The sequence below is a fragment of the Streptomyces sp. NPDC001443 genome, assembly GCF_053597355.1.
Window position 1 is genome coordinate 115,344 of record NZ_JBSFIA010000004.1, and the last position, 86,831, is coordinate 202,174.

Consider the following 86,831-nt stretch of genomic DNA (forward strand, 5'->3'; position numbering starts at 1 on the left):
GAGAAGTACCGCTCCTACCCGCGTCTGGTCGGCGAGACCGGCGGCAAGGACTTCGTGGTCGCCCACCCGTCGGCCGACCGCGCGGTCCTCAAGACCGCCCTGACCCGCGGTTCCTTCGAGTACCAGGGCCAGAAGTGCTCGGCGAGCTCGCGCGCCTACATCCCGGCCTCCATCTGGAACTCCGGTTTCAAGGAGGAGTTCGCGGCCGAGGTCGACGGGCTGACCATGGGTGACGTCACCGACCTGTCGAACTTCATCGGCGCGGTCATCGACGAGCGGTCGTTCGCCAAGAACAAGGCGGCCATCGACCGCGCCCAGTCCGACCCGACCTGCACGATCGTCGCGGGCGGCACGTACGACGACTCCGTCGGCTACTTCGTGCGCCCGACCGTCGTCGAGTGCACGGACCCGGAGAACGAGGTCTTCACGACCGAGTACTTCGGCCCCTTCCTCGCCGTGCACGTGTACGACGACAGCTCGGCCGAAAAGTACGACGAGATGCTGACCCAGATGGAGTCCGCGTCCGACTACGCCCTCACCGGCTCGGTCATCTCCGGCGACCGCGCGGCGACCGCTTACACGATGGAGAAGCTCCGCTTCGCGGCGGGCAACTTCTACATCAACGACAAGTCGACCGGCGCCGTCGTCGGCCAGCAGCCCTTCGGCGGCGGCCGTGCCTCCGGCACCAACGACAAGGCCGGCGCCCCGCAGAACCTGATGCGCTGGACGCTGACCCGCGCCATCAAGGAGACGCTGGTCCCGCCGACCGAGTACGGCTACCCGCACATGGGCTGAACCCCCTGACCCCGCACGGGCCGGGCCGGATCGACTCGATCCGGCCCGGCCCGTCGGTGTGTGCGCGGGCAGACTGTCCCCATGGCCCGTGCGGAGCAGGAGACGGTGACCACGGACGACGGCGTACGGCTGTGGGCGAGCTGCTCCGGCCGGGGCGAGCCGCTGGTGCTGTGCCACGGCGGACCCGGCCTGTGGGACATGTTCGCCGACGCGGCCGGGCCGCTCGCCGCTCTGGCCACGGTGGTCCGCTGGGACCAGCGCGGGTGCGGCCGGTCCGAGCGGTGCGCGGGACCGTGGACGGCCGCCCGCTTCGTGGCCGACCTGGACGCCGTACGGCGCCACTTCGGGTTCGGCCGGACGGCGCTGCTCGGCCACTCCTGGGGCGCCCAGCTCGCGCTGGAGTACGCGCTCGCGCACCCGGAGCGGGTGAGCGCGCTGGTCTACGCGGCGGGGACCGGCATCGGGCCCGACGCCGACTGGCGCGACGCCTACGCGGCGAACTTCCTCGCCCGGCTCGCCGACCGCCCCGGACGGCTGGCCCACTGGCGGGAGTTGACGGACCGGCCGCCGAGGGACGACAGCCGGGAGCGGGAGCGGGCGGTGCTCCGGTGGTCGGCGGAGTTCGCCGACCGCGAGCGCGCGCCGGAGCTCGCCGCGCGGATGGCCGAGCCGTGGTTCGCGGTCAACGACGCCTGCAACCGGGCCCTCGACCGGGAACGGCGCCTGCGCTGCGGCACGGCGGAGCTGTACGAGGCCTGCCGGGCCCTGCGGGTGCCGGTGACGATCCTCGACGGAGCCCACGACATCCGGCCCCGCTCGGCCGTGGACTCGCTGGAGCGGGCCCTGCCGAGGGTGCGCCGGGTAACCCTGCCGGAGGCCGGCCACATGCTGTGGACCGAGGAACCGACGGGTTTCACGGAGGCGGTGGCGCGCGCCGTCTCAGATAGTAGGAAGTCCGAGTAATTGTAGAGACAGTGGCGCGCTTCTCCCTTAGCGTTGTAGGAGCCGAACGTCTCGCTCGATCCAGCGAATGGCGGTCGTGAGCCGGGCCCCGTGCAGGCAACCCCTGCGGCCAGGCTCCCCGCCCTTTCCGGCGTCTCGTACCCCCTTTCCGCGCTCCCGGATTTCGAAGGAGTCGATTTCCCATGGCCGAGACGACCGTCCGCCGCCGAGTCCGTCACACCTCCCGCAACAGCGAGTCCGACCGCAAGAACGCCGCGGCCGCACTCCAGCGCGCCCTCGACCGTCGTGACAACGGCGGCGAGACCGGCCACTGAGCCGACCTCCTTCACCGCACGCCTGGATCGTCACCCCTTGGGCCGGGAGCCGCACCCGTCGGGCTGCGGCGCGGGGTCCGAGAGCTCCGAAGCTCTACACCCCGCGCCGCACCTCGAATTGGTCGACGCGCCTGCCGTTCGCGGCGAGCGCCGACACCCGCAGCCGCGGGGTCGTCCCGCCGGACGCCTCCACGGACAGCAGGGAGAAGCCGCGGTAGCGCACCCGTGACCACGCCACGGTCTCGGCGTTCTGCTGCCGCGACCTCGTCCAGTGGAACGTCTCGACCGGTTCGTGGCGGGCCACCCGGCCCTCGTAGCTCTCGTCGGCGCCCGCCGGAAAGCCGTACAGGTCCCGGCCGCCGCCACCGGCGGTGACGTACACGGTCCCGTCCCGGGTCGGGTCCGTCGACCCGCCGACCGGCACGGGCCTGCCCACCTCGCCGTTCTTCACGGCGTCGGTCCGCTCGTACACATGGTTGTGCCCGTTGATCACCAGGTCCACCTGGTGCTGTGCGAACAGCGGCACCCAGGCGGCGCGCACCCCGCCGTCGGAGGCGTGCGCCGAGGTCGAGTAGGCGCAGTGGTGGAAGAAGACCACGACGAAGTCGACGCCGTCGGCCGCCCGCAGCTCACGCAGCCTGCGCTCCAGCCAGGCCGTCTGCCGGCCCTGGGTGTGGCCGAGGTTGGCGGGGATCTCGTACGACACGTCGTTCGCGTCCAGCGCCACCACGCCGACGTTGCCGTAGACGAAGGAGTACACGCCCGGCGCGGTGCGCGGGTCGAAGCCGCTGTCCGGGAGCGAGAAGCGGGCCAGCTGGCCCCCGTAGCCGTCGGGGGAGTACCAGGCCTCCATGTCGTGGTTGCCGGTGGTCACCATCCACGGCACGGAGCGGGCCACCGGCTCGTTCTGCCGGAGGAACAGGTCCCAGGCGGTGGGGTCGTAGCCGTCCGACGGCTTGCCCTGCCCGCTGCCGTCCGCGTAGCAGAGGTCGCCCGCGTGCAGATGGAAGGCCGGCGCGCGGGTCAGCAGCAGCCGGTCGCAGGAGGCCGCCGCCCGGGAGACGCCCTGGTCGCCGAAGGCGGTGAACACGAATGTCCCGGGGGTCGCCGGGGCCGTCCGGAAGGACGCGATCGTGGCGCGGTGCCCGGCCGCGGCCGGGTCGAAGCCGTCGTGCCCGACGCCGTACCAGTAGGTCGTGCCGGGCAGCAGTCCGTCCAGTGCCGCGTGCACGTAGTACTGCTCCACCGCCGGGCGCACCCCCGGCACCCCCGGTGTGCGCAGGGCGCGCACCTCGGCCTCGACCCGGGAGCCCAGCTCGTCCGGCCGCGGCCCCAGGCGCAGATACGGGCGGCGCACCGCGGCCGGCACCTGCCAGGAGACCCGCATCCCGGTCCGCGGATCGGCTCCGAAGGCGAGATGCCGCCCGAAGGGCACGACGGCGGACCCGGGCACGTGGGATCCCGTCGGCAACGGTCCCGCGGCCACCGTCCCGGCAGTCGTCCCCGAGGCCGTGCTCGCCGTCGTCCCGGCGGCCGTTGTCGCGGAGCAGCCGGTCAGCAGACCGCCCGCCACCGCGCCCGCGGTCACCAGCGCGCGGCGCCTGGTCGGCCGCGTGCGCAGGTACTCGTACTGGTCCGCCATGCTCATCCGGCGCGCGAGCCGCGGCGGGATGCCGACATCGGGAAGGTCCATGGCGGTGAACTTCCCGGCGCGCGCCAACACCCGCCGTACGCGAGGGTGAACGCCACTCGACGGGATGAGTCCGTCCGCCATCGGGGTGTCCGTATCGCGGACGCCCCGTGTCATTCCATGGGACGAGGAGTAGGGTGCCCGCATGTCTCGCAGCATCAATCTCGCAGTGATCCCCGGTGACGGCATCGGCCAGGAGGTCGTGGCCGAGGGTCTCAAGGTCCTCTCCGCCGTCCTCCCGCAGGATGTGAAGCTGGAGACCAAGGAGTACGACTTCGGCGCCCGGCGCTACCACGCGACCGGTGAGACCCTCACCGACGCCGACCTCGACGCGCTCAAGCAGCACGACGTCATCCTGCTCGGCGCGATCGGCGACCCGTCGGTGCCGTCCGGCGTCCTGGAGCGCGGCTTCCTGCTCAAGCTCCGGTTCGCCTTCGACCACCACGTCAACCTGCGCCCCTCGAAGCTGCTCCCGGGTGTCGCCACGCCGCTGGCCGGCCAGCCCGAGATCGACTTCGTCGTGGTCCGCGAGGGCACCGAGGGCCCGTACACCGGCAACGGCGGCACCATCCGCAAGGGCACCGAGCACGAGGTCGCCACCGAGGTCTCGGTGAACACGGCCTTCGGTGTCGAGCGTGTGGTCCGTGACGCGTTCGCCCGCGCCCAGGCCCGCCCGCGCAAGAAGCTCACGCTGGTCCACAAGAACAACGTGCTCACCTTCGCGGGGCACCTGTGGACGAACATCTTCAACAAGGTGGCCGAGGAGTTCCCCGAGGTCACCACCGAGTACATCCACGTCGACGCGGCGACCATCTACCTGGTCACCCAGCCCGAGCGCTTCGACGTCATCGTCACCGACAACCTCTTCGGCGACATCATCACCGACCTCGCCGCGGCCGTCTCCGGCGGCATCGGCGTCGCCGCCTCCGGGAACATCAACCCGACCGGCGCGTTCCCGTCCATGTTCGAGCCGGTGCACGGCTCGGCCCCGGACATCGCGGGCCAGGGCAAGGCGGACCCCACCGCCACGGTCCTGTCCGTCGCCCTGCTGCTGCGCCACCTCGGCTACGAGGCCGAGGCGGCCCGGATCGAGGACGCCGTCTCCGCCGACCTCGCGGAGCGCGTCGGGCAGCCCGCCCGCAGCACCACGGAGATCGGCGACGCCCTCTCCGTACGAGTAGCCGGCTGACCCGCCGCGCCACTCGAATCACTCGAAGCCGCCGGGTCGCATCAGCACCCGGCGGCTTTCCGTATGCCTCGCCGGGGTGCCACCATCAATCCCTGGGCCGCATTCACCCCGTTTTCTTCCGCCGCACGCCCCGCGCGATAATCGAACGCGGAGCCGCGGTATGAGGGAATGCTCGGACGTCCTAGCACTGGCCACCGGCCGTGCGGGAGTGAGCGCGGCCCGTCACTACAACCGGTGAAGGACACCTACTCATGACGACGCCCACGATCGAGCTGAAGCCCTCCGCCAACCCGCTCTCCGCCACGGAGCGCGCGGCGATCCTGACCAACCCCGGGTTCGGCCGCCACTTCACGGACCACATGGTGACGATCAAGTGGACCGAGGGGCGCGGCTGGCACGACGGCCAGCTCGTTCCGTACGCGGCGATCCCGCTCGACCCGGCCACCAACGTCCTGCACTACGCCCAGGAGATCTTCGAGGGGCTCAAGGCCTACCGCCGCCCCGACGGCTCCGTCGCCACCTTCCGTCCGGACCAGAACGCCCTGCGGTTCCAGCGCTCCGCCCGCCGGCTCGCGATGCCCGAGCTGCCGGTCGAGACCTTCGTCGAGGCGTGCGACCTGCTGGTCCAGCAGGACAAGGACTGGGTGCCGGCGCACGGCGGCGAGGAGTCCCTCTACCTGCGTCCCTTCATGATCGCCACCGAGGTCGGGCTGGGCGTCAAGCCCGCCAACGAGTACCTGTTCATCGTCATCGCCTCCCCGGCCGGCGCCTACTTCCCCGGCGGCGTGCGCCCGGTCTCCATCTGGGCGTCCGAGGACCGCGTCCGCGCCGTCCCCGGCGGCATGGGCGACGCCAAGACCGGCGGCAACTACGCGGCCTCCCTGCTCGCCCAGGCCGAGGCGGCCGCCCAGGGCTGCGACCAGGTCTGCTACCTCGACGCGGTCGAGCACAAGTGGGTCGAGGAACTCGGCGGCATGAACCTGTACTTCGTGTACGGGAACCGGATCGTCACCCCGACCCTCAGCGGCTCGATCCTGGAGGGCGTCACCCGCGACTCCCTGCTGGCCGTCGCCCGCGACCTGGGCTACGAGGCGGAGGAGGCCCGCGTCTCCATCCAGCAGTGGCAGGCCGACTCCGAGAGCGGCACCCTCACCGAGGTCTTCGCCTGCGGCACCGCCGCCGTCATCACCCCGGTCGGCAAGGTCAAGCGGGCCGGTGCCGAGTGGAGCCAGTCGGGTGGCGAGCCCGGCGAGGTCACGATGCGCCTGCGCCGGGCGCTGCTCGACATCCAGCGCGGCACGGCCGAGGACAAGCACGGCTGGATGCACGAGCTGGGCTAGGCGATCACCAGGGCTTTCAGGCCTCGCTGCTCACCAGGGCCGCCGTGGACTCCTCGTCCGCGGCGGCTCCGCCGTTCGCGGCGCGGGCCGTCCACAGCAGGTAGACCGCCCCGCCGACCAGCCCCGACAGCAGGAAGCTGCAGTCCACCCCGCCGGTCAGCGACAGCAGCGGACCCTCGTACGACGGCAGCGACACCGCCAGCAGACCGACCGCCGCGCCCAGCGCCCAGGAGACCGTGGCCGGTACGTTCCAGCCGGCCCGGAACCAGTAGATCCCGCCCCGCGCGCGCCGGTTGAACACCTGGAGGGCGTCGGCGTCGTAGTGGCCGCCGCTGCGCACGAAGCCGATGAGGGTGATGACCGCCCAGGGGGTGCCGATCGCGGTCAGCAGCAGCACGAAGGACGTCATCGCGGACTGGGCGTTCCAGGCGAAGTGGCCGATGAACACACACGCCGTCGCCACCACCGCGACCGTGACCGTGGCCCGCGCCCGGGAGGCCCGGGGCAGGATGGCGTCCAGGTCCAGGCCCATGGAGTAGAGCATCAGGCCCGCGTTGCCGGCCGAGCCCGCCGAGGCGGAGAGCAGCAGCGGGACCAGGTACCAGCCGGGGGAGGCGTCGACCAGGGGGCCCGCGTAGTCGAGGGCCGCGCCCGCCGCGTACGCCGTGAAGGTGCCGAACAGCTGCGGGACGAGCAGGCCCAGGATCAGGCCGAGCCAGGTGGCGTGCAGGACCCGGCGGGAGGAGTGGCGGGCGGGGGAGATGTAGCGGGTGTAGTCGCCCAGCAGGGTGATGAACGCGATCGGCCCGGACAGACCGGCCGCCACCGTCGCCAGCAGCCAGGTGGGCCAGAACCCGCCCAGCAGATAGCCGCCGGCCTCCGGCAGCGCGGCGGTGGTGAAGTGCGGGGCGTACGCGATCACGCCCAGGATCAGCAGGGCCGTCATGACGACCGCCAGGGCGCGGGACATGGCCAGCAGCACCCGGTAGCCGTAGACCGCGCCGGCCACGGTCGCGGCCGCGAGCAGCCCGTACACCAGGGTGTACGCGGTCCCGGAGGCCGACATCCCGAACAGCCGGTGCAGCACGCCGACCATCACGTCGCCGCCGATCCACACCGTCAGCGCGGTGTAGCCGAGGGCGAGCAGCAGTCCGACGACCGAGCCGACCAGTCGGCCGCGCACCCCGAACTGGGCGCCGGAGGAGGTGGACAGGTTGGTCGCCGTGCGCAGCGAGACCAGCGCCAGCGGAGCCGTCAGGGCGGTGCCGACCAGCGTGCCCACCACGACCGAGCTGACCGAGGCCCACCAGCCGAGCCCGAAGGACGGCGGCAGCCAGCCGAAGATGATCACGCCGAGGCAGAGGTTGGAGCCGAGCAGGATCGACACGAGGTCGCGCGGCCCGCTGGTGCGTTCCTCGTCGGGGATGGTGTCGACTCCGCGCTGTTCTATCGGCATGACCGGTCTCCTTCGACCTACGACAAACCTCGGGCAGGAATGAGTGCGTGCTTCCCGAGCACAGTTTGAGCGACGCTCAATGTGACGTGTCCGAAGGTCGACCGTCAATGTTTCGGTTGAATGAATCCGACGTTTAGAGTGATGCTCTAACCTGAGGAAGGCAAGGAGGTGCCGTGCCGTGAGACTGACCCCCACAGAACGTGACCGGCTGCTGCTCTTCGGGGCCGCCGAACTGGCCCGTGCCCGCCGCGCCCGCGGTCTGCGGCTGAACGTGCCGGAGGCGACCGCGATCATCGCGGACACCGTCTGCGAGGCCGCCCGCGACGGCCGGCGGCTCGCGGAGGCGATCGCAGCGGCCCGGTCCGTGCTCGGGCCGCAGGACGTCCTGCCGGGCGTCGCCGACGTCGTCACCGAGGTGCACGTCGAGGCCGTCTTCGACGACGGCTCGCGCCTGGCGGTGGTCAGCGACCCGATCGGCGGCGGACTGGGCGACCAAGGACCGGGCGCGCTGCTGCCGGGCCCGGAGCACGCCGAGCCCGAGGCGGCCGTCCGGCTGACGGTCACCAACACCGCGGCCGTCCCGGTCTCGGTCACCTCCCACTTCCACTTCTTCGAGGCCAACCCGCGCCTCGACTTCCCGCGCGGACGGGCCTACGGGATGCGGCTGGCGGTCCCGGCCGGATCCTCGGTGCGTTTCGGCCCCGGCGAGAGCGCCGAGGTCGGGCTCGTGCCGATCGGCGGCGAGCGGATCGCGATCGGCTTCGCCGGCCTCGTCGACGGGCCGCTCGACGCGCCCGGGGCCCGGGAGGAGGCCCTGCGCCGGGCCGCCGCCTGCGGCTACCTCGGCGTACCGCACACCCCTGACCAGGAGGCCGAGCGATGAGCCGCCCCGGAGGCCACCCCGCCGACACCCGCCGTCTCACCCCGTACGAGTACGCCGCCACCCACGGTCCGCGGGCCGGGGACCGGGTCCGCCTCGGCGACTCCGGTCTGACGATCCGCGTCGAGTCCGACGCCCAGCGGCACGGCGACGAGTTCCTGGCCGGCTTCGGCAAGACCGCCCGCGACGGTCTGCACCTCAAGGCGGCCGCGGTCCGCGACACCTGCGACGTCGTGATCAGCAACGTCGTCGTGATCGACGCCGTGCAGGGGATCCGCAAGGTCTCCATCGGCATCCGCGAAGGCCGTATCCACGCCATCGGACGGGCCGGCAACCCCGACACCCTCGACGGGGTCGACGTGGTGGTCGGCACCGGCACCTCGATCGTCTCCGGCGAGGGGCTCATCGCCACCGCGGGGGCCGTCGACACCCATGTCCACCTGCTGTCGCCGCGCATCATGGAGGCCTCGCTGGCCTCCGGCGTGACGACGATCATCGGGCAGGAGTTCGGGCCGGTCTGGGGCGTCGGCGTCAACTCGCCGTGGGCACTGCGGCACGCCTTCGGCGCCTTCGACGCCTGGCCGGTCAACATCGGCTTCCTGGGCCGGGGTTCCTCCTCGCACGCGGCCCCGCTGGTCGAGGCCCTCGCCGAGGGCGGCGCCTCCGGCTTCAAGGTGCACGAGGACATGGGCGCCCACACCCGGGCGCTGGACACCGCGCTGCGCGTCGCCGAGGAGCACGACGTCCAGGTCGCCCTGCACAGCGACGGGCTGAACGAGTGCCTCTCGGTCGAGGACACCCTCCGCGTCCTGGAGGGCCGCACCATCCACGCCTTCCACATCGAGGGCTGCGGCGGCGGACACGTGCCGAACGTGCTGAAGATGGCGGGCGTGCCGAACGTCATCGGCTCCTCCACCAACCCCACCCTGCCCTTCGGCCGGGACGCGGTCGCCGAGCACTACGGCATGATCGTCTCCGTCCACGACCTCAAGACCGACCTGCCCGGCGACGCCGCCATGGCCCGCGACCGCATCCGGGCCGGCACCATGGGCGCCGAGGACGTGCTGCACGACCTGGGCGCGATCGGCATCACCTCGTCCGACGCGCAGGGCATGGGGCGCGCGGGGGAGACCGTACGCCGTACGTTCGCCATGGCCGGGAAGATGAAGGCCGAGTTCGGCGCCCCCGAGGACCACGACAACGAGCGGGTCCTGCGCTACATCGCCAAGCTGACCATCAACCCAGCCATCGCGCACGGCCTCGCGCACGAGGTCGGCTCCATCGAGACCGGCAAGCTCGCCGACATCGTGCTGTGGCGGCCGGAGTACTTCGGCGCCAAGCCGCAGCTCGTGCTCAAGGCCGGCTTCCCGGCGTACGGCGTGACCGGCGACCCCAACGCGGCCACCGACACCTGCGAACCGCTCGTGCTCGGGCCGCAGTTCGGCGCGTACGGCGCCACGCCCGCCGACCTGTCCGTCGCCTTCGTCGCGCGGGCCGCGGCGGACCAGGGCAACGACACGATGCCGACCCGCCGACGCCGGGTCGCGGTGCGCGGCACCCGGGGCATCGGCCCCGCCGACCTGCGCCTGAACTCCCGTACCGGAGCGGTCGACGTCGACCAGCGCACCGGCCTGGTCACCCTCGACGGCGAGCCCGTCCGCTCCGAACCGGCCGACTCGGTCGCCCTCAACCGCCTGTACTTCCTCTAAGGATCACCATGTCTGCTGCCGCCGACGGCTTCCGCATGCCCGCCGAGTGGACCCCGCACGAGCGCACCTGGATGGCGTGGCCGGGCCCCAACCCGACCTTCGACGACCCCGAGGACCTCGCCGCCTCCCGCGCGGCCTGGGCGTCGGTCGCCCGCGCGGTCCGCCGCTTCGAACCCGTCACCGTGGTGTGCGGCCCAGGACAGAGCGCGCACGCCGCCGAGCTGCTCGGACCGGGCGTCGACACGGTCGAACGCGACCTCGACGACGCCTGGATGCGCGACATCGGCCCCACCTTCCTCACCGACGGCAAGGGCGGACTCGCGGCCGTCGACTGGACGTTCAACGGCTGGGGCGCCCAGCACTGGGCCCGCTGGGAGCACGACGCGAAGATCGCCGCGCAGGTCTCGGACCTCGCGGGAGCCCGGACGTACGCCTCGGAGCTCGTCAACGAGGGCGGCGCGATCCACGTCGACGGCGAGGGCACCGTCCTGCTGACCGAGACCGTGCAGCTCGGCCCCGAGCGCAATCCGGGCTGGACCCGTGAGCAGGTGGAGGCGGAGATCCACGCCCAGCTCGGCACCCGCAAGGCGATCTGGCTGCCGCGCGGCCTCACCGGCGACTACCCCCCGCACGGCTTCGGCACCCTCGGCCATGTCGACATCGTCGCCGCCTTCGCCCGTCCGGGCGTGGTGGTCGCGCACCACCAGCCCGACCCGGCGCACCCCGACCACGAGGTGACCCGCGAGGTCATCGGCATCCTGCGCGCCCAGACCGACGCGCACGGCCGCCCGCTGGAGGTCGTCGAGGTCCCCGCGCCCACCGTCCTGGAGGCCGACGGCCACTGGGCCGACTACTCCTACATCAACCACTACCTCTGCAACGACGGTGTGGTGCTGTGCGGCTTCGACGACCCGCGGGACGAGGTCGCGGCCGGAATCTTCGGCCGCCTGTTCCCCGAGCGGACGGTGACGCTGGTGGACGCCCGTACGATCTTCTCCGGTGGCGGTGGCATCCACTGCATCACCCAGCAGCAGCCGAAGGTCTGACACCACAGGAGCAGCGGATGGCCGGTGCGGCGCGGGCGCGCAGGAACGCGCCGCCACGCGAGGAGGTCCTCGCCGCGGCCATGGACATGATCGCCGAGCGCGGTCTGGAGAAGCTCACCATGGCGGGGCTCGGCCGCGAGGTCGGCATGAGCAGCGGCCATCTCCTGTACTACTTCCACTCCAAGGACGAGCTGCTGCTGCAGACCCTGGAGTGGAGCGAGAGCAGGCTGGGCGCCGAGCGGGGCCGGCTCCTCACCCGCGCGGCGCCCGTCCGCGAACGCCTCGACGCGTTCGTCGACCTGTACGTCCCCGACGGCCACCACGATCCGCACTGGACCCTGTGGCTGGAGGTCTGGAACCGCTCGCAGAACGCGGACGACGACGCCCGCGACCGCCAGGCCGCGATCGAGGGCGCCTGGCACCGCGACCTCGTCGCCCTGCTCGCGGAGGGCATCTCGCGCGGCGAGATCCGACCCGTCGACCCCGACCGCTACGCCACCCGGCTGCGCGCCCTCCTCGACGGTCTGTCCATCCATGTGGCGATCGGGCTGCGCGGCACCGGCCGGGCGCAGGTGCTCGGCCACGCCCGGGAGTTCCTGGACCAGACGCTGGCGCGGACCGAGCCCGCGGACGGCTGACCGGCCCGCCCGGGTCGTCCACCGTGCGCCGGTGCCCCGCGGCGCGGCCGAGGCCGGTCCCGGCCCGTGCCGTGTCCACGGATGGGCAGCGCGCTGTTCGCATCCTGAGACGGACGGTGAGCGCGGGGGCGAATTGTGCCAGACTGCGGCCGTGCTCTCGTTCGCCATGATTATTGGCAGCAGGCGCGCCGGTCCGCAGTGACCGCCACGTACGACCAGGTACGGGCGGCCATCGTGTCCTCGACCCGCGCGCAGACCTCTCGCACCCGCGAGAGGTTTTTCGTTTTCCCGGCCCACCTTCAGCCAGGGAGCGAAGCGCACGGAACCGTGGGGGGACGGTGGAGCCGGTCATTCCGGTAGACCGAGATCCAAAACAGGAGCCTTGAACCCATGACGGAAACCAGCGAACTCGACGACTCGTTCCACGTCTTCGACACCACCCTGCGCGACGGCGCCCAGCGGGAGGGCATCAACCTCACCGTCGCCGACAAGCTGGCCATCGCACGGCACCTGGACGACTTCGGTGTGGGCTTCATCGAGGGCGGCTGGCCCGGCGCCAACCCGCGCGACACGGAGTTCTTCGCCCGCGCGCAGCAGGAGATCGACTTCAAGCACGCCACGCTCGTCGCCTTCGGCTCCACCCGCCGCGCCAACGCCAAGGCCTCCGAGGACGCCCAGGTCAAGGCGCTGCTGGACTCCGGCGCCCCGGTGATCACGCTGGTCGCGAAGTCCCACGACCGGCATGTGGAACTGGCGCTGCGCACCACGCTGGACGAGAACCTGGAGATGGTCCGCGACACCGTCTCCTACCTGCGCTCCCAGGGCCGCCGCGTCTTCGTCGACTGCGAGCACTTCTTCGACGGCTACCGCGCCAACCCGGAGTACGCCAAGTCCGTCGTACGGACCGCCGCGGAGGCGGGCGCCGACGTGGTGGTCCTGTGCGACACCAACGGCGGGATGCTCCCGGCCCAGGTCCAGGCGGTCGTCGCCACCGTCCTCGCCGACACCGGCGCCCGGCTCGGCATCCACGCCCAGGACGACACCGGCTGCGCGGTCGCCAACACCCTCGCCGCCGTCGACGCGGGCGCGACCCACGTCCAGTGCACGGCGAACGGCTACGGCGAACGCGTCGGCAACTCCAACCTCTTCCCGGTGGTCGCCGCGCTGGAGCTGAAGTACGGCAAGAAGGTGCTGCCCGAGGGCGCGCTGCGCGAGATGACCCGGATCTCGCACGCCATCGCCGAGGTGGTCAACCTGACCCCGGCCACCCACCAGCCCTACGTCGGTGTCTCGGCCTTCGCCCACAAGGGCGGTCTGCACGCCTCCGCGATCAAGGTCGACCCGGCCCTGTACCAGCACATCGAGCCCGAAGAGGTCGGCAACACCATGCGGATGCTGGTGTCCGACATGGCCGGCCGCGCCTCGGTCGAGCTCAAGGGCAAGGAACTCGGCATCGACATCAGCGACGACCGCGAGCTCGTCGGCCGGGTCGTCGAGCGGGTCAAGGAGCGCGAGCTCAAGGGCTACACCTTCGAGGCGGCGGACGCCAGCTTCGAACTGCTGCTGCGCGCCGAGGCCGAGGGCAGGGCCCGCACGTACTTCGAGGTGGAGTCCTGGCGCGCGATCGTCGAGGACCGCCCCGACGGCTCGCACGCCAACGAGGCCACGGTCAAGCTCTTCGCCAAGGGCGAGCGCATCGTCGCCACCGCGGAGGGCAACGGTCCCGTCAACGCCCTGGACCGGGCCCTGCGGGTGGCCCTGGAGAAGATCTACCCCCAGCTCGCCCAGCTCGAGCTGGTGGACTACAAGGTCCGCATCCTGGAGGGCAAGCACGGCACCCAGTCCACCACCCGGGTCCTGATCTCCACCTCGGACGGCGCGGGCGAGTGGTCGACGGTCGGCGTCGCGGAGAACGTCATCGCCGCCTCCTGGCAGGCCCTGGAGGACGCGTACACCTACGGTCTGCTGCGCGCGGGCGTCGAACCCGCCGCGTAGCCGCTCAGCAGGAGTCCTCGGCGAGCCTGTCGAACTCGCCGAGGCCCATCGCCCGGCCGTCGGCCCAGACCCGGCCGGGCTTCAGTGCCGTGAGGTCGCCGGTGGAGAACTCGACGACCCCGTTGTAGGAGTCACCGGCGACGTAGTGGCCGAAGGCGAGCGAGTAGTGGTGCCCGGGCAGCAGCCGCCGGGCACCCCGGTACCGGGCCCGCCAGGCGGCCGGCGGCTGGAAGAGCGGGAACTCCGCGTCCCCGCTCAGCTTCTCCTCGCGCACGTCCCAGCCGGTGGTGGCCGGCCCCTTCCCGGCGCCCTCGGCCCGGCCGTCGAGCGACGGTGTGCGGTACGTGTCGTCACCACAGGGCCGGATCAGGGCGTACGGCACCCCGTCCGCCCCCAGCCGCACCCCGGCCAGCGGCAGATCCACCGCGCCGCACCCGCCGAGCAGCAGTGCCCCGGCGACGGCACAGGCCACCGCACCTCCCGCACGCGCACGCCTCATGTCCCGCCCCTTGTCGAGGGCGGGACACGGCCCGCCCTACTGCAGGTGCCACTTCTGGTTGGCGGCCCCCGTGCACGACCAGATCTGCGCCCGGGTCCCGTCGGCCGACGCGTTGCCGGTCACGTCGAGGCACTTGTCCGCCGCCGTGTTGACGATGTCACCGGTGGAAGAGTTGTACGACCACCGTTGCGCACCGGTCGCGTTGCAGTCGTACAACTGGACCTTCGCCCCGTCCGCCGTCGACGCCGAGGTCACGTCGAGGCACTTGCCGAGCGCCTGCACCGAGCCGTCCGCCTGGACCGTCCACCGCTGGGCCGCCGACCCGTTGCAGCCGTAGAGCTGCACCGCGGTCCCGTTCGCCGACGAACCGCCCGCGACGTCGAGGCACTTGCCCGCCAGGCCGACGAACGCCCCCGACTGCGCTCCGCCCCCGGACTGCGTACCCGACCAGGTGAAGGTCGCGGACGTCCTGCCCGGCAGCGTGTAGGTCGCGTGCTGCGAGCCCCAGTCGACGGTGACCGTCCTCGCGGCGGTCCCGCCGTTGTAGGCGATCAGGGCCTTGCTGCCGTCGGGGTTGCGCCACGCCACGTTCGGCACGGCGGACGACGCCGTCGAGGCGATCCGCTGCGCGCCCGGCCGGACGAACTTCGTCAGGTGCCCCATCGTGTAGTACTCGATCGTGTAGTCGACCGTGCCGCTCGCCCCGTCCCCGTCGTGCACGGTGACCAGCCCGGTGCAGGTGCCGCAACCGCCGTTGTGCGGGCCCATGTTCTGGTCCACCGCGAGCGACCACTTGGTCACCGACTTCGCCCAGTTGCGGGTGTAGTCGACGATGTTGAGCATGTCCTCGCGCTGCTGGTCGGCGATCCAGGTGCCACCGGAGTGCTCGGTGCCGAACGCGTCGAGCTGCGGGTACTGGTTGTGCACGGACGTCTGCTTCGTGACGTCACCGCCGTAGCCGTGCCAGGCGACGCCGCCGAAGTTCGGGTGGGAGCGGACCGCCGCGTCGTCCACCGTCTGCGCCGCGTACCCGTCGTACACGTCCCAGTTCCAGTCGTGCGCCAGCACCTTCGTCGACAGTCCCGCCGCGGCCAGCTTCGGCAGCAGTTCGCTCTTGGTGAAGTAGGCCAGCCCCGAGGCGTTCCAGCTCATCGACGGATACCCGGAGCAGCACGTCGGCTCGTTCTGCGCGGTCACGTACGAGACCGGCACGCCCTGGTCCCGGTAGGCCTGGAGGTACTTCACGAAGTACGACGCGTAGGCCCCGTAGTCCTCGGCCTTCAGCCAGCCCCCGTCGAGCTGCCCGCTGTCCTTCATCCAGGCCGGCGCGGTCCACGGCGAGGCCATCACCGTCAGGGACGGGTTCAGCTGGAGGGCCTGCCTCGTCAGCGGCACGACGTCCGCGAGGTCGTGGGCGATCGAGAACTTCGCCAGCGAGGCGTCCGTCTGCCCGGCCGGCACGTCGTCGTACGTGTACCCGTACCGCGCCAGGTCCGAGGCGCCCATGGGGTTGCGCAGGAAAGACAGCCCGATCCCGTCCGTCGGCGAGAACAGCTTGCGCATGGTCGCGTCCCGGGTCGCCTGCGACAGCGCCCCGCTGCCGTTCATCAGCCAGGCGGCGGTGTCGGTGAAGGACGCGCCGCCGCCGGTGAAGGTCTGGTAGCGGGTGTTCTCGTCGACGGTGATGTTCTCACCGCCGCCGCCCGCCCCGGCCTGGAAGGCGAACGGGGCCTGGGCCTGGAGGCCGCGGACCACATGCCGGCCGCCGCTGTCGTCGGTGGTGGTGAGCCAGACCGTGACCTGCTCACCGGCCGCGTGCGCCGGTACGGCCGCGGTGAAGCCGGCCGTGGTGAGCAACCCGGCGATCAGCAGCCGGATGGCCCGAGTCGATCTCCTCATGGAGCGCCGCCCTTCTGGAGGTGGGGGTGGGGAGGCGTGCGAGCCGTGAGTAAATGACGGCTTCGGATGGGCGTCAAGAGGTCGGGCGTTCACATTCTGAAGGATCAACATGCCAGATCCGGCCGGGAGTTGAGTGCGTACCGGTTCTGGTGTGAACTCTTGACGGCGTCCGGCGCCCCCAGTTAACTCACGCCGTGATCTAAGTCGTGAGTTGGACTGGGTCATGTGTTGCGCTGGCCGCGTCCCGGTCAGTCGTCAGTGGACTTACGAGAGCCAAAGGGAAGGTCCATGCGAAGAACCGCCCTGATCGCCTCCGCCGCCCTGCTCACCGCCCTGCTCCCGCTGACCGCCGCCGGCACCGCGTCCGGCGCCGCCGACCCGCCGCCGGTGCCCGTCGACCGCTTCGAGGGCGAGGTCCCCTTCGCGGGCCAGCCCGCCGAGGGCATCTTCACCTGGGGCGGCGACGCCGACGACCCGCCCGCCCTCCAGCTCGCCGAACGAGCCGACGCCCCCGAGGGCGCCAAGGTCCTCACCGGCACCTACGACATCAGCGGCTACGGCGGCTTCACCCACGACTTCGCCGCGACCGAACCCGCCCACGACTGGTCCGCCCACCGGGGCATCCGCTTCTGGTGGGACGGCCGGAACACCACCAGGAAGATCTCCTTCGAGATCAAGGACGGCGGTGCGAACGGCGAGGCCTCCGAGCTGTGGACGACCTCCTTCACCGACGACTTCACCGGCTGGAAACAGATCGAGATCCCCTTCGCCGACTTCGTCTACCGCACGGACTACCAGCCCGTCGGCGGGATCGACCACGTCCTCGGGCTGACGCAGATGTGGGGCTACGCCCTCACCCTCCCGGTCGGCCTCCAGGGCCAGTTCGCCATGGACGACGTCGAGCTGTACGGCAGGGCCGACCAGTCTCTGCGGGCCTCCGTCACCACCGACGCCGCGGTCTACCCGGTCCGCGAGGGCGGCACGGCCGCCGTCGAGGTCTCCGTCGCCACCACCGGCTCCGCCCCCATCGACGAGCCCGTGACCGTCGCCTACGAGAGCGCGGGCGGCACCGCCACCCCCGGCCGGGACTACGCCCCGGTCCACGGCGAGATCACCTTCCCGGCGGGCACCGCCTCCGGCGCCGGCCGCGTCATCAAGGTCCCGACCCTGCGCGACAAGTCCGCAGAGGCGGCCGAGACGATCCCGCTCAAGCTCACGGTGACCGGCGCCAAGGCCCCCGCCGAGACCCCGCAGGTCGTGATCGACGCCCACGGACTGCCGTACCTGGATGCGAAACTGCCCGTGAAGAAACGGGTCGCCGATCTGCTGTCCCGGATGTCCCTGGCGGAGAAGGCCGGCCAGATGACCCAGGCCGAGCGCGGCGCGGTGGGCGACGGCGGTGACGTCGCCGCCTACGACCTCGGCTCGCTGCTCTCCGGCGGCGGTTCCACACCGACGCCCAACACCGCCGGGGCCTGGGCGAAGATGATCGACGGCTTCCAGCTCCGGGCGCAGGCGACCAGGTTCCAGATCCCGCTGATCTACGGCGTGGACGCGGTGCACGGCCACAACAACCTCGCCGGCGCCACGGTCATGCCCCACAACATCGGCATCGGCGCCACCCGTGACCCGGCCCTCGCCGAGCGGACGGGCGCGGTGACCGCGGCCGAGGTCCGCGCCACCGGCATCCCCTGGGACTTCGCCCCCTGTCTGTGCGTCACCCGCGACGAACGCTGGGGCCGCTCCTACGAGTCCTTCGGCGAGGACCCGGCGCTCGTCGAGTCCATGGAGACGATCGTCCAGGGCCTCCAGGGCGACCGCAGCGGCAAGGACCTCAAGCGCGGCGACAAGGTCCTCGCCACCGCCAAGCACTTCGTCGGCGACGGCGGCACCGGCTACGGCACGTCCACCACGGGCTCGTACACCGTGGACCAGGGCGTCACCAAGGTCACCCGGCAGGAGCTGGAGGCCGTGCACCTGGCGCCGTTCCGGACCGCGGTCGACCGGGGCGTCGGCACGGTCATGCCCTCCTACTCCTCGCTCGACATCGTCGGCGACGGCCTGGGTCCGGTGAAGATGCACGCCCGCGCCGACATGATCAACGGCGTGCTCAAGGGCCGGATGGGCTTCGACGGCTTCGTGATCAGCGACTGGAACGCCATCGACCAGCTCCCCGGCGACTACGCCTCGCACGTGCGCACCTCGGTCAACGCGGGCGTGGACATGATGATGGTGCCGTACTCGTACAAGGACTTCCGTACGGCCCTCGTCGCCGAGGTCACCGCGGGCCGGGTCGGCGAGCGGCGGATCGACGACGCCGTCTCCCGCATCCTCACCCAGAAGTTCGAACTGGGCCTGTTCGAGAAGCCCTACGCGGACACGGGCGGCGCCTCGCGGATCGGCTCGGCCGCGCACCGGGCCGTGGCACGGCAGGCCGCCGCCGAGTCCCAGGTCCTGCTGAAGAACGCGAACGGCGTACTGCCGCTGAAGAAGTCGCAGAAGGTGTACGTCGCCGGTTCGAACGCCGACGACCTGGGCAACCAGAGCGGCGGCTGGACCCTCACCTGGCAGGGCTCGTCCGGCCCGATCACCAAGGGCACGACCATCCTCCAGGGCATGCGCGACGCGGGCGGCGACGTCACCTACTCCAAGGACGCCTCGGCCCCGACCACCGGCTACGACGTGGGCGTGGTCGTCGTCGGCGAGACCCCGTACGCCGAGGGCGTCGGCGATGTCGGCAACGGCAACGACCTGGAGCTGACCGCGGCCGACAAGGCGGCCGTGGACAAGGTGTGCGCGGCCATGAAGTGCGCGGTGCTGATCGTCTCGGGCCGGCCGCAGCTCGTCGGCGACCGGCTCGGCGGCATCGACGCCCTGGTGGCCTCCTGGCTGCCGGGCACCGAGGGCGCGGGCGTGGCGGACGTGCTGTACGGAAGGCGCCCGTTCACCGGACAGCTCCCCGTCACCTGGCCCAGGTCCGAGGCCCAGCTGCCGGTCAACGTCGGCGATTCGGCGTACGACCCGCAGTTCCCGTACGGCTGGGGCCTGACGACGCTCGGCAAGGCACCCACGGGCGGTCTGTCGACGCTGAAGGCGCTCGGGCTGGCGGCGGCCGCCGCCGAACGGGCGCACCGCGGGACGGCGGGGCGCGCGCTCGTCACGAAGGCGCGGCTGCTCGTCCAGCAGAAGGCGGGGCAGCACATCACCGCGGCGCTGGCGAAGCCCTTCGCCGACGCCGACCATCTGCTCCTGACCGGCCGCTACGGCGCGGCCGTGCGGAAGCTGACGGAGGCGTACCGGGCGGCCTGACGCGGGTACCGCGTCTCTCGTACGGGTGAATGCCCCCTTCTGGGAGGCTTCGGGTAACTTCGAACCATGATGGATGTGGTACGGACCCGAAGCCTCCCCCTACTGGTGCCGGCCCTCCTGCTCGCCGCCCTCGCCGGGGTGTGGGCGGGCCCGGCACCCGCTTCCGGAATCCCGGGTGGCGCCGCCGCCCCGGCCGCCCCCGCCGTTCCGTACGTCACGAGTGTCGGCGCCGTCGCGGACGCTCTGCGCGCGAGCCCGGTGTACGTCGATCCGGCGGCCGCCGACCAGCTCTCGCCGTCCGAGGCGGACGCCCTGCGCGCGCAGATCAGGAAGGCCGACAAGCCCCTGTTCATCGCGGTCCTCCCGGCCGGCTACCCGACCGGGAACCTGTTCGCCGACCTGCGCACCGCCACCGGCGTCACCGGCCTGTACGCGATCCGCCTCGGCGACCGCTTCGACGCCCGCGCCGACGCCTCGGTGCTGCCCCGCACCGCGGTGCAGAACCTCGTCACCAGCGTCCAGGGCGAGAGCGACGCGAAGACCCAGCTGAGCGATTTCACCAGCCGGGCGTTGACCCACATGGGCGGTTCGGCGCCCGCGACCTGGGGGTCCTCCGGCGGGGCCGGTGGGGTGGCGACCGCCGCGTTGATCACCGCGGGCGTCGTCGTGGTGGCGGGCGGCGCGGCCGCCGTCGGACTGGCCCGTCGCAACCGCCGCCGTCGCGAGGCGGAACGGGGCGCCGCCCTCGACCGGCTGCGCGTCGTGGTGGACGAGGACATCACCGCCTTCGGCGAGGAACTGGACCGGCTGGACTTCCACCCGGCGGAGGCCGGGGCCGACGACGCCATGCGGGCCGACTACGAGCGCGCGCTGGACGCCTACGACCAGGCGAAGACGCTGATGGCGCAGGCCGCCGGGCCGGAGGACGTCCGCGCGGTCACCCAGGCCGTGGAGGACGGCCGCTTCAGCCTGGCCCAGCTCGCCGCCCGCCGGGCGGGCGGCCCGCTGCCCGAACGCCGGCCGCCGTGCTTCTTCGACCCCCGCCACGGCCCCTCCGTCGCCGACGCCGCCTGGACCCCGGCCGGCGGCGCCCCGCGCGAGGTGCCCGTGTGCGCGGCCGACCGGACGCGGCTGGCCGACGGCCGCGACCCGGTGATCCGGCAGGTCGACACCGAGTACGGCCGCCGCCCCTACTGGGACGCGGGTCCCGCCTACGGCCCCTGGGCCGGCGGCTACTTCGGCGGTGGCATCCTGCCCGGCCTGCTGCTGGGCACCGCGCTCGGCGGGGTGATGGCCTCCCCGTCCTACGCGTCCGACTACGGCACCGGCTACGGCGACTTCGGCGCCGGCGGCTACCAGGGCGGCGACGTCTCGGGCGCGGACTTCGACCCGGGCGACTTCGGCGGCGGGTTCGGCGACGGCGGGGGAGGCGATTTCGGCGGCGGGGGCGGCGGGGACTTCGGCGGCGGCTTCTGACGTACGTACGACGGGGCACGGGCCCGGCGCCGAGTGGCGGCGGGCCCTTGCCGGTGGCGGTCCCGAGGGGGACAGAGGGCGTCGGTCAGAGCGTGGCGGCGGCCGCGGCGATGGCCGAGGCGAAGGTGGAGACCTCGGAGTAGACGCCAGGGGCGTTGGCGCGGGCGCAGCCGATGCCCCAGCTCACGATGCCGACCTGGATCCACGCGCCCCCGTTGTCCTTGCGGAACATGGGACCGCCGGAGTCGCCCTGACAGGTGTCGACGCCTCCTGCCGCGTACCCGGCGCAGATCTCGTCGCTCGCGACCAGACCGCTGTAGCCGCTGTAGGTGCGACACGTGGCGTCGCTGACGAACGGCACGGTCGCCTTCAGCAGATAGCGCTGCTGGGCGCCGCCCTCGGTGGCCGAGCCCCAGCCCGCGATGGTGAAGGTGCCGGTGTTGTAGGCCGTGGTGGTGGCGATGGGCAGCGTGGGCAGGCTGATGGGCGAGGCGAGCTTGATGAGCGCCCAGTCCTTGCCGTTGCCGTTGTAGCCGGGAGCCCGGTAGACGTAGGTGGACTTGACCTGGACCCGGCCGGTGGTCGACTGGAGGTCCACGACACCGGCGGTGGCGGTGATGCCGGTGTTGGCTCCGGTGCGGCTCACGCAGTGCGCGGCGGTGAGCACGATCTGCGGGGTGTAGAGCGCGCCGCCGCAGCCCATGGAGAGCCGGACCATGAACGGGAACTCGCCCTGCGTGGCCCGGGTCCCGCCGACGACGGGCGCGGGGGCGGCCTGTGCGGCGGAGACGGGCTGGAGGCTGACGACCGCGAGGGCGGCCGCGCCGGCGACCGCCCATCTGCGGAGCGCCGTGAGGAGCTTCTTCACCGTGATGCCTTCCGTGGGGGTGAATGGCATGCACATGCCAAGCGCAAGGTGCGGGGGAGCCGTAAAGGGATGCCCATGTGCTGGCATGAGCTCGTCAAAATCTGTTGCTGGATTATGAGAACGCTGTGAGCGGACGCACAAGGGGGTGAATCCGGCCATCCGCACGGGCCCCCGGCGGCGCGTCACCGGCCGTCCGGCGTGCCCGTCACCCGCCGTCCGTGGTCTCCGCCTCCGCCGGCCGTCCCATCGGCGCCGTCGTGAGGCGCGGCACCTGGCGTTCCGTCGCGCCGAGCGCGCCGAGCGCACCGAGCGTGCCGAGCGCACCGAGCGTGCCGAGCGCGCCGAGCGCACCGAGCGCACCGGCCGACCAGGCGTCCCGTTCGGTCATGTCCCGCTCCAGCGCCTCGCGGCCGGGGTGAGCGTGAGCACGGACTGACGGCGGTCGCCGGTGTCGGGGCGCCGGGCGATCGGCCCGTCCGCCTCCAGCCCGGCGAAGACCCGGGTCGGCGGCTGGGGCCGCTGTCGCTCGCCCGCCGCGTCCCGGCCTGCTCTCGGCGCACTGCGCGCTCGGCGCCGCCGTGTCCACCGCCGGGACGGCCCTCGCGATCTGGATCCGCCGGTACGGCCCCCCGCCACGAGGGCGGGCACTCTGCCCGCCCTCCCGCTCGTCGCGCTCCTGGTTGTCCCGGGCCCGGCCCTGCCGCCCGCCGCCCGGTCCGGGCCGGCGACGGGGGCTGGTCGGCGACGGGGGCTGGTCGGCGCTGGTCGGAGCGCCGGCCTGCGGGTCCGTCCGGCTGGTGCAGGGGCTCGCCGACCTGCCCGGCGCCCTGAGGGCCCGCAGGGACCCCGGCCGCCCCCGGCCCGCAGGTCCCGCACCCGCGCCGGCTCGCCGCGCCTTTCGGCTGCGCCCCGGCCCAGTGCCCGGATGGCCCTCCGGGCGGCGGTCGGCGTGGGCGCGGCCTTCGCCCCGGGCGGCTGCTCCCGGTGCCCCGGCGGCGGCCGGTGGCAGGACGACCCGCTGTGCCACGTCCGCGACGCCCGACCGCGCACCGGGCACCGCCCGAGGACGAACGCGGCCCTCGCTGAACACACGGCGCGCCCGCCCTCTCCGCCAGGGGCGGGAGCAGGGCGGGCGCGCTGCGTCGTGGGCCGCTGTGCGGTGCGCCTCACGCGTTCTTGATCGCCGAGATGTCGAAGTTCAGCTTGATCTTGTCGGAGACCAGCACGCCACCCGTCTCCAGCGCCGCGTTCCACGTCAGGCCCCACGCGGAGCGCAGGATCTCCGCCTTGCCCTCGAAGCCGACGCGCTCGTTGCCGAAGGGGTCCGTGGCGGAGCCGTTGAACTCCAGGTCGATGGTGAGCGGCTTGGTGACGCCGAGGATGGTCAGGTCGCCGGTGATGCGGTAGTCGTCGCCGCCGAGGGCCTGCGCCTCGGTGGACCGGAAGGTCATCGTCGGGAACTCGTCGGCCTTGAAGAAGTCCGAGCTCTTGAGGTGGCCGTCACGGTCGGCGGAACCGGTGTCGACGCTGTTCATGGTGATGTCGATGGTCGCCGTGGACTTGGCCGGGTCGCTGCCGTCCAGGTGCAGGGAGCCGGAGAACTCGTTGAACTTGCCCTTGACGTTCGTGACCATCGCGTGGCGCGCCACGAAGCCGAACGAGGAGTGGGCCGGGTCGATCGTGTACTCACCGGTCAGTGCGGCGAGGTCGGGGGAGACCGTACCGGGGGTGGTGGCGGTCTCGGAGGTCGTGTCGTCGCTGCCCTTGCGGCCGAAGATGCCCATGACGTTGCTCCTTGGGGGACGGGGTCGCGGTTTCGTCCGAAACCGCGGAACCGGTGCTGGGGATTCTGTTGAATCTTCAACGAGGTAACGAGGTAGACGCTAGACCTATTCCGTACAAGTTTCAACATCATCCGCAATGTGTCCTTCAGGCTACGCTGGGTGATGATCCGTCGCCCTCGGTCCGGCCCCGGCGGGATCCGTGAGGGCGGACCCCGCTCCCGGCGTACCGCCGTACGGGTCCCGGTGTCACTCCGGGGACGGCAGTGCGGCCCGCGAATCCGAACCGGTCCGCGGCGCGGTCGTTTGTGAGACCCCGACAAGCGGGAAGCCCTCCGGACAGTCGGAAGGCTTGCATGGGGCCACCGTTCTGTTCAGTGGCACCAGGAAAACGGTCCGGAGACTGTACGGAGTCGACGGCTCGCTTTCCTTGGTGGGCTTCGTATGGTCGCTACATGACCGTTTTGGAAGAGACGACGGGTGAGCCGACGGACGCGCGGGGGCGTGTGGCCGAGCTGCACGAGATCCGTGTGCAGGCGCTGGCGGGTCCCAGCGAGAGGGCGACCGAGGCGCAGCATGCCAAGGGCAAGCTGACGGCCCGGGAGCGGATCGAGCTGCTCCTGGACCCGGGGTCCTTCCGGGAGGTCGAGCAGCTGCGCCGGCACCGGGCCACCGGGTTCGGGCTGGAGGCCAAGAAGCCGTACACGGACGGTGTGATCACCGGCTGGGGCACGGTGGAGGGCCGTACGGTCTTCGTCTACGCGCACGACTTCCGGATCTTCGGCGGCGCGCTGGGCGAGGCCCACGCGACGAAGATCCACAAGATCATGGACATGGCCATCGCGGCGGGAGCGCCGCTGGTGTCGCTGAACGACGGCGCCGGCGCCCGTATCCAGGAGGGTGTCAGCGCCCTCGCCGGCTACGGCGGCATCTTCCAGCGCAACACGAAGGCCTCCGGAGTCATCCCGCAGATCAGCGTGATGCTCGGCCCGTGCGCGGGCGGCGCGGCCTACAGTCCCGCCCTCACCGACTTCGTCTTCATGGTCCGCGAGACCTCGCAGATGTTCATCACGGGCCCGGACGTCGTCAAGGCGGTCACCGGCGAGGAGATCACCCAGAACGGGCTCGGCGGCGCCGACGTGCACGCCGAGACCAGCGGTGTCTGCCACTTCGCCTACGACGACGAGGAGACCTGCATCGCGGAGGTGCGCTACCTCCTGTCGATGCTCCCGCAGAACAACCGCGAGAACCCGCCGCGCGTCGAGCCGACGGACGCGGCCGACCGGCGCGGCGACGTCCTGCTGGACCTGGTCCCCGCGGACGGCAACCGTCCGTACGACATGGCCAAGGTCATCGAGGAGATCGTCGACGACGGCGACTACCTGGAGGTCCACGAGCGCTGGGCGCGGAACATCATCTGCGCCCTGGCCCGGCTCGACGGCCAGGTCGTCGGCATCGTCGCCAACCAGCCGCAGACCCTCGCGGGCGTGCTGGACATCGAGGCGAGTGAAAAAGCTGCGCGCTTCGTCCAGATGTGTGACGCTTTCAATATCCCGATCGTCACCTTCCTGGACGTGCCGGGATTCCTTCCCGGTGTCGACCAGGAGCACGGAGGGATCATCCGTCATGGAGCCAAGCTGCTGTACGCGTACTGCAACGCGACCGTGCCGAGGATCTCGCTGATCCTGCGCAAGGCGTACGGAGGTGCGTACATCGTCATGGACAGCCAGTCCATCGGTGCCGACCTCACCTATGCGTGGCCCACCAACGAGATCGCCGTGATGGGTGCCGAGGGCGCCGCCAACGTCATCTTCCGGCGCCAGATCGCCGAGGCCGAGGACCCCGAGGCCATGCGGGCCCGCATGGTCAAGGAGTACAAGTCCGAGCTCATGCACCCGTACTACGCCGCCGAGCGCGGCCTGGTGGACGACGTCATCGATCCGGCCGAGACCCGCGAGGTCCTCATCAGGTCCCTGGCCATGCTGCACAGCAAGCACGCGGACCTGCCCTCGCGCAAGCACGGCAACCCGCCGCAGTAGCCCTCGCGGCACCGTCCCCGCGGTAACCCCCGCAGTAACCCGGCGGATCCTCCGCGGTACCCCCGCGGAAACCTCTCTCACGGAGACTGACATCCATGAACTCTGACATTCGCGTCGAGAAGGGCCATGCGGAGCCCGAGGAGGTCGCCGCCATCACGGCGATCCTGCTCGCCCGAGCCGCGGCCCGTACGTCCACGGAGACCCCGGCGCACGGCGGCCACCGCAAGGCGGGCTGGCGCCGTCTGGAGCGCGAGCCCGGCTTCCGCGCCCCGCACAGCTGGCACGGCTAGGCCGCACCCCCACGCAGCACGAAAGGGCCCCTCTCTTCGGGAGAGGGGCCCTTTCGCGTCGTACGGGCATCGCAGAGGGCCGGTGGCGTCCGGCGACCCGCGGCCGGCGAGCGGCGGCCACAGGGCCGGGCAGCCGGTCGGGCGAGGCCCGTCACACGGACGGGGGGCGTACAGGCGTACGAGGGCGCTCACGGGCGTGCGGCCGAGCGGTCGGGTGCGGGAGCGGGCGGCTGGAGGGCGGCCGGCAGGAAAAGCAGATGGGCGGCCCTTCCCCGGTTCGGGAAGGACCGCCCATCTGTCGGTATGCGCGCGGGATCAGCGCAGGCGTGCCATCAGCGCGTGCTCGACCAGCGTGATCAGCGCCGACTTGGCGTCCGCGCGGTGGCGGGCGTCCGTCGTGATGATCGGGGTGTCCGGGCCGATCTGGAGCGCCTCGCGCACCTCGTCCGGCTGGTACGGCTGGTTGCCGTCGAAGCCGTTGAGGCCGATGACGAAGGGCAGACCGCTGTTCTCGAAGTAGTCGACCGCGGGGAAGCAGTCGGCGAGACGCCGGGTGTCCACCAGCACGATCGCGCCGATCGCACCGCGCACGAGGTCGTCCCACATGAACCAGAAGCGGTCCTGGCCGGGCGTGCCGAACAGGTACAGGATCAGGTCCTGGTCCAGGGTGATACGACCGAAGTCCATGGCGACCGTCGTGGTCGTTTTGTCCCCGGTGTGGGTGAGGTCGTCGATGCCTGCCGAAGCAGACGTCATGACGGCCTCCGTGCGCAGCGGGTTGATCTCCGAGACGGCGCCGACGAACGTGGTTTTACCCACGCCGAAGCCGCCCGCCACCACGATCTTCGCGGAGGTGGTGGAGCGGGAAGGACCGCCGCTAGAGCTTGCGAAGTCCACTGAGCACCCTTTCGAGCAGTGTCACGTCTGGCTGGCCGCCGGCGTTCTCGTCGCCGCCCGGCTGGTGGATCGCGACCAGTCCCGCCTCCGCCAAGTCGGCGACGAGGATCCTGGCCACACCGAGAGGGATCGACAGCAGGGCCGAGACCTCGGCCACCGACTTGATCTCTCGGCACAGGTTGCAGATCCGCTGATGCTCGGGCAACTGGCCCTGCATCTGTTGCGGAGATGCGGTGGTGTGTACCAGCGCCTCGATGGCGAGCTGGTACCGGGGCCTGGTGCGGCCGCCCGTCATGGCGTACGGGCGCACCAGGGGATTGTTCGAAGACCCGGCGGGTGCGGGCTCGGGGCCGCGGCGTTGCGGCTGCACCGGCTGGATGCGGGGCGCGTTCGGCTGGTCGTACGGCGACGGGCCGGGGCCCTGCGGCGCGTACGGCTGCTGGTGGCGCCGCTGGCTCGGCGCGGAGGGGAAGTTGTACGGGTTCTGCGAACCGTCGCCCTGGCCCTGGCCGGGTCCGTACGACCAGTTGCCCGATGAGCCGCCTGGGGGTGTTGCCACTTTCTCTCCTCCTCCGACTGTGCACTGGCATCCATCACTGTGGAGCCGCGTCCCGAAACCTTACGGCCCCGGGACGCCAATACGCACGGTTCGTCTGCTAGTTGAGAAGGCTCCCTTGGAGCTCCGCACGAAGATCCGGTGTCAGAACCGTACCTGCACGGTCCACCAGAAGGGCCATCTCGTACCCAATGAGACCGATGTCCGCATCGGGGTGGGCAAGGACAGCCAGCGAGGAACCGTCGGAGACGGACATGATGAAGAGGAACCCTCGCTCCATCTCCACGACCGTCTGGTTCACGTGGCCGCCCTCGAAGATGCGCGAGGCACCCGCGGTCAGCGAGGTCAGACCCGACGCGACAGCCGCAAGCTGATCGGCACGGTCACGGGGGAACCCTTCGGACATCGCCAGAAGGAGTCCGTCGGCGGAGACCACCACCGTGTGGGACACCCCCGGGGTGTTGTCCACGAAGTTGGTGATCAACCAGTTCAGGTTCTGCGCCGCCTGGCTCATCGGGCTCACACTAACGCTCCTGGTTGTAGGTGCTGTCAGGACCGAAGCCCTGGCCGTTCGTTTCACTGCCTGCGTTGCGTCCACGTTCGACGCCTCGACGCAGGTTGCTCAGCCTGCCCCGGACGTCCTCCGGGGCGCGGGAGACCTGTGGGCCTCCCTGGGGGGTGGTTTCGGCGGCTCCCTCGACCAGGTTGGCCTTGGGTACCCGCCGCGGCAGGCCGGAGGAGGTGACTCCGCCCGCCTTGGGCTTGCGCAGCTGCGCGGCCTGCATCCAGCGGTCGTCGTTCGCCGACCGCCAGTCGTCGCCGCCGTTGTCCGGAGCGGAAGCCTGCGGCTGCTGCTGTGCGCGTCCCGCGCCGTTCGCACCGATCGGGCCCGCACCGCGGCGGGGCAACCCGGCGTCGGTCAGCGAGTTCCCGACGGAGGAGGCCGGTTTCGGACGGTCGAAGCCTACGCGGTCCGGCTGACTCGCGTCAGCGGCCTGCGAAGACCCCGCCCCAGGAGCGTACTGGTCCGGGTAGCCGTTCTGGAAACCGGTCTGCTGCTGCCAGTCGTCCTGGTAGGACTGCTCCTCGAAGCCCGAGAAGGTCTCCGGGGCGGCGCCGCGCGCCGACTCCGGCTCCTTCTGGGCCTGCTCCCCGTAAGCGGGATCGGGGTAGCCGCCGTTCGGCGCGAAGCCGTCGTTCTGCGGCTGGCCGCCGTTCGGCGCGAAGTACTGCTCGTCGTACGACTGCTGCTGCTGGCCCTCGTACGCGGCCTGCTCGTCGTAGCCGGCGGTCTGCTCCGGGTACGCGGTCGCCTCGGCGGCGTAGGCAGACCCCTGACCGCTCTCGTAGGCGGCGTGCCGGGCGTCGAACTCGTCACCGTACGAGGAGGCCTCGGAGTCCTGCGCGGCCTCCTCGGGCTGCGCCTGGGTCTCCAGGGCCGCCCGGCGTCCCTCGCGCATCAGCGAGCGACCGACGGGGTCCAGGTCCCGGATGTCGTCCGGCACCTCGTAGCGGCTGTCGTCGAAGCCGAGCTCGGCCGCGGTGCGCATCGGCTGCTGCGGGCTGAACTCCTCGGCCTGGAACTGCTGCTGGAGCTGCTGCTGCTCGGGAATGATCTGCGACACGGTGAACTCGTCGCCCTGCAGCTGCTGTTCGCCACCACCACCGTGGGTGATCGCATCGGGCAGCATGACCAGCGAGGTCGTACCGGCCTGCTCGCCCGAGGGACGCAGCTGGACGCGGATGCCGTGCCGGTCGGACAGCCGGCCGACCACGAACAGACCCATGCGCTGGGAGATCGCGGCGTCCACGGTCGGCGGGTTGGCCAGCTTGTGGTTGATGTCCGCGAAGTCCTCGGCGGTCAGGCCGATGCCCTTGTCGTGGATCTCGATCATGACGCGGCCGTCGGGGAGACGGGTCGCGGTGACGCGGACCTTGGTCTGCGGGGAGGAGAACGTGGTGGCGTTCTCAAGGAGCTCGGCGAGCAGGTGCACGAGGTCGGTCACGGCGCGGCCGTGGATCTCGGCCTCCGGGACGCCCGACAGCTCGATGCGCTCGTACTGCTCCACCTCGGAGGAGGCGGCGCGCAGCACGTCGACCAGCGGGACCGGCTGGTCCCAGCGACGGCCGGGCTCCTCGCCGGCGAGGACCAGGAGGTTCTCGCCGTTGCGGCGCATACGGGTCGCGAGGTGGTCCAGGCGGAAGAGGCTCTCCAGCTGGTCCGGGTCGGCCTCGTTGTTCTCCAGGTCGGTGATCAGGGTCAGCTGGCCCTCGATCAGCGACTGGTTGCGGCGCGAGAGGTTGGTGAAGATCGCGTTGATGTTGCCCCGCAGCAGGGCCTGCTCGGCGGCCAGTCGGACCGCCTCGCGGTGGACCTGGTCGAAGGCGCGGGCGACCTCGCCGATCTCGTCCGTGGTGGTGATCGGGATGGGCTGGACGCGGGTGTCGACCCGGCCCGGGTCGGTGCGCGAGAGCTGGTCGACCAGCATCGGCAGACGCTGCTCGGCGATACCGAAGGCGGCGTTGCGCAGCTGGCGCATCGAGCGGCTCATCTGGCGGGCCACCATGCCGGCCAGGATGAACGCGGCGAGCAGGGCGACCACGACGGCGGCACCGGTGATGAAGGCCGAGGTCTTGGCGTCGTCGGCGATGCTGGACGCCTCGGTCACGGCCTTGTCGGCCATGTCCGTCTCGATCTTGTTGTACGCCTGGTACTTGAGCGTGTTGACCGCCCACCAGTTCTGCGTGGTGATGCCGCCCTGGGCGAGCGCGGCGCGCGCGGCGGGGTCCGTGCTCTGCATCGTCGACAGGGCCGCGACCATGTCGGTCGGGTCGGCCGGCGGCGGCACGTAGTCCGGGTTGGCGCCCTTGGCCTGCTCGGCCATCGCGGTACCCTGCGACTTGATCTTCGCCTTGGCCGTGTCGAGCTTGGCGGCGTCCTCCTCGGTACCACCACCGAGGTACTCCTCGACGGCGATGCCCTCGAGGTAGGCGTACGAGGAGAGCGCGACGCGCTGCTTGGCGAAGTTCTCGTCCTTGGGGCCGGGCTTGATCAGCAGGTGCATGCCGATCGAGCGCTCCAGGGACAGGGCGGCCTTGGTCAGCGAGATCGCGTAGACGGTACGGCCGTAGCTCGTGATGTTTCCGGTGCCCAGGCCGAGTTCGTTGGCGAACTCCATCAGCGGGTGGGCGACCTGCGTGTAGCCCTCTTCCGTCTTCACGGCGGGCAGTTTCGAGGTGTACGCGGCCGAACGGATCGTCTGGAGCTTGGGCTCCTCCGCGCGGAACAGCTTCAGACGACGCTGGAGACCGGCCGTCTGCGGCATGTTCTGCGCGGCCTGGTCGAACGCGTCGGCGGCGTCGTCCGTCGACTTGCGGGCCGACGTGACGGTCTTGTCGTCCTGGCCCTTGTTCTCCAGCAGGGGCTCGGCCGTGACGTCGCGCTCGTTGTACAGAGCGTCCGCGTAGGCCAGGGACGCCCGCACCAGACGCGCGGTGTTCTGCGCGTCCTCGGCCTCCTGCCAGGTGTTGATCGAGCTCTTCACCTGGAAGCCGCCCATGACGAGGCCGACCATCACGGGGATGAGCAGAATCGCGTTCAGCCTGGTGGGCACCCGCCAGTTGCGGGGGGAGAGACGGCCGCCACTCGCAGGGGGCGCAGCCGTCGGCTCGGGCCCTTGCACAGGGGCGGGCGTCACTCCGCGCGACGGCGGGGTGAAGTTGCCCCGCGCCGCCGGCTCGGGACTGTTCTTGCTTCGCCTCACTCGACCAACAACCTCTCGGCGGTCGGCACCTTCGTCGTGCCGCAGTGTCTCAGGGCCCAGTACGTTCTCGACTAGTGAGTACGTCTTTGACTATTGGGCAGTTCAGGCATTCCAGCATGGGGACCAGTGCACTTCCAAACAGTCGGAAGAGCCGGTTCGGTGTGATGTAAGCCCCAGATAAAACGGTCATAAAGAGCGAGCCCCGCCAAAAGACGGGGCGTTCGTGCGCACAGCGAGACCGGTTGACCGCGACGCGTTGCCATACCACCGGATTCCTCTGCCGAAACGTTATGAACGCCGAAGCCGACCGTGTCAAAGACCACAGTCGGCTCCGGCGACGTCTACGGCAACCTTCGTACGCCGCTTTCGACTGGTGAATTAGCGCAGGCGAGCCATCAGCGCGTGCTCGACCAGCGTGATCAGCGCCGACTTGGCGTCCGCGCGGTGGCGGGCGTCCGTCGTGATGATCGGGGTGTCCGGACCGATCTGGAGAGCCTCGCGGACCTCCTCCGGCTGGTACGGCTGCTGGCCGTCGAAGCCGTTGAGGGCCACGACGAACGGCAGACCGCTGTTCTCGAAGTAGTCCACGGCCGGGAAGCAGTCGGCGAGCCGCCGCGTGTCGACCAGGACCACGGCGCCGATCGCACCGCGCACCAGGTCGTCCCACATGAACCAGAAGCGGTCCTGGCCCGGCGTACCGAAGAGGTACAGGATCAGGTCCTGGTCGAGCGTGATGCGGCCGAAGTCCATGGCCACGGTGGTGGTGGTCTTGCCCCCGGTGTGGGTGAGGTCGTCGATGCCCGCGGAAGCGGACGTCATGACGGCCTCGGTACGCAGGGGGTTGATCTCGGAGACGGCGCCCACGAACGTGGTCTTTCCGACACCGAAGCCGCCGGCCACCACGATCTTTGCGGAGGTGGTCGCCCGACCTCCGTCAGAGCTTGCGAAGTCCACTGAGCACCCTTTCGAGCAGTGTCACGTCCGGTGCGCCGGTGGTCTCGTCGCCGCCCGGCTGGTGAATGGCGACCAGTCCGGCCTCCGCGAGGTCCGCGACGAGGATCCGTGCCACACCCAGGGGCATGGCGAGGAGCGCCGAGACCTCGGCGACCGACTTCACCTCACGGCACAGATGGCAGATGCGCTGGTGCTCCGGGAGGAGCCCCATGAGCGCTGCCGGGTCGGCCGTCGTGCTGATCAGCGCTTCGATGGCGAGCTGGTAACGCGGCCGGGTCCGGCCGCCGGTCATCGCATAGGGACGAACCAGCGGCTGGTCGCCCTCGTCCCCGTACGACTCCGCGTACGGATCATGAGAGGCGTTGGGCGGGGTCATGGATCCTCCGGGCGGGACAGCAGAGATCGGTCAGTCTTGCCGTCTGACGGGGGCCGGTGGGGGGATTGTGGCGGCCGGACGGTGATTTGGTGAGACGGGTAGATCCGGGGTGGTCAGTGGAGCAGACTTCCCTGGAGTTCGGCGCGCAGGTCAGGCGTGAGCACCGCACCCGCGCGGTCGACCAGCAGCGCCATCTCGTAGCCGACGAGGCCGATGTCGCACTCGGGGTGCGCGAGAACGGCCAGGGACGATCCGTCGGACACGGACATGAGGAAGAGGAAGCCGCGCTCCATCTCCACGACGGTCTGCGCGACACTGCCGCCCTCGAAGATCCGGGAGGCCCCGGCCGTCAGGGAGGTCAGGCCCGACGCGACGGCGGCGAGCTGGTCGGCGCGGTCACGCGGGAAGCCTTCGGACATCGCCAGCAGAAGGCCGTCGGCGGAGACCACCACTGTGTGGGACACCCCGGGGGTGTTGTCCACGAAGTTGGTGATCAACCAGTTCAGGTTCTGTGCCGCCTGGCTCATCGGACTCAACTAACGCTCCTGCTGGTGAGTGGGGTTCGGGAAGCTGCCGGTCTGGCCACTACCGGCCTGGCGACCCTGCGCGATACCCCGACGGAGATTGGTCAGTCGGCCGCGTACGTCGTCAGGCGCACGCGAGACCTGCGGACCGGTGTGGTGCTGTTGCTGCTGAGCTGTGCCCGGGACGAGGTTCGCCTTGGGCACCCGGCGCGGCAGTCCGGAAGTGGTGACGCCGCCGGCCGCGGGCTGACGCACCCGTTCGGCCTGACGGACGATGTCGTCGTTGGGCGAGGCGCGCCAGGCGGTGGGCGCCGGACGCTGCTGAGCGGGCGCCTGCGGTGCGGCCGGGGGCTGCTGCGGAACCTGGGCCGAGCCGTTGTGCTGCGGCTGACCCGAGTGGCCCGGCTGGCCCTGCTGCTGACCCTGCTGACCGTGGAACCAGTTGGTCTCCAGCGTGTCGAACAGCGGGGTACGACCGTCGCCGGGGCCGCTGGCCGGCGGCAGGGCCTCCGGCTGGGCGGGCCGCTGCGGCGCGGACGGCCGCTGCTGCTGCGCACCGTAGTCCGGTCCCGCGGTCTGCGGGCGCTCGTACTGGCCGGTGTTGTTCTGCATGGGCGCCTGCGCCGGGCGGCCGGGCAGGGCGTGCTGCCCGGTGGAGCCGTTGTCGTAGGCCTGCGGGGCGGCGAACTGACCCGTGGAGCTGTTGTCGTACGCCTGAGGGGCGGCGAACTGACCGGTGCCCGACGAGTGGTTCTGTCCGGCACCCGGGGCGAAGACGTCCGGACGGGCGAAGGAGCCCGTGTTGTGCTGGCCGTTGGCGGTACCCGGGCGGGCGAACTGGCCCGTGTTGTGCTGGCCGTTGCTCTGGCCGTTGTGCGCACCGGGACGCGGCGCGTTGAAGTCCGGCCGGGCGAACTCGGAGGTGCTGCCCGGACCCTGGCGGTCGTCGATGCGCGGCATCTGGGCCGTCTGGGAGACGTCCGGCTCCTCGTGGCCGCGCGGGGCGTCCAGCGGGGTGCGCGGCACCGGCGGCTGCGCGTTCTCGTCGCTCCAGCTGGGCGTGCGCTGCTGGGCGTCGCCGCCCGGCAGTTCGGCGCGTGCTCCACCGCGACCCGGCAGCTGCGGCCGACGCGAACGACGGCCCTGCGGCTCGGCGTCGGCGTTGGCACGCTGTGCCGGAACGGCCCCGCGGTTGTTGCCGCCGAAGGTGTCCCCGCCCTTGCCGTCACCGAAGCCCTGCGGCGCACCCGCGCCACCGGACTGCATGCCCTGCTGGGCGTTCGGCGACTGGCCGAAGAGGCTGCCGCCCGTGGCGGCCGGAGCCTGCCGGCCCTGCTGGGGGCCGCCCTGACCCTGCGGTCCGCGTGCCGCGCCGGGCCGGCCGTTCGCACCCGTGCCGGGAAGCGCGGCCCGCGGGCCCTGGCCGGCGGCGATACGGCCCGCGTTGCCGGCCGCGGGGCCGCCACCGAGGGCGCCACCGGGCGCACCGCCCGCAGCACCGGCGCCGAGGGCACCGCCCTGGCGTCGGGCGGCGGCCATGCCGGCCGCTGCCTGCGCCGCGGCCGGACCGCTGTTGACGGCACCCTGACCGGGCTTGGGCTGGGGCTTCTTGCCGCCCTGGGCGACATCGACGGGCAGCATGACCAGCGCGGTCGTACCACCGGAGTCGGACGGGCGCAGCTGGATGCGGATGCCGTGTCGCTGCGACAGACGACCGACCACGAACAGACCCATTCGGCGGGACACCGAGACGTCCACGGTGGGCGGCGCGGCGAGCCGCTCGTTGATCGCGGCGAGGTCCTCGGGCGAGAGGCCGATACCGGTGTCGTGGATCTCGATCAGCACGCGGCCGTCGGGCAGCGCGTGACCGGTGACCTTGACCTTGGTCTGCGGGGAGGAGAACGAGGTGGCGTTCTCCAGCAGCTCTGCGAGGAGGTGCACGAGGTCGTTGACGACGCGGCCGGCCACTTCGGTGCTCGGCACCGAGGCCAGCTCGATGCGCTCGTACTGCTCCACCTCGGACGCGGCGGCGCGGAGCACGTCGACCAGCGGGACCGGGCGGGTCCAGCGTCGGCCGGGCTCTTCACCCGCGAGAACGAGAAGGTTTTCACCGTTACGGCGCATACGCGTCGCGAGGTGGTCGAGCTTGAAGAGCGAGGACAGCTGGTCCGGGTCGGCCTCGCGGGACTCCAGTTCGGAGATCAGCGAGAGCTGACGCTGGATAAGACCCTGGGAACGGCGCGAGAGGTTGGTGAACATCGCGTTGACGTTGCCCCGCAGCAGGGCCTGCTCGGCGGCCAGTCGGACCGCCTCGCGGTGCACGTCGTCGAAGGCCGCGGCCACCTGGCCGATCTCGTCCCGGGAGTGCACACCGACCGACTCCACGGACGTGTCGACGTCCTGCGGGTCGGACTCGGACAGCTGCTTGACGAGCTCGGGCAGACGGTCCTGGGCGACCTTGGTGGCGGTCTCCTGGAGGCGGCGCAGCGAGCGGATCATGGACCGGGCCACGACGAAGGCGCCGACCAGCGACACGCCGAGCACGAGCAGGATCAGCGCACCGGAGATGATCGCTTCCTGCTCGGAGGCGCTGCGCAGCTCGCGGGCCTTCTGCTCCATGTCCTCGAGCAGCGAGTGCTCGATCAGCTCCATACCGCGGATCTTGGTGGAGCTGTCGTCCAGCCAGTCCTTGTAGGAGCGCTTGTCCAGCGACCTCAGACCGCCCTGCTTGCTGAGCGCGCGCTGGGCGTAGGTGTTGGTCGCCTCGATCGTGGCGTTGCCCGACTCGATCGGCTTGAGGAGTTCCTCGGCACCCGAGTCGCCGTAGATGGACCGGAAGCTGTTGAGCTCGGACTCCTGGCTGTCCAGGGCCGCGACACCGTACAGGCGGTCGTTCTCGGAGAGGTTGCCGAACTCGGTGTTGCTCGCCGGGAGCGCGGCACCGAGGAGCGCGCGCTGCTCGGAGGCGTACTCCTTGGCGGCGGAGAAGGCCGACAGGGCGCGGGTGCGCTGGATCATGTCGGGGTTGCTGGTCGCCTCGGCCATGTCCTGCGAGAGGTCGAGCAGGTGCTGGATGAGCCGGTGGTAGGCCTCGACGGACTGCATCGAGTTGCCTTCGGCCTCGTACGCCGTCGAGCGGATCTTGCTGAGACTGTTCAGGTCTCGCTGGAGGCCGACGAGGCTGTCACGGACACCCTGGAGGTTGCCCTGCTTGCTCGCGGCGTCGATCTTGTCGCCGGCGTCCAGGAAGTTGCTCAGGGACCGGTCGGTCTTGTCCCGGTAACCCTTGACGGTGTAGTCGGTCGCGCCCGCCTGGTGCGCCAGCGGACCGGCCGACTGGTCGCGCTCCTCCTGGAGCGCGGTCGCCAGCTCGGTGGCCTGCTTGGTCATCTCCGTCAGCAGCTTCATGTTGTCGAGCTGCTGGATGTTGTCCATGGAGTCGCTGATACGCGTGGCGCCCAGCGTGGTGGCCGCGACCACCGGCAGCGCCAGCAGCGACACCAGGCGCGTGGAGATGCGCCAGTTGCGCAGCGCTATCCGCGAGCCGGGGCCCGGGGCGCCCTTCGGCGCCGTCACCACAGGAACCGGGCCCGCCGATCCGGACGCGCCGGGGCGCCCGGGGCGCTCACCGCCGTCGCCGGCCGAGCCCTGGTTCTGGGCGTGCTGGGGCGAGGAACCGCGGTCGGTCCCGCCGTGCGGCTCCGGCTCCGCCGAAGCACTGCCATCCCTCTTGAAACGTCCCTGCACTACTGTCGCAACCTCTGGACCAGGCGCCCTTCCGCGCGAACGGAAGGACACGGTGTCGGCGTCATAGGGGCGCCCTGAAATTCGCCCCCGTGGTGGTCGTGAGCGACCGGCGCTGGCTCCCCCTTCGTAGCCGCCACTCGGCGCGTGATAGCGCCCCCCTGTGTGCCAGCTCGATACCTGCGGCGGTCCGAGGAATTCCAGCACAGTGCAGGAGCGCCAACAAGGCCCATAGGCCGAGCTGTGACCTCCGTGACACCCCGTGCGCGAGGTGTCACCCGTTGTTCAATGAGTTCCGCCTTATGTCGGGCAAACCATGGTGAATCAAGGGGGAGGACCGGGTGTCCCAGTCGCGATGATCGGGAGCGGAATGGTGGCTTCAGGCGGCTAATGTCCGTTTCGGCCGAGTGGGACGCGGGCCCGAATTGACCGGTTTGATCGTCGGTTGGTGAGCAAACTCACATGGAGATCATGGGGTCTTCACGTCTTCTGCGGGATTCCGGATGTTTAGCCTGACGTTTTACAAAGGGCAGCGTTCTGACAACCCGCGCCCGTGCGGGGGGCACTTGAAGCCCTCCCGGCGCCCGAAACGACAAGGTCTCGTACAAAACGTGAAGACGACGACGATGTTCCGCACGATAGCCAACCCGCGGCGTACGACGCTGGCGCACCTCGACGGCGCCGACGCGCTGCACACCCCGGACCAGCCGGAGCACTCCGTCTCCCTGCCCACGCAGACGGCCAACCCCAGGCGCACGATCCTCATGAAGGCTCCGGTCGCCGCCGCCGTCGCGGAGTAGTCACGCACGGCTGCCGCCGTCCACAGGGACCGGCCCCGTACGGACCCGAAGGGCGCCCACCGACTCGGTGGGCGCCCTTCGCCGTTCCCCTTCGTCCGCGCGCGGCGTGCGGGCCGTAATGCGCGAGGCGCGAGCCCCTTGCCGCGTTAGCCTGGAGCGTCAGACTCCAGCCAGCTCAGTCAAGGGGCCAAGCATCCCGTGCGCATCGCCAGGTTCTCCATCGACGGGAACGTCGCCTTCGGCGCGGTCGAGGGCGACAAGCAGGACGAGCTCGTCCTGGACATCATCAAGGGCATCCCGTTCACGGACTTCGAACTCTCCGGTACGAAGGTGCCGCTGAGCAAGGTCAGGCTCCTGCCGCCGGTGCTCCCCAACAAGGTGGTGGCCTTCGGCCGCAACTACGCGGAGCACGCGAAGGAGCTGGGCAACGAGGTCCCGGACGCGCCGTTCGCCTTCTTCAAGCCCTCCACCTCGGTGATCGGCCCCGACGACGCGATCCAGTACCCGGCCTTCTCCCAGGAGGTGCACCACGAGGCCGAGCTGGCCGTGGTGATCGGCCGGATGTGCCGCGAGGTCCCGCGCGACCGCGTCAAGGACGTGATCTTCGGCTACACCTGCGCCAACGACGTCACCGCCCGCGACGTCCAGAAGCGCGAGAAGCAGTGGGCGCGGGCCAAGGGCTTCGACACCTCCTGCCCGCTCGGCCCGTGGGTGGAGACCGGTCTGGACCTCGCCACCGCGTCCGACCTGGCCGTCCAGCTGACGGTCAACGGGCAGCAGCGGCAACTCGGCCGCACCAGCGAGATGATCCACTCGATCGAGGATCTGATCGTCAACATCACCGAGGCCATGACGCTGCTCCCCGGCGACGTGATCCTCACGGGCACCCCGGCAGGGGTCGGCCCCCTGGCTGTCGGCGACGAGGTCGCCGTCACCATCGAAGGCATCGGCACTCTCACCAACAAGGTTGTCAAGCGTGGCTAGCGCACCCGTACGCGTCCGTTTCTGCCCTTCGCCCACCGGTAACCCCCATGTGGGCCTGGTCCGCACCGCCCTGTTCAACTGGGCGTTCGCCCGGCACCACCAGGGAACCCTGGTCTTCCGTATCGAGGACACCGACGCGGCCCGAGACTCCGAGGAGTCCTACACCCAGCTGCTGGACTCGATGCGCTGGCTGGGCTTCGACTGGGACGAGGGCCCCGAGGTCGGCGGCCCGCACGCGCCCTACCGGCAGTCGCAGCGCATGGACCTCTACAAGGACGTCGCCGAGAAGCTGCTCGCCGCCGGTCACGCCTATCACTGCTACTGCTCCCAGGAGGAGCTGGACAGCCGCCGCGAGGCCGCCCGCGCCGCCGGCAAGCCCTCCGGCTACGACGGCCACTGCCGCGACCTGAGCGCCGCGCAGGTCGAGGAGTACAAGGCCCAGGGCCGCGCCCCGATCGTGCGCTTCCGGATGCCCGACGAGACGATCACCTTCACGGACCTGGTCCGCGGCGAGCTGACCTTCACCCCGGAGAACGTCCCGGACTACGGCATCGTCCGCGCCAACGGGGCTCCCCTCTACACGCTCGTCAACCCGGTCGACGACGCCCTGATGGAGATCACCCACGTCCTGCGCGGCGAGGACCTGCTCTCCTCCACCCCCCGCCAGGTCGCCCTGTACAAGGCGCTGATCGAGCTGGGCGTCGCCAAGGAGATCCCGTCCTTCGGCCACCTGCCGTACGTGATGGGCGAGGGCAACAAGAAGCTCTCCAAGCGCGACCCGGAGTCGTCCCTCAACCTGTACCGGGAGCGCGGCTTCCTGCCGGAGGGCCTCCTCAACTACCTCTCCCTGCTCGGCTGGTCGCTCTCGGCCGACCAGGACATCTTCGGCATGGACGAGATGGTCGCGGCCTTCGACATCGGGGACGTCAACCCCAACCCGGCGCGCTTCGACCTCAAGAAGTGCGAGGCGGTCAACGCCGACCACATCCGGCTGCTGGACGTGAAGGATTTCACCGAGCGCTGCGCCCCCTGGCTGAAGGCCCCGGTCGCCCCCTGGGCGCCGGAGGACTTCGACGCGGCCAAGTGGGAGGCCATCGCCCCGCACGCCCAGACCCGGCTGAAGGTCCTCTCCGAGATCACCGACAACGTCGACTTCCTGTTCCTGCCGGAGCCGGTCTTCGACGAGGCGAGCTGGACCAAGGCGATGAAGGAGGGCTCGGACGCGTTGCTGCGCACCGCCCGGGAGAAGCTCGTCGCCGCCGACTGGACGTCCGCCGAGTCCCTGAAGGAGGCCGTCCTGGCCGCCGGCGAGGCCCACGGCCTCAAGCTCGGCAAGGCGCAGGCCCCGGTCCGGGTGGCCGTCACCGGCCGCACGGTCGGTCTGCCGCTCTTCGAGTCCCTGGAGATCCTGGGCGAGGAGAAGACGCTGGCCCGTATCGACGCGGCGCTGGCGCGGCTCTCCGCGTGACCCGCGCACGGCGTCGGGCGTGATCCACGCGCGGCCCGAGGCGTGATCCACGCACGCGTGAAGGGGGCGGCTCCCGGGTTTCCGGGGGCTGCCCCCTTCGCCGTCCCGCCGGACCGCCCACGCGCGGGACGGCGCGACGGTACTGTCGGTGCCATGCCGGTCGTAGCAGTGGTCTGGGACGTGGACGACACCCTCTTCGATTACACGACCGCGGACCGGGAGGGCATGCGCGCGCACCTGGCCGCAGAGGGCCTGCTCGCCGGCTTCGGCACCCCGGAGCTCGCCCTGGCCCGGTGGAGGGAGGTCACCGACCTCCAGTGGGCCCGCTTCTCGGCGGGCGAGACCACCTTCCAGGGGCAGCGCAGGGACCGGGTCCGGGTCTTCCTGGAGGTGTCGCTGAGCGATGCCGAGGCCGACAACTGGTTCGAGCGGTACATCGTGCACTACGAGACCGCCTGGGCCCTCTTCCCGGACGTCCTGCCGGTCCTGGACGCCCTCGGTGCCGATTACCGGCACGCGGTGCTCTCCAACTCCAGCCTCACCGTGCAGGAGCGCAAGCTGCGGGTGCTCGGCGTCCGCGACCGCTTCGAGACCGTCCTGTGCGCGGCGGAGCTCGGGATCTCCAAGCCGGACGCGGGCGCCTTCCACGCGGCCTGCGAGGCGCTGGAACTCGCCCCGTGGCAGGTCGCGTACGTCGGCGACCACCCGGAGATCGACGGGAGGGGGGCGGCCGAGGCCGGGCTGCTGTCGGTGTGGATCGACCGTGACGGCGCGTGTACCGGCGGCGACGCGCAGGCCGGACCGCATCGGATCACCTCCCTCGCCGAACTTCCAGCGATCCTCGGCGCGCATACCCGTTTTGGAGCCCCGTCCACCTTCGGGTAATGTTCTTCCTGCGCCGCCGGAGAGCGGGCCGAAAGGCCCCGGAATCCGGGGGAGCGAACTAGAGCAAGATCCCTTCGGGGGATTGCGTTCCAGTGGCCTATGGTGTAATTGGCAGCACGACTGATTCTGGTTCAGTTAGTCTTGGTTCGAGTCCAGGTAGGCCAGCTCGCAGAGCTCATCTGCAAAGCCCCCGTTGTGTAGCGGCCTAGCACGCTGCCCTCTCAAGGCAGTAGCGCCGGTTCGAATCCGGTCGGGGGTACAGATCCTTCTCGCGAGGACAGTTCGGGTAGCTCCCGCTGACTTCGACGCAGGATCGCTAGGGCCCCCGTTGTGTAGCGGCCTAGCACGCCGCCCTCTCAAGGCGGTAGCGCCGGTTCGAATCCGGTCGGGGGTACGCAGTTGGTCTAAACCGCATTGGTCTATGGTGTAATTGGCAGCACGACTGATTCTGGTTCAGTTAGTCTTGGTTCGAGTCCAGGTAGACCAGCTCGGATCTGCGGAAACGTTAGATCCTCGCCCCCGTTGTGTAGCGGCCTAGCACGCCGCCCTCTCAAGGCGGTAGCGCCGGTTCGAATCCGGTCGGGGGTACGAGCCCGATGGGCCTCCACTTCGGTGGGGGCCCATCGGCGTTTCCGGACCCGGCCCGGAGAACCCGGCCCTGTGCGGGCCAGGCCTGTACGGGTCCGGCTTGTGCGGGTCCGGCCCTACTCGAAGCCGTACCGCCGCGCCGACTCCTCCTCCTGGGCCAGTCGGTGCAGGGCCCGCAGGGCGGGCTCGAAGAGGATCGCGGCCGCGACCGCCGTCTCCACCTTCTCCGCCTCCGAGGAGCGGGTCTCGACGAAGTCCAGGTCGTGCACCGCCGCCTGGTGCATCAACCGGGCGTACGGCAGCATCAGTTCGGCGTCCCAGGCGTACCCGAGCCGGCGCAGCGTGGCCACGGCCGCCACCAGTGAACGGTGCGCGGGGGAGATGCTGCTGAGGGCCTGGGCGTTGGACCAGCCGAGCCGCTCCACCACCTGGTCCACCTCGTGACGGGCCGCGCGCACCTCCTCGTCGCCGCCGTCCGGTTCGGGCACCTGAGGCAGCGCCCAGAGTGCCGCGCCGAGCCGGATCGTGCGCCCCAGGGACTCGTCGTCCACATGCGCGAGGACCTCCCGCGCGGTCGCCACCGGCACCCGGCCCACCTGGATCAGCGCCCGCACCAGCCGCAGCCGCCGCAGATGGTCCTCGTCGTACTCGGCCGTGGTCGTGTTGACCTGGCGGCCCGGCGCCAACAGGCCCTCGCGCAGGTAGTACTTGATCGTCGCGGTGGACACACCGCTGCGCTCGCTCAGTTCGGCCAGCCGCATCTCTTGCGCCCCTTCTCGGATACCGGCACTATCCAAACATGCGGCAGTCGGATAGTGCCGCTCACCGACGGGTATCGAGGGGGAAGCGTCATGTTCGGCAAACCCGTTACCGCGGGCCGTACGACCGCCGGCGCGGAGGGCGATGTGGTCGTCCTGCTGATCGGCATGCGGATCAACCGCTTCTGGGCGGTGCACCACTGGGTCCCGGTGCTCCTGGCCATGCCGAGGATGCTGCGCGAGTTGCAGCGGGACCCCGGGCGCGGGCTCCTGGGGCACGTGCTGATGACGGCCTCCCCGCGGACGTACTACGTGGTCCAGTACTGGGAGTCCAAGGAGAAGCTCTACGCGTACGCCTCCTCGCCCGACATGTTCCACCACCGGGCGTGGGCGATCGTCAACCGCAAGGAGAAGGCGGGCAAGGCGCGGCAGCACGTGGGGCTGTGGCACGAGACCTATGTCGTGCCCGAGGGGCGCTACGAGTCGATCTACGCGGACATGCCGGCCTTCGGGCTCGCGGCCGCGCACGGGCAGCTGCCGCTGGAGAGGCGGGGGCGCCGGGCGAAGGACCGCTTCGCCCACCGGTCGGCGTCCGGGCCGGAGGCCGTGCCGACGTCCGCGCCAGGGGCCGCCGGGGCGACGACGGCCACGGAAGCCGGGGCGGCGGCGACGGCGGCCGAGGACGCCTGAGGCTGCCGGCCCGGGTGGCGCCGGCGGCCCGGGCCGCACGGGTGGTGCCGAATCTGTCGGCAGTGCGGGTGGTACGGGCAGTACGGGTGGTGCGGATGGCGCGGGCGAAGGGCCTGCCGCGGCGTTGAGGCTGGCCCCTTTCCCTCGAATTTCTCTCGAGTTTTTCTCGAGTTTCCCTCGAACGGACGACGGGCCGGTCAGCCGGTGCGGCGCAGGGCCTCGGAGAGCCGGCCCGCCGCGTCGATGACCGCCTGGGCGTGCATCCGCCCCGGGTGGCGCGACAGCCGCTCGATGGGGCCGGACACGGACACGGCGGCCACCACGCGGTTGGACGGGCCGCGCACGGGCGCGGAGACGGACGCCACGCCCGGCTCGCGCTCGCCGATGGACTGGGCCCAGCCCCGGCGGCGGACACCCGAGAGCGCCGTGGCCGTGAACCGGGCGCCCTGGAGACCGCGGTGCAGCCGCTCCGGCTCCTCCCAGGCCATGAGGATCTGCGCCGAGGAGCCGGCCTTCATGGTGAGAGTGGAACCGACCGGGACCGTGTCCCGCAGGCCGGACAGGCGTTCCGCGGCGGCGACGCAGATGCGCATGTCGCCCTGCCGCCGGTAGAGCTGCGCGCTCTCGCCCGTGATGTCGCGCAGGTGGGTGAGCACCGGGCCGGCCGTCGCGAGGAGGCGGTCCTCGCCGGCGGCCGCGGCCAGCTCGGCCAGGCGCGGTCCGAGGATGAACCGGCCCTGCATGTCGCGTGCCACCATCCGGTGGTGTTCCAGGGCCACGGCCAGTCGGTGGGCCGTGGGTCGTGCCAGTCCGGTGGCCGCCACCAAGCCCGCGAGGGTGGCCGGTCCGGACTCCAGAGCGCTCAGGACAAGGGCTGCCTTGTCCAGAACGCCGACGCCGCTACTGTTGTCCATGAAACGATACTCGCGTCTCACTCTGTGAAACGCAAGTTCATTTTTCTATGGAACGCGCCACCCTGGAAGTCACAGCGACCCGCACATCAACGGGTCCGGCGGCGGGCGCCCGCACACAGGGGCGCGGGTGCCGCCACCTCAAGATCTCTAGTTGGGCCGGAGCAGGCCTGACCGGCCGGAGGGAATGCGATGGGTAGGACACTCGCGGAGAAGGTCTGGGACGACCATGTCGTCCGGCGCGCCGAGGGCGAGCCCGACCTCCTCTTCATCGATCTGCACCTGCTGCACGAGGTGACCAGCCCGCAGGCCTTCGACGGCCTCCGTCAGGCGGGCCGTCCGGTGCGGCGCCTCGATCTCACCATCGCCACCGAGGATCACAACACCCCGACCCTCGACATCGACAAGCCCATCGCGGACCCGGTCTCCCGGGTCCAGCTGGAGACGCTGCGCAAGAACGCCGCCGAGTTCGGTGTCCGGCTGCACTCGCTGGGCGACGTCGAGCAGGGCGTGGTGCACGTCGTCGGCCCGCAGCTGGGTCTGACCCAGCCGGGCACCACGGTGGTCTGCGGCGACTCGCACACCTCCACGCACGGTGCCTTCGGCGCCCTGGCGTTCGGCATCGGCACCTCCCAGGTGGAGCACGTGCTGGCCACCCAGACGCTGCCGCTGGCCCGCCCCAAGACCATGGCCATCACCGTCGACGGCGAGCTGCCCGCCGGCGTCACCGCGAAGGACCTGATCCTGGCGATCATCGCCAAGATCGGTACGGGCGGCGGCCAGGGCTACATCCTGGAGTACCGCGGCTCCGCCATCGAGAAGCTCTCGATGGAGGCCCGGATGACCATCTGCAACATGTCGATCGAGGCCGGTGCCCGCGCGGGCATGATCGCCCCCGACGAGACCACCTTCGACTACCTCGAGGGCCGCGCGCACGCCCCCGAGGGCGAGGACTGGGACGCGGCCGTCGCGTACTGGAAGACCCTGAAGTCCGACGACGACGCGGTATTCGACGCGGAGGTCGTCATCGACGCCGCCTCGCTCTCGCCGTTCGTCACCTGGGGCACCAACCCCGGCCAGGGCGCGCCGCTTTCCGCCGACGTCCCCGACCCGGCTTCGTACGAAGACGCCTCGGAGCGTCTGGCCGCCGAAAAGGCCCTGGAATACATGGGGTTGGATGCGGGGCAGGCGCTGCGCTCCATCAAGGTGGACACCGTCTTCGTAGGCTCCTGCACCAACGGCCGCATCGAGGACCTGCGCGCCGCCGCCGCGATCGTCGAGGGCCGCAAAGTCGCCGACGGCGTACGGATGCTGGTCGTCCCCGGCTCCGCGCGGGTCGGACTGCAGGCCGTCTCCGAGGGGCTGGACGTGGTCTTCAAGGAGGCCGGCGCCGAATGGCGGCACGCGGGCTGCTCGATGTGCCTGGGCATGAACCCCGACCAGCTGGCCCCCGGTGAGCGCTCCGCGTCCACCTCCAACCGCAACTTCGAGGGCCGGCAGGGCAAGGGCGGCCGTACGCACCTGGTGTCGCCGCAGGTCGCGGCCGCGACGGCGGTCCTGGGCCACCTGGCGTCCCCTGCCGACCTGTCCGACGCCGACACCCGTACGCCCGCTGGAGTCTGAGAGCCATGGAAGCATTCACCACGCACACCGGCCGGGCCGTTCCGCTGCGCCGCAGCAACGTCGACACCGACCAGATCATCCCTGCTCACTGGCTCAAGAAGGTGACCCGGGACGGTTTCGAGGACGGGCTGTTCGAGGCCTGGCGCAAGGACGCCTCCTTCGTCCTCAACCAGCCCGAGCGCCAGGGCGCCACCGTGCTGGTCGCGGGCCCGGACTTCGGTACCGGCTCCTCCCGCGAGCACGCCGTGTGGGCCTTGCAGAATTACGGCTTCAAGGCCGTGATCTCCTCCCGCTTCGCCGACATCTTCCGTGGCAACTCGCTCAAGAACGGCCTGCTCACGGTGGTGCTGGAGCAGAAGACCGTGGACGCGCTCCAGGAACTCACCGAGCGTGACCCGCAGGCCGAGATCACGGTCGACCTGGAGGCCCGCGAAGTGCGCGCCGAGGGCGTCACCGCCTCCTTCGAGCTGGACGAGAACTCCCGCTGGCGGCTGCTGAACGGGCTGGACGACATCTCCATCACCCTCCAGAACGAGGCCGACATCGCCGCGTACGAGAGCAAGCGCCCCTCGTACAAGCCGCGCACGCTCCAGGTCTGACCCGCAGGACCGAGGTCCGCCCCACACAACCGAACAGGTCGAGATCCGGCCACCGCGACACCCCGCCTGTACCCCCGATCGCCACGATTGGGGGTACAGCCGTGTCTGCACCCGAACGGCCCTGAAGGGGCCCGTCGAATCCTTCAACTTGCCACGTTACGCAGGTGGTTGGCGGGGTACCCGCCAGTTGTGACCGGAACCGCCGCCGGTGTCCGGGAAGCCGTTCACGGCGGCAGTTGCCCCCTGCGCAGGCGACAACTCGCCCCAGATGGCACAATCTGTGCATGGAACGCGACGGCCAACTCGAGCTCTATGCGGCAGTCGCGGACCAACTCAAGGAAGCGCACGCAAGGGTGCGCTCACTGCAAGTCCCGGAGGGCGTACGGATGGCGCTGACCCGGAAGCTGCTGGTCATTACGGCCGCGGCCAAGCACGATCTCGCCAACGCGACAAGGCGTCTGGAGCGGTTCATGGAGGACCTCGACGAGGGCCGATTCCCTGAAGAGGAACGCTGAACACGTCCGGGACAGCCGACTTCGTTGCGGCACGAGGGTGATTAGCCCGTTTCGTGTTTGATTTGCGGTATATATCTGCCTAACGTGCGAAAAGGGCTTGAACACTTTCGTTCTGGCAATGTCTCCGAAGGGGAAGACGTGAACAAGGCGCAGCTCGTAGAAGCGATTGCCGACAAGATGGGCGGCCGCCAGCAGGCCGCCGACGCTGTCGATGCGGTCCTGGACGCCATCGTCCGCGCGGTCGTCGGCGGGGACCGCGTTTCGGTCACCGGATTCGGTTCGTTCGAGAAGGTCGACCGCCCGGCCCGCTACGCACGCAACCCCCAGACCGGAGAGCGCGTTCGGGTCAAGAAGACGTCCGTGCCGCGATTCCGCGCGGGCCAGGGCTTCAAGGACCTGGTGAGCGGCTCGAAGAAGCTTCCCCGCGGCGGCGAGGTCGCCGTCAAGAAGGCGCCCAAGGGCAGCCTGACCGGCGCTGCTTCCGCGACGGTCAAGAAGGCCGCCGCGAAGAAGGCCACCACGAAGGCCGCCGCCGCGAAGAAGACCACGGCGCGCAAGACGACCGCCAAGAAGGCGACGCCCGCCGTGAAGAAGTCCGCCGCGAAGAAGACGACGGCCGCGCAGACCCCCGCCCCCGCCAAGAAGACCACCGCGGCGAAGACCGCCACCGCCAAGAAGGCGACGGCGAAGAAGGCCCCGGCGAAGAAGGCCGCCACCAAGGCCGCCCCCGCCAAGAAGTCCACCGCTCGCAAGACCACCGCCAAGAAGGCCGCCGCCCGCAAGTAGGGAGGCGCAGGGCACTCACGCGCCGGGCCGGACTCCCTCACGGAAGTCCGGCCCGCGGCGTTTCCGCGGACCTCCGCGGGCCCGCTCAGAAGGTGTGCAGCGTCACCAGGGTGATCCGCCGGGCTTCCCCTTCGCCCTCGGTCTCCACCCGTACCCGCTGCCCCGGGCGCAACAGCCGCAGCCCGCCCGCGTCGAAGGCCGCGGCGTCGAAGGGGACGGGCGTGCCGTCGTCCAGCAGCACCTGACCGCTGCGGGTCCCGGTGTCGTACGTGTATGCGGTCGCCTGCATGACGGCAGCCTACTGCCCGGGAATCAGCAGTCGCGCGGCGACGGCGGCCGTCCGGGGACCCACGCCCAGCGCCAGCGCCGCCCGCAGGTCCGCGCCGGTGTCCACGTCCTGCCGTACGGAATCCACCGCGTCGAGAAGCAGTTCGTGCGCGCCGGAGTCGTGATGCCGGGCCCGTGAACGCGGGCCGAATACGGGCAGCAATTCCCGGCCCGGGGCCGCGGCCAGCAGCGTGGTGCCGATCGCTGCCGCGTCCGCGAGAAAAGCGCGCGGGAATTCAGCGGCCGCGTCCAGGACGCGGGCCAATTCAAACGGGCGCAGAGCCGGCAGGTCGGCATTCAGCGCGGCCACCGGACAGGCGGGGGAGGCGGCGCGCACGACGGCCGCCGCGTGGGCCAGGGCGGCGTTCAGGCCACCCCCCGGCTCGTCGGAGACGATGCGGGCGCCCAGCGTCGCCAGCTCCCGTCCGGCCAGCTCGTCGTCCGTGACTACCGCCACATCGCCGACGGCCGGGCTGGCCAGCGCGGCCGCCACGGTGTCCTGCGCGAAGGCGAGCGCGAGGCTCGGACGCAGCCCGTCGGCGGCGGTGTCCGACAGCCTGCTCTTGGCCTGCGCCAAAGACTTCAGGGGGATGACCAAGGTCCACTGCACCGGCGTTGTGCCCCTCTCTCGTCGCCGTCATTGTCACCCGGTCCATCCGGCCGCCGGGGTGGCGGGGCGTACGGTGTTCTCGACAGACCGGCGGCCCGGGGCGACACTTGTGCGGCCCCCAGCCCTGGGAGGAAGCCCTAGAGGAAGGTGTCCGCGTGCCCCGCCGCAGAATCGGCTTCTGGTATCGCTTCGCCGCGGTGCTCGTCAAACCGCCGTTGACGGCGCTGATCAAGCGGGACTGGCGTGGAATGGAGCACATTCCGGCCGACGGTGGATTTATCACCGCGGTGAACCACAATTCACATGTCGATCCCTTCGCATACGCGCATTATCAGTACAACACCGGACGGGTTCCGCGATTCCTGGCGAAGAGCGGCCTTTTCCGGAAGGGATTCGTCGGAGCCGCGATGCGCGGCACCGGACAGATCCCCGTCTACCGCGAGAGCACCGACGCGCTGAGCGCCTTCCGCGCCGCGATCGACGCCGTGGAACGCGGCGAGTGCGTTGCCTTCTACCCCGAGGGCACCCTCACCCGCGACCCGGACGGCTGGCCCATGACCGCCAAGACCGGTGCCGCCCGTGTCGCCCTGCAGACCAGGTGCCCGGTGATCCCGGTCGCCCAGTGGGGCGCCAACGAGTTGCTGCCGCCGTACGCGAAGAAGCCCAACATCCTTCCGCGCAAGACCCACCACGTCCTCGCGGGCCCGCCCGTGGACCTCTCCCGCTTCTACGGCGAGGAGATGACCCCGGAACTCCTGAAGGAGGCGACCGAGGTCATCATGGCCGACGTCACCCGCCTGCTGGAGAAGATCCGCGGCGAGAAGGCGCCCGAGAGGCCGTACGACCCGCGCCGGGAGCGGATCGAGCAGCGCCGCCGCACCGAGGCGCAGACGCAGTCGCAGCTCCAGGCCCGCGGCCAGGTGCGGACGCAGGAGCAGGCCAGGCAGGAAGAAGAGGGGCACAGCAAGTGAGCATGCCGGTCAAGGCGGCGGTCTTCAGCGCCGGTTCGTGGGGTACCGCCTTCGGCGCCGTGCTCGCCGACGCGGGCTGCGAGGTGACCCTGTGGGGGCGCCGCGCGGAGGTCGTGGACGCGATCAACTCCACCAGGACCAATCCCGACTACTTCCCGGGCATCGAACTCCCGGCGAACCTGCGGGCCACCACCGACCCGGCCGAGGCCGCCGCCGGCGCCGACTACACGGTCCTGTCGGTGCCCTCGCAGACGCTGCGCGAGAACCTCGCCGAGTGGGCGCCGCTGCTGGCCCCCGGCACGGTCCTGGTCTCCCTCATGAAGGGCGTCGAACTCGGTACGACGATGCGGATGAGCGAGGTCGTCGAGGACGTCGCCAAGGTCGCCCGCGAGCGGGTCGCCGTGGTCACCGGACCCAACCTGGCCCGGGAGATCGCCGCCCGGATGCCGGCCGCCGCCGTGGTCGCCTGCACCGACGAGGCCGTCGCCCAGCGCCTCCAGACCGCCTGCCACACGCCCTACTTCCGCCCGTACACCAACACCGACGTCGTGGGCTGCGAGCTCGGCGGCGCGGTCAAGAACGTGATCGGCCTGGCCGTCGGCATCGCGGACGGCATGGGCCTCGGCGACAACGCCAAGGGCTCGCTGATCACCCGCGGCCTCGCCGAGACCACCCGGCTGGGCCTGGCCATGGGGGCCGACCCGCTGACCTTCTCCGGGCTCGCGGGCCTGGGCGACCTGGTGGCGACCTGCTCCTCGCCGCTGTCGCGCAACCACACCTTCGGCACCAACCTCGGCCGGGGCATGACGCTCCAGGAGACCATCGCGGTCACCCGGCAGACCGCCGAGGGCGTCAAGTCCTGCGAGTCCGTGCTCGATCTGGCCCGCAGGCACGGAGTCGACATGCCCATCACCGAGACGGTCGTCGCCATCGTGCACGAGGGCAAGCCGCCCGTGGTCGCGGTCAAGGAGCTGATGTCGCGCAGCGCGAAGGCCGAGCGACGCTGAGCGAACCCGCCCGGTCGCCGCTGTCTCCGGGCACTGCCACCGGGTACTCTCAACCCGATATGAGCACCGAGAACCTCCCCCAGAGCCCCGAGCAGCCGTCCCGCAAGCCGCGTGTGGCCGTCGTGTTCGGCGGCCGCAGCTCCGAACACGGGATCTCCGTGGTCACCGCCGGCGCCGTGCTGCGGGCGATCGACCGGACCAAGTACGACGTCCTGCCGATCGGCATCACCCGGGACGGCCGTTGGGCCCTGACCGCCGACGAGCCGGACCGCATGGCGATCACCGAACGCCGTACGCCCAGCGTCGACGAGCTCGCCGAGTCGAACGAGGGCGGCGTGGTGCTCCCCGTCGACCCCGCCAACCGCGAGGTCGTCTACAGCGAGCCCGGCTCGGTGCCCAAGGCGCTCGGCGAGGTCGACGTCGTCTTCCCGGTGCTGCACGGCCCGTACGGCGAGGACGGCACCCTCCAGGGCCTGCTGGAGCTCTCCGGTGTCCCGTACGTCGGCGCGGGTGTGCTCGCCTCGGCCGTCGGCCAGGACAAGGAGTACATGAAGCGGGTGTTCACCTCGTTCGGGCTGAAGGTGGGCCCCTACGTGGTGATCCGGCCGCGCGAGTGGCAGCAGGACGAGCCGGGCGCCCGCAGGAGGATCGCCGAGTTCGCCGGTGAGCACGGCTGGCCGCTGTTCGTGAAGCCCGCCCGCGCGGGCTCGTCCATCGGCATCACCAAGGTCGACGACCCCTCGGGGCTCGACGAGGCCGTCGCCGAGGCCCAGCGGCACGACCCGAAGATCATCGTCGAGGCCGCGCTGCGCGGCCGCGAGATCGAGTGCGGCGTCCTGGAGTTCGAGGACGGTCCCCGGGCCTCCGTCCCGGCCGAGATCCCGCCGCCGGACACGCACGCCTACTACGACTTCGAGGCGAAGTACATCGACTCGACGCCGGGCCTGGTCCCGGCCCCGCTGACCGCCGAGGAGACGGCCGAGGTGCAGAAGCTCGCGGTCGACGCCTTCGAGGCGGCGTCCTGCGAGGGCCTGGTGCGGGCGGACTTCTTCCTCACGGAGGACGGCGAGTTCGTCATCAACGAGATCAACACCATGCCGGGCTTCACCCCGATCTCGATGTACCCGCAGATGTGGCAGGCGAGCGGCATCGGCTACGCGGAGCTGGTGGACCGTCTCGTCCAGGCGGCCCTGCGCCGCTCCACCGGCCTGAGGTGACCATGCCCTAGCCGCCCCCGGCCTCGCGCACGACCGAGACCGGGGGCCTGTTCATGGTGCGGGCAGCGTTCCGGGCCGGATCGTGTGGCGCGCGCGGCGCTCAGTCGGCGATGCCCTCCGGGATCGCCTTCTTGACGGCGGGCGCCAGATCCACCAGCGGCGCCAGCCCGTCCCCGGTGAGCTTCTCGGGAATCTCCACCTCGACATACGCCTTGCGCAAGGTCGTGGTGAACCGGAAGGCTCCGTCGTCCTGCTTCTCCAACAGCCAGCCGACGCCGTTCACCTCGACCCCGTCGGCCTCCGGATCGGCCATCTTCGCGGGTCGTTCGACACCGCAGCGCAGTATGATCGCCGGGTTCCCCCAGCCCGCGGTCAGCGCGGAGGCGGGCTCGGGATCACGCCGGTCGAGACCGTCCGCCTTCGACGGCAGCACATGGTCCAGGTTCCGGCACAACGCAACGGTCTTCGCGTCGGCGCCGGGAACCGCCGCCGACGCGCTGCCGTCCGTCGACGAGCAGCCCGCGACGGCGACAAGAAGGGCGAGCGCGGGCGGCCCGAGGACAATGCGGTGCCGGTGACGGGAGAAGTTCACCGGCCAAGGGTAGACGGGGGCTACAGATGGACCACCGGGCAGGTCAGGGTTCGGGTGATGCCGTCCACCTGCTGGATTTTGGCGACCACCATGCGACCGAGCTCGTCCACGGTGTCGGCCTGTGCGCGCACGATCACGTCATACGGTCCTGTCACGTCCTCGGCCTGGATCACCCCAGGGATCTTGTTGATCGTCTCGGCGACGGTCGACGCTTTGCCGACCTCCGTCTGGATCAGGATGTACGCCTGTACCACGGAACCTCCAGGGCGGCCACGAGGATCATGTGGGGAAAAGGAACGCCACGGTATCGCGTCGCCGCTCGCCGCGGGGAGACCTGCGGGGGCCGAGGCTCACGCGCCGGGGTACACGCACGCAAGAAGTTGACGGTCACCTCGACCGTATCGAGGACACTGGAGACGCGCGACCGGGCTTGGACAGGGCCGGAAGGGGAGCAAGGGCAATGAAGGGCACTGTCGGTGAGCTAGGGGAGTTCGGGCTCATCAGGGAGCTCACCTCCCGTCTCACCACCACACCGGCGGTCCGGGTCGGCCCCGGCGACGACGCCGCCGTGGTCGCCGCCCCCGACCGCAGGGTCGTGGCGAGCACCGACATCCTCCTGGAGGGACGGCACTTCCGTCGCGACTGGTCCACGGCCTACGACGTGGGCCGCAAGGCCGCCGCGCAGAACCTCGCCGACATCGCCGCCATGGGCGCGGTGCCGACGGCGCTGCTGCTCGGGCTGGTCGTCCCCGCGGAACTCCCCGTCACCTGGCCGACCGAGCTGATGGACGGGCTGCGCGACGAGTGCCAGGTCGCGGGTGCCTCCGTGGTCGGCGGCGACGTCGTACGCGGTGACACGATCATGGTGTCGATCACGGCGCTCGGCGATCTGCGCAACCAGGAGCCGGTGACACGCGCGGGCGCGCAGCCCGGCGACCTCGTCGCGGTCACCGGCTGGCTCGGCTGGTCCGCCGCCGGATACGCGGTGCTCTCCCGCGGTTTCCGCTCGCCGCGCGCCTTCGTCGAGGCGCACCGGCGCCCCGAACCCCCGTACCACGCGGGGCCGGCCGCCGCCGGTCTCGGCGCGACCGCCATGTGCGACGTGAGCGACGGACTCATCGCCGACCTCGGTCACATCGCCGAGGCCAGCAAGGTGCGGATCGACATCCGTTCCGGCGCCATAGACATCCCGACCCAGATGAACGACATCGGGCAGGCCGTCGGCGTCGACCCGATGCAGTGGGTGCTGACCGGAGGAGAGGACCACGCGATCGTGGCGACCTTCCCGTCGGACACCAAGCTGCCCGCCCGCTGGAAGGTCATCGGCGAGGTGCTCAACCCGTCGGCGCTGCCCCAGGTGACGGTCGACGGGGCGCCGTGGACCGACAAGGGCGGCTGGGACCACTTCGGGGACATCGAGTCATGAGCGCGCCACCGAGGGTGCTCACGGTCGCGGGCTCCGACTCCGGCGGCGGGGCGGGGATCCAGGCCGACCTGAAGACCATGCTCGCGCTGGGCGTGCACGGGATGAGCGTGATCACCGCGGTCACCGCGCAGAACTCCCTGGGCGTGCAGGGCGCCTGGGAGCTTCCGGCGCAGGCGGTACGCGCGCAGTTCCGCAGCGTCGTCGACGACATCGGCGTCCAGGCGGTGAAGACCGGGATGCTGGCCACCGCCGAACTCGTCGAGACGGTCGCCGAGTTGCTCGCCGGCACGGACGCGCCGGTGGTCGTCGACCCGGTGGGCGTCTCCAAGCACGGCGATCCGCTGCTGGCGGCCGCCGCCCTGGACTCCGTACGTACGAAGCTGCTGCCGGTCGCCACGGTCGCCACCCCGAACCTCGACGAGGTGGCGCAACTCACCGGTGTCCGGGTCGGGTCGGAGGGGCGGATGCGTACGGCGGCGGAGGCCGTCCTGGCGTACGGGCCGCGCTGGGTGGTGATCAAGGGCGGTCACCTCGCCGACGGGGAGGCGGTCGACCTGCTCACCGACGGCACCGAGGAGCACTGGTTGCGCGCCGCCCGCCACGACAACCGGCACACGCACGGCACCGGGTGCACCCTCGCGTCCGCGATCGCGGCACAGCTGGCGAAGGGGCGTTCCGTGCCGGAGGCGGTGACGGACGCCAAGGAGTACGTGACCGGGGCGATCGCGGGCGGGTTCGCGCTCGGCGCGGGTCTCGGCCCGGTCGACCACCGGTGGAACCTCGCGACCCGGCCCGCCGGACCACCGCGAGCCTGACGGCCGGGTCCATGTGTCGGACGGGGGTTCGGTCATGGGTTCGGTACACGGGCCCGGGGCATGGGATTGACGCATCGGCCCGGACATGGCAAAAAGCCGACCTACCCGAGAGTAGACCGGCTTTTCACGGCGAACCAGCAGTGGCCGCGCATGATGGGGTTCCCCCCGTCCCGAACGAAGCCGGGATATGGGGGATGAGCGTCAGCGCGAGACCTTGCCGGCCTTGATGCACGAGGTGCAAGCGTTCACGCGCTTCGGCGTCCCGCCCACCACGGTACGCACGCGCTGGATGTTGGGGTTCCAGCGGCGCGGCGTACGGCGGTGCGAGTGCGAGATGTTGTTGCCGAAGCCCGGCCCCTTGCCGCAGACGTCGCAGTTGGCAGCCACGGGTCACTCCAAAGACTTCAGATGCACTTACGGATGATCCCGGCGTGCCGGGATCAGGATCGAGGATCTGAGTGGCGGTGCCGGGAGGAGAGCCCGATGGGATCGGGCAACCGGAGCAGCATACAACGACTGCGCCAGTACAACGAAACTACCATGGCTGCCCGAGGGTCCGCCCCCGGCCCTCTTCCGGCGGACACCGGTTCTGGGTCTACGCTGCGGCCAAAGGCTGGGGACGTCGGCGACCGACGACAACGCCGCTGGGGTCTCCCCTCCGGGGAGGGCGTGCCGGACCCCGCGTCTGCGGCATGATCCGCCGGACAGGCCTTAGTCCAGCAGCTCAAGGAGGCGCAGGTGCCGCAGGTGCCGCAGACATTCTTCGATGCTCTCGCGGTGCGTACCTGGTGCGGTCTCGCGTTGCAGGCGCTGGGAAGCGCGCGCGAGGAGATCGACGCGATCAATGTCTATCCCGTCGCGGACGGGGACACCGGCACCAATCTGTATCTGACCGTGGAGTCGGCCGTCGCGGCGGTCGAGGCGGTGTTCATGGGGCACGAGACGGCGGCCGTGGAACTTGGGGCCGGCTCCGGGGACGACGGCGCGGCCCGTGTCTTCCCCGCCCCCGGACCTGCGCCGTCGCCGTCCCTGGCGGAGGCCGCGCGCGCGATGGCGCACGGGGCCCTGATCGGGGCGCGCGGCAACTCCGGGACGATCGTCGCGCAGCTGCTGCGCGGCATGGCACAGGTCTTCGCCGCGGACGGCGAGGTCGCTCACGCCGACGCGCGAGGGCTGCGGCTGGCCCTGCGGCGCGCGGCCGACTCCGCCCGGCTCGCCGTGGCCCACCCGGTCGAGGGCACGGTGCTGTCGGTCGCCTCCGCCGCCGCGGACGCGGCCGAGGGCGCCGGGGACGACTGCGGGACGGTCGCGCGGGCGGCCTACGAGGGGGCGCGGGCGGCGCTGGCCGCGACCCCGGGCCAGCTGGCCGTCCTCGGGCGGGCCGGAGTGGTCGACGCCGGGGGGCGCGGACTGGTCGCGGTGCTCGGGGCACTGGTCGAGACGCTGACGGGCGAGGCCCCGGTGGCCGGCCCGGCCGGCCGCGCTCCCTCCGGCGCCGCCGCTTCCACCCCTGTCGTCACCGCCACCGAGGACGTCGATGGCGACGAGCGCGACGAGCGCGCCGACGCGTTGTGTGAGGACCGGCCCGAGGCCGCGGAGGACGGCGGCCCCGCCTTCGAGGTGATCTACCTGCTGGACGCCGACGACGCGGCCGTCGCACGGCTGCGGGACCGGCTCGACGCCCTCGGGGACTCGCTCGTCGTGGTCGGCGGCGACGGACTGTGGAACGTCCACGTGCACGTCGACGACGCGGGTGCCGCGGTGGAGGCGGGCGTCGAGGCCGGGCGGCCGCACCGGATCCGGATCACCCACTTCGGTGTCGGCGACGCGCACACCCGGGCCGCCGGACGGCCGCCCCGGGAGCGGGTCCAGCGCGCCGTGGTGGCCGTGGTGCCCGGGGAGGGTCTGGCCGGGCTGTACGCCGGGTCGGGGGCCACCACCGTGCTCGCCCGCCCGGGGGAGCCGCCCGCGAGCGGTGAACTGGTCGAGGCCGTGCGCCGCGCCCACGCGCGCGAGGTCGTCCTGCTGCCGAACGACGCCGACCTGCGCCACACCGCGGCCGCGGCGGCGGAGCAGGCCCGGGCCGAGGGGATCCGCGTGGCGTTGATCCCGACCCGCTCCGCGGTCCAGGGCATCGCCGCGCTCGCCGTGCACGAGGCCGACCGCCGCTTCGACGAGGACGTCGTCGCCATGACCTCGGCGGCCGGCGCCACCCGTTACGCCGAGCTGACCGTCGCCGAACGCCAGTCCTGGACCATGGCCGGCATCTGCCAGGCGGGTGACGTCCTCGGTCTCGTCGAGGGCGACGTGGCCGTGATCGGATCGGACGTCGCGGAGATCGCCGGGACCGTGCTGGACCGGATGCTCCAGGCGGGCGGCGAGCTCGTCACCATCGTCCTCGGCGACGAGGCACCGGAGGCCGTCGCCGAGCACCTCCAGACCCGGGTGCGGGAGACCTACCTCGCCGTCGACACGGTCGTCTACCGAGGCGGCCGTCAGGGATCGCTCCTGCTCATCGGCGTGGAGTAGGCGAACGATCGAACGGTGGGGCGGTGGACCGCCCCACCGCCCACCGCCCCTTCCCGGCCTACTTCGTCGCCTGCTTGTCCAGGCCCTGGAGCAGTTGTTCCGCCTCCGCGCACCGTGCCCGCGCCGTGCCGTCCTCACCGGCAGTCCCGTCGAGGGCACCCTCGGCCCGGCCGTCGGCGGCGGCGGCGTCGGCGTCGGCGTCGGGGGAGTACGTCTCCAGCACCGCACGCGCGCGTGCGGCCGCGTCCGCCGGGCGGCCGAGGTCGGCCTCCAGCCAGCCCGCGGCGAGCTGGGCGGCGGTGCGGCTGTGCAGGGCCCGGGGGCCCAGCGAACCGAACACGACGACGGCCTCCGCCATCTGGGACAGAGCCTCCTCGAACACGCCGTGGATGGACTCGTCCTCGGCGTCCTCCAGCACCGAGCGGGCCAGCAGATCGCCGAACTGCCGGTGGGTGTGGCCGAGTTCGGTGACCAGCCGCTCCCGTGCCTCCTCGTCGTCCGCCGCCCGCAGAGCCGTCTCGCACGCGTGCAGCGCGTCCGTCATCAGCTCCCGCGCCCGGTCCGCCCCCGCCGTGTCCGCTCCTGTCCCGTCCGCTTCCGTCCCGTCCGCTCCCGCGTCGGCGCGCAGCGCGAGCCACGCGCGGGCGCGCAGGGCGCGTACCAGACCGTGCACGTTGCCGAGGGCCTGCCACAGATCGCCCGCGCGTGCGTACGCCCGGTCCGCCTCGTCGGGCAGTCCCGCGTGCCCCAGGTTCTCGGCGGCGAGATGGGCGAGCGTGGCGTGATCGTGCTGTTCGGGCCAGTGCCGTGCGATCTCGGCTGCCTGGAGCCGGCGTTCGGCCGCGGCCCGGTGCTCGCCGAGCTCGCTCAGACAGTCGCCGAGCCACCACTGCGTCTGGACGATCGCGCCGTCACCGTGCGTCTCGGCGCTCAGGTCGGGCAGCGCGGACTCCAGCACCTCGGCGGCCTCGGCCCACCGCTCCTGCCGCAGCAGGAAGCCGCCGAGCAGATGCCGGGCCCAGGCGCCCAGCGTCGGTCCCTGACCCGCCTCGTCGGCCCAGTGCGCCGCTTCCAGGGCGTGCTCGGCCGCTTCCCCGGCCTGGCCCCGGCCGCCGACGACCTCGGCGAGCTGAAGGTGCAGCTGTGCCCGCCCGACCGCCTCCAGGTGCGGCCCGCCGTGCTCCAGTGCGGCCCGCAGCGCGCGCTCCGTCTCCTCGAGGTCGCCCAGCTGGTGGGCCAGAGCGGCCAGCCGGGCCTCGTACTCCACCGCGAACCACGGCAGCCCGGCCGCGACGAACTCCGCCGCGGCCCGCGCGAACAGCTCCGCGCCCGTGCCGACGTCCCCGGTGAGGGCCGCCAGCTCGGCGAGTATCGCCTGCGACTCGGCGGCCCGCGAGGCGAGCCGCACGTCGTCCCGCGTGCGCCCGCCGACGAGCGCCAGCACCTCCCGCGCGGCCGACTCGGCCGCGGCCAGGACCTGCTCCGACGGCGGGCCGTCGCCCGCGTGCACCCGCTGCATCAGGATGCGCGCCCGGCCCATCAGCACCGACGCCGTCTGCCGTACGCCCGTGCCGTCCTGCGCGTAGAGCGCGAGCACCTCGTCGTACGGCTCCTCGACCGCGGCGACCGCCTCGTCCGGCTCGCCGGTCAGCGCGCGTACGTACGCCGCACGCGCGCGTGCCGCCAGCGCCTCCCCGGGGTCGCCCGCCTCCGCGTACAGCACGGCGGCGCGTTCGAACAGCTCGGCGCCCTCGGGGCCCGCGTCCATCGCCTCGTGATCGGCGATCTCCGCACGGTCGCGCGCGTCCAGTTCGACGCCCTCGGCGGCTCGGGAGACCGCGGCCCACGCCTCCACGGCGCCCGGCTGCAACGTCTCCGACAGCCGCCGCGCCTCGGCCAGCAGCGCGCCGAGGTCCGATGCCATCGGCTGGACGGCCGCCGGGGCGACCACCGGCGCGCCGGCCGCCGTCGGCCGGGCGCCGCGCACCCCCAGCGGCAGCCGTTCCACCAGCGGCAGCCGCGCCATCCGGGCCCGGGCCCGGTCGCCGACGTACGACGTGCCGTTGCGCGCGTCGAAGCGCGCGGCCAGCGCGAGGGCCTCCTCGCGCGCGTGCCCGGCCAGCGCGGCCGCCGTCCAGGTCCGGCCCACCGGTCCCGGCACCTGCTGGTCCCCGAGCCCGAGCAGGGTGAGGCGGTCCATGAGCAGGGCCACCACGGCCAGGAAAGCCATCCGGCTGTGCGGCTGCCCGCCGTCCGTGAAGTACGCCGGGCGCTCCGCCAGCAGTTCCAGACCGCGCGCCTCGTTGCCGGTCAGCGCGCAGAACTCCACATGGTCCGCGTACGCGTCCCGCATGCTCTCCATGGACCGCACGAGCCGGAAGCCGCGCAGATGGTTGGCGCGCGCCTCGTCGAGGCGGCCCAGGCGCAGCAGGGGCAGCAGCGAGGAGGCCAGGACGGTGTGCGGCTCGTGGGCGCAGGAGAACTCGCCGTCCAGGACCGGACCCCACAGCCGGACCGCCTCGGCGTCCCGGCCCCGCTCCGACTCCCACCAGCCCTGACCGTGCAGCTCGCACGCGTGGCAGTCGGCCATCCGGTCCCGGTCGGCGGCCAGCCAGGCGGCGTGCGCCCGCTCGGCCCGGTCGAGATCGCCGACATGCGCGGCCACGCTGAACTCCGCGCTGCGCACCGCCCGTTCGGAATGTCCGGCCAGCCGGTAGCGGCGCTCCATCTCGTCGAGCCACTTCTCGACGGAGGCGAGCGGGACGTGCGGCTGGTCCAGCATGCCGGCCGACATCCACTTGAAGACCCAGTGCAGCGAATGGGTCTCGTACTCGTCGAAGTCCTCGGGCCGTTCGTCCCACATGCGCAGCAGCCGCGCGAACGGGACGAACATCTTGTCCTTCTCGGAGCTGTAGTTGTAGACCTTCAGCTGGTGTCCGAGCGCCTCGATCACCGCGAGCGGGATGTTCAGCCGCTCGGCCTCGGTGAGCAGCTCCTCCGCGCGCGCGTTGCGGGCCGGACCCTCCGGCTGGTCGCCGTTCTCCGCCATCGCCCGGCGCAGCGAGTCGAAGTCCGCTGTCCCACTCATCGGTGGCCCTCCTCGCCATGCGTGGCCCACTCCAGCAGGCCGATGAACGCCCGGTTCAGCAACGCCGAGTCGGCGGGCCGCAGCGGGCGCTGCGCCATCAGCAGCGCCTGTCCGTACAGGGACTCCGTGGCGGTCCCGATCAGCTCGGCGTCCCGCAGCGAACCGATGCGCCGGACCAGCGGGTTGAGGTGGTTGAGCACCAGCTTCGCCCGGGGGGCGCTGCCGCGCAGCGAACCGAGGATGCCCGCCCACAGGTCGTCGGCCTGCTCCTCGGCCGCCGCCCGCGCCTGCTCGTGCCGGGCCGCCCGGTCGTCCAGGTGCAGCGCGGGCACGGACAGCGGCTGGAAGGCGCGCAGCACGACATCGCAGCCCAGCGGGTCCAGCTTCGCCCGCGCGGCCGCCAGGAAGCCCGCGAGCGCCAGTTCCTCGGCCGGGTCGACGGCGTCCAGGTGGGCCGTCACGGTGTCCGCGTCCAGCTCGGCGACCACCGTGCCCGGCCGGACCGACGGCAGCGCCTCGACGAGTTCGCTGTCGTACGTGTAGCCGCCGTTGATCACGCCCACGCCCTGCGCGGAGGCGATCGGCGCGACCTGGCGGTACTCCTCGACGGTCCGGGTGAAGTGGACCACCGGGTGCCGCCGCGCGAACTCCTCCAGCGACAGCCGTCCGTCGGTCGTCTCGAACGGCAGCCACGGCAGCATCGTGCGCAGCATCTCCGCGTCGTGCCGGGCCAGTGCCTTCACACCCAGGTGGTGCACGGACAGGAAGGCCGCCAGCCGCTCCGGATCACCGGCCGCCAGCCCGGTCAGCCACGTCCGGATCCGCTCGCCGAGCGCCTCGCGCACCGCGGCCAGCGTCTCGTCCTCGTACAGCGCCTCGCGCGACGCCGTGGGCCGCAGACTGTCCGTGTCCAGCACGCAGCGCACGAAGAAGGCCCAGTCGGGCAGCAGTTGCTCGCCCCGCTCGGTCAGCAGCATGCCCTTGAGATGGACGCGATGACCGGCCCGCTGCGCCGGACTGACCGCCGACGGCAGCACGTACGCCACCCCCCGGATCCCGGCCAGCGGCACGTCCAGGTCGACCGAGTCCAGCGGGGTGAACCCGAACAGCCCGTGACAGTGCCGGGCCAGGGCCACCCGCCGGGCCGCCGGGGACGGGTACGGCCGGTCCCACGGCGCCGGCAGATCGGTGACCGCCTCGTCGCCCACCCGCACGTCGTACGGCAGCAGCGCCCCGAAGTCCCGGGCCAGCGTCAGGACGCGCGCCTCGGTGAGCCACTCCCCGGCCCCGGCCCGCGCCACCAGGTGCACGGTGGTGCCCGGCTCGGGACGCGCCTCGTCCGGCAGCGTGCGCACGGTGTACGAACCGTCGTCGGCCGCCGTCCACTCCACGGGCGGGGCGTGCGGGGTGCGGGCGCTGCGGCTGACCACCCGGATCCGCTCGGCGACCACGAAGCAGGCCAGCAGACCGATGCCGAACTGGCCGAGGAAGTCGGAGCGGGCCTCCTGGAGACCGTCGGCCCGCTTGGAGCTGCGGCCGATGGTGGCCAGCAGGCTGTGCACGTCGGCCTCGGTGAGCCCGATCCCGGAGTCCTCGACGCGCAGGGCGCCGCCCTCGGCGGACAGCCGCACCCGGGCGGGGGCGTCGGGCTGCTCGGCCCGCCGGGCGGTGATCGCGTCCACCGCGTTCTGGAGCAGTTCGCGCAGGTAGACCTTGGGACTGGAGTAGAGGTGGTGGGAGAGCAGGTCGACCAGACCACGCAGGTCGACCTGGAACGTATGAGGTGACTGGGATGCCTGGGATGACTGTGAGGTCTGGGAGTCCATCGTCGCAGCGCCGCGGGCTGGGGGAGTCTCCATGGCGCGGGGTCGGGCGGTCCCGGTGGGGCAGTGACCGCGGGGGATGGCCGGAGCGCGTCATCCTAGAGCCCGAACAGCCCGCCTGACCAGCGGATTCCCGACACGTCTACGGCAATGTCAGTGGGGTGGTGTGCAATGGATCTCGTGCCCGCACTGCAAGAACCCCTGAAAAAGGTGCTCGGCCCCGCCACCGCGAAGGTGATGGCCGAGCACCTCGGCCTGCACACCGTCGGTGACCTGCTGCACCACTACCCGCGCAGATACGAGGAGCGCGGCCAGCTCACCCGGCTCGCCGACCTCCCCATGGACGAGCACGTCACCGTGGTCGCCCAGGTCGCCGACGCCCGGCTGCTCACGTTCGCCTCCGCCAAGGCCCCCCGCGGGAAGGGCCAGCGACTGGAGGTGACCATCACCGACGGCAGTGGCCGACTCCAACTGGTCTTCTTCGGCAGTGGAGTCCACAAGCCCCACAAGGAACTGCTGCCGGGCACCCGGGCGATGTTCGCGGGCAAGGTCTCCGTCTTCAACCACCGCCTCCAACTGAACCACCCGGCCTACGAACTGCTGCGCGGCGACGGCGACGGCGCCGAGGAGACGGTCGAGACCTGGGCCGGCGCCCTCATCCCGCTCTACCCCGCCACCGCCAAGCTGGAGTCCTGGAAGATCGGCAAGGCCGTCCAGACCGTCCTGCCCAGCGCCCAGGAGGCCCTCGACCCGCTCCCCGGCTCCCTGCGCGAGGGCCGCGGTCTGGTCTCCCTCCCCGAGGCCCTGCTGAAGATCCACCGTCCGCACACCAAGGCGGACATCGCCGACGCCCGCGCCCGGCTGAAGTGGGACGAGGCCTTCGTCCTCCAGGTGGCCCTGGCCCGCCGCCGGTACGCCGACGCCCAGCTGCCCGCCGTCCCCCGCAGACCCGCCGACGACGGCCTGCTCACCGCCTTCGACGACCGCCTCCCGTTCACCCTCACCGACGGTCAGCGCAAGGTCTCCGAGGAGATCTTCGACGACCTCGCCACGGACCACCCGATGCACCGGCTGTTGCAGGGTGAGGTGGGTTCCGGGAAGACCCTGGTCGCCCTGCGCGCCATGCTCGCCGTGGTCGACGCCGGCGGGCAGGCCGCGATGCTCGCGCCCACCGAGGTGCTCGCCCAGCAGCACCACCGCTCGATCACCGAGATGATGGGCGAGCTCGCCGAGGGCGGCATGCTCGGCGGCGCCGAGCGGGCCACCAAGGTGGTGCTGCTCACCGGCTCGATGGGGGCGGCCGCGAGACGGCATGCGCTGCTCGACCTGGTCACCGGCGAGGCCGGGATCGTGATCGGCACCCATGCGCTGATCGAGGACAAGGTCCAGTTCCACGACCTCGGACTGGTCGTCGTGGACGAGCAGCACCGGTTCGGCGTCGAGCAGCGCGACGCCCTGCGCGGCCGCGGCAAACAGCCGCCGCACCTGCTCGTCATGACCGCCACGCCCATCCCGCGGACCGTCGCGATGACCGTCTTCGGCGATCTGGAGACCTCCGTCCTGGACCAGCTCCCGGCCGGACGCTCGCCCATCGCCAGCCATGTCGTCCCGGCCGCCGAGAAACCCCACTTCCTGGCCCGCGCCTGGGAGCGGGTGCGCGAGGAGGTGGGCAACGGCCACCAGGCGTACGTCGTCTGCCCGCGCATCGGTGACGAGGAGGACGACCCCAAGGCCGCCAAGAAGAAGAAGTCCCCCGAGGACGAGGCGGAGAAGCGGCCCCCGCTCGCCGTCCTCGACGTGGCCGCGCAGCTCGCCCGCGGCCCCCTCCAGGGGCTCACGGTGGAGGTGCTGCACGGCCGGATGGCACCGGACGACAAGGACGCCGTCATGCGCCGCTTCACCGCCGGGGACACCGACGTCCTGGTCGCCACGACCGTGATCGAGGTCGGCGTGAACGTGCCGAACGCCACCGCCATGGTGATCATGGACGCCGACCGGTTCGGCGTCTCGCAGCTGCACCAGCTGCGCGGCCGAGTCGGCCGTGGCTCGGCCCCGGGGCTGTGTCTGCTGGTCAGCGAGATGCCGGAGGCGAGCCCGGCCCGCCAGCGGCTGAACGCGGTGGCCTCCACCCTGGACGGCTTCGAGCTCTCCCGGATCGACCTCGAACAGCGCCGCGAGGGCGACGTCCTCGGCCAGGCCCAGTCCGGCGTCCGCTCCAGTCTGCGGGTGCTCGCCGTCATCGAGGACGAGGACGTCATCGCCGAGGCCCGCGAGGAGGCGGTCGCGGTCGTCGCCGCCGACCCCGACCTGGAGCGCCTGCCCGGCCTGCGCACGGCCCTGGACGCCCTGCTCGACGACGAACGGGAGCAGTACCTGGAGAAGGGCTGACCCGTCCCCGGGCAACCCGGAGTCGGACCGCGGCGGGGGCCGTCGGCGGGCCGGGCCGGGCCGCGGTCCGCGTACGTCGTCCGCGGACCGCGCTCCGCGCGGGTGCCTGACAGACTGGACCCGTACGCACCCCGACGGACAAGGACCCCAGATGACCCGCGTGATCGCCGGCGCCGCCGGCGGACGCCGCCTCGCCGTCCCGCCGGGCACCGGCACCCGCCCCACCTCCGACCGCGCGCGCGAGGGCCTGCTGTCCACCTGGGAGTCCCTGCTCGGCGGCCCGCTGGACGGCGAGCGGGTCCTCGACCTGTACGCCGGTTCCGGCGCCGTCGGCCTGGAGGCCCTCTCCCGGGGTGCGGGCCACACCCTGCTCGTCGAGGCCGACGCCCGCGCGGCCCGTACGGTCCGCGAGAACGTCAAGAGCCTCGGGCTGCCCGGCGCCGAGGTCAGAGCGGGCAAAGCGGAGCAGATCGTCAAGTCGCCGCCGCCGGGGGAGCCGTACGACATCGTCTTCCTGGACCCCCCGTACGCCGTCTCCGACGACGATCTACGCGAGATCCTGCTCACACTCCGCGCGGAAGGCTGGCTCGCGCCGGAAGCCCTCGTCACCGTGGAGCGCAGCACCCGAGGCGGGGAATTCCGGTGGCCGGACGGCTTCGAAGCGCTCCGGGCCCGTCGTTACGGCGAAGGCACGTTTTGGTACGGTCGCGCCGCCTCTACGTGCGAAGACGCACGATGACCGGACCGGAGAGCGAGGGAACCCAGTTGCGCCGCGCCGTCTGTCCCGGGTCGTTCGACCCCATCACCAACGGACACCTAGACATCATTGGCCGCGCCTCCCGTCTGTACGACGAGGTCTACGTCGCGGTCATGATCAACAAGTCCAAGAAGGGCCTGTTCGAGATCGACGAGCGGATCGACCTGATCCGCGAGGTCACCGCCGACTACGCCAACGTCCGGGTCGAGGCCTTCCACGGCCTCCTCGTCGACTTCTGCAAGCAGCGAGACATCCCCGCGATCGTCAAGGGGCTGCGCGCCGTCAGCGACTTCGACTACGAGCTGCAGATGGCCCAGATGAACATCGGGCTCTCGGGCGTCGAGACCCTCTTCGTCCCCACCAACCCCACCTACAGCTTCCTGTCGTCCTCCCTGGTCAAGGAGGTCGCGACCTGGGGCGGCGACGTCTCGCACCTGGTCCCGCCCGCGGTCTTCGAGGCGCTCACGCAGCGTCTGGGACAGGGCTGACCCGACTCCCCGGGCGCGCGCGGAACCCCCGCCGGGGCTGACAGCCCGTCACCCGGTGTCGGCCGCGCGCCCCATGGACGTACAGTCGTCCCGTCCGTCTCCAACACAGCTGTAGAGAGTGGCGAGCACACGATGGACGTGCAGAAGAAGCTCGAAGAGGTCGTCTCGACGGTCTCCAGCGCCCGCTCGATGCCGATGTCGGCCTCGTGCGTGGTCAACCGTGCCGAGCTGCTCTCCCTGCTCGAGGAGTTGCGCGAGGCGCTGCCCGGCTCCCTCGCGCAGGCGCAGGAGCTGATCGGCGACCGCGAGCACATGGTGGAGCAGGCCCGCCAGGAGGCCGACCGGATCATCTCGACGGCGCACGCCGAGCGCGGTTCGCTGATCTCCGACACCGAGATCGCCCGCCGCTCCCAGGCCGAGGCCGACCGGATCCTCGCCGAGGCGCACAAGGAGGCCGAGGAGGTCCGCGTCGAGGCCGACGACTACGTCGACTCCAAGCTCGCCAACTTCGAGGTCGTCCTCACCAAGACGCTCGGCTCCGTCGGCCGGGGCCGCGAGAAGCTCCTCGGCACCGGACCGGGCCTGGACGAGCAGGGCTACGAGGACGAGGACGCCCCCGAGCGCAGCCACGACCCGGAGACCCTGCGCCGCGACGCCGACGCGTACGTCGACGCCAAGCTCGGCGCCTTCGAGGCCGTCCTCGCCAAGACCCTGGACGCCGTCGGCAAGGGCCGCGCCAAGCTGCACGGCCGGATCGCCACCGACGACCTCGGCGCGCTCGCCGACGACACCACGACCTTCCAGCACTCCAGCGACGCCGACTACCTCGCCGACCTGGCCGCCCTCGCGGACGCCCCGGCCGAGCCGCGGCAGCGGCCCGCCGCGCAGCAGCCCGTCCAGCCGCAGTACGACCAGCAGGCCGTCCAGCCGGCGTACGACTACCAGCAGCAGCCGGACCCCTACGGGGGCTACCAGCAGCAGGGCTACGGCCGGCAGGACGCGTACGGCTACCAGCAGGCGGACCCCTACGCCGCGGGCTCCGGCTACGCCCAGGACGGCGGCTTCCAGGGCTACGACGCCCAGCAGGGCGGGTACGACCCGCACCAGGACCACCAGGGCCACCAGGACCATCAGGGGTACGCGCTCGACGAGGCCAGCCTCTTCGACACCAGCATGATCACCCCGGACCAGCTGCGGGCCTACGAGCAGGAGCGGGGCCTGTAGGACCGGGCGGCGACCGCCCCGGCGGGCGGGGGCGCGGAGGCGGATTGGGCCGAGAGCGAAAGGTCCAGTATCCTGGCCCTTCGGTCGCGTGTACGTCCGCGATCCGCGCTGCCCGGCGACACCGAAGGGCCGCGTCCCTCCGAGCTGAGAAGATCGAAAGCAGGAATGGCTCCTAACGCCCGCCTCGACCACCGCAACCCGCTCGTGTTCGACACACACGAGCTGGGGCGGCGTCCTGGCGCGCTGCAGCGCCTGACCCGCACGATCGACGCCCCCCGTGATCTCGGGATCGCGGAGGTCATCGGAGTGCCGGAAGGCGCCCCGGTGGAGCTCGAACTCCGACTCGAGTCGGTCATGGAAGGGGTGCTTGTCACAGGCACCGCCCGTGCACAGGCCGAGGGGGAGTGCGTAAGGTGTCTGGAGCCGCTCGGGCTGGAGCTCGAAGCGGACTTCCAGGAGATGTTCTCGTACCCTGACGCCGACGACCGTGGCCGCCCCAAGGCGGAACCGGCCGACGACGCCGAGGAAGACGAGGACAGGCTCTTCATCGAGGACGGCTTGTTCGACCTCGAGCCCGTGCTGCGTGATGCGGTGGTGCTCGCACTGCCGATGCAGCCGGTGTGCCAGGAAGACTGTCCAGGACTGTGCACCGAGTGCGGTGCGCGCCTTGCGGACGACCCGGACCACCACCATGACGCCGTCGACATCCGATGGGCGGCATTGCAGGGACTCGCCGGTTCACTCGGAGACGGCGAGAAGGACGAGATGAGCGGCGGCGCGCTTCCTTCAGCGCACGCCGACGAGAAGCAGGAGAAGTAGCCGTGGCTGTTCCGAAGCGGAAGATGTCGCGCAGCAACACGCGCCACCGCCGGTCGCAGTGGAAGGCTGCGGTCCCCACCCTGGTTGCGTGCGAGCGCTGCCACGAGCCCAAGCAGCAGCACATCGCGTGCCCGTCTTGCGGCACCTACAACAAGCGCCAGGTCCTCGAGGTCTGAGCGGCTGGTGAGAGGTCTGATGTCTGACGCCAAGAAGCACTCCCTCCGCGCAGGCGGAGGTGGTCCGGCGGACACAGCGGCCTCGTCCCACACGCTGTTGGAAGGGCGGCTCGGGTACAAACTCGAGTCCGCCCTTCTGGTGCGTGCGCTGACCCACCGCTCGTACGCGTACGAGAACGGCGGTCTGCCGACGAACGAGCGGCTGGAGTTCCTCGGGGACTCGGTGCTCGGTCTCGTCGTCACCGACACGCTGTACAACACCCACCCCGACCTGCCCGAAGGCCAGCTGGCCAAGCTGCGGGCCGCGGTGGTCAACTCGCGCGCACTGGCGGAGGTCGGCCGTGGCCTCGACCTGGGTTCCTTCATCCGGCTCGGCCGTGGTGAAGAGGGCACGGGCGGCCGGGACAAGGCCTCCATCCTCGCCGACACGCTGGAAGCGGTGATCGGCGCGGTCTATCTCGATCAGGGCCTCGACGCGGCCTCCGAACTGGTGCACCGCCTGTTCGACCCGCTGATCGAGAAGTCCTCGAACCTCGGTGCCGGCCTGGACTGGAAGACCAGCCTGCAGGAGCTCACCGCGACCGAAGGACTCGGCGTGCCCGAGTACCTGGTCACGGAGACCGGCCCCGACCACGAGAAGACCTTCACTGCTGCCGCCCGCGTCGGAGGCGTCTCGTACGGCACCGGCACCGGCCGCAGCAAGAAGGAGGCGGAGCAGCAGGCCGCCGAGTCCGCCTGGCGGTCCATCCGGGCCGCGGCGGACGAGCGAGCCAAGCAGGCGGCCGCGGAAGCCACCGCGATCGTCGAAGCCGGCCCCGAGTCGGCATCCGCCTGACCGAACAGCGCGACCGAGCGCCCGTCCCTGCCGGGGCGGGCGCTCGGTCCATCCACCGGTTGTCACGGGGGTCCCATGCCCGAGTTGCCCGAGGTCGAGGTCGTACGGCGCGGCCTGGAGCGGTGGGTCGCCCACCGCACGGTCGCCGACGCCGAGGTGCTGCACCCCCGCGCGGTCCGCCGTCACCCGGCCGGTGCCGACGACTTCACCCACCGCCTCAAGGGCCACCGGATCGGTGTGCCCAGCCGCCGCGGCAAGTACCTCTGGCTGCCGCTGGAGGACACCGACCAGGCAGTGCTGGCCCACCTCGGCATGAGCGGTCAGCTCCTGGTCCAGCCGCACGAGGCGCCGGACGAGAAGCACCTGCGCATCCGGGTCCGCTTCACCGACGTCCAGGGCACCGAACTGCGCTTCGTCGACCAGCGCACCTTCGGCGGTCTGTCGCTGCACGACACCACGCCCGACGGGCTGCCCGACGTCATCGCGCACATCGCCCGCGACCCCCTCGATCCGCTGTTCGACGACGAGGCCTTCCACCAGGCCCTGCGCCGCAAGCGCACCACCATCAAACGGGCCCTGCTCGACCAGTCGCTGATCAGCGGCGTCGGCAACATCTACGCCGACGAGGCGCTGTGGCGCGCCCGCATCCACTACGAGCGTCCCACCGCTGGCTTCACCCGCCCGCGCACCGCCGAACTCCTGGGTCACGTCAGGGACGTGATGAACTCCGCGCTCGCGGTCGGCGGCACCAGCTTCGACAGCCTGTACGTCAACGTCAACGGGGAGTCGGGCTACTTCGACCGGTCGCTGGACGCGTACGGCCGCGAGGGCCTGCCCTGCCGACGGTGCGGCACGCCGATGCGCCGCCGCCCCTGGATGAACCGCTCCAGCTACTTCTGCCCGACGTGTCAGCGGGCGCCGCGCGTCTCGTCGTAGCGCTCCCGCGCCGCCAGTACGTCGTCCATGCCGCCCTCCAGGACCCGGATGAGCGCCAGCAGCCGCTGGGCGACCTCGTGGCCCAGCGGCGTCAGCTCGTAGTCCACCCGCGGCGGGTTGGTCGGCTGTGCCTCGCGCAGCACCAGGCCGTCGCGCTCCAGCGCGTGCAGCGTCTGGGAGAGCATCTTCTCGCTCACGCCGTCCACCCGGCGGCGCAGCTCGTTGAACCGCAGCGAGCCCTCGCTCAGCGCGCCGAGCGTGAGCCCGCCCCAGCGTCCCGTGACGTGTTCCAGCGTGCCGCGCGAGGGGCACGCCTTGGCGAACACGTCATACGGGAGGTGCAGGTCCTCCGCGCTCTCCTGCGTGCTGGTCATATCCGAAGCTTACGCGGGCTCAGCGCTGACGAACAGATCGCACTAACCCCTGGTTAGTGCGTTCCTTTTTCAGTGCTCGTGAGCTGAGCTGCCGCTCCACCGGGCATCCCTATGTCTTTCCAGGGGTACGCCACATGACCACGCCCGTTGTCTCCATCGCCTACCACTCCGGCTACGGCCACACGGCCCTCCTCGCCGAGGCCGTCCGGGCCGGGGCCGCCGGGGCCGGCGCCGAGGTGTACCTGATCAAGGTCGACGAGATCACCGACGCGCAGTGGGAGGCGCTCGACGGCTCCGACGCGATCGTGTTCGGCTCGCCGACCTGCATGGGCACCACGGCCTCCGAGTACGACCTCAACCGCCTCGGCGTCTTCGCGGGCGCCGCCGCCCAGACGAACGTCGACGAGGGCCCGGAAGCCGTGCACAAGGCCGACCTCGCGACCGCGGAACACCTGGGCCGCCGGGTCGCCGAAACCGCCCGGACCTTCCTCCAGGGCCGCGCGGCCGCCTGACCGGGGACGGGACCGCGGTCGCGGTCCCGCGGGAATGCGCTGATCCTGTCAGGAGAGCGTGGCCGACGCGCACAGGCGGTGCGCGTCGGTGACCGCGCTGTACAGGAAGGCAGCGGCATGACAGCGACGCCGAACACGACACGGCCGGGGCGCGGGGAATCCGACATCAGCGGTGTGTCCCTGTTTGCCGGGGCCGTGCTGACGCTCAGCGGACCGCTCAGCATTCTCATGGGTGCGTCCGCCATCGCCCAGGACACCCTGTTCTCCGCGTCCCGGTACGCCTACCGGTTCGATCTGACCACGTGGGGCTGGATCCACGTCGTGGTCGGAGTGGCGCTCCTCGTCGCGGGCCTGGGAGTGCTGATGAACCAGAGCTGGGGCCGCGGCGCGGGCGTGGCGGTGGCGGGCATCAGCCTGGTCACCCAGTTCATGTTCGTTCCGTACTACCCGCTGTGGGCCATGCTCGTGATGGTCCTCGACCTCTTGATCATGTTCGCCCTGGCGAGATTTCCGGTCGAAGCCGACCGCTGACCTTCGACTGTCTCAGTAGCCGAAGAAGTGAAGGGCCGGGTCTCTGACCTGCGGCCGTGTGAACGATCAACGCTGCGACCTGCGGCTTAGCTGTCGGTGGTTGTCGGCGTTGGTCATCGTTGAGCACCCCCGCACGGCCCAGAGACGGCCCCTGCCCTCGACTGGCCCCGATATGTCGATCATTCGGATCAGCGTTCCGAGTCTTCCGGTGATCGGGCGCGCAGGAGGCGCTGGGCGGCCTGGAAGGCTTTTGCTTTCAGGTCGTCCAGTGAGATATCCCAGCTCTCGTTCCAGTCCTCTAGATCGCTCGCGCACAAGGCGATCGGCCGCAGCTCCTCGGGGTAGGGCCAACGGAGATCAAGCTCGGTTAGCATCTCTAGCCAGATCTGATCGGCACCAGTGGCGGGATCGAGCGAGCCGTCGACTATCTCCTCCGCCAACCAGTAGATCAGGGCCCAAGAAGCGGCAGTCGGGTCTGCGGGAGTCTCGAAGTGCAGACCCAGCTCTTCTAGGACCTGATCGAACAGATCCGACGCTTCGGGCTCCTCGCGCCGTCCCAGTCCGGCCAGGAGCGCTATCGACTGGGTGTCGACACCAGCAAGAAGTGCGTCAAGCCCCGCTTGGATGAGCCGGTCAGAGCCGACGTGACGGCCCAATGCCCGTTCCTGAGCCACTCGTCGTAGTTGTCGCAGCGCTTCCTCTTCGGTCATGTTCGTGCGCCCCCACCAGTAAGGATGTGAGTCGGCATCGTGCCACGGTCACGTTTCCCGGGCACCTCGATTCAGGACCGGCCGTGGTCGCGCTTGCTGACGGCGGCGGTGAGGTCGGCGGAATCTCAATGACCGAGTCAAGCCGACGGGCGCCGGCCGATGGTGTGGACGGCGCCCGTACTAGGCCAAGGCTTTGAGGTCTGGCCTCATCTTTATCAGGTCCATCACAGGGAACCGTCGATGTCGGTCAACCGGGTCTGTTCCTCGGGTGATCGTCCACTAAGGTTCGGCGCCGGTCGCTACTGTTCGCGCCTGTTGGTGTCAACCGCTGGTGTCAACCGCCGCTCGCGAGGATGTCGCAGTCCTACAGGCTCTTTGGCTCTTCGGTTGCTGCGGCAGCGATCAATGCTACGAGGTTGTCGGTCCAGCAGTCAGACTCTTTCGTCGCGACTTCGATGCCGCAGCCGATACAGACGAGGTTGGGGCCGTCCTGGCCAGCGGGACCGCAGCAACCACCGAGGCGCCGAGGATCGGGATGGAACGCTGTCCCAGGAACGTCGTCCGGGTGCAAGATCAGGAGGCTGGCATCGAAATTGATCTTGAAGGTTCCTGGGCTCATCCGCGGCGGAGCGACCTCGTTGCCAGGCGGTTGCTCGGGACCTCGGAGAGGTTCCCCCGGTATCACCTCGCTGGTCAGAGGTTGCTGGCAGTTCACACAGCGAAAGATGGTCATACGGCTATCCTCCTCGCCCAGGTGCCCGCTGAGATGAACTGGCCGGTCAACGGTCAATGCTCAACCACATCCACAACTTCGCCCACCACTCACCCCAGCTCCCATCCCGTCTGCCGTCGACCCACACACCGTGGAGCGGGCGTGGTTCAGGGCGTCAAGGTGGAGCGCCCTGCCGGACGAACGACCTTGACGCCCTGGGCCGCGACTGCTCGGCTCTGCCTGGGTCGACGGCAGACGGGATGGGAGCACCCCGCGCACGCCACACTCGGCCGGCGCTCGCGAACGGCGCCCCCGCCATCTCGGAGCCTGAGCGCCCCCGCCGGAGGCATGCTTGGACCGTTGCCGCGTTCCTGCGGTGCTCGACTCATGGCCAACGGCCCTATCCACATGTGGGCGCGCGTCGGCGCAGCGCGGGCGGAGCGGGCCGGAGGCAGGAGCGGCGCCCGCAGCGGAGCCGGGAAGCGCGCCCGGCGGAGCGGAGCGCAGCCGGGGCTTGATGAGGTAGAGAAATCTGTAACAAGATCGGCTAGCCGATGGCGCTTCGCTCGGCCAATCCGCGCAGGGACTCAGGAACACGGGGCTCGGAGAGCTGCACCAAGTCGCGGATGATCTCGCGCGCCAAGTGGTGATCGTGGATCTGCTCGGGCGCCAAAGCCTCGGACTCCAAGAGCGCGGCTGTGGCCTCACCGACGTGTCGCCGCTGCGCGTGCGCTCGCGCCACGTCAAGAAGGAAACGTGACTGCCGCTCGGGAGAGAGACCTGATGCGTCAACCTGATGCGCCACGTCCAGGGCAAGCCCCGCGTCTCCCAACTCGACTGCCGTGCTCACCGCGTGAATCTCGACGTTCGTCGGCCCGAACTCAGTGTCGAAGTCGTTGCGGTCCTCCCCCAATCGCGCCGCGATCGCTCGTGCTCGGTCGATGTGCTGATGGGTCCCTCCCCGGTTGCCCTCCCGCGCGTTGATCACGGCGAGAACCAGGTTCATGGCGCCCAGGAGCGATAGCTCTTCCGGTGGGCACGCGGGGGCCTCCGCCCTGGGCTCCATGACAGTCACGGCAGATTTGGCCGCTTGCTCAGCCTGCTCCATGTGCTGCTGCCGCATGAAGGCGTGCGCCATGCGGAACAGGCTCGCAACGACCTCAAGGGGTTGCCCCGCAAGCTCAGCTGCCTGTAGCGCACGATCCGCAGCGACCCATGCCGCGTCGGCCTGGTCCTGCCTGGTGAAGCTGGCCGCTGCCACTTGGTACGCCCTCGCGCGAAGGGCATGAAGTTCGCCGCGATCGCTGGCCGGCGCGTGGCGTACCGCCGTCTCGATGCTCGGGAGCAACCGGGCAAGGTGATCGCTCAGCGCTGCGTAGCTCGATGCGTGCGCAAGGGTCCATGCTTCGTCGACCAGCCGTCGGAAGTCGGCGAGAGTGGGGATCGGCCCAGTCGGCGCCTGAGCAAAGAGGCTACCCAAAGCCGGGTGCCCCGTAAGGGCTACGCGGAGTCCGTCAAGATCGTTGTTTTGGGAGGTCCCCTCCACCGCGGCATCCTCGACCGGTGCAGCGTCTGAACGCAGCTCTCGCACGGGCACGTTTAGTGCATCGGCGAGAGCTTGAAGGATCGACAGCCGCTCAACGGGCTGCACGCCTCTTTCGACCTGCGAAACCCAGCTCTCGGAGCGCGTCATGGCGGTCGCAAGGTCGCTCTGCGACATACCCGCGGCGCGGCGAAGTTCCTTGACCCGCTGGCCTAGTGCCTTGGTGTCGGAGCCTGTCACGCCTCGGCTCCAGTGGGGTACTTGCCGGCATACGGCTCAAGCCGGTCGACCTCGGTCTTCTCGACGTACTTGGTGCGCTCCGCGAGGAAGTGCCGTGTGTGCGGCTGACGCTCGTGCTCCTCGAACGCGGCGCGATCCGCGTACAGCTCGAAGAAGACCCGCTCATTCGGCGCGCCTTCGACCTGGTGGCAGGCGTACACCAGCGTTCCGGGCTCGTGAGCCTGGATTCCCGCTGCGGTCTCCCGGATCAGCGCGTCGAACGCCTCGCCTGCACCCTCACGAAGAGTGAAGCGAACAAACAGCCCAAAGTTTGCCATTTCTCCTCCTTCTCGTCGCACTCAGTCTCGCAGAGGAGCACTTCTACTGCTAGTCGCAGCTTTTCTGTTGACTCGCAGTTTTTCTGCGAGTAGCTTCGATGGTGTCAGGACACAAAGGCGCCCCGGGCTACGTGCCACCCGCCAAGATCACAACGAAGCCCGGGGCTGATCCCACTAGGGGAGACTCCATAATGCCGTCCTTCAAGATCGACGTTTCGACCGCCGTGGTGTTCGTGGCGACCGCGCCGGAACCGAAGATGGCCAACAAGAAGACTGGAGAGCGGGCCGTGGACCGGGAGACCGGTGCCAGCCTCTCGACCGTGGGCCTGCTGGTCTCGGACGAGGGGGAGGGGAACCTGTACCAGGTGACGATCCCGGAGACGGGGTTCCCGGAGGGGCTGGCGCCGGGGATGCCGGTGAAGGTCATCGGGCTCAAGGCGCGTGACTGGGAGAACGAGTTCAACGGACAGAAGCGGCACGGGATCAGCTTCCGTGCGGTCGCGATCACGCCGGCGGCCTGATCATGGGCGACCTGGTGACGTACGTGGAGACGGCCGGTGTCTTAGCGGGCGCCGGTGGTCTCGGCTACGCGAAGTACCGTGCGCCGCGCGTGTACTGGTCGCTGGTCGGGATGCCGGCCACCTGGGCGCGGTTCACCCTCTCGTACCGCTCGACGATGGACGTGTGCGGGCTGACGGTACAGCCGTCCGGCCTGCGGGCGTTCATGACCCGCAACGTCGCCCGGCGTGAGGTGCAGCCGGTGCCGCCGAAGATCCGCCGAATACGGGGCACCTCGACCGGCCTGCGGGTCACCCTCCGCCTTCCCGCCGGCCTGGAGCCCGCGGACGTGGTCGCCTCCTCGGAACGCCTGCGCCACGCCTGGGGCGTCCACTCGGTGACGGTTGTCGAGACCAAGCCGGGGTTCGTCGAGCTGCGGATGACCGGCTACGACGTGCTGCGCCGGGTGCGGATGCCGCGCAAGGCCCGCCCGCACGGCATGACCGTGCCGGTCGCACTGCGGGAGGACGGGACCGCCTTCGAGCGGGACTACCGTAAGGCGCCCATGGCGCTCACGCTGGGTGCGAACTCCTCCGGCAAGTCGATGTACCAGCGCAACCTCATCAAGGGCCTGGCGCAACTGCCGGTGGCTCTGGCCGGCATCGACTGCAAGCGCGGCGTCGAACAGAACCGCTACGCGCCCCGCCTGTCGGCCCTGGTCACCACTCCTGACGACGCGGCATCGCTGCTGGATGTGCTGGTGGCGGAGATGGAGACCCGCTTCGACCTGCTGAGCCTGCACGGTGTCTCGGACCTGTGGGAACTGCCCGGCAAGATCCGCCCGGTCCCGATCGTCGTCCTGGTCGACGAGGTGGCCGAACTGTTCCTGATCTCCGCCCGGGAGGACGAGGAACGCCGCACGAGGATCGTCACGGCGCTGATCCGGCTGGCACAGATGGCCCGTGCGGTGGGGATCTACCTGGAGATCTGCGGGCAGCGCTTCGGCTCCGATCTCGGCAAGGGCGCCACGATGCTGCGGGCCCAGCTCTCCGGCCGTGTAGTGCACCGCGTCAACGACAAACAGACCGCTGAGATGGGCCTCGCCGACGTCGCCCCGGACGCGGTCGCGGTCGCCAGCCTGATCCCGATGGAACGCCCCGGCACCGCGGTGGCGGCGGACTCCTCCGGCGGCTGGTCGAAAATCCGCACCCCGGAGATCTCCCGTGACGAGGTGATCGCCACCTGCCGGGAGTTCGCCCACCTGGTCCCGGACCTGCCGTTCCTGGAGCCGTTCCGCCCGGCCGCGGCAAGCGAGCCGGCCGAGGGTCCCGCGCTGGTGCTCCCGGAGCCGGTCACCGAGTAATCCGCCTGCTTCACCCCGGTCGGCGCGACCGCATCGCGCCAGGTCCCTACCCGCTCCATGCCTGAAGAGGGGAGAAAGACCGCTCATGTACGCGCCTGAGGACGATTACCGCCGCACCGTCGCTCTGCTCAGCGACCTGGCCCTGTACGCCAACACCATCGGTGCTGACCTGCACTTCGTCGATGTGGCCGGCATCGCGCTCGCGGCGTCCCTGCCGGAGATGCCGCCCGGCATGATCCCGCCCGGCTACGACCCCGACCAGGGGCCGCAGTACCCCGGGACGGGGTGGTGACCATGCCGGCCGCGACTGCCAAGGAGCCTGTCCGCCCTGCGCCCTGCCCGGTCTGCAAGGGCACCGGAGAAGTTGCCCGCACCGTCCGCGTCGGCCGCAACCGCCGCACCGTCGGCCAGCAGACGGGCCTGTGCCTGAACTGCCTCGGCAGCGGCAACGCCCCCGACTGAAGCCCGCCGGGTCCGGGCGGCTGGAGATCGCATTCCCCGCCCGCTCCCGGCCCGACACCCCTCTGCGAAGGGAGGTGGTGCACATGTCCCGCTCGATCCGCCCCGACCCGGTGCTCATCCAAGCTGCGATCGCCGGCGCGCTGTCCTTCGCCCACCTGCACGACCTGGCGGAAGCGGCCGGGCAGAGCGGCTGGAAAGCCTGGGCCTACCCCGTCTCGGTTGACCTGCTGCTCGTCGCCGCATGGCGCCGACTGCGCACGGCCCGGCGAGATGGTGCCGCCTGGACCTGGTTCGTGATCGCGCTGTTCGCCTCGCTCGGCGCGAACGTCGCCACCGCGGGCCTGCTCGACCTGCATGACGTGCCCGCCTGGCTGTGCATCCTCGTCGCCGGCTGGCCCGCCCTCGCCTTCCTCGGCGGAACCCTCCTGGTCCACTCGCCTACTACCAGCCCGCTCCCACAGCCTGTGGACACCCCGGTCGCCGTGCCGGAAGTCGAGATCCACCGCACCGACAATCCCGCCCCGGTACCGGCTCCCGCGACACCGGAACTCGCCCCGGCCCCGGCCCCGGCCAAGCCTGCGCCCGCGGCTCCCGTGGTCCCGGCCGCTCTGCTGGACCACGCCCGAAAGATCGCCGACGCGCACCAGGCTTCGACCGGATCCCCGATGCCTGCCGACGCGCTGTCCGCCCGGCTCGGCCTGCCCGCACCGATGACCGACGCCATCACCGCCGAACTCCAACTCATCTGACACCCAAGGAGGTTCACACCATGCGCCCGTCCATCGAATCCGCCCTGAAGCGCTCGGCGGAACTGACCCGCAACAACCGGCTCGTCGAAGCCGTCGCCGTCGCCGAAGCCGCGATCAACCGGGCCACCGACGACGAACACCCCGAGATCCAACAGTGGCTCACCGACCACACGGACGACTTCATCGGACGAAAGGACTGACCGTGAGCGTCCACCGCCGCTTCCGCGACCGGATCCGCATCGGGCCCGTACAGGTCGCCACGTACTTCGACGGCCGCGGCCGCGACATGCACACCGCCGCCTGCACCGCCCCCGGCTGCGGCTTCTCCGCCGACTACCACGACCGGTCCGCCGCCGAACTCGCCGCCCGCACCCACCGCTGCAAAGCCTGACAGGAGACCCGCGATGGACGTCCCGCTCTGGCTCGCCCTGCTCGCCGTCGGCTTCCTCGGCATCAAGCTCGTCCGCCCGCCCTGGTGGCTGGTGGCCGTGCTCCTCCTCGGCGGCTACCTCGTCGCCGACAGCGTCATCGGCCCCGCCATCGGCGCGGTCGTCAAGTAACCCACCCGAAAGGAGAAAGCCCGTGTTCACCCCGAAGTACCCGCCCCAGGACACCGCACCCGCCCCGGCGACCGCGGCCCCCACGGCACCCGCCCCGGTACCTGTCCAGCCCTCGGCCCCGGCCTCGGTCCCGGCCGCCCCGGTGTCGAACCGGCCGGCCGTGCAGCTCACCCCGGGCACCGCGCTCGCCCTCGTCGGTGGCGGTACCGCCGTCGTCCTCGTGGTCGGAGCGGTGCTGGTCTCCATGCTCCTCGCCGTCGCCATCACCGCCACCTCGGTGGCCGTGTGCGCGGTGGTCCTTCGCTCGCTCCTCAACCAGGAAAGGAAGCACTGACATGGGCCTCTTCAGCCGCAAGAGCAGCACCCCGGAGCCCGCCCGCGACGACCGCATGGCCGAACTGGGTCGTGACTACGCCATCGCCAAGCGCCACCGCGACACGAAGGCCATGAACCGGATCATGCGTGAGATCGGCACCGACAAGGACGTCACCGACCTGAGCGACTTCCGCGCCGGCCAGGAGTCCTACGACGCCATCCCGCCCATCCCCCGCGGACGCAACCGCCGCAAGTAACGCCCGCCCGGGGCGGCCTCTACCGCCAAGTATCCGCCGCCCCGGACGGCTCCACCTTCCTGATCCAACGGACCCGAAAGGGAAGCCCCATCATGCCCCAGCACGCCCCGAACACGCCCGTCTGCCGCGACTGCGACGGCCACGCGACTGCCGCCATCACCACCGGCACCCGCAACCGCGACGGCTCCCGCACCACCCTCCGCGTCACCTGCCGGGCCTGCCACGGCACCGGCACCGCCCGCCGCACCCCCGACTTCGTCCGGGCCGGGAGGTGACCGGCATGGGAGACCTGACCCCGAGCAAGGACCGCCCTGGCCTGCACGTCAGTGCCGAGCCGATCTACCGCAAGCACGACGACCCCGCCCGCTGGTGGAACGCCACCGCGTCCACGCCGACCGGCTCCTACACCTGCGGCACCTGCGGCGAGTCCGACACCGCCCGAGGCATCGACAAGGTCCACGCCCTGGTCGATGACTACACCAACAACCACGGCCCCGCCCACCGAGGGGGACGCCGATGACCAACCCCGCCACCGCGGCGGGCCTGGACCCGGCCACCCTCACCGACGTGCTGAGGCTGGCCGGGTCCACCGGCTTCGACCGCATCCAGGACCAGATCCGCCGCACCGGCGGCTGCTCCGACCCCATCCACCTGCAAGGCGCCACCGTCACCCGCGACCGCGCCACCGGACACGTCCTGCACCACTACTCGACCGACACCGAACCCGGCGGCCGGTTACGCATCGCCTGCGGCAACCGCCGCGCCTCCCGCTGCCCGTCCTGCGCCTGGACCTACGCAGGCGACACCTACCACCTCATCCGCGCCGGACTCGTCGGCGACCCCGACAAAGGCACCCCGGCAACGATCCGCGACCACCCGCGGGTCTTCGCCACCCTCACCGCACCCTCGTTCGGACCCGTCCACAACCGGCTCGGTACGCGGCCCTGCCGCTGCGGCACCCGCCACAGTGAGGACGCGCCCGAACTCGGCACCCCGCTCGACCCCGACACCTACGACTACGCGGGCGCTGTGCTGTGGAACAACCACGCCTCAGACCTGTGGCGCTACTTCACGATCTACCTGCGCCGCGAGATCGCCCGCCGCGCCGGCCTCACCCAGAGAGAAGCCCACGCGCAGTCCCGCGTCGCCTTCGGCAAGGTCGCCGAATACCAGAAACGCGGCGCCGTGCACTTCCATGCCGTGATCCGCTTCGACGGTCCCGGAGGGCCCGACTCGCCGCCGCCGGCCTGGGCCACTCTCGACCTGCTCACCGACGCCATCCATGCGGCTGCCGCGCGTGTCGTGGTCGACGTCGCCCCGGCCGGAGACGAGCCGGCCCGCACGCTGCGCTGGGGCACACAGCTCGACGTCCAGCCGATCGGCGCCTTCGGCCACGGCGAAGACATCACCGAACAGGCCGTGGCTTCCTACGTCGCCAAGTACGCCACCAAGGCAGCCGAGACCACCGGCACCGTCGACCGCCGCATCGGCAACGTCGAAGTGCTCGCCCTCCTCGACGTCCCCGACCACCCGGCCCGGCTCATCACCGCCTGCCTCGACCTGCACCCGCTCTACCCCGACCGGAAGTTGCGGGACTGGGCTCACATGCTCGGCTTCCGCGGCCACTTCTCCACCAAGTCCCGCCGCTACTCCACCACCCTCGGCGCCCTGCGGCAGACCCGCGCCGACTACCGCGCCACCCAGCAACGCGCCGCCCTCGGCTTGCCCGACCCCGACGACCCGGAGGCAACCACCCTGACCCTCGCCCACTGGACCTACGCCGGCCACGGCCACACACCCGGTGAATCCTGGCTCGCCGCCAACATCCGCCGCGACATCCAGCACAACCGCGAAACCGCCCGCGAAGAACTACCCGCCCTGGTGGCTGACGAAGGGGAGTGCTGACCATGACCTCAGAGCTGCCGAACAGGTTCTTGACCCCTGAGGACCTGGTCGAGATGTTCGAACTGCCCAGCGTCGAAACGGTGTACCAGTGGCGACGTAAGCGCACCGGCCCCCGCGGTTTCAGGGTCGGCCGGCACCTCCGCTTCGACCCGAGCGACGTGCGGGCCTGGGTGGACTCCCAGTTCGGGGAGGCTGCCTGATGGCCGGCCACATTCAAGACCGCTGGTACAAGACCGAGACCGGCTCGGACGGAAAGACCAGCAGGGTCAAGACCGACCGGCACGGCATCGGCCTCCGTTACCGTGCCCGGTACATCGGCCCTGACGGCTCCGAGAAGTCCAAGAGCTTCCCCGACCGCAAGAAGCGCGACGCCGAACGCTGGCTGGCCAACATCGAAGCCGACATGTCGCGCGGTGACTACGTCGCCCCTGATGCAGGCAAGGTGACGTTTGAGCAGTACACGACGCAGTGGATGACCACTCAGATTACTGACCCGCTCACCCGAGAGTCGGTGGAGAGCCGCTTAAAGCTCCATGCGATCCCGCATCTGGGCACGCGACCGATGGGGTCGTTCACTCCGTCGCACCTGAGGGCCTGGTTGCGAGCGCTGGAGGACCGGGGACTCTCCGCCGGCTACCGCCGCGGCATCTTCGCTCACGTCTCCACGGTGTTCACCGCCGCAGTCGAGGACCGGGTGATCAGGGAGAACCCGTGCCGTGCTCGGTCCGTCAAGGCACCTCGGCTTGAACCTCGCAAGGTGAAGCCGTGGCCTGCCGAACGCCTGATGGCGGTTCGCTCGGGGCTCCCGAAGCGCTACGCCGCTCTCGTCAACCTTGCTGCCGGCTGCGGGCTGAGGCAGGGAGAGACGTTCGGCCTGGCGGTGGAAGACGTGGACTTCGCCAACGGGACGCTGCACGTCGTGCGGCAAGTCAAGCTGTTGCAACAGCACCGGCCGGTCTTCGCTCCGCCTAAAGGCGGCAAGGAACGGGACGTGCCGTTGCCTGCCTCGGTGGCTCGCGCGCTGACCGAGCATGTGAAGCGCTACCCGGCGGTACGGATCACTCTGCCGTGGAAGACCCTCGACGGTCCGCCTGTGACGGCGTCCCTGTTCTTTACGGGCCCCGCGGGACTGCCGCTCGACCGTAACCGCTTCAACGACCGAGTATGGCGGCCGGCGCTCCGGGCGGCCGAGGTCGAGACCGGGCGGGACAACGGGATGCACGCGCTGAGGCACTTCTACGCCTCGGTGCTCTTGGACGCGGGGGAGAGCATCAAGGCACTCAGTGAGTACCTCGGTCACCACGATCCCGGGTTCACGCTGCGGACGTACACCCACCTGATGCCGTCCAGCGGAACCCGCACTCGGGCCGCCGTGGACCGCGTCTTCTCGGAGGAACCTCTGGCTGACGGCCCCGAGACGGCCCCAGACGGTTTCTAGGGCTCTGACCTGCGGTTATCTCAGTAGCCGAAGTCCTGGGTCCACCAAGGGCCGCCCTCGCCGAAGTGCACTCCCACGCCCAGCGTGTTGAAGTCGCAGTTCAGGATGTTGGCCCGGTGGCCGGGGCTGTTCATCCAGGCTTCCATGACGGCCTCGGCGTCCGCCTGGCCCCGCGCGATGTTCTCGCCGCCGAGGTTGCTGATGCCCGCCTTCTCCGCCCGGTCCCATGGCGTGGCGCCGTCCGGGTCGGTGTGGTCGAAGAAGTCGCGCTGGGCCATGTCCTCGCTGAAAGCCTCGGCCAGCTTCGTCAGATCGCCGCTCGCCGTCACGGCGCTGCAGCCGACCTTCGCCCGCTCCTCGTTGACGAGCTTCAGCACCTCCGCCTCGGCCTGTGCCTCGGCGGAGACCGTCACCGCGGAGCTGGACTCCTTCGGCGCCTTGGTGGCCGTCGTCGGTTCCTGCGACGGGGTGGTCTCGGCGGTGCCGGGGTCCGCCGTCGGCGCCTTCGAGGGCGTGGTGCTCGGCGTCGCGCTGGGCTTCGGGGTGGCCGGTGCCGTCGGGGCGGACGCCGACGGCGCGCTCGCCCGCTGGGAGTCGCGGCTGGCCGCCGTGGAGTCGTCGCGGTCGGCCGCGGCGCCGGACGTGCCGCCCTGCTCCGTCGCGGAGTTGGACGGGGAGCCGGCGGCCTGCACGTTGTCGCTGCCGCTGGTGCCGCCGCCGAGCCGGTAGTTCTCCAGGCCGGGCACCACACCGGTGGCGACCGCGACGGTGCCCAGGGCCACCGCGGCCGAGACGCCGAGCAGCCCGCTGCGCACCGGGGTCGCGGCGCGCTTCTTGCGGCGGCGCCCCGAGCGTCGTACGCCTTCGTCGGGCGTGAAGCCGTCGGACAGGAAGCTGCGGGTGAAGGCGGCGTCGCGGGGGAAGCGGGGGTCGCGGACCTGGCGGCCTTCGGGGGCGGGGCGCTCCTCGTGGACGGGACGCTCGTCGCGGACGGGGCGGACGGGGCGGTTCTCGTGGACCGGGCGGCTGTCGTGGGTGACGCGGTCGTCCAGCACGGGGTGGCTGTACGTGCTTCCGTACATGTTTCCGTGCCCGTACTCGGGCCCATACCCGCTTCCGTACCCGTACCCGTACCCGTACTCGTGCCCGTACCCGTCAGAGGTGACCGACGGGAACGTCATGGTTTCGCCGGGCCACGCGCCGCCGTCCTGCGGCGCGTAGGGATGGGCATCGCCGTGTGCGGTGGTCCCGGTGTGGGCGACGGGGTTCAGATAGGGCGCCGTGCCCATCGCGGTCGGGGCGTCGCCGTAGGAGTCGTACGAGCTGTAGGAGTCGTACGAGCCGTACGAGTGGTGCGAGCCGTACGAGTCGTGCGGGTCGCGGCCGAGGTAGGGCGCGGTGCCCATGGTCGTCGGGGCGTCGCCGTACGAGTCCTGCGGGCCGCGGTCGCCCCAGCCGGCTATGGAGGGGTCGTGCGCCTCCATGACCTCCGCGGCGTGGCCCGTGGCGGAGCGTCCGTGGCGTCCCATGTCCTTGCCTTCCTCGTCCTTGCTCGTCCACCTGGTCGACCCGAGCCTGTCCCGAGTCCAGGCGGCCGACCTGGCGGTTTCCCGCATGTCCTGGACGGCCCGACTCACTCCAACGAGTGAGTTTCATATGAGATTCATTGGGTGGGGACGGTACCGCATGACGCACGGGGAGGAAGTGCCCCCAGGGACATTGGCCGGTTAGGTTGCAGTCATGAGCGAGGATGTGCGGCTGGTCGCCTGGGTGCGTGGGCGGGTACAAGGTGTGGGTTTCCGATGGTTCACCCGGGCCAAGGCCCTTGAGATCGGCGGCCTGAGTGGCTTTGCTCTCAATTTGGGCGACGGACGGGTGCAGGTCGTCGCGGAAGGGTCGCGTCCGGGGTGCGAGGGACTCCTCGACTGGCTCCGGGGAGACGACACGCCCGGGAACGTCACCGGTGTCACCGAGATGTGGGACACACCCCGCGGCGGCTACGACGGCTTCGCCATCCGCTGACTCCGCTCGGCACGGAAGCCCAGGTGGAAGCGGAGTGATATGCCACGGGCACCTGCCCGAAGCAGAAAGCTCCTGGTGGTTGCCAAGAACGGCTTGTGGTGGCAGGCTCCGCACGTAAGGATGATCGCCACGCCCCGAGGGCCCCGCAGGAGTCGCAGCACGGCCGTTTCCAGGCCGCCTGCCGCCGGGATGCCCGCCAATACGGGGCGTGATCGTGTTGACCGTCAAACTTTTTGGTGAGACGCTGAAAGCCCCGCGCACCTTAGCTGTTTGGCATGGATGAACGGCAGCACCAACTCAAGAGTGCCAAGCACCGCGGGTGCGAATCCCTCACGACCCACACCGCTTCGGTCGGTCACTCAGTGTGGAGGACCATCCATCATGGCAAAGGCGCTTCTCGGTTACGTCGGCGGCTCCGACCCTCGACTCCTCGCCGAGATGCGACGGCTCCAGCAGCGCGTACAGGACCTGGAATCCGAGCTCGGACGGATCCAGGCCGAGAACGAGGCGCTGACGGCTGCCGCTTCTCACGACAGGATCATGGAGAGCATCGACGCACACCAGGCGGAGCCTGCGCTCACCTGATCGCTGCACTGCTCCACAAAAGCGCACGCAGTGGTTGGGCTGCCCGTATCAACCGCTAAGTTGTCAGAGTTTGCAAGGGACGCTTCGGCGTCCCTTCTTTCTTTCCCCCGGTCCCCGTATGCCCCCGCATCCTTGCCCCCGCGCATCCTTTCACCGTCTTTAACGTCTGGTGTGCCCTGCACGTTCATGGGTGAAACCGCGGGTTCATGGAGTGAGACATCACCGGAAGGTAGAGTCCAGCGGCGTGCACCTCAAGGCGCTGACCCTCCGCGGCTTCAAGTCGTTCGCCTCGGCGACCACGCTCCGGTTCGAGCCGGGCATCACGTGCGTCGTGGGGCCGAACGGCTCGGGAAAGTCCAATGTCGTGGACGCGCTGAGCTGGGTCATGGGCGAGCAGGGCGCCAAGTCGCTGCGCGGCGGCAAGATGGAGGACGTCATCTTCGCCGGCACCACCGGCCGCCCGCCGCTTGGCCGTGCCGAGGTGTCCCTGACCATCGACAACTCCGACGGCGCGCTGCCCATCGAGTACGCCGAGGTCACCATCACGCGGATCATGTTCCGCAACGGGGGCAGCGAGTACCAGATCAACGGCGACACCTGCCGTCTCCTGGACATCCAGGACCTGCTGTCCGACTCCGGCATCGGCCGTGAGATGCACGTCATCGTCGGCCAGGGCCAGCTCGACTCCGTCCTGCACGCCGACCCCATGGGCCGCCGGGCCTTCATCGAGGAGGCCGCGGGCGTCCTCAAGCACCGCAAGCGCAAGGAGAAGGCGCTGCGGAAACTGGACGCGATGCAGGCCAACCTCGCGCGCGTGCAGGACCTGACGGACGAACTGCGCAGACAGCTCAAGCCCCTGGGCCGGCAGGCCGCGGTCGCGCGCCGGGCCGCGGTGATCCAGGCGGACCTGCGCGACGCGCGCCTTCGGCTGCTGGCCGACGATCTCGTACGGATGCGTGAGGCGCTCGACGCCGAGGTCGCCGACGAGGCCGCGCTGAAGGAACGCAAGGAGGCCGCCGACCAGGAACTGAAGAAGGCGCTCCAGCGCGAGGCCCTGCTGGAGGACGAGGTACGACGGCTCTCGCCGCGGCTCCAGCGCGCGCAGCAGACCTGGTACGAACTCTCCCAGCTCGCCGAGCGGGTACGCGGCACCGTCTCCCTGGCCGACGCGCGCGTGAAGAGCGCGACCTCCGCGCCCCCGGACGAACGGCGCGGCCGAGACCCCGAGGACATGGAGCGCGAGGCCGCCCGGATCCGTGAGCAGGAGGCCGAGCTGGAGGCCTTCCTGGAGGCGGCGCAGCACGCCCTGGACGACACCGTGGCCCACCGCGCGGAACTGGAACGCGAACTCGCGGTCGAGGAACGGCGCCTGAAGGACGTCGCGCGTGCCATCGCGGACCGCAGGGAGGGGCTGGCCCGGCTGAACGGCCAGGTCAACGCGGCCCGTTCGCGTGCCGCCTCGGCCCAGGCCGAGATCGACCGGCTCGCCGCGGCGCGGGACGAGGCGCAGGAACGGGCCGTCACCGCGCAGGAGGAGTACGAGGCGCTCAAGGCCGAGGTGGACGGGCTCGACGCCGACGACGCCGAACTCGCAGGTCGGCACGACGCGGCGAAGAAGCAGCTCGCGGGGGCCGAGGCCGCCCTGACCGAGGCCCGCGAGGCGGCCGGCGCGGCGGAGCGCAGCCGGGCCGCGACCCGGGCCCGCCACGAGGCCCTCGCCCTGGGGCTGCGCCGCAAGGACGGCACCGGCGCGCTGCTGGGGGCGAAGGACCGGCTGACCGGCCTGCTGGGCCCGGCCGCCGAACTGCTGACGGTCGCCCCGGGACACGAGGTCGCGCTCGCCGCCGCCCTCGGGGCCGCCGCCGACGCCCTCGCAGCGAGCGGCCCCGCCGCGGCCGCCGACGCCATCCGCCTGCTGCGCGAGCAGGACGCGGGACGGGCCGCACTGCTGCTCGGCGGCGCCCCCGACGACGTACCAGCGCCTCACGACGACGTACCGGCACTTCACGGCGAGGGACCAGCGCCTCACGACGACGTACCGGCACTTCACGGCGAGGGACCAGCGCCTCACGACGACGTACCGGCACTTCACGGCGAGGGACCAGCGCCTCA

Annotated in this window: 87 protein-coding genes and 5 tRNA genes (1 of these 92 only partly in view); 62 read left to right on the forward strand and 30 right to left on the reverse strand. The window is 71.1% G+C overall.

What is annotated here, in order from left to right:
* The 3 genes from pruA to ACWC24_RS07170 all read left to right on the forward strand — a co-directional run.
* Positions 1-795, forward strand: the end of a protein-coding gene (pruA, locus tag ACWC24_RS07160) for an L-glutamate gamma-semialdehyde dehydrogenase (RefSeq protein ID WP_450661827.1). The gene continues 846 nt to the left of window position 1, outside the view; only the last 795 of its 1,641 coding nucleotides appear in the window; its start codon lies off the left edge, out of view; its stop codon occupies positions 793-795.
* Positions 796-876: 81 nt separating this feature from the next.
* A complete protein-coding gene (locus tag ACWC24_RS07165) occupies positions 877-1,758 on the forward strand; it encodes an alpha/beta fold hydrolase (protein ID WP_450661828.1) in 882 nt (293 codons plus the stop codon).
* 182 nt (positions 1,759-1,940) lie between these two features.
* Positions 1,941-2,072: a hypothetical protein gene (locus ACWC24_RS07170; protein ID WP_450661829.1), complete on the forward strand. Its 132-nt coding sequence runs from the start codon at positions 1,941-1,943 to the stop codon at positions 2,070-2,072.
* 94 nt (positions 2,073-2,166) lie between these two features.
* On the opposite strand, the gene ACWC24_RS07175 is transcribed toward ACWC24_RS07170, so the two are convergent.
* Positions 2,167-3,765: a purple acid phosphatase family protein gene (locus ACWC24_RS07175; protein ID WP_450661830.1), complete on the reverse strand. Its 1,599-nt coding sequence runs from the start codon at positions 3,763-3,765 to the stop codon at positions 2,167-2,169.
* Positions 3,766-3,907: 142 nt separating this feature from the next.
* Between ACWC24_RS07175 and ACWC24_RS07180 the strand changes: the two genes are divergently transcribed.
* The gene (locus ACWC24_RS07180; protein WP_152887271.1) at positions 3,908-4,951 is read left to right on the forward strand and encodes a 3-isopropylmalate dehydrogenase; all 1,044 of its coding nucleotides are present in this window, start codon (positions 3,908-3,910) and stop codon (positions 4,949-4,951) included.
* Positions 4,952-5,202: 251 nt separating this feature from the next.
* Positions 5,203-6,291: a branched-chain amino acid aminotransferase gene (locus tag ACWC24_RS07185; protein ID WP_450661831.1), complete on the forward strand. Its 1,089-nt coding sequence runs from the start codon at positions 5,203-5,205 to the stop codon at positions 6,289-6,291.
* 16 nt (positions 6,292-6,307) lie between these two features.
* Here the strand turns inward: ACWC24_RS07185 and ACWC24_RS07190 are convergent, their stop codons facing one another.
* Positions 6,308-7,747 carry a cytosine permease gene (locus tag ACWC24_RS07190; protein WP_450661832.1) on the reverse strand — a complete coding sequence of 480 codons (1,440 nt, stop codon included), beginning with the start codon at positions 7,745-7,747 and terminating at the stop codon, positions 6,308-6,310.
* Between the two features lie 178 nt (positions 7,748-7,925).
* Here ACWC24_RS07190 and ureA point away from each other — a divergent pair, with 178 nt between their 5' ends.
* The 5 genes from ureA (at position 7,926) to cimA (ending at position 14,015) form a co-directional block, all read left to right on the forward strand.
* Positions 7,926-8,630 carry an urease subunit gamma gene (gene ureA, locus ACWC24_RS07195; RefSeq protein WP_450661833.1) on the forward strand — a complete coding sequence of 235 codons (705 nt, stop codon included), beginning with the start codon at positions 7,926-7,928 and terminating at the stop codon, positions 8,628-8,630.
* Complete coding sequence (locus ACWC24_RS07200) at positions 8,627-10,336, forward strand: urease subunit alpha (protein ID WP_450661834.1); 1,710 nt, start codon at positions 8,627-8,629, stop codon at positions 10,334-10,336. The genes ureA and ACWC24_RS07200 overlap by 4 nt, the downstream gene beginning before the upstream one ends.
* 8 nt (positions 10,337-10,344) lie before the next feature.
* Entirely contained in the window at positions 10,345-11,382 is a 1,038-nt protein-coding gene (locus ACWC24_RS07205) for an agmatine deiminase family protein (protein ID WP_450661835.1), read from the forward strand.
* A 17-nt stretch (positions 11,383-11,399) separates the two neighbouring features.
* On the forward strand, positions 11,400-12,020 hold the full coding sequence (locus tag ACWC24_RS07210) for a TetR/AcrR family transcriptional regulator (RefSeq protein ID WP_450661836.1): 621 nt from the start codon (positions 11,400-11,402) through the stop codon (positions 12,018-12,020).
* A 390-nt stretch (positions 12,021-12,410) separates the two neighbouring features.
* Positions 12,411-14,015 (forward strand): citramalate synthase, encoded by a 1,605-nt coding sequence (gene cimA, locus ACWC24_RS07215; protein ID WP_450661837.1) that lies wholly within the window; start codon positions 12,411-12,413, stop codon positions 14,013-14,015.
* A gap of 4 nt (positions 14,016-14,019) precedes the next feature.
* Here the strand turns inward: cimA and ACWC24_RS07220 are convergent, their stop codons facing one another.
* Both ACWC24_RS07220 and ACWC24_RS07225 read right to left on the reverse strand, forming a co-directional pair.
* The gene (locus tag ACWC24_RS07220) at positions 14,020-14,514 is read right to left on the reverse strand and encodes a hypothetical protein (RefSeq protein WP_450661838.1); all 495 of its coding nucleotides are present in this window, start codon (positions 14,512-14,514) and stop codon (positions 14,020-14,022) included.
* Between the two features lie 36 nt (positions 14,515-14,550).
* Positions 14,551-16,413, reverse strand: a complete 1,863-nt coding sequence (locus ACWC24_RS07225; protein WP_450661839.1) for a ricin-type beta-trefoil lectin domain protein — start codon at positions 16,411-16,413, stop codon at positions 14,551-14,553.
* A 288-nt stretch (positions 16,414-16,701) separates the two neighbouring features.
* Here ACWC24_RS07225 and ACWC24_RS07230 point away from each other — a divergent pair, with 288 nt between their 5' ends.
* Entirely contained in the window at positions 16,702-19,722 is a 3,021-nt protein-coding gene (locus ACWC24_RS07230) for a glycoside hydrolase family 3 protein (RefSeq protein ID WP_450661840.1), read from the forward strand.
* Between the two features lie 66 nt (positions 19,723-19,788).
* Positions 19,789-21,198: a hypothetical protein gene (locus ACWC24_RS07235; RefSeq protein WP_450661841.1), complete on the forward strand. Its 1,410-nt coding sequence runs from the start codon at positions 19,789-19,791 to the stop codon at positions 21,196-21,198.
* A gap of 85 nt (positions 21,199-21,283) precedes the next feature.
* Here the strand turns inward: ACWC24_RS07235 and ACWC24_RS07240 are convergent, their stop codons facing one another.
* The 3 genes from ACWC24_RS07240 to ACWC24_RS07250 all read right to left on the reverse strand — a co-directional run bounded on the left by ACWC24_RS07240 (position 21,284) and on the right by ACWC24_RS07250 (position 23,850).
* Complete coding sequence (locus ACWC24_RS07240; protein WP_450661979.1) at positions 21,284-22,066, reverse strand: serine protease; 783 nt, start codon at positions 22,064-22,066, stop codon at positions 21,284-21,286.
* A 205-nt stretch (positions 22,067-22,271) separates the two neighbouring features.
* Positions 22,272-22,454, reverse strand: coding sequence for a hypothetical protein (locus tag ACWC24_RS07245; RefSeq protein ID WP_450661842.1), 183 nt, complete (start codon positions 22,452-22,454; stop codon positions 22,272-22,274).
* Positions 22,455-23,232: 778 nt separating this feature from the next.
* Positions 23,233-23,850 (reverse strand): YceI family protein, encoded by a 618-nt coding sequence (locus ACWC24_RS07250; RefSeq protein WP_450661843.1) that lies wholly within the window; start codon positions 23,848-23,850, stop codon positions 23,233-23,235.
* A gap of 503 nt (positions 23,851-24,353) precedes the next feature.
* On the opposite strand from ACWC24_RS07250, the gene ACWC24_RS07255 reads away from it, so the two are divergent.
* Entirely contained in the window at positions 24,354-25,886 is a 1,533-nt protein-coding gene (locus tag ACWC24_RS07255) for an acyl-CoA carboxylase subunit beta (protein WP_450661980.1), read from the forward strand.
* 95 nt (positions 25,887-25,981) lie between these two features.
* Positions 25,982-26,176: an acyl-CoA carboxylase subunit epsilon gene (locus tag ACWC24_RS07260; protein WP_450661844.1), complete on the forward strand. Its 195-nt coding sequence runs from the start codon at positions 25,982-25,984 to the stop codon at positions 26,174-26,176.
* A 315-nt stretch (positions 26,177-26,491) separates the two neighbouring features.
* Here the strand turns inward: ACWC24_RS07260 and ACWC24_RS07265 are convergent, their stop codons facing one another.
* The 8 genes from ACWC24_RS07265 to ACWC24_RS07300 form a co-directional block, all read right to left on the reverse strand.
* Positions 26,492-27,073 carry an ATP/GTP-binding protein gene (locus ACWC24_RS07265; RefSeq protein WP_162468656.1) on the reverse strand — a complete coding sequence of 194 codons (582 nt, stop codon included), beginning with the start codon at positions 27,071-27,073 and terminating at the stop codon, positions 26,492-26,494.
* Positions 27,054-27,632, reverse strand: coding sequence for a DUF742 domain-containing protein (locus ACWC24_RS07270; RefSeq protein WP_450661845.1), 579 nt, complete (start codon positions 27,630-27,632; stop codon positions 27,054-27,056). The genes ACWC24_RS07265 and ACWC24_RS07270 overlap by 20 nt, the downstream gene beginning before the upstream one ends.
* A 97-nt stretch (positions 27,633-27,729) precedes the next feature.
* A complete protein-coding gene (locus ACWC24_RS07275) occupies positions 27,730-28,143 on the reverse strand; it encodes a roadblock/LC7 domain-containing protein (RefSeq protein ID WP_152888434.1) in 414 nt (137 codons plus the stop codon).
* Between the two features lie 10 nt (positions 28,144-28,153).
* Entirely contained in the window at positions 28,154-31,393 is a 3,240-nt protein-coding gene (locus tag ACWC24_RS07280; RefSeq protein ID WP_450661846.1) for a nitrate- and nitrite sensing domain-containing protein, read from the reverse strand.
* A gap of 378 nt (positions 31,394-31,771) precedes the next feature.
* On the reverse strand, positions 31,772-32,347 hold the full coding sequence (locus tag ACWC24_RS07285; protein ID WP_162468659.1) for an ATP/GTP-binding protein: 576 nt from the start codon (positions 32,345-32,347) through the stop codon (positions 31,772-31,774).
* Positions 32,328-32,723: a DUF742 domain-containing protein gene (locus ACWC24_RS07290; RefSeq protein WP_152888400.1), complete on the reverse strand. Its 396-nt coding sequence runs from the start codon at positions 32,721-32,723 to the stop codon at positions 32,328-32,330. Before ACWC24_RS07290 ends, ACWC24_RS07285 begins: the two co-directional genes overlap by 20 nt.
* 113 nt (positions 32,724-32,836) lie before the next feature.
* Positions 32,837-33,250, reverse strand: a complete 414-nt coding sequence (locus tag ACWC24_RS07295; RefSeq protein ID WP_003993189.1) for a roadblock/LC7 domain-containing protein — start codon at positions 33,248-33,250, stop codon at positions 32,837-32,839.
* Positions 33,251-33,259: 9 nt separating this feature from the next.
* Entirely contained in the window at positions 33,260-36,994 is a 3,735-nt protein-coding gene (locus tag ACWC24_RS07300; RefSeq protein WP_450661847.1) for a nitrate- and nitrite sensing domain-containing protein, read from the reverse strand.
* Positions 36,995-37,602: 608 nt separating this feature from the next.
* On the opposite strand from ACWC24_RS07300, the gene ACWC24_RS07305 reads away from it, so the two are divergent.
* From ACWC24_RS07305 to ACWC24_RS07345, 9 genes are all read left to right on the forward strand, one after another.
* Positions 37,603-37,791 (forward strand): hypothetical protein, encoded by a 189-nt coding sequence (locus tag ACWC24_RS07305; RefSeq protein ID WP_450661848.1) that lies wholly within the window; start codon positions 37,603-37,605, stop codon positions 37,789-37,791.
* Positions 37,792-37,989: 198 nt separating this feature from the next.
* Complete coding sequence (locus ACWC24_RS07310; protein WP_450661849.1) at positions 37,990-38,775, forward strand: fumarylacetoacetate hydrolase family protein; 786 nt, start codon at positions 37,990-37,992, stop codon at positions 38,773-38,775.
* Positions 38,759-40,243 carry a glutamate--tRNA ligase gene (gltX, locus tag ACWC24_RS07315; protein ID WP_450661850.1) on the forward strand — a complete coding sequence of 495 codons (1,485 nt, stop codon included), beginning with the start codon at positions 38,759-38,761 and terminating at the stop codon, positions 40,241-40,243. Before ACWC24_RS07310 ends, gltX begins: the two co-directional genes overlap by 17 nt.
* A 153-nt stretch (positions 40,244-40,396) precedes the next feature.
* A complete protein-coding gene (locus ACWC24_RS07320) occupies positions 40,397-41,128 on the forward strand; it encodes an HAD family hydrolase (RefSeq protein ID WP_450661851.1) in 732 nt (243 codons plus the stop codon).
* Between the two features lie 93 nt (positions 41,129-41,221).
* Positions 41,222-41,293 (forward strand) — tRNA-Gln (locus ACWC24_RS07325).
* Between the two features lie 21 nt (positions 41,294-41,314).
* Positions 41,315-41,387, forward strand: a tRNA-Glu gene (locus ACWC24_RS07330).
* 62 nt (positions 41,388-41,449) lie between these two features.
* A tRNA-Glu gene (locus ACWC24_RS07335) sits at positions 41,450-41,522 on the forward strand.
* Positions 41,523-41,543: 21 nt separating this feature from the next.
* Positions 41,544-41,615 (forward strand) — tRNA-Gln (locus tag ACWC24_RS07340).
* Positions 41,616-41,643: 28 nt separating this feature from the next.
* A tRNA-Glu gene (locus ACWC24_RS07345) sits at positions 41,644-41,716 on the forward strand.
* A 116-nt stretch (positions 41,717-41,832) separates the two neighbouring features.
* Here ACWC24_RS07345 and ACWC24_RS07350 read toward each other — a convergent pair.
* Complete coding sequence (locus ACWC24_RS07350) at positions 41,833-42,477, reverse strand: MerR family transcriptional regulator (protein ID WP_450661852.1); 645 nt, start codon at positions 42,475-42,477, stop codon at positions 41,833-41,835.
* Between the two features lie 90 nt (positions 42,478-42,567).
* Here ACWC24_RS07350 and ACWC24_RS07355 point away from each other — a divergent pair, with 90 nt between their 5' ends.
* Positions 42,568-43,164 carry a DUF4188 domain-containing protein gene (locus ACWC24_RS07355; protein ID WP_450661853.1) on the forward strand — a complete coding sequence of 199 codons (597 nt, stop codon included), beginning with the start codon at positions 42,568-42,570 and terminating at the stop codon, positions 43,162-43,164.
* A gap of 197 nt (positions 43,165-43,361) precedes the next feature.
* Here the strand turns inward: ACWC24_RS07355 and ndgR are convergent, their stop codons facing one another.
* On the reverse strand, positions 43,362-44,078 hold the full coding sequence (gene ndgR / locus ACWC24_RS07360) for an IclR family transcriptional regulator NdgR (RefSeq protein ID WP_081219617.1): 717 nt from the start codon (positions 44,076-44,078) through the stop codon (positions 43,362-43,364).
* Between the two features lie 189 nt (positions 44,079-44,267).
* Between ndgR and leuC the strand changes: the two genes are divergently transcribed.
* From leuC to ACWC24_RS07380, 4 genes are all read left to right on the forward strand, one after another.
* Positions 44,268-45,698, forward strand: coding sequence for a 3-isopropylmalate dehydratase large subunit (gene leuC / locus ACWC24_RS07365; RefSeq protein ID WP_450661854.1), 1,431 nt, complete (start codon positions 44,268-44,270; stop codon positions 45,696-45,698).
* A gap of 5 nt (positions 45,699-45,703) precedes the next feature.
* The gene (gene leuD / locus ACWC24_RS07370; protein ID WP_450661855.1) at positions 45,704-46,297 is read left to right on the forward strand and encodes a 3-isopropylmalate dehydratase small subunit; all 594 of its coding nucleotides are present in this window, start codon (positions 45,704-45,706) and stop codon (positions 46,295-46,297) included.
* 284 nt (positions 46,298-46,581) lie between these two features.
* Positions 46,582-46,812 carry an SCO5555 family protein gene (locus tag ACWC24_RS07375; protein WP_351606908.1) on the forward strand — a complete coding sequence of 77 codons (231 nt, stop codon included), beginning with the start codon at positions 46,582-46,584 and terminating at the stop codon, positions 46,810-46,812.
* Positions 46,813-46,950: 138 nt separating this feature from the next.
* The gene (locus ACWC24_RS07380) at positions 46,951-47,598 is read left to right on the forward strand and encodes an HU family DNA-binding protein (RefSeq protein WP_450661856.1); all 648 of its coding nucleotides are present in this window, start codon (positions 46,951-46,953) and stop codon (positions 47,596-47,598) included.
* A gap of 85 nt (positions 47,599-47,683) precedes the next feature.
* On the opposite strand, the gene ACWC24_RS07385 is transcribed toward ACWC24_RS07380, so the two are convergent.
* Together ACWC24_RS07385 and cofC are read right to left on the reverse strand one after the other, a co-directional pair.
* Positions 47,684-47,887: a hypothetical protein gene (locus tag ACWC24_RS07385; protein ID WP_450661857.1), complete on the reverse strand. Its 204-nt coding sequence runs from the start codon at positions 47,885-47,887 to the stop codon at positions 47,684-47,686.
* Between the two features lie 9 nt (positions 47,888-47,896).
* A complete protein-coding gene (gene cofC / locus ACWC24_RS07390; protein WP_450661858.1) occupies positions 47,897-48,535 on the reverse strand; it encodes a 2-phospho-L-lactate guanylyltransferase in 639 nt (212 codons plus the stop codon).
* 155 nt (positions 48,536-48,690) lie between these two features.
* Here cofC and ACWC24_RS07395 point away from each other — a divergent pair, with 155 nt between their 5' ends.
* Genes ACWC24_RS07395 through ACWC24_RS07405 form a run of 3 tightly spaced genes read left to right on the forward strand, consistent with a single transcriptional unit; the run spans position 48,691 to position 51,730 of the window.
* Positions 48,691-49,506, forward strand: coding sequence for a lysophospholipid acyltransferase family protein (locus ACWC24_RS07395; RefSeq protein WP_450661859.1), 816 nt, complete (start codon positions 48,691-48,693; stop codon positions 49,504-49,506).
* On the forward strand, positions 49,503-50,513 hold the full coding sequence (locus tag ACWC24_RS07400; protein WP_450661860.1) for an NAD(P)H-dependent glycerol-3-phosphate dehydrogenase: 1,011 nt from the start codon (positions 49,503-49,505) through the stop codon (positions 50,511-50,513). Before ACWC24_RS07395 ends, ACWC24_RS07400 begins: the two co-directional genes overlap by 4 nt.
* Positions 50,514-50,572: 59 nt before the next feature.
* On the forward strand, positions 50,573-51,730 hold the full coding sequence (locus ACWC24_RS07405; protein WP_450661861.1) for a D-alanine--D-alanine ligase family protein: 1,158 nt from the start codon (positions 50,573-50,575) through the stop codon (positions 51,728-51,730).
* A gap of 100 nt (positions 51,731-51,830) precedes the next feature.
* Here the strand turns inward: ACWC24_RS07405 and ACWC24_RS07410 are convergent, their stop codons facing one another.
* On the reverse strand, positions 51,831-52,322 hold the full coding sequence (locus ACWC24_RS07410) for a DUF3515 domain-containing protein (protein WP_450661862.1): 492 nt from the start codon (positions 52,320-52,322) through the stop codon (positions 51,831-51,833).
* A gap of 20 nt (positions 52,323-52,342) precedes the next feature.
* Complete coding sequence (locus ACWC24_RS07415; protein ID WP_450661863.1) at positions 52,343-52,576, reverse strand: Lrp/AsnC family transcriptional regulator; 234 nt, start codon at positions 52,574-52,576, stop codon at positions 52,343-52,345.
* Between the two features lie 206 nt (positions 52,577-52,782).
* On the opposite strand from ACWC24_RS07415, the gene ACWC24_RS07420 reads away from it, so the two are divergent.
* Positions 52,783-53,748, forward strand: a complete 966-nt coding sequence (locus ACWC24_RS07420; protein WP_450661864.1) for a thiamine-phosphate kinase — start codon at positions 52,783-52,785, stop codon at positions 53,746-53,748.
* The gene (gene thiD, locus ACWC24_RS07425) at positions 53,745-54,563 is read left to right on the forward strand and encodes a bifunctional hydroxymethylpyrimidine kinase/phosphomethylpyrimidine kinase (protein WP_450661865.1); all 819 of its coding nucleotides are present in this window, start codon (positions 53,745-53,747) and stop codon (positions 54,561-54,563) included. Before ACWC24_RS07420 ends, thiD begins: the two co-directional genes overlap by 4 nt.
* Positions 54,564-54,764: 201 nt before the next feature.
* Here thiD and rpmB read toward each other — a convergent pair whose 3' ends face one another.
* Complete coding sequence (gene rpmB / locus ACWC24_RS07430; protein WP_004924906.1) at positions 54,765-54,950, reverse strand: 50S ribosomal protein L28; 186 nt, start codon at positions 54,948-54,950, stop codon at positions 54,765-54,767.
* A 351-nt stretch (positions 54,951-55,301) separates the two neighbouring features.
* Here rpmB and ACWC24_RS07435 point away from each other — a divergent pair, with 351 nt between their 5' ends.
* Positions 55,302-57,092, forward strand: a complete 1,791-nt coding sequence (locus tag ACWC24_RS07435; protein WP_450661866.1) for a DAK2 domain-containing protein — start codon at positions 55,302-55,304, stop codon at positions 57,090-57,092.
* Between the two features lie 58 nt (positions 57,093-57,150).
* Here the strand turns inward: ACWC24_RS07435 and ACWC24_RS07440 are convergent, their stop codons facing one another.
* Complete coding sequence (locus tag ACWC24_RS07440) at positions 57,151-60,180, reverse strand: tetratricopeptide repeat protein (RefSeq protein ID WP_450661867.1); 3,030 nt, start codon at positions 60,178-60,180, stop codon at positions 57,151-57,153.
* Positions 60,177-62,006, reverse strand: coding sequence for an HSP90 family protein (locus ACWC24_RS07445; RefSeq protein WP_450661868.1), 1,830 nt, complete (start codon positions 62,004-62,006; stop codon positions 60,177-60,179). The genes ACWC24_RS07440 and ACWC24_RS07445 overlap by 4 nt, the downstream gene beginning before the upstream one ends.
* Positions 62,007-62,174: 168 nt before the next feature.
* Between ACWC24_RS07445 and recG the strand changes: the two genes are divergently transcribed.
* The 8 genes from recG (at position 62,175) to mutM (ending at position 69,626) form a co-directional block, all read left to right on the forward strand.
* Positions 62,175-64,391 carry an ATP-dependent DNA helicase RecG gene (gene recG / locus ACWC24_RS07450; RefSeq protein WP_450661869.1) on the forward strand — a complete coding sequence of 739 codons (2,217 nt, stop codon included), beginning with the start codon at positions 62,175-62,177 and terminating at the stop codon, positions 64,389-64,391.
* 151 nt (positions 64,392-64,542) lie between these two features.
* The gene (gene rsmD / locus ACWC24_RS07455; protein WP_450661870.1) at positions 64,543-65,130 is read left to right on the forward strand and encodes a 16S rRNA (guanine(966)-N(2))-methyltransferase RsmD; all 588 of its coding nucleotides are present in this window, start codon (positions 64,543-64,545) and stop codon (positions 65,128-65,130) included.
* Positions 65,131-65,156: 26 nt separating this feature from the next.
* Complete coding sequence (coaD, locus tag ACWC24_RS07460) at positions 65,157-65,636, forward strand: pantetheine-phosphate adenylyltransferase (protein WP_238427246.1); 480 nt, start codon at positions 65,157-65,159, stop codon at positions 65,634-65,636.
* A 132-nt stretch (positions 65,637-65,768) separates the two neighbouring features.
* Entirely contained in the window at positions 65,769-66,860 is a 1,092-nt protein-coding gene (locus ACWC24_RS07465; protein ID WP_450661871.1) for a cell division initiation protein, read from the forward strand.
* Between the two features lie 165 nt (positions 66,861-67,025).
* Positions 67,026-67,679, forward strand: a complete 654-nt coding sequence (locus ACWC24_RS07470) for a YceD family protein (RefSeq protein WP_450661872.1) — start codon at positions 67,026-67,028, stop codon at positions 67,677-67,679.
* 2 nt (positions 67,680-67,681) lie between these two features.
* Complete coding sequence (rpmF, locus tag ACWC24_RS07475) at positions 67,682-67,855, forward strand: 50S ribosomal protein L32 (protein WP_003951102.1); 174 nt, start codon at positions 67,682-67,684, stop codon at positions 67,853-67,855.
* Positions 67,856-67,874: 19 nt separating this feature from the next.
* The gene (gene rnc / locus ACWC24_RS07480; protein WP_450661873.1) at positions 67,875-68,690 is read left to right on the forward strand and encodes a ribonuclease III; all 816 of its coding nucleotides are present in this window, start codon (positions 67,875-67,877) and stop codon (positions 68,688-68,690) included.
* A gap of 75 nt (positions 68,691-68,765) precedes the next feature.
* The gene (mutM, locus tag ACWC24_RS07485; RefSeq protein ID WP_450661874.1) at positions 68,766-69,626 is read left to right on the forward strand and encodes a bifunctional DNA-formamidopyrimidine glycosylase/DNA-(apurinic or apyrimidinic site) lyase; all 861 of its coding nucleotides are present in this window, start codon (positions 68,766-68,768) and stop codon (positions 69,624-69,626) included.
* Here the strand turns inward: mutM and ACWC24_RS07490 are convergent.
* On the reverse strand, positions 69,599-70,000 hold the full coding sequence (locus ACWC24_RS07490) for a winged helix-turn-helix transcriptional regulator (protein WP_450661875.1): 402 nt from the start codon (positions 69,998-70,000) through the stop codon (positions 69,599-69,601). The genes mutM and ACWC24_RS07490 overlap by 28 nt on opposite strands.
* 134 nt (positions 70,001-70,134) lie before the next feature.
* On the opposite strand from ACWC24_RS07490, the gene ACWC24_RS07495 reads away from it, so the two are divergent.
* Both ACWC24_RS07495 and ACWC24_RS07500 read left to right on the forward strand, forming a co-directional pair.
* Complete coding sequence (locus tag ACWC24_RS07495; protein WP_450661876.1) at positions 70,135-70,512, forward strand: flavodoxin domain-containing protein; 378 nt, start codon at positions 70,135-70,137, stop codon at positions 70,510-70,512.
* Between the two features lie 117 nt (positions 70,513-70,629).
* Positions 70,630-71,043, forward strand: coding sequence for a DUF7144 family membrane protein (locus tag ACWC24_RS07500; RefSeq protein WP_450661877.1), 414 nt, complete (start codon positions 70,630-70,632; stop codon positions 71,041-71,043).
* Between the two features lie 188 nt (positions 71,044-71,231).
* Here the strand turns inward: ACWC24_RS07500 and ACWC24_RS07505 are convergent, their stop codons facing one another.
* The 4 genes from ACWC24_RS07505 to ACWC24_RS07520 all read right to left on the reverse strand — a co-directional run bounded on the left by ACWC24_RS07505 (position 71,232) and on the right by ACWC24_RS07520 (position 74,565).
* Entirely contained in the window at positions 71,232-71,753 is a 522-nt protein-coding gene (locus ACWC24_RS07505) for a hypothetical protein (protein ID WP_450661878.1), read from the reverse strand.
* 364 nt (positions 71,754-72,117) lie between these two features.
* The gene (locus ACWC24_RS07510; RefSeq protein ID WP_450661879.1) at positions 72,118-72,486 is read right to left on the reverse strand and encodes a hypothetical protein; all 369 of its coding nucleotides are present in this window, start codon (positions 72,484-72,486) and stop codon (positions 72,118-72,120) included.
* Positions 72,487-73,012: 526 nt separating this feature from the next.
* Positions 73,013-74,248, reverse strand: a complete 1,236-nt coding sequence (locus ACWC24_RS07515; RefSeq protein ID WP_450661880.1) for a helix-turn-helix domain-containing protein — start codon at positions 74,246-74,248, stop codon at positions 73,013-73,015.
* Positions 74,245-74,565, reverse strand: coding sequence for a putative quinol monooxygenase (locus ACWC24_RS07520; RefSeq protein ID WP_450661881.1), 321 nt, complete (start codon positions 74,563-74,565; stop codon positions 74,245-74,247). The genes ACWC24_RS07515 and ACWC24_RS07520 overlap by 4 nt, the downstream gene beginning before the upstream one ends.
* A gap of 191 nt (positions 74,566-74,756) precedes the next feature.
* Here ACWC24_RS07520 and ACWC24_RS07525 point away from each other — a divergent pair, with 191 nt between their 5' ends.
* From ACWC24_RS07525 to ACWC24_RS07595, 15 genes are all read left to right on the forward strand, one after another.
* Positions 74,757-75,086, forward strand: a complete 330-nt coding sequence (locus tag ACWC24_RS07525; protein WP_450661882.1) for an SCO3933 family regulatory protein — start codon at positions 74,757-74,759, stop codon at positions 75,084-75,086.
* 2 nt (positions 75,087-75,088) lie between these two features.
* The gene (locus ACWC24_RS07530; RefSeq protein WP_450661883.1) at positions 75,089-76,426 is read left to right on the forward strand and encodes an FtsK/SpoIIIE domain-containing protein; all 1,338 of its coding nucleotides are present in this window, start codon (positions 75,089-75,091) and stop codon (positions 76,424-76,426) included.
* Between the two features lie 85 nt (positions 76,427-76,511).
* Positions 76,512-76,718 carry a hypothetical protein gene (locus tag ACWC24_RS07535; RefSeq protein ID WP_450661884.1) on the forward strand — a complete coding sequence of 69 codons (207 nt, stop codon included), beginning with the start codon at positions 76,512-76,514 and terminating at the stop codon, positions 76,716-76,718.
* Positions 76,719-76,720: 2 nt separating this feature from the next.
* Positions 76,721-76,888, forward strand: coding sequence for a hypothetical protein (locus ACWC24_RS07540; protein ID WP_450661885.1), 168 nt, complete (start codon positions 76,721-76,723; stop codon positions 76,886-76,888).
* Between the two features lie 83 nt (positions 76,889-76,971).
* Positions 76,972-77,637: a DUF2637 domain-containing protein gene (locus ACWC24_RS07545; protein ID WP_450661886.1), complete on the forward strand. Its 666-nt coding sequence runs from the start codon at positions 76,972-76,974 to the stop codon at positions 77,635-77,637.
* A gap of 20 nt (positions 77,638-77,657) precedes the next feature.
* Positions 77,658-77,837 carry a hypothetical protein gene (locus ACWC24_RS07550; RefSeq protein WP_450661887.1) on the forward strand — a complete coding sequence of 60 codons (180 nt, stop codon included), beginning with the start codon at positions 77,658-77,660 and terminating at the stop codon, positions 77,835-77,837.
* A gap of 2 nt (positions 77,838-77,839) precedes the next feature.
* A complete protein-coding gene (locus ACWC24_RS07555) occupies positions 77,840-78,028 on the forward strand; it encodes a mobile element transfer protein (RefSeq protein ID WP_450661888.1) in 189 nt (62 codons plus the stop codon).
* 13 nt (positions 78,029-78,041) lie between these two features.
* Positions 78,042-78,197 carry a hypothetical protein gene (locus ACWC24_RS07560; RefSeq protein WP_450661889.1) on the forward strand — a complete coding sequence of 52 codons (156 nt, stop codon included), beginning with the start codon at positions 78,042-78,044 and terminating at the stop codon, positions 78,195-78,197.
* A gap of 22 nt (positions 78,198-78,219) precedes the next feature.
* On the forward strand, positions 78,220-78,531 hold the full coding sequence (locus ACWC24_RS07565; protein ID WP_450661890.1) for a SpdD protein: 312 nt from the start codon (positions 78,220-78,222) through the stop codon (positions 78,529-78,531).
* A 1-nt stretch (position 78,532) separates the two neighbouring features.
* Entirely contained in the window at positions 78,533-78,769 is a 237-nt protein-coding gene (locus ACWC24_RS07570; RefSeq protein ID WP_450661891.1) for a hypothetical protein, read from the forward strand.
* Between the two features lie 92 nt (positions 78,770-78,861).
* Positions 78,862-79,044: a hypothetical protein gene (locus ACWC24_RS07575; protein ID WP_450661892.1), complete on the forward strand. Its 183-nt coding sequence runs from the start codon at positions 78,862-78,864 to the stop codon at positions 79,042-79,044.
* A 5-nt stretch (positions 79,045-79,049) separates the two neighbouring features.
* Positions 79,050-79,289: a hypothetical protein gene (locus ACWC24_RS07580; RefSeq protein WP_450661893.1), complete on the forward strand. Its 240-nt coding sequence runs from the start codon at positions 79,050-79,052 to the stop codon at positions 79,287-79,289.
* The gene (gene repSA / locus ACWC24_RS07585) at positions 79,286-80,674 is read left to right on the forward strand and encodes a replication initiator protein RepSA (protein WP_450661894.1); all 1,389 of its coding nucleotides are present in this window, start codon (positions 79,286-79,288) and stop codon (positions 80,672-80,674) included. Before ACWC24_RS07580 ends, repSA begins: the two co-directional genes overlap by 4 nt.
* A gap of 2 nt (positions 80,675-80,676) precedes the next feature.
* A complete protein-coding gene (locus tag ACWC24_RS07590) occupies positions 80,677-80,874 on the forward strand; it encodes a helix-turn-helix transcriptional regulator (protein ID WP_450661895.1) in 198 nt (65 codons plus the stop codon).
* Positions 80,874-82,112 (forward strand): tyrosine-type recombinase/integrase, encoded by a 1,239-nt coding sequence (locus ACWC24_RS07595; protein WP_450661896.1) that lies wholly within the window; start codon positions 80,874-80,876, stop codon positions 82,110-82,112. Before ACWC24_RS07590 ends, ACWC24_RS07595 begins: the two co-directional genes overlap by 1 nt.
* A gap of 20 nt (positions 82,113-82,132) precedes the next feature.
* Here ACWC24_RS07595 and ACWC24_RS07600 read toward each other — a convergent pair whose 3' ends face one another.
* Positions 82,133-83,194 carry a CAP domain-containing protein gene (locus ACWC24_RS07600; protein WP_450661981.1) on the reverse strand — a complete coding sequence of 354 codons (1,062 nt, stop codon included), beginning with the start codon at positions 83,192-83,194 and terminating at the stop codon, positions 82,133-82,135.
* A 658-nt stretch (positions 83,195-83,852) separates the two neighbouring features.
* Between ACWC24_RS07600 and ACWC24_RS07605 the strand changes: the two genes are divergently transcribed.
* The 3 genes from ACWC24_RS07605 to ACWC24_RS07615 all read left to right on the forward strand — a co-directional run.
* The gene (locus tag ACWC24_RS07605) at positions 83,853-84,134 is read left to right on the forward strand and encodes an acylphosphatase (protein WP_450661897.1); all 282 of its coding nucleotides are present in this window, start codon (positions 83,853-83,855) and stop codon (positions 84,132-84,134) included.
* Between the two features lie 381 nt (positions 84,135-84,515).
* Positions 84,516-84,719 carry a hypothetical protein gene (locus tag ACWC24_RS07610; RefSeq protein WP_020942469.1) on the forward strand — a complete coding sequence of 68 codons (204 nt, stop codon included), beginning with the start codon at positions 84,516-84,518 and terminating at the stop codon, positions 84,717-84,719.
* Positions 84,720-84,963: 244 nt separating this feature from the next.
* On the forward strand, positions 84,964-86,831 hold a 1,868-nt coding region (locus ACWC24_RS07615), incomplete at its 3' end, for a chromosome segregation SMC family protein (protein ID WP_450661898.1).

Coding starts and splice junctions, on each gene's coding strand:
- ACWC24_RS07495 (WP_450661876.1), top strand. CDS start 70,135: ATGACCACGCCCGTTGTCTCCATCGCCTACCACTCCGGCTACGGCCAC.
- ACWC24_RS07525 (WP_450661882.1), top strand. CDS start 74,757: ATGCCGTCCTTCAAGATCGACGTTTCGACCGCCGTGGTGTTCGTGGCG.
- rsmD (WP_450661870.1), top strand. CDS start 64,543: ATGACCCGCGTGATCGCCGGCGCCGCCGGCGGACGCCGCCTCGCCGTC.
- ACWC24_RS07405 (WP_450661861.1), top strand. CDS start 50,573: ATGAGCACCGAGAACCTCCCCCAGAGCCCCGAGCAGCCGTCCCGCAAG.
- ACWC24_RS07605 (WP_450661897.1), top strand. CDS start 83,853: ATGAGCGAGGATGTGCGGCTGGTCGCCTGGGTGCGTGGGCGGGTACAA.
- ACWC24_RS07505 (WP_450661878.1), bottom strand. CDS start 71,753: ATGACCGAAGAGGAAGCGCTGCGACAACTACGACGAGTGGCTCAGGAA.
- ACWC24_RS07210 (WP_450661836.1), top strand. CDS start 11,400: ATGGCCGGTGCGGCGCGGGCGCGCAGGAACGCGCCGCCACGCGAGGAG.
- ACWC24_RS07610 (WP_020942469.1), top strand. CDS start 84,516: ATGGCAAAGGCGCTTCTCGGTTACGTCGGCGGCTCCGACCCTCGACTC.
- ACWC24_RS07250 (WP_450661843.1), bottom strand. CDS start 23,850: ATGGGCATCTTCGGCCGCAAGGGCAGCGACGACACGACCTCCGAGACC.
- ACWC24_RS07570 (WP_450661891.1), top strand. CDS start 78,533: ATGGGCCTCTTCAGCCGCAAGAGCAGCACCCCGGAGCCCGCCCGCGAC.
- ACWC24_RS07500 (WP_450661877.1), top strand. CDS start 70,630: ATGACAGCGACGCCGAACACGACACGGCCGGGGCGCGGGGAATCCGAC.
- ACWC24_RS07540 (WP_450661885.1), top strand. CDS start 76,721: ATGCCGGCCGCGACTGCCAAGGAGCCTGTCCGCCCTGCGCCCTGCCCG.
- ACWC24_RS07575 (WP_450661892.1), top strand. CDS start 78,862: ATGCCCCAGCACGCCCCGAACACGCCCGTCTGCCGCGACTGCGACGGC.
- ACWC24_RS07170 (WP_450661829.1), top strand. CDS start 1,941: ATGGCCGAGACGACCGTCCGCCGCCGAGTCCGTCACACCTCCCGCAAC.
- ACWC24_RS07420 (WP_450661864.1), top strand. CDS start 52,783: ATGAAGGGCACTGTCGGTGAGCTAGGGGAGTTCGGGCTCATCAGGGAG.
- ACWC24_RS07355 (WP_450661853.1), top strand. CDS start 42,568: ATGTTCGGCAAACCCGTTACCGCGGGCCGTACGACCGCCGGCGCGGAG.
- ACWC24_RS07220 (WP_450661838.1), bottom strand. CDS start 14,514: ATGAGGCGTGCGCGTGCGGGAGGTGCGGTGGCCTGTGCCGTCGCCGGG.
- ACWC24_RS07235 (WP_450661841.1), top strand. CDS start 19,789: ATGATGGATGTGGTACGGACCCGAAGCCTCCCCCTACTGGTGCCGGCC.
- ACWC24_RS07445 (WP_450661868.1), bottom strand. CDS start 62,006: ATGGACTCCCAGACCTCACAGTCATCCCAGGCATCCCAGTCACCTCAT.
- ACWC24_RS07545 (WP_450661886.1), top strand. CDS start 76,972: ATGTCCCGCTCGATCCGCCCCGACCCGGTGCTCATCCAAGCTGCGATC.
- ACWC24_RS07560 (WP_450661889.1), top strand. CDS start 78,042: ATGGACGTCCCGCTCTGGCTCGCCCTGCTCGCCGTCGGCTTCCTCGGC.
- ACWC24_RS07225 (WP_450661839.1), bottom strand. CDS start 16,413: ATGAGGAGATCGACTCGGGCCATCCGGCTGCTGATCGCCGGGTTGCTC.
- ACWC24_RS07440 (WP_450661867.1), bottom strand. CDS start 60,180: ATGAGTGGGACAGCGGACTTCGACTCGCTGCGCCGGGCGATGGCGGAG.
- ACWC24_RS07465 (WP_450661871.1), top strand. CDS start 65,769: ATGGACGTGCAGAAGAAGCTCGAAGAGGTCGTCTCGACGGTCTCCAGC.
- ACWC24_RS07470 (WP_450661872.1), top strand. CDS start 67,026: ATGGCTCCTAACGCCCGCCTCGACCACCGCAACCCGCTCGTGTTCGAC.
- ACWC24_RS07230 (WP_450661840.1), top strand. CDS start 16,702: ATGCGAAGAACCGCCCTGATCGCCTCCGCCGCCCTGCTCACCGCCCTG.
- ACWC24_RS07520 (WP_450661881.1), bottom strand. CDS start 74,565: ATGGCAAACTTTGGGCTGTTTGTTCGCTTCACTCTTCGTGAGGGTGCA.
- ACWC24_RS07185 (WP_450661831.1), top strand. CDS start 5,203: ATGACGACGCCCACGATCGAGCTGAAGCCCTCCGCCAACCCGCTCTCC.
- ACWC24_RS07535 (WP_450661884.1), top strand. CDS start 76,512: ATGTACGCGCCTGAGGACGATTACCGCCGCACCGTCGCTCTGCTCAGC.
- ACWC24_RS07490 (WP_450661875.1), bottom strand. CDS start 70,000: ATGACCAGCACGCAGGAGAGCGCGGAGGACCTGCACCTCCCGTATGAC.
- ACWC24_RS07375 (WP_351606908.1), top strand. CDS start 46,582: ATGGAACGCGACGGCCAACTCGAGCTCTATGCGGCAGTCGCGGACCAA.
- ACWC24_RS07175 (WP_450661830.1), bottom strand. CDS start 3,765: ATGGACCTTCCCGATGTCGGCATCCCGCCGCGGCTCGCGCGCCGGATG.
- repSA (WP_450661894.1), top strand. CDS start 79,286: ATGACCAACCCCGCCACCGCGGCGGGCCTGGACCCGGCCACCCTCACC.
- ACWC24_RS07190 (WP_450661832.1), bottom strand. CDS start 7,747: ATGCCGATAGAACAGCGCGGAGTCGACACCATCCCCGACGAGGAACGC.
- thiD (WP_450661865.1), top strand. CDS start 53,745: ATGAGCGCGCCACCGAGGGTGCTCACGGTCGCGGGCTCCGACTCCGGC.
- leuC (WP_450661854.1), top strand. CDS start 44,268: ATGGGTAGGACACTCGCGGAGAAGGTCTGGGACGACCATGTCGTCCGG.
- ACWC24_RS07385 (WP_450661857.1), bottom strand. CDS start 47,887: ATGCAGGCGACCGCATACACGTACGACACCGGGACCCGCAGCGGTCAG.
- ACWC24_RS07165 (WP_450661828.1), top strand. CDS start 877: ATGGCCCGTGCGGAGCAGGAGACGGTGACCACGGACGACGGCGTACGG.
- ACWC24_RS07245 (WP_450661842.1), bottom strand. CDS start 22,454: ATGACCGAACGGGACGCCTGGTCGGCCGGTGCGCTCGGTGCGCTCGGC.
- ACWC24_RS07275 (WP_152888434.1), bottom strand. CDS start 28,143: ATGAGCCAGGCGGCGCAGAACCTGAACTGGTTGATCACCAACTTCGTG.
- ACWC24_RS07510 (WP_450661879.1), bottom strand. CDS start 72,486: ATGACCATCTTTCGCTGTGTGAACTGCCAGCAACCTCTGACCAGCGAG.
- ACWC24_RS07595 (WP_450661896.1), top strand. CDS start 80,874: ATGGCCGGCCACATTCAAGACCGCTGGTACAAGACCGAGACCGGCTCG.
- ACWC24_RS07350 (WP_450661852.1), bottom strand. CDS start 42,477: ATGCGGCTGGCCGAACTGAGCGAGCGCAGCGGTGTGTCCACCGCGACG.
- ACWC24_RS07205 (WP_450661835.1), top strand. CDS start 10,345: ATGTCTGCTGCCGCCGACGGCTTCCGCATGCCCGCCGAGTGGACCCCG.
- recG (WP_450661869.1), top strand. CDS start 62,175: ATGGATCTCGTGCCCGCACTGCAAGAACCCCTGAAAAAGGTGCTCGGC.
- ACWC24_RS07260 (WP_450661844.1), top strand. CDS start 25,982: ATGAACTCTGACATTCGCGTCGAGAAGGGCCATGCGGAGCCCGAGGAG.
- ACWC24_RS07590 (WP_450661895.1), top strand. CDS start 80,677: ATGACCTCAGAGCTGCCGAACAGGTTCTTGACCCCTGAGGACCTGGTC.
- ACWC24_RS07180 (WP_152887271.1), top strand. CDS start 3,908: ATGTCTCGCAGCATCAATCTCGCAGTGATCCCCGGTGACGGCATCGGC.
- ACWC24_RS07550 (WP_450661887.1), top strand. CDS start 77,658: ATGCGCCCGTCCATCGAATCCGCCCTGAAGCGCTCGGCGGAACTGACC.
- mutM (WP_450661874.1), top strand. CDS start 68,766: ATGCCCGAGTTGCCCGAGGTCGAGGTCGTACGGCGCGGCCTGGAGCGG.
- rnc (WP_450661873.1), top strand. CDS start 67,875: ATGTCTGACGCCAAGAAGCACTCCCTCCGCGCAGGCGGAGGTGGTCCG.
- leuD (WP_450661855.1), top strand. CDS start 45,704: ATGGAAGCATTCACCACGCACACCGGCCGGGCCGTTCCGCTGCGCCGC.
- ACWC24_RS07320 (WP_450661851.1), top strand. CDS start 40,397: ATGCCGGTCGTAGCAGTGGTCTGGGACGTGGACGACACCCTCTTCGAT.
- cimA (WP_450661837.1), top strand. CDS start 12,411: ATGACGGAAACCAGCGAACTCGACGACTCGTTCCACGTCTTCGACACC.
- ACWC24_RS07600 (WP_450661981.1), bottom strand. CDS start 83,194: ATGTACGGAAGCACGTACAGCCACCCCGTGCTGGACGACCGCGTCACC.
- ndgR (WP_081219617.1), bottom strand. CDS start 44,078: ATGGACAACAGTAGCGGCGTCGGCGTTCTGGACAAGGCAGCCCTTGTC.
- ACWC24_RS07290 (WP_152888400.1), bottom strand. CDS start 32,723: ATGACCCCGCCCAACGCCTCTCATGATCCGTACGCGGAGTCGTACGGG.
- ACWC24_RS07200 (WP_450661834.1), top strand. CDS start 8,627: ATGAGCCGCCCCGGAGGCCACCCCGCCGACACCCGCCGTCTCACCCCG.
- ACWC24_RS07580 (WP_450661893.1), top strand. CDS start 79,050: ATGGGAGACCTGACCCCGAGCAAGGACCGCCCTGGCCTGCACGTCAGT.
- ACWC24_RS07295 (WP_003993189.1), bottom strand. CDS start 33,250: ATGAGCCAGGCGGCACAGAACCTGAACTGGTTGATCACCAACTTCGTG.
- ACWC24_RS07530 (WP_450661883.1), top strand. CDS start 75,089: ATGGGCGACCTGGTGACGTACGTGGAGACGGCCGGTGTCTTAGCGGGC.